This window comes from Mycobacterium sp. 012931 (assembly GCF_000419295.1).
Classification (GTDB): Bacteria; Actinomycetota; Actinomycetes; order Mycobacteriales; family Mycobacteriaceae; genus Mycobacterium; species Mycobacterium marinum.
The window spans coordinates 5,417,100-5,532,034 of record NZ_AOPX01000001.1 but is presented as its reverse complement, the minus strand read 5'-3'; the positions used below and the strand labels follow the sequence as shown (position 1 = coordinate 5,532,034).

Genomic DNA, 114,935 nt, shown 5'->3' with positions numbered 1-114,935 from the left:
ATCGGCGGGGGTAAACATCCCCGCCACCACCGTTATTCCGGTCTGGGCGGCGATCCGGCGCACTCCGTTGGCCCAGGGGCCGTCCAGGGGCTGTGCGACGGGTCCCAACGGGACGCCGAACCGGCACATGGTCGCTTCGGGGAACACCACCAGCCTGGCGCCGGCATCCGCCGCCCGCTCGGCATAGTCACGCACCAGCTCAAGATTTGCTGTTGGGTCAGTGCCACTGAGAATCTGTGCCAGCGCGATTCGCATAGCAGCCAGCTTAGGACCCCTGGAAGCGGGTCAGAGGCCGCCAGGGTGGCCGCCCGTGCCGCCGGAGCTGCCTCTATTGCCTACTGGCGCCTTACTGGAGCCGCCGCTGCCGCCCGCAACCTGTTGGCCGTTCAAGGTGCTGGCGCCGCCCTTGCCGCCGGTGCCTCCGCTGCGGCCGACGCCACCGCCAGTGTCACCGCCCTTACCGCCGTCGCCGCCGTATCCGCCGTATCCGGCGTTGCCAAGGCCGCCGGTGCCCCCCATACCGCCACCACCGCCGAAGCCGGTGCTGGAACCGCCGTCTCCGCCGCGACCAGCATTGCCTCCCGTGGCACCGATACCGCCGTTACCGCCGTTGCCCCCCGCTGCCGGCAACGCTTTCGAGATCGGTGGCGCCCCCGCCTTTGCCGCCGTTACCCCCAACGCCACCAGTGGAGGTGCCGTTACCGCCGCCGCCGCCGGTGCCGCCGGCGCCGCCGGTGGCTTGGAAACCGTCAGCTGCGCCGCCGGCGCCGCCGCGACCCCCGGTGCCTCCGGTGGTACCAGAGCCGCCAGCGCCGCACCGCCGTCAAAGCCGGCCGGGTGGGCGGTGGTGCCAGCGCTGCCGCTGCCGCCGTCGCCGCCGTCGCCGCCGTTGCCGCTGATGGGGCTGTAGCCGCCGAGGCCGCTGAGTCCGATGGTCTCGCCGATTCCGCCTTTACCGCCGGCCCCGCCGACCCCGGGGTAGCCGCCGTTGCCGCCGTCACCACCGTCGCCGCCGTCGCCGGCCAGGGCCCCACCGTTGCCCCCGTACCCGCCGGCGCCGCCGGCGCTGCCGGCGCTGCCGTCGGTGCCCGAGCCCCCTGGGGTGATCGCGGTCAGCCCGCGTGTTCCGTTGACACCGTCACCGCCGTCACCGCCGTCGCCGCCGTCGCCGCCGTTGCCGTAGGCCCCGCCGTTACCTCCGGTCCCGCCGGCCCCGCCGGCGATATCGACCGCACCCCGCCCGCCGTTTCCGCCGCTTCCGCCGTCCCCGCCGCTGGTGGGGCTGTGCCCGCCCAGGCCGGTGAGTCCGGTGCTGGAGCCGACACCGCCCGTGCCGCCGGCCCCACCGGCCGGCGCCGCCGCGACCCCCGGTGCCTCCGGTGGTACCAGAGCCGCCAGCGCCGCCGTCGCCGCCGCTGCCGCCGGTGGCTTGGAAACCGCCACCTGCGCCGCCGGTGCCCCCGTCACCCCCAGCGCCGGCGATCACACCGTTGCCGCCCTCGCCGCCCTTGCCGCCGTTGCCGCCGTTGGGGTTGACAGTGTTAAGGGTCCCGACGCCGTTGCCGCCGTTGCCCCCGGCGCCGCCATCACCTCTGATCGCGCCGTCGCCCCCGTCGCCCCCGTCGCCCCCGTTGCCCCCGTTGCCGGCGTTGCCGCCGCTGCCGCCGTTGCCTCTGACCACGCCGTTTCCGCCGCTGCCGCCGTTACCGCCGTCGCCGCCGTTGTTGAAACCGTTGCCACCGGCGCCGCCGCGCCCGCCGGCGCCACCGGTGGCACCGGTACCACCGTCGCCGCCGCTGCCGCCGTTGCCTCCAGCGATATTTGACCCGTTGCCGTGCCCTCCATCGCCGCCGTTGCCGCCGTTGCCCCCCAAGCCGGTGACCACGGTGCCGTTGCCGGCGTTGCCGCCCTTGCCGCCGTTGCCGCCGTTGCCGCCGTTGCTGCCGTTGCTGCCGTTGCTGCCGTTGTCGCCGTTGTCGCCGTTGTCGCCGTTGTCGCCGTTGCCGCCGTTGCCGCCGGTGCCCCTGATGGTGCCGCCGCCGCCGAAGCCGCCGTTGCCGCCGTTGCCGCCGATGCCACCACTGCCGCCGTTGCCGCCCTTGCCCCCGGTGCCGCCGGTAGCGCCGTAGCCGCCCAAGCCGCCACCGCCGCCGTTGCCGCTGTTACCGCCGGTGGAGCTGTTGCCGGGGCCGCCGTTGCCGCCGTTGCCACCGCTCCCGCACGCCGCCCACCAGCGTCTTAGCCACCCCAACCCGAACTGCATAAACAACCACCGGCAGCCACCAAACCCGTCTCAACATCGAGACGGACGGACACGCCCTGCAGTTGGGACTACGCGGAGCTCAGGGACTGTGGCGCTCGCATCATCGCCGGCTGAGGTGACCAATTCCGGTCGATGCATGTTGCGGCGAAGGCGTTGAGAGCCGGCTTGCGGGCGTCTCCCGGCGATCGGAACCGGGATCGGTTGCGGCACGTGTTAGCGCGCCTAGTTGGGGCTACTTAGGCGTTGTCCGCGATCCACTCGGTAGTGAACTTCTGCTCTACGGTCACCAGCTGGCTCAGCTCGGTGCCGATCATCCGTTCCAGCTTGCCGCCGATCAAAGGGATGCGTACCTGGACGGTGAGTTGCAGCGACAGTCGGGAGCCGCCCGACTTGGGGTTGGGCGTGAGGACTCCGGTGCCCCATAGATTCACCGGCGCATCCACGATCGACCCTGCGATGGACGCCGTTGCGGTTCCATCGTTGACCGGCCCCCAGGTTTCCTCACGCCGGATGCACAGATCTCCGCGGTGCAACTGGGTGACCAGGCCCGGCAAGTTGTGGCTGAAGACGGTCTGCAAGGTGACCACTTCGATGGTCCCGTCGTGTCCGGGCTTGCCGTCCACCCGCATTGACTCCAGGGTTGCGACGTCCACTGGAGTTTCTGCCAGCCGGGCCCGCCAGTATTGCTCCTCGTAGAAAGCCTGGAGGACTTCGGTGACGCTGCCTTCGTAGTCGGCTGACACGTCGAATGAACGCGGCATAGCTGGCCAGGCTACCGTTACGGGCCATGAAACGGCGCGATGTCGGTTCGCTATTCGCCGGTGCGCGCGTCGCCGAGTCGGTGCCGCTGGCGCCATTGACCACGTTGCGGGTGGGGCCGGTCGCGCGGACGCTGGTCACCTGCGACACCACCGATCAGCTGGTTGGCGTGCTCCGGGAGCTCGATGACCGTGCCCGAAACGGAGACTGCGGGCCGGTGTTGGTGTTCGCGGGCGGCTCCAATGTGGTGATCGGCGACGCCCTTGCCGACCTGACCGTGGTGCGGGTGGCCAACGACCGGGTCACCATCGACGGAAACCTGGTGCGCGCGGAGGCCGGCGCGGTGTGGGACGAAGTGGTGGTCGCGGCGATCGAACGCGGTCTGGGCGGTCTGGAATGCCTGTCGGGCATTCCCGGATCGGCCGGGGCGACGCCGGTACAAAACGTTGGCGCCTACGGCGTGGAGGTGTCCGACGTCATCACCCGGGTCCGGCTATTGGACCGCAGCACCGGCGATGTGAGCTGGGTGCCCGCCGCCGACCTGTCTTTCGGCTACCGAACCAGCGTGCTCAAGCAAGCCGACGGGCTGGCGCTGCCGGCGGTGGTCCTAGAGGTGGAGTTCGCGCTGGATGCCTCGGGCCGCAGCGCCCCTCTGCGCTACGGCGAGCTGACGGCTGCGCTGGGCATGAATAGCGGCGAGCGTGGCGAGCCGCGGGCGGTCCGCGATGCGGTGCTGGCGCTGCGGGCGAGAAAGGGCATGGTGCTTGACGCCGCGGACCATGACACCTGGAGCGTGGGGTCGTTTTTCACCAATCCCGTGGTCGCGCCCGAGATCTACGAACGGCTGGCGGCCCAGACCGGGGAGTCGGTGCCGCACTACCCGGCACCGGACGGCGTCAAGCTGGCTGCCGGCTGGCTGCTGGAGCGGGCCGGGTTCGGCAAGGGCTATCCCGGCGACCCGCACGCCCGATGCCGACTGTCCAGCAAGCACGCACTGGCTTTGACCAATCGCGGTGGCGCGACGGCAGCGGACGTTATGGTATTGGCCAGGACAGTGCGTGACGGAGTTCGTGATGTGTTTGGTATCACACTGAAACCGGAGCCCGTTCTGGTTGGTTGCGCGTTGTAGCTGCTACTTTTGGCCCGGAGCCCGTCTGGAGCATCGTGCTGCGACGGGTACGGGGCCGCTTGAGGACCGTTTGCGCGCTATTGCGCCCGGTATCTTGGAATCCCGTGAACACATCCAGCGCACCCAAGAGTCAGGCGCCGATCAATAGGCGCATGGCTTTGATGGCCCTTGGGGCCGGTGTGTTGGCGCCAAATGTTTTGGCCGCCTGTTCGGGCAAGGTCGCCAAGCAGGCCGAGCAGAAGGCGCCCGAGGCGCCGCGGCTGATCTTCCGGCCGACCGATGCCGCTGGTGACGTGCTGCCGATCGATCCGGTCAGTGTCGAGGTCGGCAACGGCTGGTTCCAGCGGGTCGTGCTGAAGAATCCGTCCGGCAAGGTCATCGCCGGTGCCTACAACCAGGAACGCACCGTCTATACGGTCACCGAACCACTGGGCTACGACACCACCTACACCTGGAGTGGTGCGGCTGTCGGCCACGACGGCAAGGCGATTCCGGTGGGGGGCAAGTTCACCACCGTGACGCCGGACAAGCAGATCGACGGGGGCTTCCAGTTAGCCGACGGGCAGACTGTCGGGATCGCGGCGCCGGTCATCATTCAATTCGATGCACCGATCACCGATAAGGCGACAGTGGAACGTGCGCTCCACGTCACCACCAACCCGCCGGTGGAGGGGAGTTGGGCCTGGCTGCCCGATGAGGCCAAGGGCGCCCGGGTGCACTGGCGCCCGCGCGAGTACTACCCCGCGGGCACCACGGTCAGCGTCGACGCCAAGCTCTATGGGCTGCCGTTCGGCGACGGCGCCTACGGTGCCCAAGACATGACGTTGAACTTCCAGATCGGGCGCCGCCAGATCGTGAAGGCCGAGGTCCCCTCCCACCGCATTCAGGTCGTCACCGATGAGGGAGTCATCATGGACTTCCCGTGCAGCTACGGCGAGGCCGACCTGGCGCGCAACGTCACCCGCAACGGTGTCCATGTGGTGACCGAGAAGTACTCGGACTTCTACATGTCCAACCCGGCCGCCGGATACAGCAACGTGCACGAGCGCTGGGCGGTGCGGATCTCCAACAACGGTGAGTTCATCCACGCCAACCCGCAAAGCGCGGGCGCGCAAGGCAACAGCAATGTCACCAACGGCTGCATCAATCTGTCGACGTCCAACGCTGAGGAGTACTTCCACTCGGCGATATACGGCGACCCGGTTGAGGTCACCGGCAGCACGATCGAGCTGTCCTACTCAGACGGCGACATCTGGGACTGGGCGGTGGACTGGGACACCTGGTTGTCGATGTCCGCGCTGCCGGCTCCGTCGGCGCGTACGCCTGGTACGCAGATCCCGATCACGGCGCCGGCCACCCCGTCGACTGCCCCCAGCCTGTCGGGTACACCGACCACACCGAGCACTACTACACCTGGCGGTTAGCCCGTCGGGTCGCTGAGGCCTGGTCACGCGGCCGGATGATGATCTGATCCAGGTTGACGTGCGGGGGGCGTGAGGCCACGAACCCGATCACTTCGGCGATGTCGGCGGCCACCAGCGGAGTCATCCCGGAGTAGACCGCGTCCGCGCGTTGCTCGTCGCCGTCGAACCGGACCAACGAGAACTCCGTTTCGACCGCGCCGGGTGCAATCTCGGTGAGTCGCACCGGCAGGCCCAGGAGTTCGCCCCGCAGGGTGCGGTGTAGTGCGCCCTGGGCGTGTTTGGCGGCGGTGTAACCGGCGCCGCCGTCGTAGATCTCCAGCGCCGCAATGGAGGTGACGGTCACGATCAGCCCGTCGCCGGAGGCGATCAGCTTGGGTAGCAGCGCGCGGGTTACCCGCAGCGTGCCCAGCACATTCGTCTCCCACATCCAGCGCCAATGCTCGAGATCGGCGTCGGCCACCGGTTCCAGCCCTTTGGCGCCACCGGCATTGTTGACCAGGACGTCAACGCGGCTCAGTCCGTCCGCCAAGGCCGCCACTGCCGCACCGTCAGTGACATCCGCCACAATTGGGGTGCCCCCGATCTGATCGGTCAGCGCAGTTATCCGGTCCGCGCGACGAGCCACCGCGACCACGTGAAACCCTTGCGCGGCAAGAGTTCTGGCGGTTGCTTCGCCGATCCCGGAACTGGCGCCGGTGACCACTGCGACTCGGTTTCCAGCGTCAGTAGTTGTCATCGGGCACACTCTAGTAAACGTGCTAAATTCGCGGTGTGTACCACAGTGCCATGTTCAGCAGCACCGCCCCGCGTCGCTTCGCGGGCGCCTGTTGTTGCCGCTGACTTTGCCGCGCCTGACTCAGCTCAGCATGTGCGGCCAGGGACCCGGCCAGTTGACTCAGAACAAGGACGCCTGTGCACTCGACTACCCTCACCGCCCATCATTCCGGTCATAACGGCCAGCCACGTTCCTACCGTCAGGTGGTGGCCCCGTCATTGCACCTCGCGGATTCCGCGGCGGCCTCCGTGTTTCGGGCCGTGCGATTGCGCGGACCGGTTGGCCGCGACGTCATCGCCACCACCACCTCGCTGAGCATCGCGACGGTGAACCGCCAGGTCATCGCGCTACTTGATGCGGGCCTGCTGCGGGAGCGCGCCGACTTGGCGGTTTCGGGGGCCATCGGGCGTCCGCGAGTGCCGGTCGAGGTGAACCACGAGCCGTTCGTGACGCTGGGTCTGCACATCGGTGCGCGTACCACCAGCATCGTGGCCACCGACCTGTTGGGGCGCACCCTCGACACCGTCGAAACCGCGACACCGCGCAGTTCGGCCAGCAGTGCGCTGGCGTCCCTGGCCGACAGTGCGGGCCGGTATCTGCGGCGCTGGCATCGTCGTCGTGCCCTGTGGGTGGGGGTCGCGATCGGTGGCACGGTGGATGACGCCAGCGGCCACGTCGACCACCAACGACTCGGCTGGCGGCAGGCACCGGTGGGGCCCGCGCTGGCAGACGCCTTGGGGCTTCCGGTCTCGGTGGCATCCCACGTCGACGCGATGGCCGGAGCCGAACTTCTGCTCGGTACCCGGCGCCTCGCGGGGGGGTCATCGACCAGCCTGTATGTCTACGCTCGCGAAACCGTGGGTTACGCGCTGGTGATCGACGGGCGGGTGCACTGTCCGGCCAGCGGCCCGGGCACGATCGCGGGTTTGCCGGCCCACTCCGAACTGCTCGGCGGTACCGGCCAGCTCGAGTCGACGGTGAGCGACGAGGCGGTGCTGGCCGCTGTCCGCCGTCTGCGCATCATCGCGGCCACCCCGCAGGCCCGTACGAACGGCTCGGTCACCGCGATGACCGACTTGCTGCGCGTGGCGCGGGCGGGAAATCAACAGGCCAGGGAGCTGCTCGCGGAGCGGGCTCGAGTGCTCGGCGAGACGGTTGCGTTGCTGCGCGACGTGCTCAACCCCGATGAACTCGTGGTGGGTGGCCAGGCATTCACCGAGTACCCGGAGGGGATGCGCCAGGTGGAAGAGGCGTTCACCGCTCGATCGGTGCTGGCCCCGCGCGACATCCGCGTCACGTCATTCGGAAACCGGGTGCAGGAAGCGGGAGCGGGCATTGTGTCCCTAGGCGGGCTGTATGCCGATCCGCGCGGGGCGATGCGTCGTTCTGGGGCACTGAACACCCGGCTGCGGCAGGCCGAACCCGAAGCCTCGGCGTAGGAGGGCCTGACGTGCGCCCCATGCGTGCGGGGGCCGGTGCCGCGGGCGAGTCCTGTAAAGATGATGGTGTGCGGCCCGATGATGTCTCCCGGCTAACCGCCGACGCCGTCGTGCGCAGGGTTGCCCTGCTGGCTGTGCACACCTCGCCGCTGGCGCAGCCGGGCACCGGTGACGCCGGGGGCATGAACGTCTACGTGCTGCAAAGTGCGCTACATCTGGCCAAGCGGGGGATCGAGGTCGAGATTTTCACCCGGGCCACCGCTTCGGCGGACCCGCCGGTCGTGCGGGTGGCGCCCGGTGTGCTGGTGCGCAATGTGGTGGCGGGACCATTCGAGGGTCTGGACAAGTACGACCTGCCCACCCAGTTGTGTGCGTTCGCGGCCGGGGTGCTGCGCGCGGAAGCCGCCCACGAACCCGGGCACTACGACATCGTGCACTCGCACTATTGGCTGTCCGGCCAGGTCGGCTGGCTGGCCCGTGACCGCTGGGCGGTCCCTTTGGTGCATACCGCCCATACGCTGGCGGCGGTGAAGAACGCGGCGCTGGCCAACGGTGATGCACCGGAGCCGCCGCTGCGCACCGTTGGCGAGCAGCAGGTGGTCGACGAAGCTGATCGGCTCATCGTCAACACCGACGATGAGGCCAAGCAATTGATCTCGATTCACCATGCGGATCCGGCCCGGATCGACGTCGTGCATCCCGGTGTCGACCTGGAGGTGTTCCGCCCCGGCGACCGTCAGCAGGCGCGAACCGCGCTGGGGCTACGGCCCGAGGAGAAGGTGGTGGCCTTCGTCGGGCGGATCCAGCCGCTGAAGGCGCCCGACATTGTGCTGCGTGCTGTGGCCAAACTGCCCGGGGTGCGGATCATCGTTGCCGGGGGCCCCTCGGGCAGTGGACTGGCATCCCCGGACGGTTTGGCTCAACTCGCCGACGAACTCGGCATCGCAGAGCGGGTGACATTCCTGCCGCCGCAGTCCCGCACGGATTTGGCTCGCGTGTTCCACGCGGTTGATCTGGTCGCGATACCGAGTTATTCCGAGTCGTTTGGCCTGGTCGCTGTGGAGGCCCAGGCGTGCGGAACGCCGGTGGTGGCGGCCGCGGTCGGCGGGTTGCCGGTGGCGGTACGTGACGGGGTCAGCGGGACTCTGGTCTCCGGACATGACGTCGACCAATGGGCGGCGGCGATCGACGGGCTGCTGCGAAGCAATGCCGGCGCGCAGGGCGCGCTGATGAGTCGGGCTGCGGCCGAGCATGCGGCCACGTTCTCTTGGGAGAACACCACAGACGCGCTGCTGGCCAGTTACCGCCGCGCGATCGGCGACTTCACCGCCGGGCGCCGCCGCAAGGTTCGCGACCCGGTGGCGGCTCGCAAACCGCGTCGCTGGACGGCTCGGCGCGGAGTCGGCGCGTGACCCCCACCACGCCGCAGAGCCAGTCCGTGCAAGCGGTGATCGAGGACACGCTTAAGGTCAACGATCTGAGCTACACCCGGCATCAGGGCGCCCACGGCGGGCTGGCCGGCCTGATCGTCGAACTGCCGGGGGAACGCAAGCTCAAGACCAACACCATCCTGAGCATCGGTGAGCACTCGGTACGCGTGGAGGCTTTCGTCTGTCGAAAGCCGGACGAAAACCATGAAGGTGTCTACCGGTTCTTACTCAAACGCAACCGCCGCTTTTACGGGGTGGCATACACGCTAGACAACGTCGGCGATATCTACCTGGTTGGGCGCATGTCCTTGGCCTCCGTCGACGCCGACGAGATCGACCGAGTGCTCGGGCAGGTGCTCGAGGCGGTGGACTCGGATTTCAACACGTTGCTGGAGTTGGGTTTTCGGTCTTCGATTCAAAAAGAGTGGGAATGGCGGATTTCCCGGGGCGAGTCGTTGAAGAACCTGGAGGCGTTCGCGCATCTGATCGACGACGAGGATGACCGAGAGGACCGGGCTCCGGCGACGTGAGAGACTTGCCGGCATGGGAGACACCGGGACGTTGGTGCTGCTTCGCCATGGCGAGAGCGACTGGAACGCTCGCAACCTGTTCACCGGCTGGGTCGACGTCGGCCTGACCGAGAAGGGCCGGGCCGAGGCGGTACGAAGCGGCGAATTGCTGGCCGAACAGGATCTGCTGCCCGATGTGCTCTACACCTCGCTGTTGCGGCGCGCGATCACCACTGCGCATCTGGCGCTGGACAGCGCCGACCGGCTGTGGATTCCGGTGCGGCGCAGCTGGCGGCTCAACGAACGTCACTACGGGGCGCTGCAGGGGCTGGACAAAGCCGAGACCAAGGCCCGCTACGGCGAAGAGCAGTTCATGGCCTGGCGGCGCAGCTATGACACTCCACCGCCACTAATCGAGAAGGGCAGTGAGTTCAGCCAGGACGCTGACCCCCGCTACGCCAACATTGACGGCGGGCCGCTGACCGAATGCCTGGCTGACGTGGTGGCCCGGTTTCTGCCCTACTTCACCGACGTCATCGTCGGTGACCTGCGGGCCGGCAAGACGGTGTTGATCGTCGCGCACGGCAACTCGCTGCGCGCGTTGGTCAAGCATCTGGACCAGATGTCCGATGAGGACATCGTCGGACTCAACATCCCGACGGGCATTCCGCTGCGCTACGACCTGGACGAACGGCTGCAACCGGTGGTGCCCGGGGGTACCTATCTGGACCCGGAGGCGGCCGCCGCGGGGGCTGCCGCGGTGGCGAGTCAAGGCGCGGCAAAAGCCTGATTTCTGGCGCCGATAGGGCCAGTCGCTAAACAATGCGTGAACGGCAGCAGAACACATGCGGCCGAGGATGTGACTTGTCCTGATTTGGCCGCGCAGCGCTAGGGCTGCGTTCACCAGATTTGTAGGATTTTGTTTGTGACTGTGTTCTCGGCACTGTTGCTGGCCGGGGTCTTGTCCGCGCTGGCGCTGGCCGCAGGTGTCGCGGTCGGGGCCCGGCTGTCACAGCGGCTGGTGCGGCGCCGCCAACAAGCGTCCACCGAGTGGACTGGCATCACCGTCGCGCAGATGCTGCAACGCATCGTCGCGCTGATGCCGATGGGTGTCGCGGTGGTCGATAGCCATCGGGACGTCGTCTACCTCAACGACCGGGCCAAAGAGCTGGGCCTGGTGCGCGACCGGCAGCTCGACGACCAGGCGTGGGAGGCCGCACAGCAGGCGTTGCGGGGCAGCGACGTCGAGTTCGATCTGTCACCTGGAAAGCGTCCGGGCGGCCGGTCCGGGCTATCGGTGCACGGGCAAGCCCGGTTGCTCAGCGAGGAAGACCGGCGCTTCACCGTGGTCTTCGCTTACGACCAGTCTGACTATGCCCGCATGGAGGCAACCAGACGTGATTTCGTGGCCAACGTCAGCCACGAACTCAAGACCCCGGTCGGTGCGATGGCCCTGCTCGCCGAGGCCCTGCTGGCATCTGCCGATGACTCCGACACGGTTCGGCGGTTCGCCGAGAAGGTGCTGATCGAAGCCAATCGGCTGGGCGACATGGTCGCGGAATTGATCGAACTATCGCGCCTGCAGGGGGCCGAGCGGTTACACAACGTCACCGACGTTGACGTCGACACCATTGTCTCGGAGGCGATTTCTCGCCACAAGGTGGCCGCTGACAACGCCGAGATCGAGGTGCGCACCGATTCGTCCTCCGGGCTGCATGTGCTGGGGGACCAGACCCTGCTGGTGACCGCGTTGGCCAATCTGGTCTCCAACGCAATCGCCTACTCGTCACCGGGCTCACCGGTGTCGATCAGCCGCCGTAAGCGCGGCGACAACGTCGAGATCGCCGTCACCGACCGGGGTATCGGGATCGCGCTGGAAGACCAGGAGCGAGTCTTCGAGCGGTTCTTCCGGGGCGACAAGGCTCGTTCGCGGGCTACTGGTGGGAGCGGACTGGGGCTAGCCATCGTCAAGCACGTCGCCGCCAACCACAACGGCAGCATCGGCGTGTGGAGCAAGCCGGGAACGGGGTCCACGTTCACCCTGTCCATCCCTGCCAGTTCGGCGCCCGACGACAGCGATCAACCTGACCAGCCGCGGGCCCGCGACGCGCGGCCCAATCGGTCACAACGAGAGGAAGAGCTAAGTCGATGACCCGCGCTAACGACCATGCAGAGCGAAGCGATGAAGAGGAGTGGCGCCGATGACCCGCGCTTACGACGATGCAGAGCGAAGCGATGAAGAGGAGTGGCGCCGATGACTAGCGTGCTGATCGTTGAGGACGAGGAGTCATTGGCCGATCCGCTTGCGTTTCTGCTGCGCAAGGAGGGCTTTGAAGCCACCGTGGTCACCGATGGCCCGGCCGCGCTGGCGGAGTTCGATCGCTCGGGTGCTGACATCGTGCTGCTCGACTTGATGCTGCCGGGCATGTCGGGCACCGACGTGTGCAAGCAGTTGCGTGCCCGCTCCAGCGTGCCGGTCATCATGGTGACCGCCCGCGACAGCGAGATCGACAAGGTGGTTGGGCTCGAGTTGGGCGCCGACGACTATGTCACCAAGCCGTATTCGGCGCGCGAACTGATCGCCCGAATCCGGGCGGTGCTGCGCCGGGGCGGCGACGACGATTCCGAAGTCAGCGACGGCGTGCTGGAGTCCGGACCGGTGCGCATGGACGTCGAGCGCCATGTGGTGTCGGTGAACGGTGACGCGATCACCTTGCCGCTCAAGGAATTTGATCTCCTCGAATACCTGATGCGCAACAGTGGGCGGGTGCTGACCCGCGGCCAGCTGATCGACCGGGTCTGGGGCGCGGACTACGTTGGCGACACCAAGACGCTCGATGTCCACGTTAAGCGCTTGCGCTCCAAGATCGAAGCGGACCCGGCCAATCCGGTGCATCTGGTCACAGTGCGGGGCCTGGGCTACAAGCTGGAGGGCTGATATAGATCGAGCCCGAGCGGTCGGCGACCACCTCGTCGGCGACCGCCAGCGCCAGCGCCATGATCGATATCTGCGGGTTCACCTCCGGGCAGCTGGGCAGGATCGACGCGTCGGCGACCCATACTCCGTCGACCCCGCGCAGCCGGCCGGTTGCGTCGACGGGGCAGATTTGCGAGTCGGCGCCGGCGGCGGCGGTTCCGGTCGGGTGGAAGGCGGCCAGGTGCAGATTTCTCGGGTCGCTGCGCTGCAGCGCATCCTGCAGTGCTGCCGGTGATGTCACCGTGGGGGCACCGGGCAGTCCGGTGAGCACCTCGACCGCACCCGCGGCAAAGAGCAGCCGGCCGATGGCCTGTACCGCCACCCGTAGTTTGGTGATGTCGTCCGGGGCCACTTGATAGTGCACAACGGTTTCGCCGCGTACCGACCGCACCGAACCGGCACCACGATCGGCGACCATCGCACCGAAAGTCGCGACCTGAGGCGCCCGATCCAGCCAGTCGAGCAGCTCGGTGCCGTAGCCGGGAAAAACCATCGAACCCATCCCCGGTGGTGTGGCGGTCGCTTCGATCAGGACGCCGTCTGACTCGTGGAACTCGTGAACCGCCGCGCTCTGCAGGACGCCGCGCCAAGCGTAGACATCGTCGTCGAAGCCGCCGGCCAGCATGGTGGCCGGATGCAGCGCGAGGTTGCGGCCGAGTCGAGGGTGGCTGCCAAGGCCGCTGCGTCGCAACAGCGTCGGTGTTTCGGTGGCCCCGGCGGCGATGATGACGATGTCGGCGCGCACGTCGATCGCGGTGCCGTCCGGGCGGCGGGCGCGCACGCCGCGGGCCCGTCCCCCCTGATGCAGCACCCGCTGTACCCGCGCGTCGGAGATGATCCGGGCGCCGGCCGCGCAGGCCTGGGGAAGTGCGTTGAGATGCACGCCGAACTTGGCGTTGCTGGGGCAACCGATCGCACATTGGCAACAGTCGGCGCATCCCGGAGCATTGCGGGGGATAGGTGCGGCCTGCCAGCCCAGCGATGCGGCGGCATCCAGTAGCAGGTTTCCGTTGCGGCCCATGATGTCGCGCGGCGCGGGTGCGACCTGCAAGGTGTGTTCCACGTCGTCGAGGCGGCCGGCCAGTCGGTCCGGATCGGCCAGATCGAGCCCGAACTCATCGCGCCAGCGTTGTTGCACGGCCAACGGCGGCCGGAAACAGGTGCCCGAGTTGACCACGGTGGTGCCACCGACCGCTCGGCTCATCGGCAGTATTACGGCCGGACGTCCCAGCGCGATGGTGGCCCCGCCGCCGCGATACAGGCCGGCGTAGCGGTCTATCGGGTGGGTGGTGCGGAACTCCCGCACCGTCCAGCGGCGGCCCTCCTCCAGCACGACGGTGCGCAAGCCGGCACGGGCCAGGGTGCGGGCCGTCATGGCGCCACCGGCGCCGGACCCGACGATCACCACGTCGGCGGTGACCACCGAAGGGCTATCCGGGGAAGCGGTGATGTCCAGCGCCGCATCGGAACGCGCGGCGTCGTGTGCCTGGGCGCGGGCAAGCAAGTCCGGTGCGTAGGTGTCGGCACCGTTGGCCAGCAGCGCGACCGCTTTGAGCCCTTCCAGCGCGGCGCTGGTGTCGGGATTGATCGCCGCGACTCGGCGCAACACCTGTTCGCGTTGGGCGGGTTCAAGCCGGGCCAGGGATCGGCCGGTGGTCAGGTAGCTCGCGGCCGCCAGCGACACCAGCCCGGCGCGCACGGCCAGCCGTGAGGTGGTCGGCAGCTGCGACAGGTACCGGTCGACGCGCTCGGCGAATTCGGTCGACGTCGGGCCACCGCGTTCCTCGGGCAACAACGCGGCGCCGAACGAGGCCAGTGCGGCCTGGGTGCGGCTCATATCCGGGTTGCCAGCCGGCTACCGAGCCGTCGGCCGAGCTTGATGAAGAACGGATACGTCGCGAAGATGCCTCCGGCCGCCGCGTGCAGCGGCCACTGTGCCTGGTCGGTATCCACGTTGAACACCCCGCTGTTCCACATGAAGTCGCGGCCGTTGCGGGCGCGGAACGGCCGCCACAGCAAGCCCAGCCCGGGCACGTTGTTGTACAGGCCGAACGAACCCGCGAAGAAGACCCCGAGGGCGGCGGCTTCGGCGAGGTCGCGGCGGTCTTCGTCGAGGTGGCGCTCGATGAGCACTCCGCAGGCGAACAACAGCGGTGGGTCCAGCAGAAAACTCATCGGTACGTCCTTTCATTCATGTTCATCGACGTTCATCGACGTTCATTGACGGCCGGCGCCTTGGCATCGCGGGTATCGCGCAGGCCGACTTCGGCGTGCCCGGTTCCCAACACCGACCAGCTGCGCTCGATGACCCGGTTGCGGCTGATTTCGACGTGGACGTCGGCCCGTTCGGTGTTGGTGCACACCGCTTTCCCCCCATCGGGATCGGTGTATTGCAGGCTCACGCACCTCTCGGCCGGTTGGTCGACCCGGATCAGCACGTCACGGCCATCGATGCGGCCCTCCAGCTGCCAATGTGCAATGCCGAGGGTGGTGCGCATCCGCAGGGACGGCAACGGGCTTGCGGGCCAGTCTTTTCCATCGATGCGGAAGCGGACGAACGCCATCGGTGCGAGCCGGCGCAGTCCCGGCTTGTGCGACACCGCGGTGACGACCTCCAGCACGTCACCGTGACCGAGGTCGGCGTGGATCCACCCCCAGCGTTTGGCGTTGCCGTGCCCGTAGATGTGGGCGACCCCGCCGCGCCAGCCGCCGATCGGGTGGCTGGTATCGCCCACCGTCAGCGAACCGCTGAATTCAGCGGTGGGGGCGAGCACCACCTGGGCGCCCGGCAACAACTCGCGCTCCCATGCGACCCGCGGGAACGTCCACAGCGGCGCGGCGGCGTCCTTCCACGACAAGTCCCAACTCAGTGAACCCGCTCGGCCGGTGAGCGATTCGTGAGCCGCCCGCGCGCCTGCCGCCTCGAACCAGGCGGCTCCCGTCGCCGGCCCGACCGGCGCGGGGCCGAAACGTCCGGTGCGGGGCGGGCCGTCCGGCGGGAACCACGTTGCCCATCCGTGCGCGTAGGGCGCGTCACCGCTGGTGGGTGCCACGGTTTCGTAGTGGACCCATAGTCCGGCCTGGGTTGAGGGATCCGACAGGGTCGCATACCAGACTTCCAGGCGTCCGGGTTTGCCCTGCCAGCGTGGGGCTACCGCCGATCGCATTTCCTCGTCCACCCGCTTCACCTCCGGTGTTGCCATGCGGCGCGACACGCTCTTGGTTGTGGTTGTGCCGTCGGTCCATCCACTATATTGGTTGAGCCAATGAACCAGTCAAGTATTTTGCAGCCGCCGGATCGTCAACGGGTCGACGAGCAGATCGCCACATCGATCGCCGACGCGATCCTCGATGGCGTTTTTCCACCTGGCTCCGCGCTGCCGCCCGAGCGGGAGCTGGCCGGGCAGCTCGGTGTCAACCGGACGTCGCTGCGCCAGGGTTTGGCCAGGTTGCAGCAGATGGGGCTGATCGAGACCCGGCAGGGGAGCGGCAACGTCGTGCGTGACCCGCAGAGCCTTACCCATCCCGCGGTGGTCGAGGCGCTGGTGCGCAAGCTCGGTCCCGACTTCCTGGTCGAAGTGCTTGAAATTCGGGCCGCCCTGGGGCCGCTGATCGGCCGTCTGGCCGCCGAACGGAACAGCTCCGGGGACGCTGAGGCGCTACGCGCTGCGCTGGCGGAGGTGGCCGACGCCGACACTGCGCCGGCGCGCCAGGCCGCCGATCTCGCCTATTTTCGGGTACTCATCCACGGCACCCGCAACCGCGCTTTGGGTTTGCTGTACCGCTGGGTCGAGCAGGCCTTCGGGGGCCGCGAGCACGAGCTGACCGGCGCCTATGAGGACGCGGACCCGGTGATCGCCGATCTGACGGCCATCAACGACGCTGTGCTGGCGGGTGACCCCGAGACGGCCGCCGCGGCGGTTGAGGGATACCTGAACGCGAGCGCATTGCGCATGATCATGTGCTATCGCGCCGCCTATGCCGGCGAGGATCCCGAGCGGTAGCGTCGCGCGCCGCTACTCGGCCGCCCGCGTCGCCGGATGTACGGCGACCAGACCCAGCTGGCTTCGGCGTTTGCACACGGCGGCCAGTTCGGCGTACGCCTTGGCGCCGAGCAATTCGGTGAGCTCATCGGCCAGGCTCTCCCACACCTGCTTGCTTCCGACATGGGCGGCCGGATCGCCGGTGCAATACCAGTGCAGGTCGGCGCCACCGGAGCCCCAGCCGCGCCGGTCATATTCGGTGAGCGTGGTTTTGAGGATCTCGGAGCCGTCTGGCCGGGTCACCCATTCCTGGCTGCGCCGGATCGGCAATTGCCAGCACACATCGGGTTTCATGGTCAACGGAGCAACACCGAGTTTGAGGGCTTTGCTGTGCAGCGCACAGCCGGTGCCGCCGGCAAATCCGGGACGGTTCAAGAAGATGCAGGCGTCCTTGTGCTTGCGGGTGCGGTACTGAGGCTGATCGTCGCGCTCATCGAGCTCTAGGTAGCCCTTGCGGCCCAAGCCTTTGTCCCGATATTGCCAATCGTCGTCGGTCAGCTTCTTGACCGCGTCATCCAACCGGGCGCGGTCGTCATCGTCGGACAGGAATGCGCCGTGTGAACAACATCCGTCGTTCGGCCGGCCGGCCACGGTGCCCTGGCAGGCCGGGGTGCCGAAGGCACAGCTCCAGTGCGACAGCAACCAGGTCAGGTCGGCCGCGATCAGATGCTCGGGATTGTCGGGATCGTAGAATTCCACCCACTCGCGGGGGAAATCCAGTTCGACCTCTTGTCCCGGCTGCACCGTCTTCAGGCACGAGTTTGCCACGGTTACAACGTTAGTCCACAGTCATGCTTCGCGGCGCTGCTGCGGTTGCGCGCGCGTCGGCGAGCTTGCCGGCCGGTATTGCCGGGCAACTCAGCGGGTCGCACGGCGGGCCGCATTGCCGCACGACTAGGTTGATTTCGTGCGATTGGGCGTGCTCGACGTGGGCAGCAACACGGTCCACCTACTGGTGGTTGATGCTCACCGTGGTGGCCATCCGACCCCGATGAGTTCGACGAAGGCGACTTTGCGGCTGGCCGAGGCCACCGATAGCTCGGGCAACATCACCAAGCGTGGCGCCGACAAGCTGGTGTCCACGATCGACGAGTTCGCCAAGATCGCCGCCAGCTCGGGCTGCGCGGAGCTGATGGCCTTCGCGACATCGGCGGTCCGAGAGGCGGAGAACTCCGATGACGTGTTGTCGCGGGTGCGCAACGAAACCGATGTCGAATTGCAGGTTCTCAGCGGTGTCGACGAGTCGCGACTGACCTTCCTGGCGGTGCGCCGCTGGTTCGGCTGGAGCGCGGGGCGCATTATCAACCTCGACATCGGCGGCGGCTCGCTGGAGTTGTCCAGCGGCGTGGACGAAGAGCCCGAGGTGGCGCTGTCGCTCCCGCTAGGCGCGGGACGGTTGACGCGGGAATGGCTGCCCGACGATCCGCCCGGCCGGCGCCGGGTGGCGATGCTTCGGGATTGGCTGGATGCTGAGTTATCCGATGCCAGCGTGACGATGTTGGACGCGGGCATCCCGGACCTCGCGGTGGCTACGTCCAAGACATTTCGCTCGCTGGCCCGACTCACCGGCGCGGCGCCGTCGGCCGCCGGACCACGGGTGAAGAGGACCCTGACGGCCAATGGCCTCAGACAACTCATATCTTTCATCTCTAGGATGACGACCGCTGACCGTGCAGAACTGGAAGGAGTCAGCGCCGAGCGGGCGCCGCAAATCGTGGCGGGGGCTCTGGTGGCGGAGGCAAGCATGCGAGCGCTCTCGATAGAAGCGTTGGATATCTGCCCGTGGGCGCTCCGAGAAGGTGTTATTTTGCGCCGACTCGACAGTGAGGGCGACGGGACCGCCTTCATGGAAACTTCGCCGGTGTTGACTTCGGTGCGCGATGCTAGAGGTCAGGTAGTAGATCGGAACGCTGCAGGCCGATCGAGAGGCAACAAACCATGACTGGACCACACTCCGAGACGGAGGACACCAAGCAGATCTCGGTGGCCGAACTACTGGCCCGCAATGGTAACGTCGGTGCCCCGGCGGTGACCCGGCGGCGCCGCCGCCGCCGCGGCGACACCGACTCGATCACGGTCGCCGAGCTCACTGGTGAAATTCCGATCATCCGTGACGATCATCACGATGAGCGAAGCGCGCCCAGTGCGCCCGCCGAAACCACCGAGACTGTCGCGCCGACAAGCCAAGCCAAGCCCGGCAACGGCCGAGTCGAGGTCGACGAGCCTGCACCCGCATCGCGCGTGCAGCCCGAATCGGTCGTGGCACCGGCCGAAGCCACCGAGCCCCCGCAGGCCGCCGAGGAACCGGCGGCCGGGCAGGCCGGCAGGGCGGCGTATTGGTCGGAGCCCGAGCCGCGCTGGCCGAAATCGGAGCCGATCACCCGGACCAAAGCGGGTCCTGAGCGCAGTGAGTACCCCAGACCCCTGCGCCACACCGGGGATAGCGATGCCGCGGGGCAAGGGCCCGGGGCTGAGGACATGAGCCCCGACCCGGTGGGCCACTACGGCGATACATCGGTGGATGTCTCCGACGCCGAAGCGGAATCCGAGGTCGAGGATTCCGCCTACGTGCGTTCTTTTCTGCAGGCGTCGGAGGGGATCTCCGATCAGGCCCTCTATGGCGGGCAGTCCCTGGCCGACGAGGTGGCGCGGCGGCGCGGGGAATCGTCCCCGTCGACGTTCGACGAGGAAGAGGCCGAAGCCGACGAGGAACAGGGTGCGCGCCCGTTGTCGGGCAAGCTCGCGGCCCTGTGGCGCGGCACGCTGGTGGTGCTGCAGTCGATCTTGGCCGTGGTCTTCGGTGCGGGTCTGTTCATCGCGTTTGACCAGCTGTGGCGATGGAACAGCATCGTCGCTCTGGTGCTCTCGGTGCTGGTCATCCTCGGTCTGGTGGTCGGGGTTCGGGTGGTTCGCAAGACGGAGGACATCGGAAGCACATTGATAGCGGTTGCCGTGGGTGCGTTGATCACCCTGGGGCCGTTGGCCTTGCTGCAATCGGGCTAGGCGGCCCCCACTCACAGTGCGCCCAGCAATCAAAGTCGGTCTGTCGACGGCCTCGGTGTACCCCTTGCGGGCCGAGGCCGCGTTCGAGTATGCCGCCAGGCTCGGCTACGACGGCGTGGAGCTGATGGTCTGGAGCGAGTCGATCAGCCGGGACATCGATGCCGTCCGAAAGCTGTCCCGGCGCTACCGCGTGCCGGTGCTGTCCGTGCACGCCCCGTGTCTGCTGATTTCGCAGCGGGTGTGGGGGGCCAACCCGATCTTGAAGCTGGACCGCAGCGTTCGGGCTGCCGAAGAGCTGGGCGCGCAGACCGTCGTTGTGCATCCGCCCTTCCGCTGGCAACGGCGCTACGCCGAGGGATTCAGCGACCAGGTTGCGGCCCTGGAAGCGTCCAGCGACGTGGTGGTGGCCGTCGAGAACATGTTTCCGTTCCGGGCGGACCGGTTCTTCGGGGCCGGCCAGTCACGAGAACGCATGCGCAAGCGCGGTGGTGGCCCAGGTGCGGCGATTTCGGCTTTCGCGCCGTCCTATGACCCGCTGGACGGCGATCACGCGCATTACACACTGGACCTTTCGCACACCTCGACAGCCGGAACCGACGCGCTGAGCATGGCCCGGCGGATGGGCTCGGGTCTGATGCATCTGCACCTGTGCGACGGCAGCGGGCTGCCCGCCGACGAACACCTGGTTCCCGGCCTCGGAACGGAGCCCACCGCCGAGGTATGCCAGATGCTGGCCGGTGGGGGCTTCGCCGGGCAGGTGGTCTTGGAGGTATCCACCTCCTCAGCCCGTTCGGCGGCGGAGCGCGAAGCGATGCTGTCGGAGTCCTTGCAGTTTGCCCGTACCCACCTGATGCGGTGATATGAACGCGTTATTCACGACGGCGATGGCGTTGCGCGAGGTCGAAGCACCCGCGGGCGGGCAATGCCGGATATTCGACGGTGAGTTCGACGAGAACTGGACCATCGGTCCCAAGGTGCATGGCGGCGTGATGCTGGCCCTGTGCGCCAAGGCGGCGCGCGCCGCCCATGGCGGTGACGCACTGCAACCGGTCGCGGTGTCGACCAACTTCCTGTGGGCCCCCGATCCGGGGCCGATGCGACTGGTGACATCGATCCGCAAGCGTGGCCGCCGGATCAGCGTGGTCGACGTGGAGCTCATGCAGGGCGAGCGCACCGCGGTGCACGCCGTCGTCACGCTGGGTGAACCCGAGCATTACGAGTCCGGCCCGGCGGCACCGCTGCTATCGGCCAACCCGGTGCTGGAAATGATGGCCCCCGAACCGCCCGACGATGTCACACCGATCGACCCCGGTCATGCGCTGGCCGGTCTGGCCCACCTGGGTGCGGGCTGCGATGTGCGGCCCCTGGCGTCGACGCTGCAGACCCCGGCGAGCGGGTGGGGCGGACGGGCGCCGACCTTTCAGATGTGGGCCCGGCCGCGTGGCGTCGCCCCGGACGCGCTGTTCGCCCTCATGTGCGGCGATCTGTCGGTCCCGGTCACCTTTGCCGTCGGACGCACCGGTTGGGCGCCCACCGTCCAGCTGACCGCCATCCTGCGCGCCCTGCCCACCGATGGGTGGCTACGGATCGTCGCCACCTGCGTTGAGATCGGGCAGGGCTGGTTCGACGAGGACCACATCGTCGTCGATCAGGCGGGCCGCATCGTGGTGCAGACGCGCCAGCTGGCGATGGTGCCCGCCCGGTAGCGGCGCCACTGCGGACCGTCTGCGATGCTGTCGGGCATGCCAAGAATCGCGATCATCGGCGGCGGCAGCATCGGTGAAGCATTGTTGTCCGGACTGTTGCGGGCCGGGCGGCAAGTCAAAGATCTGGTGGTGGCTGAGCGGGTACCGGAGCGCGCCAAATACCTGGCCAGTACCTATTCGGTATTGGTGACGTCGGCCAAGGATGCGGCGGAGAGCGCCTCGCTGGTTGTCGTCGCGGTCAAGCCCGGCGACGTCGACTCGGTGATGGGCGACCTGAGCGCGGTGGTTGCCGCGGCCGAAAGCTACAGCGGCGAGCAGGTGTTCGTCACCGTCGCGGCAGGGGTCACCACCTCATATTTCGAATCCAAGTTGCCCGCGGGCACCCCGGTGGTTCGAGCGATGCCCAACGCGGCCGCACTGGTGAGTGCGGGGGTTACCGCGCTGGCCAAGGGCCGCTTCGTCACGCCCGAACAGCTCGAGGAAGTCTCAGCCCTGTTCGATTCGGTCGGCGTCGTGCTCACCGTTCCCGAGCAGCAACTCGACGCTGTGACCGCGTTGTCGGGGTCCGGGCCGGCGTATTTCCTGCTGATGGTCGAGGCATTGGTGGACGCGGGTGTGGCGGCGGGCTTGAGTCGTCAGGTGGCAACCGACCTGACGGCCCAGACGATGGCCGGTTCGGCGGCGATGCTGCTGGAGCGGATGGATCAAGACCGACGCGGCGCTGCCGAGCCGTTGGGTTTGCGGGTGGACACCTCGCCGGCGCAGCTGCGGGCGTCGGTCACCTCACCCGGCGGGACCACCGCCGCTGCGCTGCGCGAACTCGAGCGCGAAGGGTTCCGGGGGGCGGTCGATGCCGCCGTGCAGGCCGCCAAAAGCCGCTCTGAGCAGCTAAGAATTACATCGGAATAATTCAAAAAATTTGAACTGATTGTCCCCCGCCAGTACCAGTAACCCCACTAGTCCCGCTATTCTCCTCTTTGTATGCACGCGTGGGTGCCAGCGGAGGGGAAGCCGCTGGGATTGCGTGTGCCTGACACGATTGGGTTAGCGATGACGTCTACGAACGGGCCATCGGCGCGCGATTCTGCTGGTAAGTCGGTACGTGATAGCGGTTCAGGCGAAGGCCAGCAGGCCGGCAGCCAGTTCCTCACGGTGGCCGAGGTGGCTTCGCTCATGCGGGTGTCCAAAATGACCGTCTACCGGCTTGTGCACAACGGAGAGTTGCCAGCGGTTCGGGTCGGGCGGTCATTTCGGGTGCACGCCAAGGCAGTCCACGACATGCTGCAGACCTCGTATTTCGCCGGTTAGCCGAATACCGGCCGCACGCCGCCAGGCTTGGCTTCGGTTGGTTAGGTGGCGCCGGTTTGGTGTTGGGTACGGCGGGCTGGGTAAGGTGTCCGGGTCATTTGTTGAAGCAAGCCGGTCACAGGTCAGATAGCGGAGTTCATGGGTTCAGTAATCAAGAAGCGGCGCAAGCGCATGTCCAAGAAGAAGCACCGCAAGCTGCTGCGCCGCACCCGGGTGCAGCGCAGAAAACTTGGCAAGTAGGCCTCGACTGGCTCGGGTTGGCGGCTGCCGTCACCAGGCTGTAACGCCTATGCCTCTAGCCGCGGCTAGGCTGTCGGGGTGAATTCGTCGAACGGCCAAGGGGGCGGCGCCGGAGGAATCGGTGGCGGCGGTGACAGCGTCCACCATCCCAAGGTGGTGCTGGTTACCGGCGCCTGCCGATTTCTCGGCGGCTACTTGACCGCGCGACTCGCACAAAACCCGTTGATCAGTTCGGTCATCGCGGTGGATGCGATCGCGCCGAGCAAGGACATGCTGCGGCGCATGGGCCGAGCCGAGTTCGTGCGCGCCGACATCCGTAATCCCTTCATCGCGAAGGTGATTCGCAACGGCGATGTCGACACGGTGGTGCACGCCGCGGCGGCGTCCTACGCTCCGCGCTCCGGTGGTAGCGCCGCGCTGAAGGAACTCAACGTGATGGGCGCCATGCAGCTGTTCGCGGCGTGCCAGAAGGCGCCGTCGGTGCGTCGGGTTGTGCTCAAGTCGACTTCCGAGGTGTACGGGTCCAGCCCGCACGATCCGGTGGTATTCACCGAGGACAGCAGCAGCCGTCGTCCATTTCGCGAGGGCTTTGCCAAGGACAGCCTCGACATCGAGGGTTATGCGCGCGGCCTGGGCCGGCGTCGCCCCGATATCGCAGTGACGATCCTGCGGTTGGCCAACATGATCGGCCCGGCGATGGACACCACCCTGTCGCGGTATCTGGCCGGGCCAGGGGTGCCCACCATGTTTGGCCGCGACGCGAGGTTGCAGCTGCTGCACGAGCAGGATGCCCTGGGCGCGTTGGAACGCGCGGCTCTTTCGGGCAAGGGCGGCACCTACAACATCGGTGCCGACGGCATCATCATGCTGTCCCAGGCTATCCGTCGGGCCGGCCGAATTCCGCTGCCGGTTCCGGGCTTTGGGGTGTGGGCTCTCGATTCGCTGAGACGAGCTAATCGTTATACCGAGATCAACCGCGAGCAGTTCGCGTACTTGAGTTATGGCCGCGTGATGGACACCACCAGGATGCGTTCCGAACTCGGCTACCAGCCCAAGTGGTCGACGGCGGAGGCCTTTGACGACTACGTTCGCGGCCGCGGCTTGACTCCCATAATCGCCCCGCATCGGGTACGCTCCTGGGAGGGGCGCGCCATAGCGGTAGCGCAGCGCTGGGGTAGCCGAAATCCAATTCCATGGGGTGGGGTCAGGTAGATATCGTGGCGGGTAATACCAGAGCGAATGTCATTCCCCTGCACGCCAATCGGGGTCGTGTGGCGGCGCGTCGTCGCGCCGATCAACGGGCAGACACGTCTCGTCAACATCCCTCATTGCTGTCCGATCCGGGCGGCCGCGCATCGGCCGAGCAGATCGCCGCTGTCGTCCGCGAAATCGATGAACACCGGCGTGTCGCGGGTGGGAGTTCAACTGCCGAACCGCCGCTGAACGAGCTTGCGCAGCGCGTTGCCGCGGTCGCGGGTTTTCTCCGTCAGCGACTGATCGGTGACTACAGCGTTGATGAGTTCGGGTTCGATCCGCACTTCAACGATGCGATCGTTCGGCCTTTGCTGAGGTTCTTTTTCAAGTCTTGGTTCCGGGTTGAAGTCAGCGGCGTGGAGAACATCCCCAGCGAAGGCGCCGCACTGTTGGTGGCCAACCACGCAGGGGTGCTGCCGTTCGACGGGTTGATGCTGTCGGTGGCGGTGCACGATGAGCATCCGGCGCAGCGGGATCTGCGGTTGCTGGCCGCCGACATGGTGTTCGATCTGCCGGTGGTCGGTGAAGCCGCCCGTAAAGCGGGGCACACGATGGCCTGCACGACCGACGCGCACCGCCTGCTGGCCTCCGGCGAACTGACTGCCGTTTTTCCCGAGGGCTACAAGGGACTGGGCAAGCATTTCTCTGATCGCTACCGGTTGCAGAGGTTCGGCCGCGGCGGCTTCGTATCGGCAGCGTTGCGAACCAAGGCGCCGATTGTTCCGTGTTCGATCATCGGCTCCGAAGAGATCTACCCGATGCTCACCGACGTCAAGTTGCTGGCGCGGCTGTTCGGCTTGCCGTACTTCCCGGTCACCCCGTTGTTCCCGTTGGCGGGTCCGGCCGGGCTGGTGCCGCTGCCGTCGAAGTGGCGCATCGCATTCGGCGAACCGATCTACACCGCCGACTACGGGTCCGGTGACGCCGAGGATCCGATGGTCACCTTCGAGTTGAGCGACCAGGTCCGTGAGACGATCCAGCAAACGTTGTACCGGTTGCTGGCCGGGCGGCGCAACGTCTTCTTCGGCTGACCTCGCGCGGCCACGTCACCGACGCTGCACCGCTACCTTGGTGGGCGGGCCAGCTACTTGACCATCGTGAACTGGCAAACGTCGGTGTAGTGGTCGCGGAACAGGTCCGAGCAGCCCGTCAGGTAGTGCATATAGATGTCGTAGACCTCTTGGCCCTGCAGTTCAATGGCCTTTTCCTGGTTGGCCTGCAGCGCCTGAGCCCAAGAGTTCAGTGTCGGAACGTAATTCGACCCAATCCGGTGATACCGCTCAACCTTGAAACCCGCCCTCGACGAATACTCATCGATCTGCGGAATCTGGGGTAGCCGCCCGCCGGGGAAGATCTCGGTCAGGATGAACTTGATGAAGCGCATCAGGCTCATCGGCGCCGTCAAACCAAGTTCCTTGGCTTCCTTGGCGTCGGGCACGATGATCGTGTGCAGCAGCATCCTGCCGTCATCGGGCAGCACGTTGTAGCACATCTTAAAGAAGCGGTCATACCGCTCCCAGCTAGCGTCACCGGCGCCGTCGGCAAAGTGTTCGAAGGCGCCCAGCGACACGATGCGGTCGACCGGTTCGTCGAATTGTTCCCAGCCCTGCAGCCGCACCTCTTTGTGCCGAGGGCTGTCCATGTCAGCGAACTTGCGCTCGTCGTGGACAAGTTGATTCTCACTGAGCGTCAAGCCGATGACGTTGACGTCGTACTCCTCGATCGCGTGGCGCATGGTCGAGCCCCAGCCGCAGCCGATGTCGAGCAGCGTCATGCCGGGCTCGAGGTTGAGCTTGTCCAGTGAAAGTTTGCGCTTGGCGTACTGAGCCTGTTCCAGCGTCATGTCGGGACGCTCGAAGTAGGCACAGCTGTAGGTCATCGATGGATCGAGGAAAAGCTTGAAGAACTCGTTTGAGCGGTCGTAGTGCGATTGGACCGCCTCGACAGGTGGCGAGAGCTGGTCCGGAAGAGAAGGTTGGTCGCCCCTTTTCCCCATCAACCGGACCCTACTGGCCCTCCTAGATGGATGCAATCGCCGCCACAGCGGCATCCGCTTCGGCCTCGTGATGGGCCGCCTCGCCCAACATCGTGACCACACTCGTCACCACCGGCTTGCCCTCGTCGTCGGTGACCTCGCTGCGGATTTCGGCTATCACCGTCCCGTGAGACTCCAGGACAGAGTCGAGATAGGTGTGGAAGTACAGCTTGTCGCCGGTCACGATGGGCCGGTAGAAGCGGAACTTCTGGTCCCGATGGAAGACCCGGGCGATGTTGATCGGAATATTGAATTTATTGAAGATCTCCAGCTGCACCCGACGCCCTGCAATTGCCAGGAAGGTCAACGGGGCGACCAGCTCGGGGTAACCCAACTCGGCTGCGGCGGCCTCATCGGAGTGCGATGGGTGCTCGTCTTGGATCGCGGTTGCGAATTCCCGGATCTTCTCGCGGCCAACCACGAAGTAGTCCGGTGCCTGGTAGTGCTTGCCGATGAGTCCTGCGGCTTCTGGGGGGACTGTCATGCCCTTTGCTCTCTGCTCGAATATATGCTCAGCGGCGCAGCTTATCAGCGTGATTGCCGTCGAGACGCCAGTGCTGCCAACGCGCCGCCCGCCGCGCCCAGAGCAAGGGCCGAGGGCACCCCGATCCGGGCGGCTTTACGAGCGGTGCGGAAGTCCCGGATTTCCCATCCTCGTTCGCGGGCCAGGCTACGTAACCGGGCGTCGGGGTTGATGGCGACTGCGGTGCCCACCAGCGACAGCATTGGCACGTCGTTGTAGCTATCCGAATATGCGGTGCAGCGTTTGAGGTTCAGACCCTCCCGGATCGCCAGCGAGCGCACCGCATGAGCCTTGCCGGTGCCGTGCAGGATCTCACCGACCAGCCGTCCGGTGAACACCCCGTCGACGGACTCCGCAACGGTGCCCAGGGCACCGGTCAGCCCCAGCCGGCGGGCGATGGTCGCGGCGAGCTCGTAGGGCGTGGCCGTGATCAGCCACACCTGCTGGCCGGCATCAAGATGCATCTGCGCGAGCTCGCGGGTGCCAGGCCAGATCTTGTCCGCGATGATCTCGTCATAGATCTCCTCGCCGAGGTTCAGCAGTTCGTCGACCGAGCGGCCTTCTATGAAGGCGAGTGCTTTGCGGCGGCCGGCGGCGACGTCTTCGCTGTTTTCGGTGCCGAGCAGCTGGAACTTGGCCTGGGCATAGACGAAGCCCAGCACGTCGCGGTAGGTGAAGTAGTGGCGGGCGGCCAGGCCCCGGCCGAAGTGCACCGCGGACGAGCCTTGCACCAGGGTGTTGTCCACGTCGAAGAATGCGGCGGCGGTCAGATCGATCGGTGGCTGCGGGTCAGCGGCCGAGCCTTCGGTGGGGACCGTCATATCCGCTAGCGCTCGGGTGGCGCTGGCATTCTCGGCCAGCGACTCCAGGTCAAAATGACCGCCGCCGCTCGAGCTGCCCAGGTCAGAGGAAGCCATCAGAAACCTCCCGGAATCGCGGTACCGGCCGATGACTTGCTGCGGCCGATCTCAACCCTATCCGGCAACGGTTGGCAACCGTCCGAGCTACCTGGGGGACAGCTAACGCTGCCCGGTAAACAGTGCGGCGGATGGCCGAGATTTCGATCTGGCGATGCGCACCGATCTACCCGTTCTAGAGTAAATCCGTGGATGACGGACTCGGGTTACGAGTCAACCGCCGGACGTTCGTGGGTACCTCCGTTGCGGTGGGGGGCGCCGTCGCGGCTGTCACTGCCATCCCCGGATCCGAACGCGTCCACCAGGGCGATGGCCACACCGCTGTGGTGCGCCTTCAGATCAATGGTGAGCATCGGGAGATCGCCGTCGATAACCGCACCAGCTTGCTGGACATGCTGCGGGAGCGAGCGGGGCTGCCGGGAACGAAGAAGGGCTGCGATCAGGGCGCGTGCGGGTCGTGCACGGTGCTGGTTGACGGTCGCCGCATCAACTCCTGCCTGGCTCTGGCGGTCATGCACGACGGCGCACAGATCACCACGATCGAGGGGCTAACAGGTTCGGCCGGCCCGGACGGCCGGCTGCATCCGCTGCAGCAGGCCTTCATCGATGAGGACGCGTTGCAGTGCGGGTACTGCACCCCAGGTCAGATCATGTCCGGCGTCGCGTGTATCGCCGAAGGTCACGCGGGTTCACCCGCGGAAATACGCGAGTGGATGAGTGGCAATCTCTGTCGTTGCGGTGCCTACCCGAACATCGTCAAAGCTGTCGCATCGGTGGCTCGAGACGACTAATCCGTGTTTCCGTTTCGCTACAGCAAGGCCTCCGACGAGCAGTCCGCGTTGCGGGCAGCCGCGGCCGGTGGCCGTTACATAGCCGGCGGTACCACTCTGGTCGACCTGATGCGTGAGACGGTCGAACGTCCCGATTCGTTGGTGGATATCAATGCGCTGCCCTACCAGTCGATCGACGTGCAGCCCGGAGTGATCCGTGTTGGATCCCTGGTGCGAATGTCGGATCTGGCGGCTCATCCCGTTGTCCGGCAACAAGTTCCGATGGTCAGCCAAGCCTTGGAGCTCAGCGCTTCGGCGCAGTTGCGCAATATGGCATCGATCGGCGGCAATCTGTTGCAGCGCCCGAGGTGTCTGTATTTCCGCGACGTCTCGGCCGCATGTAACCGACGTGGTCCCGATGCCGGCTGTGCGGCAATCGAGGGCCGCAACCGAACGCACGCAATCTTCGGCGCCAGCCAACACTGTTGCGCAACCCATCCCTCCGACCTCGCGGTGGCATTGGTGGCACTAGACGCCGTTGTGCTGACTCGCCAGATCGCTGGACATCGGAGGTTTGGGCTCGCGGAGTTATATCGCCATCCGGGTGACTCTCCGCACTGGGAACACAACCTGCACCCGGGTGAGCTGCTGGTTGCCATCGAGATTCCGGTCGGGCCCCAGCTGCACCGGTCCGGATATCTCAAGGTGCGCGACCGTGAGTCGTACCAGTTCGCGCTGGTGTCCGCAGCCGTGGCACTCGACATCGCCGCCGGCACCATACGCACCGCGCGGGTGGCCGCCGGCGGGGTGGGCACCGTGCCGTGGCGCCTGCCGGCGGTCGAAGCCGCGCTTCGGGGCCGCCCATCGGATGCGGATCTGTTCCGCCGCGCCGCCGCGCTCTCGGCCATTGGGGCAAAACCCTTGAGCGAGAACCGCTTCAAGGTAGAGCTGCTCAAGCGCGTCGTCGAAAAGCAGCTGACGGTCGTGGCGGCAATGCCATGACCCACGCCTTCTCCGCCGCCGGAGGCATCAGTGGCCAGCCGATCAACCGGGTGGACGGCCCGCTGAAGGTGACCGGAAAAGCCCGCTACGCGGCCGACCACCCGATTCCCGGGTTGGTGTATGCGGCGTTGGTCTGCAGCACGGTGGCGCGCGGTGCCGTCGACCACATCGCCACCGGAGCCGCCATGCGCCAGCCTGGCGTGCTTGCGGTGCTCACCGATTTCACCGGGGTGCGTCTGCCCTTCGGCACCGGCCAGGTCTTCTTCTTTGGACAGCCGATCGCCGTGGTGGTCGCCACCACGCATGAGGCTGCGGCGCACGCGGTATCGCTGGTCGACGTCAGCTACTCAACGTGGCCGCAGCTAACCGATATCGATGCGCCGCAGGCAGTCGGCTATCCCGGCCGACTCATCGCCGACTACGTTCGCGGCACCCCCGATCAGGTGATGATCCGCGCTGCGGGGATCAGCGACCTCAATTTCAGCATCGCCCGCAACAACCACAACGCGGTGGAATTGCCCGCCACCATCGCCAAATGGGATGGCGACCGGCTCACACTCTGGGACAAGGTCCAACACATCAACGGAGCGCGGCGGTCCTATGCCCGGGCATTCGGGATGTCCGAAGAGCGGGTGCGGCTGATCTCGCCATTTGTTGGTGGCGCGTTCGGTAGCGCCGGCCGCATGTGGCCGCATCAACTGCTGACCGCGTTCGCCGCGCGCCGAATGCAGCTGCCGGTCAAGCTGGTGCTGACGCGAAAACAGATGTACAGCTCGGTCGGTTTCCGGCCGACCAGCCGCCAACGCATGGCGATTGCGCAGACCCCTCCGGGCGCCTGATGGCGATGATCCACGAAGGGCGCACGGAAACCGCGCAGTACGGCATCTATGAAGACGGCATCGTGCGCAGCCCGCAGCTGATGTACCAGGTCCCCAACATGAGTTCGACATACCGCGTGGTGCCACTCGATATCAACCTGCCGTGGTTCATGCGGGGACCCGGTGCGGTCACCGGAACGTTTGCGCTCGAGTCCACCATGGACGATCTCGCGCACCGCCTGGGCATCGACCCCATCGAGTTGCGCTTGCGCAACGAACCTCGAATCGACCAGATCAACGGCTTGCCCTTTTCCACCAGGCGGCTGGTCGATTGCATCAAGCAGGGCTCCACCGACTTCGGATGGCACCGCCGAAACAGCATCCCCGGAGCCAACCGCGACGGCGATTCCTTTGTCGGTATCGGGATGGCGACCGCGGCGTACTTCACCTATCGCAGTAAGTGCGCGGCCATCGCAAGGATCTCGGCGGACGGCACTGCCGAGGTGTGCAGCGCCGCCAGCGACATGGGACCGGGGACCTACACCTCGATGACCCAGATTGCCGCGGATGCGCTCGGCCTGCCGTTGCAGCGGGTGCGATTCTCACTGGGCGACAGCCGCTTCCCGCCGGCGCCGGCGCACTCGGCCTCGCGGACTACGGCAAGCGTGGGCTCGGCTGTGTTCACTGTCGCAAATATGCTGCGCGACAAGTTCATTCGTGCGGCGGTGACTGACCCGCAATCGCCGCTGGCGGGCCTGCGCCCGGAAGACGTGATGGTAACCAACGGCCACATGTTTTCCACGGTCGCCACGGACGGGCCGGCGCGGGGCGAGTCGTATCAGGATCTGCTGCGCAGGCGTGGCTGGCCAGCCCTGGAATCCGAACACACCTGGACACCCGATGATGCCGGCAAGCGATACTCCACCTACGCCTACGGAGCCGTATTCGCCGAAGTCGCCATCGACGCATTGCTGCCTACGGTGCGGATCCGCCGCATCCATGCCTGCTACGACGCGGGCCGGGTGATCAATCCCAAACTCGCGCACAGCCAGGCAATCGGAGGCATGATCGGCGGAATAGGGATGGCTCTGTTGGAAGGGACCGAGTTGGATTACCGAGACGGTCGCGTCGTCAACGCGAACATCTCGGATTACCTGGTCCCGGTCAACGCCGACGTTCCCGCGCTGGACGCAAGTTTTCTGCCCGCACAGGACACCATCGCCGACCCGATCGGGGTGAAGGGACTCGGCGAGTTGGTGATCATTGCGGTGCCCGCGGCGATCGCCAACGCGGTATTCAATGCCACCGGAAAACGGGTCACCGACTTGCCAATCAGGGTCGAGCAGCTGCTCTGATCCGGGCGGGCGAACCCGCACGCGATTGGTTACCGAGCGCTACCCGTAGCGCGCCGGGCGCACCCCCGCCGTCGCCGCCGGTCCCGCCGTCGCCCACGAGCCACCCTCCGGACCCGCCGACGGCGCCGGTGCCCCCGGTGCCACCAGCACCGAGGGAGCCGTCAAACCCTCGGCCACCGCCGCCGCCCTGTCCGCCGGTTCCTCCGGCCCCGCCGTTGCCGAGCAGCCCGGTAGCGCCGCCGCTGCCGCCGCTGCCGCCGACTCCGCCGTCCACGCCGCCCTCGGAGCTACCAACGACCCCGCCGGCCCCGCCGATACCGCCGGCTCCACCGTTGCCGTAGAGCCAGCCGCCGTGCCCGCCGGTGCCGGCGGGCCCTCCTGCCCCAGCGGTCGAGGCGAAGTTTTCCCCTCCGCCCTGCCCGCCGTTGCCGCCGGCGCCGCCTTGGCCAAATAGCCCAGTGCCACCGCCGAGACCACAGCTACCCCCGTGACCGCTGGGAGCGCCGATGGTGCCGCTGCCACCGACGCCGCCGATTCCGCCGGAGCCGCCGGCCCCGCCATCGCCTCCGACCGCGCCGGAACCGGTGGTCGGGCTGTAGCCGGTTCCGCCGGCGCCGCCGTTGCCGATGAGTCCGGCCGCCCCGCCGTTGCCACCGTCGGCGTTCGCCGCGGAGCCGGTTCCGCCGGCGCCGCCGTTGCCCAAGAGCAGTCCACCGTCGCCGCCGTCCTGTCCGGGGGCGCCGGCGGCGCCGTCACCGATCAGGGGGCGGCCCAACAGGGCTTGGGTGGGGGAGTTGAGCACGCCGAGCAGGTGTTCTTCGACGCCCTGTAGCGGGTTGGTGTTGGCGGCCTCGGCGGCCGCATAGGAGCTCCCGCTGGCGGTCAACGCCTGTACGAACCGTTGGTGCACCCCGGCCATCTGGGCGCTCAGGGCTTGATAATCCAGGGCGTGGCCGGAAAACACCGCCGCCAGTGCGGCTGAGACGTCGTCCGCGCCGGCGGCCGGCACGCCGGTGATCGTGGCGGCGGCGGCCCGGTTGGCGATCTGCAGCGTCGAGCCGAGACCCGCCAAGTCCGTAGCTGCGCCTGCCAGCAATTCCGGGGCCGCGATCACATATGACATGGTTTCCTTCGGGCCCGTCAATATCGGATGGGCACTGTATCGCTGGTTAATAGTGGTAGATGGCAATAACCTATCGGTGCTGGTCCCGAATTTTGGGCGTTCGGCCGATTCCGTCAGCCGCGTGACCGTAGGTGGCGGATCGGCCGTTCTGGCCAGAGGCTCACGCAAAATGCGCGATGCGCAGATCATTTTCCCTGATATTTCTCGATTCCGTATGTCCGAGGCGATCATGCCAAGACGTGAAAGCGTGATTCCTGAACTTCGGTGAGGAAAAAACTTCGGGACCTGTCATTTAGTGGAAGAGGTCGGCCGACGGGAAACTGCTTTTTGGTCCGGCATATTTTGCGGCACCGATGTGAGTCCGATGGGCTCCGTCGCTCGCTGGCGGGTGTCCGTTCTATCATGCACTTTCGTATCGCCGACAGAAATAGATCGGCATCAATTTTCTGATGACTGAGGCGAATAAAAAGACCCGATGAGATCGAGCGCATCGATCTCAGTCAACAGCAGGCTCAGGATTGCGGATCGGGCTTGGTCGATGTCGCGATTCTGCCCCCACGTGGCGCGTGTCTCCACCGCCATCAGGAATGCTTCGCGAGCGATGTCAGGGATGTCTCGCGGCAGCCGGGTGAGGTTCGCGGCATGGGTGAAGCAACTCCCGGGGTAGGGGCTGACGCATTGCTTGAGCATCTTCAGAAGCGTCTTCACGGCGAGCTTGTTGGTTTCGGGCTCGTCGTCCGCAAAGCATGCCCGCCGCCAGTTATGCATCTCCGCGAGCAGCAGTACAGCGCGTTCCTGTCGAAGTTTTTCGACGACGGTATGCATCGGCGCGGCGGCAGCAAACGGTGCCGGGTTGATATGGAACTCTCCGCATTGAGCGACTTCGTACGTCATCGCCAGTGGTCGACCGCCGATTTTTGATGACCGGTCGAATTCTGTGCGCCACACGAGGTCAAACCCAATTCCGATGGCGGTGCGCTCGGTGAGGTCTTTGACGATGCGGTTGAGTTCACCCAGCGTCTCCCCGCTTGGCGCATCGTCTCGGGCGATGCACACGATATTCAGGTCGCTCCATCCGGGTATTACATCGTCTTTAGCCAGTGAGCCACAGATGGCATTGGAGTCCAGAAAACCGAGGCTAATTGCCGCCGCCAAGAAATCGTCGGCCGCCGCGCGGTAGCATGACTTTGGCGCCCACCTGGTGATTACTCGATGGTCGGTCGATACACGCATCGATGTTGTCCCTTTCGCCCAATTGAGTTGCGACCGATGACCGTGGAATTTTTTTAGAGTTGACCGAGCGGCCTGTCGCAGACGCTGAACAGTGTGCTCTACAAGCGTTGAATCGTCAACCTTGCCCCCGAATCATTGCGCTCCCTAATTCATTCGGCGGTGACATCCGATGGCTAATTCACGGACCGCTGAAATAAGCGTGGAACGCGTCGTTGTGGGGCAGTGCGGGCCATCGATAGCGGCTGGGGTTGCTGCGCATCCGATGCCGCTTCCGGCGCAGTGCTTAGAGCGACGGTTGATGGCCCCGTCGAGGCATTTTGGGGCCTAGCGCGAAGCGCCGATGGGTGGGGAAGTGCCGCCTGGACGTGACGGCCGCCGCAAGCCGGGCCGGCAGACAACGGTTGCCATCGGGCAAGCCGTTGGGTTGCACCTAAATCCCGCGCGCGAGGTGCCGCGTGCGGAAATCCGAAATGCTTCAGCAGGTCGCCATTAGCGTCTACGCTAGTTAGCGCAACGAGATATCTGATAGCGACGCATATGGAGAATATTGGGCGGTACAGGCCCGCGTGATGGGCGGTCTCAGCCGAGCCCCTTTTTAAGGGTCCAGCCGCGGCCGGTGTTTTTGGTCGCGCGGGCGATTTTGTGACCCGGTGGCGGAACACGAGGGTGAGGATGATTCCGGTTACCAGCGTTGTGAGACGAATGTGGCTGCTGCTTGCTGTCATGGGCGTGGCCCTTGTCGCCGGGCTTGGTATTTACCGGCTCCATCGCGTTTTCGGTGTTCATGAGCAACCCAGGGAACGCCGGAGCCCTGGTCAGCCCCCTAGACGACAACACCGAAAGCGACGGCGTTTCCGCGCCGGTGCAGCTGAATCCCGCGATCGTCACCGGGGTGCAGAAACTTTGCCGGGCGCTAGGAGTGCGCCGATCGGCGATATTAACCGCGGCGTGCGCGCTGCTGGTCGGGAAGTGGTGCGATCACCACTCTGAGGTTGTCATCGATTTCCCGGTGAGCCGCCGTGTCGAACCTGAGTCAATGACCTTCACCGGGTTGATGGTGGGCACTGTCCCGTTAACGTTGATCTCCACACCGGGATCCAGCATCGCCCAGTTCTGCAGACACACCCATGCCCGGATCGAAAAAGCGGTGCAACATCAGCGATTCCCCGTAGAAACCCTGCAAAACCAAGACCACAGGCACATGCGCGCGCAGGGCTCCGGGGCGAACCCTGATCAACGCCTACGGCCCCACCGAAGCCACGATCTACCTCACCGCCGCACCCCCGCTGCACGCCGGCGCCACTGTGGTGCCCATCGGCGCACCCGTGCCCGGGGCCGGGGTGTTCGTCCTCGACAGGTGGCTGCGTCCGGTGCCACCCGGGGTGGTGGGTGAGTTTTATGTCGCCGGTGCCGGTGCCGGTGCCGGTGCCGGTGTGGGTGTCGGCTATTGGCGCCGCGGCGGGTTGAGTGCGGCCCGGTTTGTCGCCTGCCCGTTCGGGGCAGCCGGGTCGCGGATGTATCGCACCGGCGAGCTCGTCTGTTGGGGCCCTGATGGGCAACTGCAATATCTGGGCCGCGCTGATGACCAAGTCAAAATCCGTGGCTACCGCATCGAATGCGGAGAAGTCACCGCCGCCCTGACCGCACTCGATGGGGTGGAGCAGGCGGTGGTGATCGCCCACACCGACACCGGCCAACCCCGGCTGGTGGCCTACTACACCACCACCATCGGTGGCGGTGGGATCGATACGGCGTGGCTGCGGGACCGGCTAAGTGAGGTCCTGCCGGCGTATATGGTTCCGGCCGCCTTCGTGGTGATCGACGAACTACCGTTGACGGTCAACGCCAAACTCGACCGCCGCGCCCTGCCCGCCCCCGACTACACCACTAGCGCGCAGGCTTATGTGGCGCCGCAAGGCCCGGTGGAAGAAACCCTGGCCAGCCTCTACACCCAGATCCTCGGCGGTAGTGACCGGGTCAGCGCCGCCGACTCCTTCTTTGACCTGGGTGGAGACTCCGTCTCAGCCATGCGTTTGGTCGCCGCCGCCAACACCACCCTGCACGCCGGTCTGCGCGTTGCTGATGTGTTCGAAGCCCCCACCATCACCGGGCTAGCCCACCGTGTCGGGGCCGACCCGGTCGCTCAGCTGCCATTGATCGCCGGTGAGCGCCCGCCACGGGTGCCGTTGTCGTTTGCCCAGTCCCGGCTGTGGTTTCTTGAACAGCTTCAAGGCCCCTCGGCGGTCTACAACATCCCGGTCGTCCTGCACCTGGACGGCCCGCTGGACACCGAGGCACTCCGAGCCGCACTCGACGATCTGATCACCCGCCACGAAACCCTGCGCACCCGCTTCAGCACCACGAGCGAGGGGATCGGCTACCAAGACATCCTCACCCCCAACCAAGCCGAAGTCTTCTGGCAGGTCGTGGATGCCCGCGGGTGGACACCCCAACACCTGCACACCGCCATCGACGAAGCCACCAACTACCACTTCGATCTAGCCGCCGAGATCCCGATCCGCGCCACCATCTTGCACACCGCCGACCACCAGCACGTGCTGGTACTGCTGATCCACCACATCGCCGCCGACGGCTGGTCGCTGGGCCCGCTGGCCCGCGACCTCGACACCGCCTACACCGCCCGCACCGCCGGGCACCCGCCGGTGTGGGTGCCGTTGCCGGTGCACTACGCCGACTACACCCTGTGGCACCACCAACTCCTCGGCGACCCCCACGACCCGGCCAGCCTGCTGGCCACCGACCTGGCCTACTGGCAGCACACCCTGGCCGGACTCCCCGAACACCTGCCCCTGCCCACCGACCGCCCCTACCCCCCGATCGCCGACTACCGCGGCGCCAGCCACTAATTCAGCTGGCCCCCCGGAACTAACCACCGCAATCCACACCCTGGCCCACACCCACCACGTCTCGGTCTTCATGGTCATCCACGCCGCCCTGACCGTGGTCCTAGCCACCCTCGCCGACACCAACGACATCGCCATCGGCGTCCCGATCGCCGCACGCACCCACCCCCACCTCGATGAACTGATCGGGTTCTTCGTCAACACCCTGGTGCTACGCACCCACACCCACCCCGCAGACACCCCCACCGACCTACTGGCCCACATCCGCGAGGACAGCCTGACCGCGTTCGAACACCAACACGTGCCCTTCGAACTCCTCGTCGAACACCTTCAACCCACCCGCTTCCGCACCCACCACCCCCTCATCCAGGTCATGCTCGCCTTCCAAAACCACCCCTGGACCCAACACACCAACGACGGTGCTGAAATGCGCCTGGGTCAGGCCCGGATCAGCCCGTATCCGGTCGCCACCCACACCGCCCGCATGGACCTGGTCATCTCCGTGGGCGAACACCCCACCAGCCCCGACACGGCACCGGCCCTGACCGGCACCATCGAATACCGCACCGACGTCTATAACCCCACCACCATCGAAACCCTGGCCACCCGCCTGCACCACACCCTCACCACCTTCACCACCCACCCCGACCAACCCCTGCACCACCTCGACCTACTCACCGACACCGAACACACCCAACTACACACCTGGGGCAACCACCCCACCCTCACCGCTCCCACCACCACGGCGATCTCGATTCCCGCTGCCTTCACCAACATCGTCGCCACCCACCCCCACGCCCCGGCCCTCACCTTCGAAGACCACACCTGGACCTACCACGACCTCGATACGGCCAGCACCCAACTCGCCCACCACCTCACCACCACCCACGGGGCTCGAGCGGGTGCGGTCGTTGCGCTGCTGCTACCGCGCAGCGACCACGCCATCCTGGCCGTCCTCAAAACCGGGGCCGCCTACCTACCCATCGACCCCCACCACCCCCCAACGCGTATCGCGTTCATGCTCACCGACACCACCCCCACCGCAGTACTGACCACCACCGAACTGACCACCCACCTCCCCACCAGCACCGGCACCGGCAGTGGTGTTCCGGTGATCACCCTCGACACCCTCACCAACCTCGATGACTACCCCACCACCCCACTACCCCCACCCAACCCCCACGACCTGGCGTACCTGATCTACACCTCCGGCACCACCGGAACCCCCAAAGGCGTGGCCATCACCCACCACAACGCCACCACCCTGACCACCCAACTCGATCTCGACATCCCCACCAACGCGGTCTGGTCGCAATGGCACTCCTACGCCTTCGACGTCTCCGTCTGGGAAATCCTCGGCGCCCTCCTCAGCGGCGGACGGGTCGTGGTCGTGCCCGAACACATCGTCACCTCACCCGAGGACTTCCACACCCTGCTCATCGACGAACACGTCAGTGTGCTCACCCACACCCCCTCAGCATTAGCCCAACTCCCCGATCACGGGTTAGAGGCAACCACCGTCATCACCGTGGGAGAGTCCTGCCCGATCGACCTCGCCCACCACTGGGCCACCGAGCACACCCTGCTCAACGCCTACGGCCCCACCGAAACCACCATGTGCACCACGATCAGCAACCCCCTACACCCCGCGGACACAGTGGTGCCCATCGGCGCACCCGTGTCCGGGGCCGGGGTATTCGTCCTCGACAGCTGGCTGCGCCCAGTCCCGCCCGGGGTGGTGGGTGAGTTGTATGTCGCCGGTGCCGGTGCCGGTGCCGGTGCCGGGGTCGGTGTCGGCTATTGGCGCCGCGGCGCGTCGAGTGCGGCCCGGTTTGTCGCCTGCCCGTACGGGTCGGCCGGGTCGCGGATGTATCGCACCGGCGACCTCGTCTGTTGAGGCCCCGACGGGCAACTGCAATACCTGGGCCGCGCCGACGAACAAGTCAAAATCCGCGGCTACCGCATCGAATGCGGCGAAGTCACCGCCGCCCTAGCCGCCCTCGACGGGGTCGAGCAGGCGGTGGTCATCGCCCGCGACGACGCCCCCGGCCAAACCCGGCTGGTCGCCTACTACACCACCACCACGGGGACCGGGCTCGACACCGCCGACATCCGCGCCTCGTTGAGCCAGGTGTTGCCGGCGTATATGGTTCCGGCCGCCTTCATGCTGATCGACGAACTACCGTTGACGGTCAACGGCAAACTCGACCGCCGCGCTTTGCCCGCCCCCGACTACACCACTAGCGCGCAGGCTTATGTCGCGCCGCAAGGCCCGGTGGAAGAAACCCTGGCCAGCCTCTACGCCCAAATCCTGGGTGTGGAGGACCGGGTCAGCGCCGCCGACTCTTTCTTTGATCTGGGTGGAGACTCCCTGTCGGCGATGCGCCTAATCGCCGCCACCAACACCACCCTGCACACCGACCTGCGCGTCGCCGACATCTTCGACACCCCCACCATCACCACCCTCGCCCACCGAATCGACACCCAAGCCCAACCCGCCACCATCCCCCCATCCAAACCCTGCACACCGGCACCGGCACACCCCTGTTCTGCATCCACGCCACCAGCGGCATCAGCTGGCCCTACCAAACCCTCGCCACCCACCTCACCAACCCCCTCATCGGCATCAACCAAACCCTCAACGCCGACGAAACCCCACCCCACACCCTCCAAGCCATGGCCCGCAACTACGCCACCCGCATCCAAAACACCCACCCCACCGGCCCCTACCACCTCCTCGACTGGTCCTTCGGCGGTGTCCTCGCCCACCAAATCGCCATCGAACTACACCACCGCGGCCACACCGACACCCGACTCATCCTGCTCGACTCACTACCCACCCTCGACACCAACACCGACCCAACAATCACCCCCCGCAACAACCGCCAAACCCTGCAAACACTGCTCGGCCACCACCACACCACCATCCCCGACGACCAGCTACACCACCTCACCACCAACCACCAACCACAACCACAACCACAACCACAACCACAACATCACCCTCTACCAACACCACCAACCCCACACCTACACCGGCCCCACCCTGCTCATCGCCGCCGAACACACCCCACCCCCCAACCACCCCACCTACGAAAGCACCCACACCAAAGCCGCATACCTCCTCCAGGCCTGGCAACCACACCTCACCGGCCCCACCACAACCCACTCAACCAACTGCACACACCACCAACTCCTCCACCCCAACCACACCCCCACCTACACCAACCACCTCAAAAACTTCCTCCAGTGACACACAAGTGACCCAAGAAGACATCTGCGAAACGGCCTGTGCGCGTCTTACCGGATCCTAGGGTTCGACTCAACCATCTATAGCGACAACGTGTTTCGTGATGGCGCGGATCATTGGGCCCAGCACCATGATCGACACCGAACGAGTGCTCACCGAGATCGGGGTCCGGCCGATCTCCTATGCCACCGTCAAGCGGCGGATGCCGATCTAGGCCCAACGCCGGTGGCGGCAAACCTTGGCTACGGCCAGCGTCCGTCGTGGCGGGTGGGGACCCGCACGGTCAAGATCAAGGCCGGCGACCACACCCTCACTGCTGCCGACCCGTCCTCCAATTGAGCCAACTCGGAGCTCGGTGCACGAGGCGCTGCGCGACCTGGCTCAGGCCAACAGCATTCACCGTCAGCTAATGTTGTCGCTGGTCCGAAAAACCGCTTAGCGCGCGAGATCCGAGCTGTTGTCGGCAGGCGCACTGGGCGATTGTCGCGCCCGCCGCAACCGGCAGACTCCCACGACCGCGAGCACCCCTGCCAGGGTCGCCAGGGCCAGGGTCGGCACCAATTGCTGCGGGTGATAGATCACCGACGTCGTGACGGGTTGACCTGCGGTAACGGGAGCGACCGCCACCGTTGAGGTGGTCTGTAGCCAGCTCGCCGCGGTGGCCCACACCGCGACGAGGGCCAGAGCCAGCTCAATCACGGCCCGGTTGCGGGGGTTCACAGTGCCGTCTCGGCGTCGTCGCCAGCGCCGCGGTCGACCTGGGTAGGCCCGACTCGTTCCTGCACCAATGGAGTCAGCGCCGCACGCAGATGGCGATGCCGACGCGCCCAGGCCTGCGCGGTGCGTCCGCCGGTGAGCTTGATGCCGATGCCGACCCGGCCGCGTGGTACCCCGGCCAACTCACCAAGCGCCCGCGCCGACTGCCACTTGGCCAGCGACTTTCCAGATGCGACGGAGTTCTCGGGTTCGGGGAACACCCTCACGATTTCGGACACCAGGATGGTCTCGGTGCCCTGACGTAGGGATTCTTCGGTCAGCTCCACCGAGGTGTGGATTCGCGCCGCCTTCACCTGAATGCCGACGAATACCGACACCAGGACCAGGAAGATCACTGGGGTGATCAACTGGATGCCGGCGCCGGTGGACTTCTCGATCAAGATCAACGACAGCGCCGAGAACGGGCCGGCCAGCAGCCAATACCAAGAGGCGCCGGATTCGTAGAACAACGTCTTGGGTTCCCCCGCTGATGTCATGTGAGCCTCCGTCACGACAGCCAACTCGCTGCATCGGCGGCCCAATAGGTGAGCACGATATCGGCCCCGGCACGCCGGATGCTGGTCAGCGACTCCAGGGCCGCGGCCCGCTGGTCGATCCAGCTGTTGGCCGCCGCCGCACAAATCATCGCGTACTCCCCCGAGACCTGATAGGCGGCCACCGGCACCGGGGAAATGTCTGCGGCCGCGGCGACGACGTCCAGATACCCCAAAGCGGGTTTGATCATCACGATGTCGGCACCTTCGTCCAGATCCAGCTCGACCTCGCGCAGCGCCTCCCGCATGTTGCCCGGTTCCTGCTGGTAGGTGCGCCGATCCCCGGACAGGCTGCAGCTCACCGCTTCTCGGAAGGGGCCATAGAACGCCGAGGCGAACTTGGCCGCGTAGGCCAAAATCACCACGTCGGCGTAGCCGGCCTCGTCCAGCCCGTCGCGGATCGCACCCACCTGGCCGTCCATCATCCCGCTCGGTCCCACCACATGGGCGCCGGCCTGCGCCTGCGCGACCGCCAATTCGACGTAGCGGGCCACGGTCGCGTCGTTGTCGACACGGCCCCGGTCATCGAGCACCCCGCAGTGTCCGTGGTCGGTGAACTCGTCCAGGCAGGTTTCGGCCATCAGCACCGTCGCGTCCCCGAGATCCTTGGCCAAGTCGCGCAGGGCCGCGTTGAGAATGCCGTCGGGATCGGTACCGGCCGAGCCGACGGGGTCCTTCGACGTGTCACGGGGCACCCCGAACAACATCAGGCCGCCCACCCCGGCGGAAACGGCGTCCGCGGCGGCGCTGCGCAGCGAATCGCGGGTGTGTTGCATCACCCCCGGCATCGACGCGATCGGGCGCGGCTCTTCGATACCGTCGGCGACGAACATCGGCAGCACCAAATGCCTTGGCTCCAAGGAGGTCTGCGCTACCAAGCGGCGCATCGCCGCAGTCGAGCGGAGCCGGCGCGGCCGCTGCCGCGGGTAGGCGCCCATCAGTGGCGGCCCGCCACTAGCATCCCTCCGCGTGCACCACTAGCGCCGGCGACTCTTCTTGCGAGGCGGGGGCAGGGCTCCTTCGGCGCGCAGCCGGGCGGCGTGCTCGGCCAGCGCGTCCACCAGCGGACCCACCGCGGCAGTCTCGGGTTGGACATCCACCCGGAGCCCGAACTCGGCGGCCGTTTCGGCGGTCTTGGGTCCGATGCAGGCGATGATGGTCCGCGCGTGCGGCTTACCGGCGATACCGACCAGATTGCGCACCGTAGAACTCGAGGTGAAGCAGACCGCGTCGAAACCGCCCGTCTTGATCATCTCGCGGGTGGCCGCCGGCGGCGGAGCGGCCCGCACCGTGCGGTAGGCCGTCACGTCCTCGATCTCCCAGCCACGCTCGCGCAGCCCCTCGGCCAGCGTCTCGGTGGCGATGTCAGCGCGCGGCAGCAACACCCGGTTGACCGGATCGAAAATGCTGTCGTAGGGCGGGAATTCGTCCAGCAGGCCCAGCGAGGACTGTTCCCCGGCCGGGACCAGCTCCGGGCTGATCCCGAAAGCGCGAACCCGGTCGGCAGTCGACTCGCCCACACAGGCGATCTTCACTCCGGAGAACGCCCGGGCATCCAGGCCGAACTCGCCGAACTTCTCCCACACCGCGCGCACGGCGTTGGTGGAGGTGAACACGACCCATTGGAACCGGCCGTCGACCAGGCCTTTGACCGCGCGTTCCATCTGCGCCGGGCTGCGCGGCGGTTCGACGGCGATCGTCGGCACCTCGACCGGCAGGGCGCCGTAGGACGTCAGCCGCTCGCTCATTTCGCCGGCCTGGTCTTTGGTTCGGGGTACCAATACGGTCCAGCCGTACAGTGCCCGGCTCTCCCACCAGTTCAGCTTGGCGCGATTGCTCACGGTCTTGCCGATGGTCACCACCAGCGGCCCGGTCAGCGGGCCGGCAGGGTCGGTTCCACCCAGGATGGCCGGATCGGTCAGCCCCTGCAGGGTGGTTTCCACCGAGCGCTGTTGGCAGGTGGTTCCGTGCGCGGTCACCACGCACGGCGTTGTGTCCGCCAGCTCGTGCTCAACCAGCGTGCGGGCCGCGTCAGCCAGATGTGACGCGGTGGCCTGCAGGATCAGCGGACCCGGTGCGGCGGCCAGCGCCTCCCAGTCCACGTCGCCACGCACGTCGGCAACCGTGTGCGCGGAGCCCAGGGGCAGTCCCGCATAGGTCGGGACCGCGCTGGTTGCCGCCAGACCGGGCAGGATCTCGATCTGCAGGTGGCTGCGGGTAATGGCGTTGACCTCGGCGATCACCGCGTCCACCGACATCGGGTCACCGGCCACCAAACGCACCACGTCGGCGCCCGAACGGGCTTCGGCGGTCAGCGTTTTGGCAACTTCGGTGGGATCACCCAGCGCCGGGCGGATGTCCGGACCACTAGAGACCACCGCCGGAACCGCCTGGTCGGACTCATCCTCGGCGGGGCCGCCGGTCGCAGCGTCAGCATTGTCGGCCACTGCAGTCGCGGGCGCCGGCCCGGAGACGGGCGGCAGATCGTTACCGATCAGGGCCAGCACCGATTCAGGCACATCGGGGTCCGTGAACACCAGGGCGGCGTTCGCCAGTACCGCGGCGGCCCGTGTGGTCAACAGACCCGGGTCACCTGGGCCAGAGCCCACATAAGTAATGCGGCCCGGCCTCGGCTTGCGCCCTCGCGTCATCATTGTCGCTCCCAAGTCACTCACTCAACTTCCTTGCGGGGAATTGCCCTCTCCCCACATCAGCTCTCGAGCGCCCAGCTCGAACAGCTCCGCGGCAACGGCGAGCCCAAGCTCCCGTGCCCGACCGGAAGTGCCGATTCCGGACGCGCGGATCACGTCGGATCCGTCCAGTGCCGCCACGCAGCCGCGTAGCGACAGCTCTTCGAAAACCCGTCCCTCCTCGTCGATGGACTCGACCACCTCAGCGATCGCACCCACCGGCGCGGAGCAACCAGCCTCCAGTTCGGCGAGCAGGGCTCGCTCGGCGGTGACCGCTGCCCGCGTGTCGGCGTCGTCCAACTCCGCCAACACTGTTGCCAGCCGACTATCGCCGGCTCGACATTCGATCGCGAGCGCACCTTGAGCAGGCGCTGGCAACATCTGTACCGGCTCCAGCGTCTCGGTGACGTCGTCGAGACGGCCCAGCCGGGCCAGCCCGGCCCGAGCCACCACGATGGCGTCAAGATCACCATTACTTACCCTGTTCAACCTGGTATCTAGGTTGCCTCTTAGGGGGCGGATTTCCAAACCGAGACCCAATGCTCTAAGCTGCGCGGCCCGCCGCGGCGACGAGGTTCCCACCAGCGAACCGACCGGCAATTCCCCGAGCACCAGCCCGTCGCGGGCAACAACTGCGTCGCGGGGGTCCTGTCGTGGCGGAATGGCCGCAATGGTGAACCTGGGGTCCTGGGCGGTTGGCAAATCTTTGTGCGAGTGCACAGCGGCGTCGACGCGGCCGTCCTCGATAGCCTCGCGCAGCGCGGTGGTGAAAACCCCCACACCGAGAGTTTCGATCGGCGCCGAGGATCGATCGCCGAGCGTGCTTATGGTGACCAGCTCGGCGGCATGGCCATTGGCGATGAGAGCGTCTCTAACGGTCGCAGCCTGGGTGGTGGCCAGCAGGCTGCCCCGGGTGCCTATCCGGATCACGTGCGCCAATCAGCTACTCGGCGGAAGGGTTGGGGGCAGACGGGGTCGGGCCGGCCGACGGGCCATCAGCGCCCTGCGGGCCGGCTCCGGCATCCAATCCGCTTGAAAAGACGGGCAATTCGCCGGCGGTCGCTACGGCGTCGACGGCGGTCTGGTCCAGTTGGAACAGGTCGCGCAATGCCTCGGCATAGCTGTCGCCACCAGGGGCACTGGCCAGTTGTTTGATCCGCACCGTCGGCGCATGCAGCAGCTTGTCGACCACCCGTCGCACCGTGCGGGCCACCTCGTCGCGTTCGGCGCTGTCCAGCCCCGGCAGCCGGTTGTCCAGGCGCAACAATTCCGCCTCGACCACGTCCGCGGCACGCTGGCGCAGCGCCGTAACGGTCGGAGTGACTTCGGCCATCCGCTGCCCCGCCAGATAGCCGGCGACTTCGGCCGCGACAATGTGGCGGGCCGCAGCAACGTCGGCGGAAGCGGCATGGGCCGACGGTTCGCGTTGCACCCGCTCCACGTCGATCAGCCAGACACCGGGCAGCCTGGCCACGGCCGGGTCGACATCGCGGGGCATCCCCAGATCACAGATGACCAGGGGCCGGGTCGTCTCGTCGCGGCGTGCGGTGGCCAGCGCGTGGTGCACGTCGGCCAGGGAAACCACCGGAGCCACCGCCCCGGTGCAACTGACCACCGCATCTGCGTCGGTCAGCACTTCGGCCAGCCGGTCCAGTGTCCGGGCTTCGGCGAGCACGCCCGACTGCCTGATCTTGCCGGCCAGCCGCTGTGCACGGGCCAGCGAACGGTTCAGCACGTGGACTTTGCCGATGCCGGCCCGGGTCAGATGTGCGCTGGAGAGCGCCCCCATCGACCCCGCTCCGATGACCACGGCGGTCTTGGCGCCCAAACCGCCCAGCTTGCGTTCGGCGATGCCCAGCGCGACCGACACCACCGAGGCACCCGCGGCGTCGATCGAGGTCTCCGAGTGCACCCGTTTGCCCACCGACAGCGCGCGCTGGACCAGCTCGTGCAGCACCCGGCCGACGGTGCGGTTGGCCTCGGCGGCGGAGTACGAACGGCGCACCTGGCCGAGCACCTGCTGCTCGCCGACCACCGCCGAATCCAGTCCGCTGGCCACCGCGAACAGGTGCTCGACGGCCGCCTCGCTATAGCGCACGTAAGCGTGTTTGGTCAGCTCCCCCATCGACATACCGGAGTGATCGGAGAGCACCTGTCCAATCGCCGACAAACCGCCGTGGAACGCCTCGACAACGGCGTATACCTCGACGCGGTTGCACGTCGACAGCACCATGGCCTCGGTGACCAGCGGCGACTGCAGCACCCGGTCGACGATTTTGACTTGCTCGGACTCCTCGATGCTGAGTTGTTCCAGGACGGAGACCGGCGCACTACGGTGCGAAACCCCGAAGAGCAAGATGCTCACGGCAGCATCACCTGGCCCGCTCCCTTGCGTCTCGAGAAAGTGAACTGCTCTCTACGGTAGACGCTTGGTAGTTGGGCTACCAAATAATCGACTAGACGGGTATGGGCTCCTCAGCTGGCCAGGTCAGCCCGCAGCCGGGGTTCGTCGACTTCCCAGTAGCTGTGCTCGCGCCCATCCAGCAGAATCACCGGCAGCCGGTCGCCGAACTCGGCCCGCAATTGTGCGTTGCCGGCCGACGCGGCAACGTCGACATCGGTGCTGACCAGGTCAAAGTCGAGCTCACCGGCCAACTCGGCCAACTGCGCGTGCACTCGCAAGCAGATCGCGCAACCATCGCGGGTCAATAGCTCCACCTGCCGGCGATGTGTTGGCTCTGTCATGGGCATCAGTGTGGCAGCTAACCTGACGGCTGAATTGGCGCACGTCCGGCGACGGTGACATCGCTGCTGTTCGGCGTGCCCGGGGCACCAGGTTCGGGAAGGCGATGGCCCTCTGGCGACTTGTTCTCCGGCGACAGCAAGAGCGCACGAACCAGGCTGCGGGGTCCCGACGGCCGCAGCATTTGGCTGGCCGGGCGCGGGCGAACTCGTTGCGGCCACCAGAACCAACGGCCCAGCAACGCCGCGATGGACGGCGTCATGAACGAGCGCACGATCAGCGTGTCGAACAGCAGGCCCAATCCGATGGTGGTGCCGATCTGCCCGATGATCCGCAAGTCACTGAACACGAACAGCGACATCGTCACAGCAAACACCATTCCGGCGGCTGTCACCACGCTTCCGGTACCGGCCATGGCACGAATGATCCCGGTATTGAGGCCGGCGCCGATCTCCTCTTTGAGCCGGGAGATCAGCAGCAGGTTGTAGTCCGATCCCACCGCCAGCAGCAGGATCACCGACATCGCCAGCACCATCCAGTACAGCTCAATGCCGAGAATGTCCTCCCAGACCAGCACGGATAGGCCGAACGAAGACCCCATGGAAAGCAGCACGGTCCCGACGATCACCGCGGCGGCCACCACGCTTCGGGTGATCAGCATCATGATGATCACGATCAAGCTGATCGCGGCCACGCCGGCAATCAGCAAATCGAAGGTCGCGCCCTCGCTGATGTCCTTGAACGTCGCCGCGGTGCCGCCCAAATAGATCGCCGCACCCTGCAACGGGGTGCCCTTGATCGCCTCGCGCGCCTCCTGCTTGATCGACGCGACGCGCGAGATGCCCGCTGACGTCGCGGGGTCGCCGTCGAGCGCGATGATGAACCGCGCCGCCTTGCCGTCCTTGGACAGGAACATCTTCAGACCACGTTGGAAATCCGGATTCTTGAAAGCCGACTCCGGCAGATAGAACGAATCATCGATTTGGGCCGCGTCGAACACCCGCCCCATTGCGCCGGGATCCTTGCTGCCCGAGTCCTGTTGCTCGTAGAACGACTGCAGTGTGCCGTGCCAGACGAGCAGCATGTCGCGCATGATCGTCATGGTGTTGATCATCGGCGGAATCTGCGCACGCATCTTGGGTAGCAGCCAGGGCCTGGATGCCCAGCTGGCCGCGGGTTAAAGGCAATCCGCCCTGGCGTGGCCCCACTGATCAACCTCCGATAATACCTATAGCAAGCGGGAAATGGCGCCCATGCAAGCTGGAAAGCTATGCGTTTAGACTTTCCGCAACCAACCTCACCAGCAATAGCAGGCAAAGATCTCATCTACCTTTGCCCGGGCGGTCAGGGCCGCCCTGGCTTTCGAGCATCTGCGGAAAACGTCTGTGGACGACCCAGGGCATATGTCGCGATTCTGTATAGGTCGACTCGAATTCAAAATATGAACACAAATTGTCGCGCCGGGGTTGAAACTGTTCAATATAAGACATGAATGTCTCATTGATGGGTGCGCATGGCCGCCCATCGGGCGGGGAAGCCAGTCTCGGGGTTAGGCGGGTTGTCTATCGCCGGTGGTTGCGTTGCTCCGTCTGCCGGCTCCGGTGTGATGTCAAAGGGCACCCTGAACAGTAAGCTTATGCTGAAATTCCGCGCCTGGGTGCACCCGTCGCACGGTTTGGGTTGCGTCACCACTGGTTGTGGTCACGCGGAGAGGCGCCCACCGGGGATGGGTTGAATGGGCTTTCCAAACACAGGTATTTTCCGCTGCTCTGTGGTCCACGGCGGCTCCGGTCCGTGCCCCGAAGATGTGCCTCTGATAGTTCGGCGGGCAGCGTAACTACGGGTGGAACTGAGATTGGTTTTGAAAAAATACTGGGTTGCATACAATTTGTTGCCAGGGCGCATAGGTGTCGTTAGCCGCTGACATGCCTCGTATAATAGAGGCAATCTGGTCAATGACATCATTCTTATCCTTCGGCATAATATAGTTTCGGTGTTGGGGCGGCGGTAGATCCCTATTGTCGCTGTCTTGGTGATTGTCAGACCGGCACTGGTGGTAGTGCGGATGCAACCCGAAAATGGTGACGTATGATGTGTCTGATTCTGGTGCCTATGCGGATATTGACCACCTCGACCCGGAAGTGATACCGCGTGACCTCAACAAAATAGCATTGCCGTGGCCTATAACTGTCAGGGCGACAGCAGAATCGGTCGCCCCGATATTGGTAGCCCAGGGTGATGGTTCGACGATAAGTGGTCGTATTAGCATTGATGGCGAGGTTAAGGGATGAACGTACGTCGAACGGTGTGAATGCGCGGACCTTATGTCCGGTGAAGGGGCTAGGACAAAAACGCAGGAGAAGCCGGGCAGATCAGCAGATACACGCTGCCTACGACGCGAAGCGCGCCAAAGATCAGTCCTCAGACACCTCAGCGAGTCGATCCACGATCCTGGCGAAATCACGACGCTGAAGAAGACGCTGAAGAATCAGACAACGTCGTCGTACACACCTCTTGGCTTGGCCTGCGTTGGTTTACCCGGGCACGGATAGGTCCGGCAGGGACGATGGGTAGTGGAATGGCAACGGGGAAATCCCCATCGAGTGAGTGGATTTCAGCCTCGCGGATGATCGTGGCTAGCGCTAGGCTCGCTTCGAGCATGGCGAAATGATCCCCGAGGCAGGAACGCCCGCCGCCTCCGAATGGCAGATACTGCCAGCGGTCGCGGCCTTTGGATTTCTTCGGAGCGAACCGATCGGGATCGAACGCTAGCGGATCGTCCCAGAGTGCGGGGTCGCGGTGCATGGCGTACACACCGACAAGGCAGTAGGTGCCAGCTTGCACGCGATACCCATCCACCTCGATATCTTGCATGGCTCTTCGCGCCACCGTGGGGCCCGGCGGGCACAGCCGCATAGCTTCTTGCAGCACTTGGATCGTGTATCCGAGGCGAGGGACTTCGGCAGGCGTTAACGGACGATCGCCCAGTTCAGCAGCCTCAGCGGCGAGTCGATCCTGTAGCTGGGAATGTTGCCCTAGCGCCCACAGTGCGTAGGTCAGCACCGTCGAGGTGGTGTCTTCGCCGAGGATCATGAAATAGACCATCTCGTCACAGATCTGCTGGTCAGACAAGGACTCTCCGGTGTTGGGGTCAGTCGCATCAATCAGGGCCCTAATCAGCGGTGCTTCTCGACTCGGATCAGCCCCGCACGCCGCCAGCATGTCGGCCGCGATCTTGTACATAGCGTCGTAGGCGCCCCGAGCCCTTCGTCGCGCTGGGGTCGGTAGCCAGTGCGGCGCGCGCACAGGTCGTGCGGAACGATCAGCCGCCCATTTCGCCGCCAATGTCACGCCAGTGGTGATCACGTCAGCCTTGTCCTGTAGGTCCAGCCCAAAAACCGAGTGCCCCACGACACGAAGAACCAGCGCGTGAGAAGCCGCGTTCAGATCGACCTCCGCGCCGTCAGGCCATCCCAGGAGTATGTGATTGGCTGCCTCGGACATGTGTCCAGCAAATCCGGCGACGCGCTGCTTGGTGAATATCGGCTGCAGTGTGCGCCTTCGTGGAAGCCAGGTGTCGTGCGGGAGGTTCAGCACGCTCTCGCCGATGGTGCGACGCAGATCCTTCAAGAGTGGCAGCGTTCCTCGGTCCGACAACGCACCTGAGCGCCCCAAGACGTCGCGAGCCCCTTGGGGTGAAGTGACCATGACCATTGGTGGTACGAGCCGTTTGGGACCCAGCCCGATACGAGTCACCGACCCACCAGCGTCACGCAGGGCCTCACTGCCAACATGAAGCGTCTTGAGCGCCTTCAGCTGTTGCCAGTAAGGCAGTGGGTTTCTCGGCGCCAAGGGCAAAGAACGGATATCGGGCGGATCAACCACCAAGACAACCCTTTCAACCAAGTATCTCGTCGGACGTTGCGTTCGATCAAAGGCACTGAACTCCATTTGGCCAGCCCGAAGCCTTCGGCCGCTGTACTGCCGATAGGGCGAGAGGCTGCTGAGATTTCGACACCAATCAAAGAGCGTTGGGCTCAAGGGATTCTCAATGAATCTGGATGACCCAGCATGGTCGCGTTGGTTTCTTCCCCGACCGTCCGTGCCGGGCCGCGATGTCGACGATCTGCTCACATCAGACTGCGCCGTACATGCGTTTGTGTTCGGAGATCGCTGTTGATCGGAACGGGTGGGAGGTTTCGTCGGGAGGCTGTGGTGGTTGTCGTTGGTGGGTAGCGTGAGGTTGCGCGGTCTGCGATAGTGCTTATAGATCAGCGGGATTCGCGTTTCCCGTGCTGCGCGGTGCGGGTCGGTGGGTCGATGTTGCTGATGGCCGAGAGTGTCGGGTCTTGCGAATAGTTCTGCTACACAACATGATCCGTAACTCAGAATCGTTATCTGCTGATGTGAGAGGTGTTTAGCGGCGTCGCGAGGGTCAGATGCAACGATGCGGTGTAGCTGTTGCCCCGAGTTGGCTCACTTTAGTGCGCCTCGTCAGCGAGGACGTGAATCGGCAGCGGCTCGGAATCCGCCGGCGAGGCGCCGTATTAGTGCGCAAGCCTCGGCTAAACCACTCCCAAAGTTCAAGGCGCCACAGCTACCGCGAACCGCCAATCGTGAGCCAAATCAGGACAGGCCACCTCAACGGTGGCCGGCGCTCCCGTTACCGCAGGTCAATCCGTCACGGCGTCGGTGATCTATCACCCACAGCAAATGGGTGCTGACCCTGACCCTGGCGACCCTGGCGGGGTGCTCGCGGTCGTGGGAGTCTGCCGGCTGCGGCGGGCGCGATTCGGGCGCGATAACTGCCCAGCGGGCCTGCCGACAACAGCTCGGATCTCGCACGCTAAGCGGTTTTGCGGACCAGCGACAACATCAGCTGACGGCGACTGCTGTTGGCCTCAGCCAGGTTGCGCAGCGCCTCGTGCACCGAATGCGCGACCGGAAACATCGTTGCCATGTCCTCACCCAGTAGCTCAACCACGGCCGGGCCTGCGACCAAGGTCCATTCCGCTCCCGCGGCGTGGCACTCCTCATCGATGGCGGCCAGCAGCGAGATCCCGGCCGGAGAAAAGTGACTGACGTCGCCGACATCGAGGACCACCGGGTTCGTCCCGTGGATGAAGTGCTGGATGCGCTCGGTGACCTGATCGACATTGACGGCATCGATCTCGCCCCGGATGGTCACGATGGTGGCCAGGTGGCGGCAGTGCGCGCGGACCACCGCGCCGCTGCACTCGAAGGTGCCATTTTTCTGTCGATCGGCGAAGCTCGACGCAGTGATCGCGATACCCATCAGCGGCCCCCATTCCCCTTGGCGTTGTGTAGCTCGGACCCGGTCAAATTCTGTCTCCCAACGCTGCACGTCAAAACTAACGAGACCAACAGTTGCGTCTAACTCTTTGCTAAAGATGTGAGGCCGGCGACCCGCCGCGCGCTTCCCAACCGGTGCACAGGCTTCGTGCGGCATTTCGGGCGAGCGGAGCTGCTAGGCTGCCGATTGCCCGTCGGGGGGCTCGTGAGGTGGCTGGATCCCCGGGTCAGCCGCACTAGCAGGCGAACCAGACAGCGGATTTCTAGATGGTAGAGAGCGCGGAAAGACCATCGTGCGCAGCCCAATGCTCCAGGGTGAGATCAAAGCCCTGACGGGACTCCGCATCGTCGCCGCGGTGTGGGTGGTGCTGTTTCACTTCCGCCCCATGCTGGCCGATGCATCGCCGGATTTTCGGGAGAACCTCGCTCCGGTGCTCAACTGCGGCGCACAGGGCGTCGACCTGTTCTTCATCCTCAGTGGGTTCGTGCTGACCTGGAACTATCTCGATCGCATGGGCCATTCGTGGTCGACGCGGGCGACCCTGCACTTTCTGTGGCTGCGGCTGGCCAGGGTGTGGCCGGTGTACCTGGTCACCATGCACCTTGCCGCGCTGTTGGTGATCATGACCCTGCACGTGGGGCATGTGCCGCTGCCCGAGGTCGGTCAGCTCACCGCGGTCAGCTACATACGCCAGGTGCTGATGGTGCAATTGTGGTTTCAGCCCTTCTTCGACGACTCCAGCTGGGATGGGCCGGCCTGGTCGATCAGCGCGGAATGGCTGGCCTACCTGCTGTTCGGCGCACTGGTTCTGGTCATCTTCCGGATGACGCATGCCACCCGGGCGCGCAACCTGATGTGGTTGGCGTTCGCGGCGTCGTTGCCCCCGGTGATCCTGTTGCTGGCCAGCGGCCAGTTCTACACGCCCTGGAGCTGGTTGCCCCGAATTGTCACCCAATTCGTTGCGGGTGCGCTGGCCGCCGCCGCCGTGCGCCGATTGCGGCTGACCGACCGGGCCCGGCGGGCCTCCGGCTACCTGTCGGTCCTGCTGATCGCTGCCATCGTGGGCATCCTCTACCTGGTTGACGCGCACCCGATAAGCGGAGTCGTGGACAGCGGCGGGGTGGTCGACGTGCTGTTTGTGCCGTTGATAGTCACCCTCGCGGTCGGCGTGGGTAGTCTGCCGAGGTTGCTGTCGACTCGGGTCATGGTTTACGGCGGTGAGATCTCGTTCTGCTTGTACATGGTTCACGAGCTGGTGCACACGGCATGGGGTTGGGCGGTGCTGCAATTCGAGCTCACGCCGCAGGACAATCCGTGGAAATGGAATGTCATCGGCCTGCTTGTGATCGCCGTGGCGGCCTCGGTACTGCTGTACCACTTCATCGAAGAGCCAGCCCGGCGCTGGATGCGTAGGATGGTCGATGTCAGAGCCGTGACGGCCAGAATCGAGCCCAGCGAGCCGGTGAACGGTAAGCGCAATCAGGCCGATGGTGCGCTGGAAGGGTTTTCGGCTCGCGCGGTTTGAACAGTGGCGCGCTTGGCCGTGATTCATCGGGCGTGACACGTGGGATGCGTCATTTGCGAGGTAGCGACGGGTTCCCCGTATGATTTGATTTGCGTGCGGCACACAATGATTCGGTCTGTGGTGGAGGTGGTGGTGAGTCGTCTGGTCATGGTCGTGATCGGTCTCACCCTGCTCGTCGGTGTGGTCGTTGGATTTCCGCTGCGCCCGCTGCACCCGGCGCGGGCGCGCGCATACGACGCCCTGACCGTGGACTATCGGCTCAGCCATATCGCGGTGATCGGTGATTCCTACACCACCGGCACCGATGAGGGCGGCCGGGGACCGAATGCGTGGACTTCTCTTGCCTGGCGAGAGCTGGCCCAGCGAGGCATGCGGATCAACGCCGACGTCGCCGCGGAGGGCAGGGCCGGTTACGGCATGCCCGGCGACCACGGCAGTGTGTTCGAGGATCTGACCGCCGGTGCGGTCAAACCCGACGATGCACTGGTCGTGTTCTTCGGCTCGCGCAACGACCAAGGGGTGGACCTAGGGCTGCTCGGCGACCGGGCGCGCAATGCATTCGACCTGGCGCACCGCGTCGCGCCCTCGGCGCGGCTACTGGTGATCGGACCGCCATGGCCGACCCCTGACGTACCCATTCCGGTGTTGCAGATTCGCGACGTCGTCCGCGCGGCCGCCGGCTTCGCACAAGCCGAGTTCGTCGATCCGATCGCAGAAGGCTGGTTCTTTGACCGCCCCGACCTGATCGGCGCGGACGGTGTGCACCCCAACGACGCCGGACATGCATATTTGGCGGATAAGATTGCGCCGCTGATCGGCGCGCGGCTGGCCGGTTAATTCCAGGTAACTTGATTAGCTCCAAACGCGAAGTTGCGCTGGGTGTTTAGCGAGCATGCGGCTGACTTCTCAGTCTTCGGCGTGCCGTTCGTAGTCCCAACGCTCAAGGCGCGCTTGCAATTGCATGAGGCCGAGTCCCGCGAGCGGCGTGACGACCGTGGCGAATACCAACAGCATCGGACTCATATCTGAACCTCCAAAGCTCTTTTATTCCTAGCACGTTCGGCGCCCCCGCGTGGTTCATTCGCCAGAAAACTCGCCGAGGAATTTGGCCGTGATGACCGGCAATCGCCCGGGTCAGCCCGCGGCCAGGGCACGATCGGCGAGCGCGCCGATGACGGGTGCCAGTAGCTGCGCGTATTCGGTCGTCAGGTGATTGTCGTCGCGGAACACCAGGGTGTTTCCGATGATCGTGGGGCAGCGATCCGGGGTGCAGAACAGGTCGGTCAGGTCCGCGTAGTGGCCCCCGCCGGCTTCGGTGGCAGTCTGTTCGGCGGCGACGCCGCCGGCGTTGGTAGCAGCGGAGCGCGACGGTGCGCATGCGCCGGCGTCGTCGAGATGGGCGGAAAGGCAGGTGGGCACCGACGACTGCGGATCCGCGACGGGCCCCAGGACCAGGACGCTCGAACCATTGCGACGCAGCTGCGCCACGGTCCGGTTCAAGGTGTCGATCCATGCGGGGTCATACGAGGCGAAGCTGAAGTCCGGTTGATAGCGCCGGCTCATGCTCAGCACCACCAACCGTGGCCGTTCGCTCTGTAGCCGCCCCATGATCTCGCCGCGCCACTGCTCACACTCGGTGTACTCGCGGCCCAGATACGGGCTGAGGATTGGTAGATCCTGCATCGGGCAGGTCACTTTGGCCAGCGTTTCAAGGCGCCAGTGGCGCTGTTCGGCAACCAATTGCAGCGCCGGGTCCCACATCGCGGCGTGCGAGTCGCCGACCAGGGCCACCGTTGTCGGCGAGGCGGTGTCGGCCGTTGCGCACTCGCTTTGACCGAGGTCGCGCCAGGAGCGCAGGCACCCGTTGACGAACACCGCCGCCTTGTCGCCGGGCGCGGCGGCCAGCGGTGGATTCAGGTTGGACGGGACCGCGCCCAGGCCGGCGGAGGCCGCGACCGCCGCGCGCACCGCGGCGAACGCCTGCTGGACCGCCGCCTCCTGTGGGCTGAGTGCTCGCTGGGGTAGCGCGGCCGGGGGCAGCGCAATGATCTTGGCTTCCGGGGCCGCGGTTCCATGGCCGTCCGGTACCGGTATCGCGGTGAGCAGCAGCGCGCACGCGCACGCCGCGGCCGCGGTGGCCGCCGCCGCCAGTGTCAGGCTGGCCCGGACCGATCGCAATGCCGCGGTGAACCGCCCTGGATTCTCGACCAGATACATCGTGATCACCGCCAGGCCGGCGGAGACGGTCGTAGCGGCCAGCCGGGCCGGCAGGCCCGCGGGGTCACCCAGCAGCGTCGGCAGGAGCAGCAGCACCGGCCAGTGCCAGAGGTACCACGAGTAGGACACCCGGCCGATGGCGCGCATGACGGGCCGGCACAGCACCCGCCCGACCCCCATGGCACCGGTGACGCAGCCACTGCCGATCACCAGCGCGGTGCCCAGTACCGGCAGCAGCGCCGCCGTGCCGGGATACGGGGTGTTCGGGCCCAGTTGGGTGCAGGTGAGTAGCAGCAGCGCCAAACCGCCCCATCCGACGATGGTCGCCGGGACCAGCGGAAGCCGGCGCCACTGCTGCATCGTTAGGGCAACCAGGCCACCGACGGCGAGTTCCCAGGCCCGGGTCGGCAGCGAGAAGAACGCCCATGGCGGCGAGGTGCGGGTCCAGATTGCCGCGGCTGCCAGCGATGCCGCGGCCACCAGCACCAGGACCACCGCGTACGGGGTGGCGCCGCGGTTGTTCTTCCCGATACGTCGTAGCAACCACGCGGTTGCGATGATCAGCGCCGGCCAGACCAGATAGAACTGTTCCTCCACCCCGAGCGACCAGTAGTGCTGGAACGGCGATGGCGGCAGATCGGAGGCCATGTAGTCGGTGCCTTGCACGGCGAACCGGTAGTTGCCGACATAGAGGGCGCTGGCGATGCCGTCCACGAAGACCCGTCGTGCTTGTAGCGGCGGCAGCACAATGGCTGAGACGATCGCCGTGGCGACGCCCACGGTTGCCGCGGCCGGCAGCAGCCGGCGAGCGCGCGCACCATAGAAGCGGCCCAGCGCGACCGTATTCGTGGTGGTCACTTCGCGCCAAAGCAGCCCGGTGATCAGGAAACCGGAGATGACGAAGAACACGTCCACGCCGATGTAGCCGCCGGAGATCCCCGGAATACCCGCGTGGTACAGGACAACCGCCACCACCGCGATCGCGCGCAGGCCCTCGATGTCGGGGCGAAACGCGATTCGCGGACCGGGCCGCTGCGCTGCGCGGAGCTGGCTGGCGGACCGATCCTGCCGGATTGTCATCAACGTCGTCTTGTCATCAATTTGGTCGGTTCGTGGGGGCCGCACGCATGGCTAGGACGCCATCCAGGCGAGTTCACCGGGAAGGTGCTCGCGCCAGTACTCCGCGTCATGCCCGCCGGGGGAGAAACTGCCCGCCGGTGGATTCTTCAGCTGGTTCACGAATTGGCGGGTGGCGAAGTAAAAGCGGTCGCTGGTGCCGCAATCCACGCGCAGTGGAATCTGGTTGAGCGCCGGCAGACCCACCACGCGGTGCGCCATCCAATCGTCGTAGCTGTCAAAGGCTCCCGGCGCGCTGCCGGTGAAGGAGCTGAACAGGGCCGGGCTTATCGCACAGATCCCTGCGGTCCGTGCCGGGCCCAGCCGGGCCCCCAGCAGCAGCGCCCCGTATCCGCCCATCGACCAGCCCAGAAAACCTACCCGGGAGGTGTCCATCCCCATCGCGGCCAACATCGGCAACAGCTCCTCGAGCACCATTGCGCCGGAGTCCCCGCCGGAGGCCCTGCGGTGCCAGTAGGAGGTCTTGCCGCCGTCCACGCCCACCACGGCGAAGGGCGGCTTGCCGGACTTCACCAGCTGTGCGAGGCCTTCTTCGACACCGAGGTCGAGCATCATGCCCGCGTTGCCGTCCTTGCCGTGCAGGGCGATAACCGGACGCAGCAAGCCGGTCTGGCCGGGCGGAAGGGCGATCACCCAATTCGTCTTGATGCCGCCGCGAGCAGCCGAGATGAACGAGCCGGACAACCTGGTCGGCAGGCTGCTCCCGGCCGCCGGGGGCTCAAACGGAGCGGGTGCCTGCGGTGGGGCCGCCTTGGGTTCGAGGGGATTCAGCCATGCGCTCAGCGCCCACATCCCGGCGGCTCCTGCGCTGGTGCCGGCTCCCATACGCAGCACCGCGCGACGGGTCAGGTCAGCCACGAGCGCCATGATGCCGTGCCGACACCGGGTTTCCGGCCGAGGCACGCCGGACAACCGGGCAACGTAATTGTCGCGTGACATCCCGGCGTGCCCGGTGAGCGCGGCTAATCCACAGCGAGCCGTTGTGTAGCGAAGTTGCCGAAAAGTGCGGCGCGTAGATTCCGTTGTGGAGCAATGCGATGTGACCAGTGATGGCGGGCCTTGTTGCCCGGGACCTATCCAGGAGGTGCACCGTGCCGGTGAACGCGGTTGTGGGATACGACGGCTCGCCGGGGGCGAGCACGGCGATAGACGCCGGTGCGTTGTTGTTCCCAGGAGCGCGCGGATGGATCACCTATCTCTGGGTTCCGCCGTTCGCCAGCGAAAAGGTGCGCCGGCGTCTGCGGCCCATGGCCAGCAACACCAACGAGTTGGTCGAGATGGTGGAGCGCGAGGGGGAGCTCGAGGCCCGGCGAGTGGTCGCGATGGGCGCGACCCTGGCCCGCGCCGCCGGATGGGATGCCGAACCGGTGCTCAAGCGGACTTGGGGGCCCGAAGGACTGCGCATGGCCGAGGAAGCCGACGAAGTTCAGGCAGACCTGGTACTCGTCGGCACCCGGGGGCTCGGCGGGACGCAAGCGGTGCTGGGCAGCGTGGCCGACATGGTGCTGCACCGCTGCCCGCGACCGGTGGTCGTGGTGCCCAATCCGATGCTGGCAGCCGAGTACGACGCGCTGCCGAAGGGGCCGATGGTGGTGGGATGGGACGGCTCGGCCGGCTCGGAAACGGAGTTGGCGGCGGCCAGACGCCTGTGCCCGGACCGGGAGGTGGTGCTGGTGTTCGTCGGCGACGGTAGTGCGCCTCCGCCCGCGGCGGGCGTGGGAGAGCTTCGGCAGCTGAGTGTCGAACGTGGTCGCGGTTTCCACGCTCGAGCCGTCTCCGAAGCGCTCGTAGCGGCCGGACAGGACAACGGCGCGGCCCTGCTGGTGGTCGGCTCGCGGGGACATTCCGGCGCGCGCGAGACATTGCTTGGCAGCGTCGCAATGGGCACCGTGCACCACTCCCATCGGCCGGTCCTGGTGGTGCCGAGCGGGTGGCAGGTTCCCGCCGACTCCTGAGCGCCGACGGGGCGCTTGGACCTAGGTCCGCGCGGTGGGTGACTTCCGGCTCTGACCCCGCAGGGGTTTGATCAGGCAGGGTGGGAGCCATGACTTGTCGGTTTCCTGGCGAGGTGAGGTGATTGTCGGTATCGGTGACCGCCACCGCGGCCCATCACGGTCTGCCGGCCCACGAAGTGGTGCTGTTGCTGGAGACCGATCCGCACCGCGGATTGTCCGATGGCGAGGCGGCCGAGCGACTGCAGCGATTCGGGCCCAACGCCCTGCCGCTGGCCAAACGTGGTGGCTTGCTGCTGCGCATTCTGCGGCAGTTTCACCACCCGCTGATCTATGTGCTGCTGGTTGCCGGGGCGATCACCGCGGGCTTGCAGGAGTACATCGACTCCTCGGTGATCTTCGGGGTGGTCGTCCTCAACGCAATCGTGGGTTTCATTCAGGAGTCCAAGGCCGAGTCGGCGCTGGAGGGGCTGCGGTCCATGGTGCGCACCCAGGCCACGGTGATTCGGGACGGCCACGAGCACACCGTGGCTTCCGAAGATCTCGTTCCCGGAGATTTGGTGCTGCTCGAGAGCGGCGACAAGGTGCCGGCCGATCTGCGACTGGTGCGAGCAACGGAACTGCACCTCAACGAGTCGGCGCTGACCGGGGAGTCGGCGGCGGTCCACAAATCCGTGGCCGTACTGCCGGAGGCAACTCCGGTAGCCGACCGACTCAACATGGTCTATTCGGGCACCTTGGTTACCGCGGGCCGGGGCGCGGGCATCGCGGTCGCGACCGGCGCCGAGACTGAACTGGGCGAAATTCATCGCCTCGTCGGGGCTGCGGAAACGCTCATGACGCCGCTGACCGCCAAACTCGCCTGGTTCAGCAAGGTCCTGACCATCGCCATCCTGGGTCTGGCGGCGGTCACCTTCGCCGTCGGGCTGCTTCGGCAGCAGGACGCCGTCGAGACCTTTACCGCCGCGATCGCGCTGGCGGTCGGTGCGATTCCCGAAGGCCTGCCGGCCGCGGTGACGATCACCTTGGCGATTGGGGTGGCCCGCATGGCCAGGCGCCGCGCCGTCGTCCGGCGCCTGCCGACGGTGGAGACGCTGGGCAGCACCACGGTGATCTGTACCGACAAGACCGGAACGCTGACCGAAAACCAGATGACCGTTCAGGTGATCTGGACCCCCGACGACGTCGTTGAGGTGACCGGCACCGGCTACGCACCCGACGGCATCCTGCAGGATTGCGATGGCGCACCGATGTCGATGGACGCGAATGCGGCGTTGCGCTGGTCCTTGATCGCCGGGGCGAGCTGCAACGATGCCGCGCTCACCCATGACGACGCGCGCTGGGACATCGTCGGCGATCCCACTGAGGGGGCGATGCTCGTCGTTGCCTCAAAGGCCGGGCTCGACCTCGGGCGACTCGCGTCCGGAATGCCACGAGAGGCGGCCATCCCGTTCAGCTCCGAGCGCCAGTACATGGCCACGTTGCATCGCGACGGTGCCGATCGTGTGGTGCTGGCCAAGGGCGCGGTGGAGCGAGTGCTCGAGCTGTGCAGCTCGCAGATGGGTGCCGACGGCGCATTGCGCCCGCTGGAGCCTGGCGCTGTCGTGGACGCTGCTGAAATGCTCACCGCCCGAGGTTTGCGGGTCCTGGCCACCGCGGTGCGTGTTGGCGGCAGTCCCCTGGAGCTCAACGAAGACACGCTGCCGGGCGACCTGGCGTTCACCGGGTTGCACGCGATGCTCGATCCGCCCCGGGGGGCCGCGCGGCGTGCGGTGGCGGCCTGTCACACCGCCGGCATCGACGTGAAGATGATCACCGGTGATCACGCCGGCACTGCCACGGCGATCGCGGCGCAGGTGGGGTTGCTCGACGATGGCGGACCCGGCCCGGGTGCCGTTCTTACAGCCCCTGACCTCGCCGCGCTGGACGCCGAAGACTATTCCGACGCCGTGGACCAGGCCACCCTGTTCGCCCGGGTCTCGCCCGAGCAGAAGCTGAGACTGGTCCAGGCCCTACAGGCCAGAGGGCACGTGGTCGCGATGACCGGCGACGGCGTCAACGATGCGCCGGCGCTGCGGCAGGCCAGCGTTGGTGTCGCGATGGGCCGAAGCGGCACCGAAGTCGCCAAGGACGCGGCTGACATGGTGCTGACGGATGACGACTTCGCCACCATCGAAGCTGCGGTCGAAGAGGGACGCGGGGTATTCGACAATCTGACGAAGTTCATCACCTGGACACTGCCCACCAACATCGGTGAAGGGTTGGTGATCCTTGCCGCCATCGCATTCGGCACCGCCCTGCCGATCTTGCCGACTCAGATCTTGTGGATCAATATGACCACCGCGATCGCGCTCGGACTGATGCTGGCGTTCGAGCCCAAAGAGGCGGCCATCATGTCCCGTCCGCCGCGCGACCCGGACCAGCCGTTGTTGACGCGCACGCTGGTGGGGCGCATTCTGCTGGTCTCCACGCTGCTCGTGGCCTCAGCCTGGTGGCTGTTCGAATGGGAGGTCGGCAAGGGCGCCAGTGTCGAAGCTGCCCGGACCGCGGCGCTGAACCTCTTTGTTGTCGTTGAGGCGTTCTACCTCTTCAGTTGTCGGTCGCTGACCCGCTCGGCCTGGCGGATCGGCTTCTGGTCCAACCGCTGGATCATTTTTGGGGTCGCTGCTCAAGCGATCGCTCAACTTGCCATCACCTACCTTCCCGCGATGAACGCGGTCTTTGCGACGGCGCCGATCGGCGCCCCGGTATGGCTGCGTATCTTCGGCGTCGCCACCGTGGTCAGCTTGGTTGTGGCCGCCGACAAGTTGGTGCGCAGGATAGCCCCAGCACAGCGCAGGTAATTCTGACCTACGTGCACTGTTGCTCACGGACATCACTAGACTCAACGGCGCGGTGCGGGAGCGATGGGCTGGTGCGGTTTTTGGTCCGCTTCCCAGGAGTGGCACATAGGTGCTGTCGGGATGGCGTCGTTTTCGCTCGGCGGAATGCATCGCAGGATTGAACTCGCCCCCGGGCCCGTGGGTGGGTATCGAGGCATTCCATGGCCACAAGTACACCGCGCGCGATCGGGTCGCGGTATTTGCGTGCGGGCTAGCGGAGAAGAAAGGCTAGATGACTAGTTTATCTATCCATCAAGAAAACGCTGAACTGCAATTAAACGATCAAATCTACGGCGACGATCCGTTGTCCGATCGTGAAACGGGACTTTATCGCGCTGAATACGTGATGAGTTTTATGGAGAAATGGGGCGAGCTGATCGACTGGGATGCTCGCTCCGAGTCCGAGGGGCGGTTCTTTGTTGACGTGCTGCGCGCCCGCGACAAGCAGAACATTCTCGACGTCGCGACGGGCACCGGGTTTCACTCGGTGCGTCTCACTGAGGCGGGATTCAATGTGACCAGTGCTGATGGTTCGGCGGCGATGCTGGCCAAGGCATTTGAGAACGGTCGCAAGCGGGGCCTCATCCTGCGAACCGTGCAGGCCGATTGGCGGGAGCTGAACCGCGACATCCAGGGCAAGTACGACGCCATCATTTGTCTTGGCAACTCGTTCACTCACTTGCATGATGAACACGATCGGCGTCGGGCCCTGGCCGAATTTTATGCGGCATTACGCCATGATGGGATTCTCATCCTCGACCAGCGAAATTATGATGAGATACTCGATCACGGGTTCAAGTCAAAGCACAAATATTACTACTGTGGTGATCAGGTGACGGCGGAGCCGGAATATGTCGATGAGGGCCTCGCTCGTTTCAAGTACGATTTCCCGGACGGCTCGGAATACACGCTGAACATGTTTCCGCTGCGGAAGTCCTATGTTCGTCGCTTGATGCGCGAAGCGGGCTTTACGACGGTGCGCACCTACGGGGATTTCCAGGAATCCTACGAGGAGACCGAACCCGATTTCTTCATCCATGTCGCGGAGCAGGGCTCCGGCGTTCCCTGTGTCGCGGAGAAGTCCTTGGCCAGTGAGGCGCTGGCCGAGCCCGATATTGATGCGGCGTTGACCGGCACTCGGGCCGAGCCCGCGGCCTACTACGACAGCGATGACGCCAACGCCTTCTACTCGATGATCTGGGGCGGCGAGGACATTCACGTCGGCTGCTACGAGGACACCCGCGATATCGGGGCAGCCGCGAGAAAGACCGTGGACCGCATGGTGCGCCAGTTGACCCGGTTCGACGGCGATACCCGGGTCTTGGACCTGGGGGCCGGCTACGGCGGCTGCGCCCGGCACCTCGCCAGCGACTACGGCAGTTCGGTGACCTGTCTGAACATCTCCGAAGCGCAGAACGAGACGAACCGGGAGCGCAACCGCAATGCGGGCCTGGACGCCAAGATCCGGGTGGTGCACGGCAGCTTTGAAGCGATTCCCGAGCCCGACGGCAGCTACGACGTCGTCTGGTCGCAGGACGCCATCTTGCATGCCGCCGACCGCCGAAAGGTGATCGAGGAGGCGTTCCGGGTGCTCAAAGCCGGTGGCGAGTTGATCTTCACCGATCCGATGCAGGCCGACGAGGTGCCCGACGGTGTGCTGGCGCCGGTGTATGACCGGCTGAACCTGGCCGACCTCGGCTCGATGCGTTTCTATCGCGAAACCGCGTTGGCAGTGGGTTTCGAAGTGGTTGATCAGATCGACCTGGTGCACAACCTGGGGGTCCACTACCAGCGGGTGCTCGAGGAACTCGAGACCCGCCGTCGTGAACTCGAGGAGCATTCGTCCACCGAGTACCTGGACAAGATGCGGGTCGGCCTGCGGAACTGGGTGGACTCCGCGCGTGAGGGGCACCTGGCCTGGGGCATCCAGCACTTCCGCAAGCCCCACTGACGTACCCGAGCCACCCCGGCAACTCGGTCGCACACCGATTTGCCGGGGTGGCCCGTTTCGTGAGTCAATCGGTCGATGCGCGGTCTGGACCGCCCCGGCCTCCTGGAAGGCAGCCGTCAATAGATAACCGATTAGGACTGCGGCAAGGGTTAACGCAGCGTCAGCTCAACATGATCGCGATCGGCGGTGTCATCGGGGCCGGCCTTTTCGTCGGGTCCGGTGTGGTCATCCGCGCTACCGGTCCCGCCGCCTTCCTGACCTACGCGCTGTGCGGTCTGCTGATCCTTCTGGTGATGCGGATGCTCGCCGAGATGGCCGCCGCGAATCCGTCCACCGGGTCGTTCGCCGACTTTGCTGCCGACGCCCTCGGCGGCTGGGCCGGGTTCTCGGTCGGCTGGCTGTACTGGTACTTCTGGGTGATCGTGGTCGGCTTCGAGGCCGTCGCCGGAGCAAAAGTCCTGATGTACTGGATTCATGCGCCGTTGTGGCTGCTCTCGTTGTGTCTGATGATCATGATGACGGCGACGAACCTGTTCTCGGTGTCGTCCTTCGGTGAGTTCGAGTTCTGGTTTGCGGGCATCAAGGTGGCCGGCATCGTGGTGTTCCTGGCCCTCGGCGCCGCGTTCGCCTTTGGTTTGCTACCGGGTCACCATATGGATTTCGGCAACCTCACCTCACACGGCGGACTTTTTCCCAAGGGCGTGGAGCCGGTCTTCGCCACCGTTGTGATCGCGATCTTCTCCATGACCGGAACCGAAATCATCACCATCGCTGCCGCCGAAACGCCTGACCCGGAATATGCGGTGCAGCGAGCGATGAGCACGGTGATGGCCCGCATTGCGGTGTTTTTCGTCGGGTCGGTTTTTTTGCTCGTCGTGATTCTGCCGTGGGACACGATCGACCCCGGCACCTCACCCTATGTTGCGGCCTTCCAACGCATGGGGATTCCCGGCGCGGACCAGATCATGAACGCGGTGGTGGTCACCGCGGTGCTGTCCTGTCTGAACTCGGGCCTCCACACCGCGTCGCGAATGATGTTCGTGCTTGCCGGGCGACGGGAGGCGCCGGCCTCGCTGGTGAAAGTCAGCCGCCGGGGGGTGCCCTACGTGGCCATCCTGGCCTCGTCGGCGGTGGGCTTTTTGTGCGTGATCATGGCCTGGATCGCGCCCACCACGGTATTCATCTTCCTGCTCAATTCCTCTGGTGCGGTTCTGCTTTTCGTCTACCTGCTGATCGCTTTCTCCCAGATCGTCTTGCGCGGCCGAACCCCACCGGAGAAGCTGCGGGTGCGGATGTGGTTTTTCCCCTGGCTGCCGATTCTCACGGTGGTCGGCATCTTCGTTGTGCTGGTCCGCATGGCTTTCGACGACGCCGCGCACAGCCAGTTCTGGCTCAGTATGTTGTCCTGGGTTGCCGTGCTCGGGATCTACGGGATAACCAGGCTGATCAACCGCAACAGCCGGATGCGGCCCCGGGGCCAAACCAGCGACGTGTGACAACCCCTAATCCGAATTCACTGCACTCCATTGCCGTTCGACCGACTTGACCAACGCGGTCAGTGTCGTGTTCACCGGTGTCGGCACCCCGACCCGGGCGCCGTGGCGCCCGACCGCGCCGTTGATCACGTCTATCTCGCTGGCCCGGCGCGCCTCGTGGTCGAGCAGCGCCGACGGTTTTGCGTTGGGCATTGCGGCGCCGAAGGCGCGCGCGTGTGCGACGGGGTCGGTGACGGCAACCGCGATCCCTGATGCCCGCGCCACTGCCCACGCTTCCGTTGCCGCCGCACGGCTGACCGGGCCCATCTCCGCGTCATCGAGCACCTGGCCCACGGTCATCCCGGTCAATGCGCATGGCGCGCTGTAGGCGACATTGCAGATCAGCTTTTCCCACTGCATCGCAGCGATATCGGTGACGGCCGCAGCGTCGAAGCCCGCCTCGGTCCAGGCGTGGGCAATGCGCTCGACGGTCTCGTGCGGCAGCGACGAATAGGCGCCGAAGCGCATCGCTTTCATCGCGTTGTGGTGCACGTGCCCGGGCGCGAGCCGGGCCGCGCCGAATCCGCTTGCGATCCCAACCGCGACCCGCTGCTCACCGACGATGTCGGCGACCGTCTCGGCCGAACCGAGACCGTTTTGAATGGTCAGCACTGGTGTGTCGGCGCCAAGCATGCACAGCGCTTGCCGTGCGCCCGCCGCCACGTCCGCGGCCTTGACGGCAAGCACCACCAGGTCCATCACCTCGGTGGGCGCAGTGGTGGCTGCTCGCAGCGACACCAGCTGGTCAGTGCCGGGGCCGCTGACCCGCAGACCGGTTCGGGTGATCTGGTCGACGTTGGGTTGGTGACGGTCGATCACCGCGACGTCGTTGTCCGCTCCGGCGAGTCTGGCGGCGTAGATGGAACCCATTGCACCGCAGCCGATTATCGCAATCTTCAACGCACTCTCCCGAGGCTACCTCGTCAGTTCGCTGATCAGCTCGCCAAGGCCGGGTTTGCGTTCGAGCCCGAACCCCGGCGCATCCGTGGGCACGATCTGCCCGTCGCGCAACACGCAGCCATCGCAATAGCCGCCGAAGGGCTGGAACACCCCCGGATAGGACTCGCATCCGCCCAATCCGAGGCCCGCGGCGATGTGCAGGTTGATCATGTGTCCGCCGTGCGGGTATGCGCAACGGCGGTCGAACCCGTGCGCCTCGATCAACTCGAGCATCCGCACGTACTCGCCCAACCCGTAGCTCAGGCCGGCGTCCATCTGAAAGATGTCACGGCCCGCGCGCATGCCGCCATAGCGGACCAGATTGGTTACGTCGGGTACCGAGAACAGGTTTTCGCCGGTGGCAACGGTGCCTGCGTAGCAGCCGGTCACCGCACGGTTCAGCTCGAAATCCAATGGGTCACCGGGTTCTTCGTACCAGCGCAGTCCGTAGGGGGCCAACCTCGCGGCCCAGCGCGTCGCGGCGGCCCGGTCGAACCTGCCGTTCGCGTCCACCGCCACCCGATCTGCGCCCACGACGTCGATGACCGCCTCGATGCGCGCCAGGTCGTCGCGCTGCGCCACGCCGCCAATCTTCATCTTGACCGCGTCATAGCCCAGATCCAGATAGCGGCGCATCTCATCGCGCAGGGCGTCCAGGCCGCCGCCCGGGTAGTAGTAGCCGCCGGCGGCATACACCGAGACCAGCGGGGCCGGATCCCGTCCGAAGCGGCGCGCGATGGTCGCGTATGCGGGCTCGTCATTGAGCTTGGCGGCCAGATCCCAGCACGCCAGTTCCACGGCGGCGGCCGCGCCGGCCCGGTCCCCATGTCCGCCGGGCTTCTCGTCGCAAAGCGCATGCCGCAGCACAGCGGCCGGGTCGAGGTGTCCGCGCTGGTCCAGCAGTGCATCTTCGGGCGCCGCGAGCACGCGGGGGATCATTCGGTCGCGCAGGATCCCGCTTTGGGCGAATCGCCCAATCGAGTTGAAAGCCACCCCCGTCAACGGTTTTCCGTGCCGGATCACGTCGCTGACCACGGCGACGAGCGAGACCGTGTGCTGGCTGAAGTTGACGACCGCGTTGGCGGGCCCACCGAGTAGCCGGACCGGCCGCTCCAGGATCGCGACGATCCGCATCACCAGGGGCTCAAGGAGTCCGGGTCAGTAGCACGGCGCTGTCATTTGCCCTGGGGCGAATCGCGCGAGGCGTTCGGGGAATTGCATGTCACCATCGAACTCGTTGCGCAGGGCTGATCTCAAGGTCATGGGCATTACTCGCGGCAATTCGCCCACTCAGCACGCGAACGGGTGGACTATCGATCAGACAGAAGTGTCGAGGAGGTGGGCCAATGATCCGCGCCGTGTGGAACGGAACCGTGCTGGCAGAAACGCCCCGGACGGCAAGGGTGGAGGGCAATCACTATTTCCCGCCCGAATCGGTGCATCGGGTGTACTTGCGGGAAAGCACGACCACTTCGCTGTGCCCCTGGAAGGGCGTGGCCCACTACTACACCGTCGTGGTCGACGGCCGTACGAATCCCGACGCCGCCTGGTTCTATCCGCGTCCTAGCCCGCTGGCCCGTCGCATCAAGAATCATGTCGCGTTCTGGAACGGCGTGGATGTCGAAGGTGAACCCGAGGGCGAGGCGACCGGCCTGGTGTCTCGGGTGGCCGGCTGGCTTGGCGGCAAGCGTTAGCGTCGGGAAAACCAGCCCCTGCTGGTGTTGCGTTGTTCCAGGAGTTCCGGTGCCTGGGTGCGCACCGCGTCGATGACTTGGCCGGCCGTCGGGTTGACCATCGCCACGTCGCCGACCACCACGGTCGGCACCGTCTCGTTGCCGTCTGCGACTGAGCGAACCGCCGCGGCCGCATCTGGATCCGTCCAGATGTTGATCTCTCGGGTCGGTAGCCCGCGCCGGCGGAGCCCGCGGCGCAGGCGCCAACAGAACGGACAGCCAGGCCGCCAATAAACCACCACTTCGTGCTCGCTCATAACCTCACGTCCTCATCCAATGGACCACTGATGGCCAGCGTGATACCCATACTGCACGCAGGCAACGGCCGCGCCGGCCAATCCCAGAAGTGATCGCGGCCGTCAATCCGGTGCCGCCCGGTCGTCCAAGAGGCGTTCGGGATGGTGGTAGTCGTTGGTGCGGGCGCCGCGACGAAGTTGGGGTGGCGGGAGCCATGCGGTGCGGCTGTTGGGGAGTTTTATTGTCTGCCAGCTCTTTCCGGCAAGCCTGTGGTGCGGTGTGCAGGCGAAGGTGAGGTTGTCGACGTCGGTCGGGCCCCCGGCGGCCCAGTCGGCGAGGTGGTGGACTTCGCACCAGTAGCCCGGGGCGTCGCAGCCGGGGTGGGTGCAGCCGCGCTCGGCGGCGTAGAGGACCACGCGCTGGTCGGGCGAGGCGATGCGCCGGGTGCGCCCCAGATATAGGGGCCGGTTGGAGTGCTCGTCGAAAACGGCCAGATAGTGGTAGGCGTGCCGGGCCATGCGGATGGCATCGCGCATGGGGAGCAGGGTCCCTCCGCCGGTGACGGCGCGGCCGGTGGCCGCGGTGAGTTCTTGCAGGGTGGTGGAGACGATGACGGTCACCGGCAGCCCGTTGTGAGTGCCCAGGGCTGGGTCACCGAGTTGGCCGCGCACCAGCGCGTTGAGGGCGTCGTGTTGGCGTTGGGCGGGGCGGCGGGCGTCGGTAGCGGCGGCGTCTTCGGTGGGTTCGTCAGTGACACAGGGGGTTTGGTTGTCGGGGTTGCACATGCCGGGAGCGGCGAAGCGCGCCAGCCAGGCGTCGAGGTTGGCGCGCAGTTCCGGGGTGGCGATCAGTTTCCCGATGCTCATGCCGTCGCGGCGTTGGGCGCACCAGGTGAAGCCACGCTGACGTGCCCGGTCGGCATCGGAGAACCTGCCGTCCGGGTTGATCAGCAGGGCGCAGCGGTGTGCCGCCTTTTCCAGTTGGTCGGGACGCAGTTGCGGGGCCTGGTGGGCCAGCAGCTTCTCGGCGCCCGCAACGATTTGCGGCGCGGTGTCCTGCGGTAGATCGCGCACGAAGGTCGCAATGACGCGCAGGTGCTGGCCATCGAGCTGACCGTCGCGCCAGGCCCGCGCGGTGGCGGGCAGTTCCGGGGGCAGCACCTGCCCGGCCAGGGTGGTCCGGGCAGACAGTTGTTGAGCATCACGCAGCCGGCGACGGGCGTCCGTGGGGGTGATGCGTAGCCAGTCGGCGACGACCTTGGTCACCGGCCCACCGATGGCGGCGGGATCCTCGGTGTACAGGCCGGCGATCACGTCGTGGCTGATCACCGCCTGCAGGCGTCGAGCGGTTTCCAGCCGCGCCAGCATGCGCAGCCGTTCGACAGGCTGCAGACCCTCGAGGTGGGCTTCGCCGATCGCCGCCACGGCGGCATCGAGGGCGTCCAGAAGACCGGCAATCGAACGCATATTCGAATGCTAGATCGTCCGCACTGGTAGCCACCACGCCATAGCGGCCGGTTGTGGATGAACGTCCGGGTGTGGATAGATTCGGTCGCCCGGATCAGATCGCGATTAGCCTGGCTTGGTGCAGGTGGGCCGTGTGAGTCGGATCGACGAGGCGCACACGGCGGCGTGGGGATGGCGGTGACCACCGGGGCTCGCTCCGAGCTGCAGAAGGCGCTGGGGCAGCGGTCGGCCGTGCTGTTCGGTCTCGCGTATATGACGCCGATCATCGTGCTGGGCATCTTCGGGGTGATCGCCGAACGATCGAAGGGCGCCAGCGCCGGGTCCTACCTGCTGGCCACCGTCGCGATGCTGTTCACCGCGCAGAGCTACGGGGTGATGGCACGGCACTTTCCGGTCGCCGGCTCGGCCTACACCTACGTGCGCAAGGCGCTGGACGCCCGGGTGGGCTTCATGGTCGGCTGGGCGGTCCTGTTGGACTACCTATTCTATTTTTGCCGTTGGTGATCTGGCTGATCGGCGGCTCCTATTTGCAAGACCGGTTTCCCGCCGTGCCGTTTTGGACATGGATCGTGGGCTTTGCCGCCCTGACCACCGTGCTCAACCTCATCGGGCTCAAAGTCGCCGACCGGGCGAACTTCATCCTGTGACGTTTCAACTGCTGATCCTGGCCTCCTTCGTGGCGCTGACGATTGGGTATCTGGTCGGTGACTCGCGGTCACTGCTTTCACTGACCCCGTTCACCGGCAACGGAGGGTTTACGGCGATCACCGCGGGAGCGGCGGTGGCCGCCTACTCATTTCTGGGTTTCGACGCTGTCAGCACGCTGACCGAGGAGACCCACGATGCCGAGCGCACCATCCCGCGGGCCATTGTGCTGATCGCGCTGATCGGCGGGGCCATCTTCGTCACCGTCGCCTACGTTGTCAGCCTGGTGGCCCCGGGCAGTTCGTTTCCCGATGCCGATTCGCTTTCCGAGGGTGTCGCCAGGACCATCGGCGGCAATCTGTTCGCGGCGGTCTTCCTGGCCGCCTTGATCATCGGCCAATTCACCTCCGGGCTTGCCGCGCAGGCGGCGGTCTCGCGCCTGCTCTATGCGATGGGTCGCGACGGCGTCCTGCCCAGGCGGGTGTTCGGCGTGGTCTCCGCGAAGTTTCACACCCCGATGTTCAACATCATGCTGACTGGCGCGGTGGGCATGGCCGCGATCCTGCTCAGCGTCGCAACGTCGACGTCATTCATCAACTTCGGTGCGTTCACGGCCTTCACGCTGGTCAACGTGTCGGTGGTGGTGTACTTCGTGCGGGAGTGCGGGGCCGGGTTGCCCCGATGGCGCTATCTGGTGCTCCCGGTGATCGGCGCCGCCGCCGATATCTACCTGCTTGCCCACCTGGCATCCGACGCGTTGATCGTCGGATTGTCCTGGGCCGCCATCGGCTTTCTCTATCTGCTGTGGCTCACCCGCGGCTTGACCAGGCAGCCACCGGACCTGGCGGGCGCGGCCGAGCGCGGGTAGCGAGCTCACGAGGCAGCGGCAAGTCTTACACCCTGTAGTTGAACCGGTCGGCGAGGCTGGGACACTGGTTGCCATGGGCGGCACTGACCAGGCGGTCACCAGCGTGCGCAGGTCGGCGCAGCTGTTTACCGACGCGTGCGCGGTTATCCCGGGTGGGGTGAACTCCCCGGTGCGGGCGTTTACCGCCGTCGGCGGCACCCCGCGGTTCATCACCGAAGCGCACGGCTGTTGGCTTACCGGCGCGGATGGGAATCGCTACGCAGACCTGGTGTGCTCGTGGGGCCCGATGATTCTCGGTCATGCGCACCCCGCCGTGGTCGAGGCGGTTTCCCGGGCCGCCGCCAACGGATTGTCGTTCGGGGCGCCGACGCCCACTGAGACCGAGCTGGCCGCCGAAATGATCGGGCGGGTGGCACCAGTCGAGCGGCTGCGCCTGGTCAACTCCGGTACCGAGGCCACCATGAGCGCCGTGCGGCTGGCGCGTGGGTTCACCGGCAGGTCCAAGATCATCAAGTTCTCCGGCTGCTACCACGGGCATGTGGACGCGCTGCTGGCCGACGCGGGTTCGGGCGTGGCCACCCTGGGCCTGCCGTCGTCGCCGGGGGTCACCGGCGCCGCGGCGGCCGACACCATCGTGTTGCCCTACAACGACCTCGAGGCCGTGCGGCAGACGTTCGCACAGCACGGGGAACAGATCGCCGCGGTGATCACCGAGGCCAGCCCGGGCAACATGGGGGTGGTCCCACCCGGGCGCGGCTATAACGCGGCGTTGCGTGCGGTCACCGCCGAACACGGTGCGCTGCTGATCGTCGACGAGGTGATGACCGGATTCCGGGTCAGCCGCAGCGGTTGGTATGGAATCGATCCGGTCGACGCCGACCTGTTCACCTTCGGCAAGGTGATGAGCGGCGGGCTGCCCGCGGCCGCATTCGGCGGACGGGCCGAGGTCATGGAGCGCTTGGCGCCATTGGGGCCCGTTTACCAAGCCGGCACCTTGTCGGGCAATCCGGTGGCGATGGCGGCCGGACTGGCGACCCTGCGCGCGGCCGATGACGGTGTCTATGCCGCACTGGATGCCAACGCCGATCGGCTGGCCCGGCTGCTGGCCGGGGCGTTGACGGATGCCGGTGTGGCGCATCAGATTCCGCGCGCGGGCAACATGCTCAGCGTGTTCTTCAGCGAGACGCCGGTCACCGATTTCGCCGCCGCGCGCAATAGTCAGACGTGGCGTTTCGCTCCGTTCTTTCATGCCCTGCTGGATGCGGGCGTCTACCCGCCGTGCAGTGCATTCGAGGCGTGGTTCGTCTCGGCCGCCCTTGATGACACCGCGTTCGAGCGGATCGCTGACGCGTTGCCCACCGCAGCGCGGGCGGCCGCCAACGCCACCCCGGAGAGCAGACCCTGATGGCTGAACAGACTCGAGTCCACGTCGTGCGCCATGGCGAGGTGCACAACCCCACCGGGGTTCTCTACGGTCGGCTGCCTGGATACCGCCTGTCCGAGACCGGCGCGGCACAGGCGGCCGCGGTGGCCGAATACCTGGCTGACCGCGATGTTGTCGCCGTTGTCGCATCTCCACTGCAGCGTGCGCAGGAGACCGCCGCGCCGATAGCCGCCGCGCACGAACTGGCGATCGACACCGATCCCGACCTGATCGAATCGGCGAACTTTTTCGAGGGCCGCCGTGTCGGCCCCGGGGACGGCGCCTGGCGTGACCCGCGGGTGTGGTGGCAGCTGCGCAACCCGTTCACCCCGTCCTGGGGCGAGCCCTACCTCGAGATCGCGCAGCGGATGGCGACCGCGGTGGACAAGGTGCGCGCTCGCGCCGCCGGGCACGAGGCGGTCTGCGTCAGCCACCAGCTGCCGGTCTGGACGCTGCGGTTGCATCTGACCGGTAGGCGGCTGTGGCATGACCCGAGGTGCCGAGACTGTTCGCTGGCATCGGTGACCTCCCTGGTTTATGACGGTGACCGGCTGGTCGACGTGGTGTACTCCGAGCCGGCAGGCGCTTGACGATGCGCCGGCTGGTGATTGCCGCGGCGGTGCTGGCGGCACTGCTGACCGGTTGTTCCGGCCGGGACGCGGTGGTGCAGGGCGGCACATTCGAATTCGTTTCCCCCGGCGGCAAGACCGACATCTTCTACGACCCGCCGGCCAGTCGAGGCCACCCCGGGCCGCTGTCGGGGCCGGACCTGATCGACCCGGATCGCACGCTCTCCCTCGACGATTTCGCCGGTCGGGTCGTGGTGGTCAACGTGTGGGGCCAATGGTGTGGGCCGTGCCGGGCCGAGATCACCCAGCTGCAGCAGGTCTATGACGAGACCCGGGCCGCCGGGGTGTCCTTCCTGGGCATCGACGTGCGCGACAACAGCCGGGCCGCGGCCCAGGACTTCGTCCGCGACCGTCATGTGACGTTCCCGTCGATCTACGATCCGGCCATGCGCACGCTTATCGCCTTCGGCGGCAAGTACCCTACCACCGTCATCCCGTCCACCTTGGTGCTGGACCGCCAGCACCGGGTCGCGGCGGTCTTCCTGCGTGAACTGCTGGCCGAGGATCTGCAGCCGGTGGTGCAACGGTTGGCCCAAGAACCGGCGGCGGGTTCGACGCCGCCCGGACCGCAATGACCGGGTTCGCTGAGGTTGCCGCCGCGGGCCCGCTGCTGGTGGCCCTCGGATTGTGTGTGCTGGCCGGACTGGTTTCGTTCGCTTCCCCGTGCGTGGTGCCGCTGGTGCCGGGTTACCTGTCGTATCTGGCCGCGGTGGTCGGTGTGGATGGGTCCGGCGATGGTCGGGCAGCCGGGGTCGGGGTCAAGGCGCCCGCCGGGGTCCGGTGGCGGGTGGCCGGCTCGGCCTTGCTGTTCGTGGCCGGGTTCACCACCGTTTTCGTGCTGGGCACCGTTGCGGTGTTGGGCATGACCACCACCCTGATCAGCAACCAGCTGGTGCTGCAGCGCGCCGGTGGCGTGCTGACCATCATCATGGGACTGGTGTTCGTGGGACTGATCCCCGCGCTGCAGCGCCAGGCGCGGTTCAGTCCGCGTCAGGTGACGACGGTGGCGGGAGCGCCGCTGCTCGGCGCGGTGTTCGCGCTGGGGTGGACGCCTTGTCTGGGGCCGACGCTGACCGGGGTGATCACGGTTGCTTCCGCGACCGATGGCGCCAGCGTGGCCCGCGGAATCGTGCTGGTGATCGCCTACTGCCTGGGGTTGGGCATTCCGTTTGTGCTGCTGGCGTTCGGTTCGGCGGGGGCGGTCGCGGGCCTGGGCTGGCTGCGCCGCCACACCAGGGCCATCCAGATCTTCGGCGGCGTGCTGTTGATCGTCGTCGGCCTGGCGCTGGTCACCGGGGTGTGGAACGACGTGGTCTCCTGGCTGCGCGACGCCTTCGTGTCCGACGTGAGGTTGCCGATTTGAGCGCGCGAGCAGACGCAGAATCACCCAAAACGGCACGTTTTGGTGCGATTCTGCGTCTGCTCGGCCAGAAGGCACGCAACACCTGGCGGTCCCTGACCTCGATGGGCACCGCGCTGGTGCTGTTGTTCCTGCTCGCATTGGGCGCAATACCCGGGGCGCTGGTGCCGCAGCGCAGCCTCAACGCCGGCAAGGTCGACGACTACCTCAAAGCCCATCCGCTGATCGGCCCGTGGTTGAACAAGCTGCAGGCCTTCGACGTGTTCTCCAGCTTCTGGTTCACCGCCATCTACGTGTTGCTGTTCGTCTCCCTGGTCGGCTGTCTGACCCCGCGGATGATTGAGCACGCGCGTAGCCTGCGAGCCACCCCGGTGGCCGCACCGCGCAACCTGGCGCGGCTGCCCAAACACGCCGGCTCCCGGGTCGCGGGGGAGCCCGAGCTGCTGGCCGCCACCATCGTCGGCCGGTTACGGGGCTGGCGCACCGCCATCCGCCGCTCCGGCACCACCGTCGAGGTGTCCGCCGAAAAGGGTTACCTGCGCGAATTTGGCAACCTGGTCTTCCACTTCTCCCTGCTGGGTCTGCTGGTCGCCGTCGCCGTCGGCAAGCTGTTCGGCTACGAGGGCAACGTGATCGTGATCGCCGACGGCGGACCGGGTTTCTGCTCGGCATCCCCGGCCGCCTTCGACTCGTTCCGCGCCGGCAATACCGTCGACGGCACGTCGCTGCACCCGATCTGCATCAGGGTCAACGATTTCGCGGCCCACTACCTGGCTTCCGGGCAAGCCACCTCGTTCGCCGCGGATATCGCCTATCAAACCGGCAATGACCTGAGCGCAAACACCTGGCGGCCCTACCGACTGGCGGTCAACCACCCGCTGCGGGCCGGCGGTGACCGGGTGTACCTGCAGGGCCACGGCTACGCCCCCACCTTCACGGTGACGTTCCCGGACGGACAGACCCGCACGTCGACCGTGCAATGGCGGCCCGACAACCCGCAGACGCTGCTCTCCTCGGGGGTGGCGCGCATCGATCCACCGGCGGGCAGCTATCCCACCGCCGCCGAGCGTCGGCAGCACGAAATCGCCATCCAGGGTCTGCTTGCCCCGACCGAACAGCTCGATGGGACGTTGCTGTCGTCACGATTCCCGGCGCTGAATGCCCCCGCGGTGGCCATCGACGTCTACCGCGGCGACACCGGGCTGGACACCGGACGGCCACAGTCGCTGTTCAGTCTCGATCCCCGGCTCATCGAGCAGGGCAGGCTGGTGAAGGAAAGGCGAGTCAACCTGCGCGTCGGCCAGCAGGTCCGCATCGATGCGGGTCCGGCCGCGGGCACCATCGTCCGCTTCGACGGCGCGGTGCCGTTCGTCAACCTGCAGGTATCCCATGACCCCGGTCAAACCTGGGTGCTGGTCTTCGCCATCACGATGATGGCCGGCCTGGTGGTGTCGCTGCTGGTTCGCCGCCGCCGGGTGTGGGCTCGACTTACGCCGGAAAACGACGCGCCAGGTACGGTGAACGTCGAGCTGGGCGGCCTGGCGCGCACCGATAACTCCGGATGGGGTGACGAGTTCGAGCGGCTGACCGAGAGATTGTTGGCCGGGCTCGGCGAGTCCGGCACGCCCGATTCGGCCGCAGCGGCCGCCATAAGGAGCTCCCAGGTGGACGTCACATGAACACCGCGAACATCAACATCGACCTGGCCAGGTATTCGGACTGGGCATTCACCTCAGCGGTGGTCGCGCTGGTGGTCGCGCTGCTGCTGCTCGCCTTCGAACTGGCCTACGTCCGCGGCCGCAAAGTCGACGAACGAGAACTGGTGCTGGCCGGATCGGTTGCCAGCGACGCCACGACGCCCGGAATCGTGCTGGACGGCCCACGGCGGCCGTTGGACGAGCGCGTCGGGCGGGCCGGACTGGCCGTGGTCTACCTGGGCATCGGGCTGTTGCTGGCCTGCATCGTGTTGCGCGGCCTGGCCACCATGCGGGTGCCCTGGGGCAACATGTACGAGTTCATCAACTTGACCTGCATGTCCGGCCTGATCGCCGGCGCGGTTGTGTTGCGCCGTCCGCAATACCGATCACTGTGGGTCTTCCTGCTGCTGCCGGTGCTCATCCTGCTCACGGTGTCCGGGCGCTGGCTCTATACGAATGCCGCCCCGGTGATGCCCGCGCTGCAGTCCTACTGGCTGCCGATCCACGTGTCGGTGGTCAGCCTGGGCTCCGGGGTTTTCCTGGTCGCCGGGATCTCCAGCATCCTGTTTTTGCTGCGCACCTCGAGACTCGGCGCGCCGGACAGTCAACCCGCCGAGAGCACGCTGGGCCGCCTGGTGCAACGACTCCCCGACGCCCAGACCCTGGACCGGATCGCCTACCGAACCACGATCTTCGCTTTCCCAGTGTTCGGGTTCGGGGTGATCTTCGGTGCCATCTGGGCCGAACAGGCCTGGGGCCGGTACTGGGGCTGGGACCCCAAGGAGACGGTGTCGTTCGTCGCCTGGGTGGTGTACGCGGCCTACCTGCACGCCAGGTCGACGGCAGGCTGGCGGGATCGCAAAGCGGCCTGGATCAATGTCGCCGGATTTGTAGCGATGGTCTTCAACCTGTTCTTCGTTAACCTGGTGACGGTCGGCCTGCATTCCTACGCGGGCGTGGGCTAGACGTTCGAGCCCAACCGACCCGCGACGGCAAGCAAGGGGGAGTGGACGTGTCAGACCATCCGAGCGCGGGCGTGGGGGCGTCCAATGCCTACCAGGGCGAAGGCGGCAAGGATCATCCGACCATTCAGCTGCCGCCGGTGCCACACCAGCCGCCTCAGCTGGGTGAACCGCCGGTAGCGGGCGGCAGCGACGCCCCGACCCGGGCCTTCGCCGGATTTCGCACCGAGCGCCGGTCGGCCGCACGCGCGGAGGGCGCAGAGGCCCCCGACGTCGCGCAGTGGGAATCCGGACCGGATACCGGACCGGTCGCCGGTCTCCCGCGGGTGGACCCGACCGCGTACGGCGCCTACTACAACGGTCCGCCCGAGCCCCCCCGCCGAGCCCCAATACCGTCCCGAATCGGTGCCGCAAACCCCGTATCCGGAGTTGTCCACCAGCATGCTGCTGCGGCCGGTCAAGTCTCCGCCGACCGAAGGCTGGCGCCGGCTGGTCTATGTGCTCTCTGGTCAGTTGGTCAACCTGGGGGAGAGCCCGCGGGCCACCCGCTACAACAACCTGGTTGCCCAGATCAACCGGCCCATGCGCGGCTGCTACCGAATTGCGCTGGTTTCGCTCAAGGGTGGTGTCGGCAAGACCACCATCACCGCGACGTTGGGTTCCACCTTCGCCTCGGTTCGCGGTGACCGTGTGGTGGCGGTGGACGCCAACCCCGACCGCGGCACGTTGAGTCAGAAGGTACCGCTGGAGACCCCGGCCACGGTGCGCCATCTGATCCGGGACGCCGAAGGCATCGAGCGCTATAGCGACGTGCGTTGCTACACATCGCAGGCCAAGAACGGGTTCGAGGTCCTCGCGTCGGACACCGATCCGGCCGCATCCGAAGCGTTCAGCGCCGACGACTACACCCGCACCCTGGACATTTTGGAACGGTTCTACGGCTTGGTGCTCACCGACTGCGGCACGGGACTGCTGCACTCGGCGATGTCGGCGATATTGGCCAAGTCCGACATCTTGATCGTGGTGAGCTCGGGTTCCATCGATGGGGCCCGGAGCGCCTCGGCGACGTTGGACTGGCTCGAGGCGCACGGCTACGAGGAGTTGGTGCGCAACTCGATCGCGGTGATCAACGCCGTTCGGCCCCGCTCGAGCAAGGTCGACATGCAAAAGGTGATCGATCATTTCGCGCGGCGTTGCCGTGCCGTGCGGCTGGTGCCGTTCGACCCACATCTCGAGGAGGGCGCCGAAATCGTCCTGGACCGGATGAAGCGGGAGACCCGTGAGGCCCTCGCCGAACTGGCGGCGGTGGTTGCCGAGGGATTCGGTCCGGACCAGCGACGATCCAGCCCGAGCTTCGGCTGACCAGGCTACTGCCCCCCTTGCCCCAACTTTCGCAGGAACTCCGGATCGTCGTCGGGCCCGATGACGCGCGTCTTCGGTCGGCTCGCCTGCGACCGTGCCGCACGCCAGCCGATGTAGATCAACGTCCCCAATACCAGGACGACGAACAGGTAAAGCACTCGACACCTCCTTTGAGCGAATATACCCGCGCCGTAGGCTCGGGCTGTGTCAGAAGCACCCGATGGCGGCAATAGCACTGGCCGTCCGCAGATCTTGACCACCCGCGGTGTCGTCGACGTAGCCGTCTACGCCGTCGCGCGGTTGCTGCTGGCGGTGGTGGTCAGCGCGGCCATCTATGGGGTGGCTCGACTGGCCGGGTTGGCCCAATTTCCGCTCGTGGTGGCGGCATTATTCGGTCTGATCATCGCGATGCCGTTGGGCATCTGGGTGTTCGCTCCGCTGCGCCGGCGCGCCACCGCCGCGCTCGCGACGGCCGGTGCCCGCCGGCGCGCCGAGCGAGAGAAGTTACGCGCCCGACTGCGTGGTGAGGCGGCGCCGGACGAGGGCGCGGGCTCCGAAACCGGCGCAGGCTAATTCGCCCCTAGCTGTTGGGCATGCGCACCACTTGCGCCGCATAGCTCAACCCGGCGCCGTAGCCGATCAGCAGCGCCAGATCGCCCGGCTTGGCCGCACCGGTGGCCAGTAGCTCGGCCATTGCCAACGGTATGGAAGCCGCCGAGGTATTTCCGGTGTGCTCGATGTCATTGGCGATAACCGCATCCGGGCGCAGCTGCAGGTTCTTGGTCAGCAGCTCGTTGATGCGGCTGTTGGCCTGGTGCGGGATGAACACGTCGATCTCGTCGGGTTTGACCCCGGCCGCGTCCATCGCCTGTTGTCCGACCTTGCCCATCTCGAACGCTGCCCAGCGAAAAACCGCGGTGCCCTCCATGCGCAGGAACGGGCGCGGACCGGCCGGGTTCTCGGCGTGGCTGATCCAGTCGATGTCCTGCCGGATGGCGGCGGCCTGTTCGCCGTCACTACCCCACACCGTGGGGCCAATCCCTTGAATCGGGCTGTGACCCACCAGCACCGAGGCGGCGCCGTCGGCGAAGATGAAGCAGTTGCTCCGGTCGGTCATGTCCACCGTGGGGGACAGTTTCTCGGTGCCGATCACCAGTATCGTGGCGGCGCTGCCGCCCCGGATCATGTCGGCCGCAATGCCGAGCGCATGCCCGAAGCCCGAACAGCCCGCCGAGATGTCGAATGCGGGAACGTTCTGGCAGCCCAACGCTGCCGCGACGAGCGGGGCGCAGGCGGGTGTCTGCAGAAAGTGCGTGCTGGTAGCGACGATCACACCGTCGATGTCAGACCCGGTGAGCGCGGCTTTGGCAATCGCCTCCCGGCTCGCCTCAATGGCCATCGAAGCCGCCGACTCCTCGGGAGCGGCGAACCGGCGCGTTTTGATTCCGGTACGGGAGTAGATCCATTCATCGGAAGAGTCGATGTTCTCGCAAATTTCGTCGTTGGTGACCACACGCGTGGGCCGGTAGGCCCCCACACTGAGCAATCCGACGCTGCTAATCCCACTGGTGGTGGCGATCTCCGTCATACCCGTCCTCGGTTGGTGTTATGCACAGTGTGCTCCCATGGCGGCGACTCGCCCAAAACACCCGCCGTCGGCGCGCAGTCGAAGCCGCTGCAGCACGGTCACGCGGCCAACGCTAGCGCCGCCGACATTGCGATCGCCCACACCATCATCGCCAGCCCGGTATCGCGAAGCACCGGGATCAGCGCGGCACCGCCGCGGCCCGCTCGCACCGGGGCCGCGGCACGCAGGGCCACCGGTGTCGCCAGCAGGCCCACGGCGCACCACGGCGTCGCCAACGTCAGCGCCAGGGTCAGCACCGCGGCGGTGACCAGCAGCGCCTGGTACAGCACGCGGGTACGCGCGTCGCCCAGCCGCATAGCCAGGGTGATCTTGTGTGACTGCGCATCGGTGGGAATGTCGCGCAGGTTGTTGGCGACCAGTACCGCTGACGACAGCGCGCCCGTGGCCACCGCCAGCGCCAGCCCCACCCAATCAACCCGCAGCGCTTGCGTGTATTGGGTGCCCAGCACGGCTACCAGGCCGAAAAACACGAACACCGCGACCTCGCCGAGGCCCGAATATCCGTAGGGCCTGGAACCGCCGGTGTAGAGCCAGGCTCCGGCGATACAGCCGGCGCCGACCGCAATCAGCCACGGTGCGCTGGCCAACGCCAGGGCCAGACCGGCGGCCGCGCCGATCATCAGGCTCACAATGGCCGCGATCAGCACCGACCGCGGGGTCGCCAGTCGCGAGCCGACCAACCGCATCGGCCCGGTCCGGTCGTCGTCGGTGCCGCGAATGCCGTCGGAGTAGTCGTTGGCGTAGTTGACGCCAACGGTCAATGCGACCGCGACAACCAGTGCCAACAGGGCTTTCCACCACACGGCGGCGTGCAGCCAGGCTGCGGCGCCGGTGCCGGCGACCACCGGGGCCACGGCGTTGGGCAGGGTACGGGGACGCGCACCGGAGATCCACTGCGCAATATTGGCCACCATGGCATCCTGCCGCGGCCCGCGCTGACGATCGCATGGGGGCATGCACAACAATGAGCCGATGCTCGCAGTGATCGGCGGTAGCGGCTTCTATAGCTTTTTTGAGTCCGATGTACGAACCGTCAATCCAGACACCCCGTACGGCCGGCCCAGCGCCCCGATCACGATCGGCGCGGTGGGGGAGCACGAAGTCGCGTTTCTGCCCCGCCACGGAGCAAGCCACCAGTACTCGGCGCACACCGTGCCGTACCGGGCCAACATGTGGGCGCTGCGAGCGCTCGGTGCGCGGCGAGTGTTCGCCCCATGCGCCGTCGGCAGCCTGAACCCTCGGCTCGGGCCGGGCACGGTCGTCGTGCCTGACCAGCTGGTCGATCGAACCCGCGGGCGGGCCGACACGTACTTCGACTCCGGCGGTGTGCATGCCGCCTTCGCCGATCCCTACTGCCCGACGCTGCGCAGCGCGGTCACCGACCTGCCCGACGTGGTCGACGGCGCCACCATGGTGGTGATCCAGGGCCCCCGGTTTTCCACCCGCGCGGAAAGCCGATGGTTTGCCGGGGCCGGGTTCAGCCTGGTCAATATGACCGGCTACCCGGAGGCGATGCTCGCCCGTGAACTTGAACTGTGCTACGCGGCAGTCGCTTTGGTGACTGACGTGGATGCCGGCGTTGCGGTCGGTGAGGGTGTCAAGGCCGCCGACGTCTTCGCCGAATTCGGGGAGAACATCGAGATGCTCAAAAAGCTGGTCCGTGCCGGGATCGGGCGGGTGGCCGCCGAACGCGCGTGCACGCACTGTCTGATGCACGCCGGTGTCACGCTGCCGTTCGAGTTGCCATGAAGGTGCTGCTGACCGGCGCGGCCGGTTTCATCGGATCCCGGGTCGGCGCCGCACTCAGCGCCGCGGGCCACGAGGTTGTCGGCGTCGACGTATTGTTGCCCGCCGCCCACGGACCGAATCCGGTGTTACCGCCCGGGTGTCATCGGGTCGATGTCCGGGATGCCGATGCGATGGCACCCTTGCTGGCCGGTGTGGACCTGGTGTGTCATCAGGCGGCGATGGTGGGCGCGGGGGTCGATGCGGCCGACGCGCCCGCATACGGTGGCCACAACGACCTGGCCACCACGGTATTGCTGGCACAGATGTTCGCCGCCGGCGTACGTCGTCTGGTCCTCGCATCCTCGATGGTGGTGTACGGACAGGGACGTTACGACTGTCCCGAGCACGGCCGGATCGACCCGTTGCCACGGCGGCACAGCGATCTTGATGCCGGCGTGTTTGAGCACCGCTGCCCACTGTGTGCGGAGCCGGTCAGGTGGCGGCTGGTGGGTGAGGAGGCCGAGCTGCGGCCGCGCAGCCTCTATGCGGCCAGCAAGACGGCACAAGAGCACTACGCGCTGGCGTGGTCGGAGTCGACCGGGGGTTCGGTGGTGGCGCTGCGCTATCACAACGTCTACGGCCCCGGGATGCCGCGCGACACCCCCTATTCGGGGGTGGCGGCGATATTTCGTTCGTCGCTGGAAAAGGGCGAACCACCGAAGGTCTTCGAGGACGGCGGTCAGATGCGTGACTTCGTGCACGTCGACGATATCGCCGCCGCGAACCTGGCCGCGGCGCAGCTGGGTGAGGTGGATCGACACGGCTTTGTGGCGGCGAACGTCTGTTCCGGGCGCCCCATCTCGATCCTGCAGGTGGCCAGCGCGCTGTGCCAGGCGCGCGGCGACGCACTGTCGCCGGTCATCACCGGGCAGTACCGCAGCGGCGACGTGCGACACATCGTGGCCGATCCGTCGCGAGCCGCCGAGGTGCTGGGTTTCCGTGCCGCCGTGGAGCCACTCGAGGGTTTGCGCGGCTTCGCGTTCGCGCCGCTTCGTTAGCGGCCGTTTAGGACGGGTCGTCGGGTCGCCGGTAGATCTTTGGCGGCAGGGGTCCGGTGGATTCCCCGGAGCGGAAGATCCGCGGCGCCCGACCCGGCCCGGACAAAACGGTGGTGGGCGCGTCGTCGTGGGCATCGAGCGCGGCCGGGCTGCGAAATTGGGTTGTCTCGGCCTCCGATGGGACGGCGGCCCCGCCGCGGGCCGGCCCGGGTTGGCCGGTACGGCGCTGGCGCCGCCGCGGGCGCCCCGGTTGTTTGGTCTGCGTTGCTGAGCGTCGCCCGCTGATGAGGACCGCAACGACGATGCCCAGCGCCAGGCCGCACAGGGTCACGTCGAAGGTGCTGGTGATCTGCTGGGCGAGATTGTTTCCGTAGACCGGGTTGGGTCGCGCGTCCGGTGACGCCGCGAACCGGGGGGCGAGCACTACGCCCACGATGACGCGAGAAACGGTCAGGGTGAGCAGAAATCCGCATAGCGACGAGATCAGTCGGGCCGGTAGTGCCTGATTGACCAGGTTGATCCGAAGCCAGAACGCCAGCGCCGCGGTAACCAGATCGAACGCGGCCAAAGTCATGGTGTCGTATCGCGAGTAGGGGAAGTTCAACATCACCGCGGTGCTCAGATCGGTGAGCCTCATCACCACCGACCCCAGGCACCATACGGCGATGAGCAGCAGCCCGTTTCGGGCCGCTGCCCGCCAAATGTCCCTACCGATCGGATGAGTGTGGGAGCGCACCAGCGCCATTGGCGCAAAGATCGCTGCGCCCGCCGCCCAGACCAGGTAGCCCTCGTATCCGACCCCGGCCGTCGACGTGTTCTGCGCGATGCCGTGAAATGCGTCGATCTCGCGGCCGACGGGAAGGACCCACACGATGATTCCCGCGACCATGGCCGAAGCGCCGAGCGCGATGGTGGGCAGCTGGTATTCCCTGGTGCCCTTGAGCAGCCACCGGGATGCGACGAGGACCGCGACGAGCGCGACCACTCCGTAGACCAGCGCCGTGTCGATCACCGCGATGTTCTGCCTGCCGAAGCCCGATGCCGAGTTCGTCGGTTGCAGCGCGTACCGCACCCGCCAGGCCAGGTTGAAGCCGGAGCTGAGCGCCGCACCGAACATCGATGCGTAGCCCAGAATTCGGGCGGTGAACAGCCAGTTGTCGTAGTTCTCGTTGTCGCCGGGCTGCCCGGTGCTCACCGGCTGTGCGCACAGCATCGCGCCGGCGATTCCCAGCCAGCCGCCCGGCCCGACACCGCCGGGCACGTTGACGGTGCCACCGGATCGGATCGTCTGGAAGATGTCGTAGACGACGAACGCCAACAGCAGCAGCAGATAGGGGATGTTGAGCCCGAGACGCAGCCGGTTGGTCGCGGTGGGAGCAAATCGGGTGCCAGACAGCCGCCAGGGCCCCACATAGGGCACCGCGATAGCGATCAGGGACAGCAGCGTCACCGCCAGCAGCACCGCCAGCACGTAGTTGCTGCTGCCCGGGATGCGAAAGCCGAAGTAGAGGTTCCACGGGAAGAACACCGCCAGTACCAGCAGTGCTCCGCCGGTCAGGTCCCGGACCATGTTTCGCCGGTGTGCCAGGTCGAGTGTCAACTGTCCGGACTGCCCTTGTTGCGGTTGCGCACCCGCAATGGGGCCGGTAGGGGTGTCGTCGCTGCCCAGACTCACGGTGTCCCCCAGGGATCGAGGTAGGTTACGTATTGCTCCGGCTTGGTCCGGCGGTGGGGGAACCCCCTGACGGACCCGCTGCGTTGTTCGATTGCGAACATATTCTCCATTCGGACGACGCGGCAGTGGCTGAGATCGAGTGATCCGCGGACGGGTTCCGTGGTGAGCGTTCCCTAACCGTTCGGGAATCCGGTTACCCTGCGCTCAGGGGCAACCTTGTCGCTCGAATGACGAATACAGCCGACGGTATCGCAGTGTAATGATGCCGGACATTGCTGGTTGCGGGGTGGCCAGCCGAAGGAGAACCGCAAATGGACGTCGTGTTGGGGGTTGCGATCGCAGGTCCGATCGCACGCTTGGCGCTCGTCGGGGCGGCCGCCGAAGGCAGTGCCGTGATCGACCAATCCTCGGTAGATCTGGCCGAAGGCCCTGTCGCGGTGCTGACCGAAACCATAGTCGGCACGAACCAGTTGCTGGCCGACGAGGGACACCACCTGGTCGCCACTCGGTTGTGCTGGTCGGATCAGGACAGGGCTGAGGACCTGCGCCGGGCGCTCGACGATTCCGGCGTCCTCGATGTCGCCGTGCTGTCGGAGTCCGAGGCCGTCACCGCGCTGCTCGGCCCGGCGCACGCCGGCTCCGCCGTGTTGCTGGTCGGCGAGGAGACCGCCAGCCTGTCGGTGCTGGGGGGAGGGGACGCGCCGCCGACGATGCTGGCCGCCGCGCCGGTTGAAGGCGACGCGACGTCTACTTTCGACACGCTGATGACCCACCTCGATGACCAGGGCGGTGCGCCCGGTGAGGTGCTGCTGGTGGGCTCTTCGGAGCACACCACGGTGATTGCCGACCAGTTTCGTGACGCCTCGACCATGCGTGTGGAGGTTCCCGAGGACCCGACGTTCGCGCTAGCCCGCGGCGCGGCGATGGCTGCCGCCGGGGCAGGTTCGACGATGGCTCAGCAGGTCTTGGGCGGCGATGCCGGCGAAGCAACCACCTATCTGCCCCCGGAGCTGGCCGCGACGGCGTCGGGCCAGGACGAGGACGAACAGCTGGCCTATTCGCAAGCCGGCGAGAACGAGTTGCTGCCGGTCACGGGCGCGGATGAGTACGGCGACTATGGCCCCGACGATGACGAATTTGCCGATGACTACGAAGACGAAGCGCCGGCGGGTACGCGGCTCAGTTCACGGTCTTTGCTGATCAGCAACGCTGTGGTGGCGTTCGCTGTGATCGGGTTCGCGTCGCTGGCGGTTGCGGTGGCGGTGGCGATTCGGCCGACCGCGGCGTCAGAGCCGGTCGAGGGGCATCAAAACGCGCAGCCGGGCAAGTTCATGCCGCTGTTGCCGACTCAACAGCAGGCGCCGGTCCCGCCGCCACCGCCAGACGCGCCCACCGCCGGGTTCCAGGGCGGCACGATTCCGACCGTGCAGGGCGTAGTTCCCAGGCAGGCGACACCGACGGTGCCGAGGCCGGTTGCGCCGGCCCCGGGTGTGGTGCCCGCTCCGATCCCGCTGCCGATCCCGATCATCATTCCGCCCTGGCCGAATTGGTCGCCGGGGATGCCTACCCCGTCGACCGTGACGGTGACTCCGACCACGCCGACTACCACCGCGCCGTCGACGGTGACCCCGACCACTCCGACTACTACCGCGCCGTCGACTCTGACCCCGACCACCCCGACCACCACCGCGCCGTCGACGGTGACCCCGACCACGCCGACCACCGCGGTGCCGTCGACGGTGATCACCCCGACGACGACCGCGCCGATCACGCCGACAACGGTCGCCCCGACGACGGTTAACCCGACGACCGTCGCCCCGACGACCGTCGCGCCGACGACGCAGCAGACCGTGGTCCCGCAGCCGACCCAGGAGACGGTCGCCCCGCTGCCGACGCAGCAGACCGTCGCCCCGCAGCCGACCATCGCGCCGCAGCCCACGCAGCAGGCTCCCGAGCCGCCGTCCGGGGGCAGCAGTGGTGGCTCCTCCGGTGGGGGCTCGTCCTCTGGTGGGGGTTCGTCTTCTGGTGGTGGCTCGTCCTCTGGTGGGGGTTCGTCTTCTGGTGGTGGCTCGTCCTCTGGTGGTGGCTCGTCCTCTGGTGGGGGTTCGTCGTCTGGTGGGGGTTCGTCTTCTGGTGGTGGCTCGTCCTCCGGTAGGGGCTCGTCCTCCGGTGGTAGTTCCTCGGGCGGGCACTCCTCAGGTGGGGGCTCCTAGCGGCGCTGATCAACCCCTAAGGTCGGGGCATGCCAGGCGAAACGGTGACAGTGGTCTTGCCCTGCCTCAACGAGGCAGAGTCGCTACCCGGGGTGCTGGCCGCCATCCCGGGTTCCTACCGAGCGTTGGTGGTCGACAACAACAGCACCGACGACACCGCCGCGGTGGCTGCCCGGCATGGCGCGGAGGTGGTCGCCGAGTCGCAGCCGGGCTACGGCGCGGCGGTGCACGCGGGCGTGGTGGCGGCGAAGACCCCGATTGTGGCGGTGATCGACGCGGACGGCTCGATGGATCCCGCCGACCTTCCCCGGTTGGTCGCCGAACTCGACCGGGGCGCGGACCTGGTGACCGGTCGCCGGTGTCCGATACCCGGCCTGCACTGGCCGTGGGTCGCCCGCATCGGCACGGTGGTGATGAGCTGGCGGCTGCGTACCCGCCACGGGCTGCCGGTGCATGACATCGCGCCGATGCGGGTGGCGCGCCGGGATGCCCTGCTCGCCCTGGGGGTGGTCGACCGGCGGTCCGGCTATCCGTTGGAACTGCTGGTGCGCGCCGCGGCGGCGGGCTGGCGCGTGGCGGAGTTCGACGTCTCCTACGGTCCCCGTACCGGCGGGAAGTCCAAGGTCAGCGGTTCGTTGCGGGGCAGCATGATCGCGATCCTGGACTTCTGGAAGGTCATCTCGTGAGCCACGTACCGGTGACCCTGCTGGTGGTCGCCAAGGCTCCGGAGCCCGGCCTCGCAAAGACCCGCCTCGCCGCGACTGTCGGTGATCAGACCGCCGCCGACATCGCCGCGGCCGCGCTGCTGGACACGCTGGATGCGGTGGCCGCCACGCCAGCGGCCAGCCGCGTGGTGGCGCTCACCGGCGATTTGGCGAATGCGGCCCGCGGCGCCGAGATTCGCCGACGGCTCGAATCGTTCACCGTGATCGGCCAGCGCGGTGACGACTTCGCCGACCGCCTCGCCAATGCGCACGCCGATGCGGCCGACGGATACCCGGTGCTGCAGGTAGGCATGGACACCCCACAGATCAGCGCCGCCCTGCTCGCCGAGTGCGCGCGCCGGCTGTTCGAGACTTCGGCGGTCCTCGGGTTTGCCGTCGACGGTGGTTGGTGGGTGCTGGGGGTGCACACCCCGGCCGCGGCCGAATGCTTGCGCGGTGTGCCCATGTCCCAGCCCAACACCGGTGAGCTCGCGTTGAAGGCCCTGCGTGAGGGCGGCATTGACGTGGCTACCGTGCAGCCACTGGCTGACGTCGACGTCGTTGCCGACGTCGCGGTGGTGCGTGGCGCCTGCGGTCCGGACAGCCGTTTCGCACGCGTCACCCGCCTAGCCGGAATCTGAGCTCGCCCACGAATCGATCGGCGAGCGACCCCTACCAGTTGGTGAAGATGATGCTGTTCACCGCCAACGCCCCGGCCGCGTTGACCGCCAGCCACAGCCGATCGGACCGGGGCCTGAGCAACGCCGGGGCGGTGGTCAGCCAAACGGTGAACGGCAGCCAGATTCGCTCGGTCTCGGCCTTGCTGAGCATGCTCAAATCGGCAACGAGGATGGCGGCCACCATGCCCAGCAGCAGCAGGTGCAAACCGGAGCGGCGGCGGATCGCGGCGGCATCGACCACCCGGCTGATCCCGGCGACGCTGCCCAATCCGATGGCGCAGACCACGCACGCGAGATTGGCCCAGGACCAATACTGAAACGGCCGGTCATGGGCGATGCCCTGCCAGTAGCGCTGCTGCACCAGCGTGTACCCGTCGAACCACCAGAACCCCGCGACGGCGAAGGCCAGCGCCACCCCCAACGCCGCCAACACGGCCGGCCACAACGCCTTCAGGGCGGTGCGCCAGTGGTTCGCGGACGCCAGCACCGCCAAGGCGGGCAGTCCCATCAGCGCCAGGCCATAGCTGAGGAAGATGGCCCAGCCCAGCACCAGACCCGCTCCGGCGGCCCACAGCGCCCTGAACCGGGATCCGCCGTGCACCGCAATGGCCAGCAGCGTGATACCCCACGCCGTGACCCCGGCGAAGTATCCGTCGGCCGAGACCGCGATCCAGATCGCCGTCGGCGCGATCGCCACAAACGGTGCGGCCCGGCGCGCGACGTGCTTGCCGGCCAATGCGCCCACGGCGATCACCATCGCCGCCGCCGCGCTGGAGCCGACCAGCAGGCACAGAAATCCGGCCCAGGCGCCGCCGCCCAGACCGATCCGATCCAGCCAGACGAACGTCAATAGCGCGCCCGGCGGATGTCCGGAAACATGGGTGGTCCAGGAGTTCGGCTGGTAGTCAACAATCCGGCTGGCGAACGTGCGCAGCATGACGGGGATGTCGGTGACGCCGCCGACCTCCGAGAGGTACTCGTCCTTGGTGGTCAGCCGGCCGGCGAAACCGCGCTCAAACCCGTCGATCATGGCCAGCGAAAAAGCCCATCCGCACGCGGTCGCCCAGGTGGCCAGCGGTAGCACCCGCCAGGAGAGCTTTCGTGCCACCCGCGGACCCCAAACCAGGACGGCCAGCGCCAGCAGGATCGCGGCAATGGTGCCCCAACTGGCGTGGATGTCCCAGTAACCGAAGATCGGTGCCGCGCCGGCTCGCGACGCGAAGCGCTCCAGGCCGATGTCACGGCGTGGTTTGACGCCCAAGTCCAACCGCGGCAGCACGAACGCGGCGGCAACCAGGACGACACCCACGGTGACGGCTGCTGTTTCCCGGCGGGCGATCCTCACGATCGCTCAGCCTATTGGTCGGTTGCGGCGGCGAATCGACGCACCAACGCCCGCCGATCGATCTTGCCGATGCCGCGCCGCGGCAGCTCGTCGACGACGTGCAGTTCTCGGGGTGCGGCGGTGATGGCCAGCGTGCCGGCGACGTGTGCCCGAAGTTGATCCAGCGTTGGGGTGGGGCAGTGGGCGCGGACCACGATCGCCGCGGCGACCCGCTGACCCAGCCGGTCATCGTCGAGTCCGAACACCGCGCAGTCGCTCACAGCGGCGTGGGTGGCCAGCGCGGATTCCACCAGCTGCGGCAGCACGGTGAGCCCGCCCGTGCTGATCGCGTCGTCGGCGCGGCCCAGCACGCTGAGCACGCCCGAATCATCGAGCGCCCCGAGGTCGTCGGTACGAAACCAGCCGGGCTCGGCGAACGGGTCGGGTTGTACCGGGTTGCGGTACCCCTTGGCCAGCGTTGCGCCGCCGATCATGATGCGGCCGTCCGCGGCCACGCGCAGTTGCACGCCGTCGAGGGCAACACCGTCGTACACGCAGCCTCCGCAGGTTTCGCTCATCCCGTAGGTGCGAACGATCCGGATGCCGGCGGCGGCAGCGGCGTCGAGCACCGGACGCGGAGCCGGTCCACCCCCGATCAGCACCGCGTCCAGTTCGGCCAGGGCGGCGGTGGCGGCGGGGTCGCCCAGCACCTTGGCCAGCTGAGCGGCGACCAGCGAGGTGTATCGCCGGCCGGAACCCAACTTGTCGACAGCGCGGGGCAGTTCGGTGATGTCGAACCCGGCGGACACATCGAGTTCGACCGGGACGGTACCGGCGAGCGCGCTGCGCACCAGGACCTGCAGGCCGGCGATGTGAATCGCGGGCACGGCCAGTAGCCAGTTGCCGGCTCCGCCGAGGCGGTGATGGGTCGCCGACGCGCTGGCGATCAACGCGGCCGCGGTCAGGAGCGCCCCCTTGGGCGCCCCGGTGGTTCCCGACGTCGTGACGACCAGCGCCACATCGTCATCGATCTGGTCGCCGACCCGCAACGCGCTCACCACCGTGGGGTCAGGTCTTGACCCCACCGCGACCGTTGCCGGAGCCCGGCCGGCAAGAATCCGCTCCAGGGCGGGCAACAGCACCGGGACCGCGCTGCCGTCGGGGACGGTCAGCGCCCGCAGGACGGTTATGCGCGGTCCTCGCGGGCGTCGTCCAATGGCCAGCCCGTGGCGGCCAGCCGGGCCCGGACTCGCTCGATGTCCTCCGGAGACGGCAAATCGTCGGTGATCTGGGTGATCGCCACCCCGATGTCGATCTGGTCGAACTCACCGCGTCGCATCAGTTCGGTGGCGACGGTTGTGACGTCCTCGTTGGACAGCCGCCGGCAAAGTAGTGCAAGTAACGCAAAGGAGTCGGTCGGTGGAACTCCGTCGGGATAGCCCGCACGCAGCCACGACACGATCGAGGTAAGAAATCGATTCACGCCGCCAGAACTTCCCGTTGAGTCAGTGGACAAACACTGTGTCAAGGCCCCCCTTGACGTTACTTGGTTTTCGCCCCCAGGATGTGCCAACCGATGTGATGTGCAATGAAGTCGCGGGCGATATAGAGCACGCCGATGACCACCACAGCCAGGATGATCGCAAAGATCATCCAACCGAGAGCGGTCAGCACGGTACGCCGCAGCGGGGCATGTGTGCCGGTGATCTGGCCGCTGTCGGCCTGCAGCCGTACACCGACTGCAAACAGTGCGGGTATCCCGGCCCCGGCCAGCACGCTGAAAATCAGGATCTTGCTGGTGGCCTCGTAGTTGAACCAGTGATTCATGAGGGGTTACCAGCCGTGAGCGCGTCGTCACCGCCATATCTCGGCGTGTGACCGTTGGAGTGAGGACTCGGCGGTGGTGGTGGCGGCGGCGGTCGCTGCCGATCCGACGGCGATGGCGCGGTCGGTCCCGGCGCCCCGTCCAGCCCGGCAGTGAGGCTGCCTTCCCACTCCGCGTTCACGTTGGTGTGGTCGACCCGCGCCTTGCGCGAGCGGAGCCAGATGGTGGCGGCGACCAGACACAGCAGGGCGAAACCGATGATGGCGCCGGGGTACCCGCCGATCATGTGGACCAGCCAGTAGGTGATCGCTCCGACCAGGCCGGCCAGCGGAAGCGTGATCACCCACGCTGCCACCATCCGGGTGGCCACGCCCCAGCGGACCTCGGCGCCGGGCTTGCCGACGCCACTGCCCAGCACCGACCCGGTGGCGACCTGGGTGGTTGACAGCGCGTAGCCGAAGTGCGCCGACAACAGGATGACCGCCGCCGATGACGCCTCGGCGGCCATGCCCTGGGGCGGCTTGATTTCGACCAGGCCCTTGCCCAGCGTCCGGATGATGCGCCAGCCACCGAGGTAGGTGCCGCCCGCCATCGCCAAGGCGCAGGACACAATCACCCACAACGGAGGCATGGTGGCAGAGGTGCTGACCGCGCCGTAGGATATCAGGGCCAGGAAAATCACGCCCATCGTCTTCTGCGCGTCGTTGGTGCCGTGCGCCAGGGAGACCAGGGACGCGGAGCCGATCTGACCGCGACGGAACCCGCGCTCGGTGTCCTTCTCCGAGACGGTCGCGGTGATCCGGTAAACCAGCCAGGTGCCGATCGCCCCGACCAGGGTGGCCAGCAGCGCGGCCACCACCGCGGGCGCGATGACCTTGGACACCACCCCGCTCCAGATGACGCCGCGGCCGCCGACGGCGGCGATCGTCGCTCCGACGATGCCCCCGATCAACGCGTGCGACGAGCTCGAGGGGATGCCCAGCAGCCAGGTCAGCAGGTTCCACACGATGCCACCGACCAGGCCGGCGAATACCAACTCCAAGGTCACCAGGTTTGCATCGATCAGACCTTTGGCGATGGTCGCCGCGACAGCGGTGGACAAAAAGGCGCCTAGCAGGTTCAACGCGGCCGAAAGTATGACGGCTGTTCTGGGCGCCAGGGCGCCGCTGGCGATGGAGGTCGCCATGGCGTTGCCGGTGTCGTGAAAGCCGTTGGTGAAGTCGAATGCCAACGCCGTGATAACGACGATGATCAAGAGGAACAAATCGATGTTCACAGTGCCTGATTCTGCGGGTCGGGGTAATCCATTGTCGAACGGGGAAATGTGTGAAACCCAGGTGGGCTGCGACTCGTCGCCAGATGTTACCTAGCAGTTAACCTTGCGTTCGTTGTCGTTCACTTCGGGTGTCCCTGCGCAACGGGTGGTCGCCGGGTATCTCCACAAAAATCAGCGTGATTCCATCCGGATCTGTGACGTGCATCTCACGCAGACCCCATGGCTCGCGACGCGCCTCACGGGCGATCGGCACCTGGCGGCTCTCCAACTCGGCCTGGGTTGCCGCGATGTCACGCACCTGCAGCCACAACGCACCGGGAAATGGTCCCAGACCGTGCTCCGGCTCGCCGTACCCGGCCAGCTCGAGCAGCGACTGCCCGGCGAAAAAGACTGTTCCGGAGGGGTATTCGCGTGCGATCGCCAGACCGATCTGATCGCGGTAGAAGGTTAGTGAGGCCTGATAATCCACCGGCCGGAGCAGCATCCGGCTGGCCAGAATCTCCATGCTGTCGTGTCTATCACGTTCCGGAGCACCTGCTGCGCAGGAGTTGGGCTCCCGGGCCGGTGAGATCGACGCAGCCCGCGGCCCGCCCGGTCATGGCGAGCAGCAGCGACAACAGTGGTCCCTCGACGCGCTCGCCCTGGCCGTGTCGCCAATCGTCATCGGTGGCGCATAGCTGGAGTCCTGAAATTCGCTTCTTGGCGCCGCTGAGCAGGTTGGAGCCCCGCTAGAAGTCGATGGTCTGGCGAAGCGCCCCCGGCGAGTAGGTATGCGGGATGCCCAGCGGCTGCCGGATGTCGGCGCCATGCAACACGATCTCGCCCAGCCACGACACCTTGGGGCCCGGTGGCGCCGACGTCGCGTGCTGCAGGCCGCGGAATTCGTCGAGGGTGGCGGCCGGATCGGGGCCGAGGTGCTTGGCCAGTTGTCCGTTGGTGAACCTGTCGAAGCTGAATCCGGCGGCTGCCATCCCGAGAAAGAACCGGGCCGGATTCAGCGATGCGGTCGCGCAGAGGTGCGCCACCACGTCGCGCACCCCCCACCCGGCGCACAGCGACGGGGTTTCCCATCGATCTGCCGGCAGCGTGGCCAGGTCGTCGGCGAGTGCGCCGCGCTCGGCCGCGATCGTGGTCCAGATGTCAGCCATGGCGAACTCCCGAGTCAGTCAGCGATCGTTGAGCTGGTCGTCACGCTGTTGCATAAGTGTATTGACCCACCGGGGGCCCAGGGTGTTCAGCGCCTTGGCCATCAGGGCGATCCTGGGCGCGATCCGCACCGGACGGGTGCGCGCGGCGGTGATCATCCACTCCGCGGCCTCCTGTGGGGTCAGTGCGGGCATCCCGGAGTAGGCCTTGGTCGGCGCGATCATCGGTGTGGCCACCAGCGGGTAGTAGAGCGTGGTGGAATGGACGCCCCCGCGGCCCCACTCCGTTTCGATCGTCCGGCTGACCGCCGACAGTGCGGCCTTGGACGCGTTGTATACCGAGAACAGCGGCGAGGCCTCCGACAGCACGCCCCAGGTCGTGACGTTGATGATGTGCCCGTCGCCGCGTTCGAGCATCCCCGGTGCCAGCCCGCGGATCAGCCGCAGCGGGCCGTAATAGTTGAGCACCATGGTCCGCTCCACGTCGTGCCAGCGCTGCAGCGATTCGGCCAGCGGCCGGCGGATGGAGCGGCCGGCGTTGTTGATCAGGATGTCGACCCCGCCTAGACGGTTTTCGACGTCGGCGACCAATGCGTCGACGGCGTCGAGGTCGGAGATGTCGCAGGGCGCCGACATCGCCACCCCACCCGAGGTGGTGATGCGGTCGGCCACCGCGTCCAGCAAGTCCTTGCGGCGGGCGACGGCGATCACGGTGGCGCCCTGGCGGGCGAACTGCTCGGCGGCGGCTTTGCCGATACCCGAGGAGGCGCCGGTGATCATGACGCGCTTGCCGTCGAGGGCAACCGGTTTGATCGGTGGCCGGTTGACCAGCAGTTGTGGTGCGATCGGCGGCCGCATGCCGGCCAGCGTGATCTGCTCGGTCAACCGGCGCAACGGGCTCTTGCTCACGGGTGGGGAGTCTAGGACGAAGACCTATGCGCCGCGGCGGGCACTAGAAATACCGTGGAAAGCCGCTCCAATCCGGTGCGCGCTTTTCCAGGAAGGCGTCGCGGCCCTCCACGGCCTCGTCGGTCATGTATGCCAGCCGGGTGGCCTCCCCGGCGAACAGCTGCTGACCCACCAGCCCGTCATCGAGCAGGTTGAACGCGTACTTCAGCATTCGTTGCGCCTGCGGCGACTTCGCGTTGATGTCCGCCGCCCATTGCAGCCCCACCCGCTCCAGCTCGGCATGGTCGACGACCTCGTTCACCGCGCCCATGTGATGCATCTGCTCCGCCGTGTACGGCCGGCCCAGAAAGAAGATCTCCCGGGCGAATTTCTGGCCGACCTGGCGGGCCAGATACGCGCTGCCGTAGCCGCCGTCGAAGCTGCCCACGTCGGCGTCGGTCTGCTTGAAACGGGCATGCTGGCGGCTGGCCAGGGTGAGGTCGCAGACCACGTGCAGGCTGTGCCCGCCGCCGGCCGCCCAGCCGTTGACCAGACAGATAACGACCTTGGGCATGAACCTGATCAGCCGTTGCACCTCGAGGATGTGCAGCCGGCCCGCCCGCGCGATGTCAACGGTGTCTGCGGTGTCTCCGCTTGCGTACTGATAGCCACTGCGTCCCCGGATGCGTTGGTCCCCACCGGAGCAGAAGGCCCAGCCACCGTCTTTGGGGGACGGCCCGTTGCCGGTCAACAGCACCACGCCGACGTCGGGAGACATTCGCGCGTGGTCCAGCACGCGATATAGCTCGTCGACGGTGTGCGGCCGGAACGCGTTGCGCACTTCGGGACGATTGAACGCCACCCGGACGGTGGCGTCTTGGACGTAGCGGTGATAGGTGATGTCGGTCAGCTCGTCGAAACCGTTGACGAGTCTCCACACGCCAGCATCAAAGGGGTTGTCGCTCAAGGCTCTTGCACTCCATCCTGGTCAATCGTGAGGTTGCCGCAGCTGATCGTCTGTGCCGATGTGACTATCGAGTCTCTAGCGGAGTCGGCCGTCAGCGTGTCCGAGGGTCCGATGGTGGCCAGCGTCCCGTCCAGATCGACCTCGGTGCGCCGCACCGTGTCCGGGTCCGGCAGTGCCTGCAGTCCGACCAGCCGGCGACCGTCGCCCATGTTGCTGCAGCCGACACCGGTGCCGTGGCCGCGCAGATTCTGCAGATCGAAAAGGAAAGGGTGGCCCCGGCTGTCGACGGCGGCTTGTAGCCGGCAGGCGGCGTACACATACAGGTGCGCGGCCCGGCCGTCGCTGACGATCACCTGGTGACTGCCGTTTTCCTGCGCATCGATGGCCAACGCGCGCAGGGGGATCGGGCTGGCCGAGGCGATGTGGACATCGGTGCTGGCACCGCCGGCGGTGGTGATGCCAACGATTCGGATGGTGTCTCCGGTTCCGCTTTGAAAATCCCCGACCCACAACGTATCCGGCCGACCGTCGCCGTCCAGGTCACCGACCCGCCGTTCGTTCACGTCGGCCGGGGCGGGGGTGCCGCCCGGCGGGCATCCCGGTGCGGCCACCGCCCGCGGTGCGGACAACCCGATCGGGCTGGCCGCCAGCAGCATCGCCGCCAGCAGTAACGCGCGACCCATCGGCCTACACCGGCACCGTCAGTGCCACGGCGTCGACCACCACGGCGGCTTGATTCGCTCTCTCATGCAAGCCACAGTAGCCAGGCCCGAATCGGTCCGAGCCGGCCATTCAGCCCACAGCGCGGCCGGCGCCCTCCCAGAACCGTGCCCGGACGGCCTTCTTGTCCGGCTTGCCCAGCCCGGTCAATGGCAACGAGTCGACGACCACCACCTGCTTGGGCGATTGCACCGAGCCCTTGCGCTGCTTGACCGCGGCCTGGATCTCGGCGGTCATGGTCTCGATCGCGGCGTCATCGCGGGCCGCGTCGGCACGCAACACCACCACCGCGGTGACGGCCTCGCCCCACTTCTCATCCGGTGCCCCGACCACGCAGACCTGCGCGACCGCCGAGTGCTCGGCCACGACGTCCTCGACCTCACGGGGAAACACATTGAAGCCGCCGGTGACGATCATGTCCTTGACCCGGTCGACGATGAAATAGAAGCCGTCCTCGTCTTCGCGGGCCATGTCGCCGGTGTGCAGCCAGCCGTCTCGGAAAGTCTGCGCGGTGTCGTCCGGTTTGTTCCAGTAACCGCCGGCCAGTAGCGGCCCGCTGACACAGATCTCACCCGGCTCACCCTGCGGTACCGGCTTGCCGTCCTCACCCAGCAATGCCACCCGGGCGAACAGCGTCGGGCGTCCACAGGAGGTCAGCCGCTTCTCGTCGTGATCGGCCTTGGGCAGGTAGGTGATCACCATTGGCGCCTCGGATTGCCCGTAGTACTGCGCAAAGATGGGGCCGAACCGGTCGATCGCCTCGGCCAGCCGCACCGGGTTGATGGCCGAAGCGCCGTAGTAGACGGTCTCCAGCGAGGACAGATCGCGGGTGTGTGAATCCGGGTGGTCCATCAACGCGTACAGCATCGACGGCACCAGCATGGTTGCGGTGATGCGCTGTTCTTCGATGACCCTCAACACTTCACCCGGGTCGAACTTGGCCAGCACGATCATCTCGCCGCCCTTGACAACGGTGGGGGTGAAAAAAGCGGCCCCGGCATGCGACAGAGGTGTGCACATCAGGAACCACGGGTGCTCGGGCCATTCCCATTCGGCGAGCTGGATCGAGGTCATGGCGGTGATGTTGCCGGCAGTGCCAATCACTCCCTTGGGCTTGCCGGTGGTGCCGCCGGTGTAGGTCAGGCCGCCGATGTGGTTCGGCGGCAGGTCGGCGACGACCAGCGGCTTCGGCTGGTATTTGGCCGCTTCCGCGGACAGGTCGACCGCTCGGTCCTCGAGGGCTTCGGGTACCGGTCCGATGGTCAGGACCTGCTCGAGCGAGTCCACCTTTTCCAGCAGTCCCAGCGCCCGCTCGACGAACATCGGGTTGGGGTCGATGATCAGCGCGCTGGCCCCCGCGTCGGAGAGCACGTAGGCGTGATCGTCGAGCGAACCCAGCGGATGCAGCGCGGTACGGCGATAGCCGCGAGCCTGGCTGGCGCCGAGGATCATCAGCACCTCGGGGCGGTTGAGTGACAACAGGCCGACGGTGACCCCGGTGCCGGCGCCCAGTGCCTCGAACGCCTGGATGTACTGGCTGATCCGCTCGGCCAGCTGTCCACCGGTGAGCGTGGTGTCGCCCAGGAACAGCACCGGCCGGTTCTTGTGTCGCTTGAGCGCGCCCACCAGCAGGTGGCCGTTGTGAGTTGGATTGCGCAACAGATCGTCACTCATATGGCCAGACTAGAACGTGTTGCAATTCTGCTCAGCTGCGCCCTCGGGCCTGACCTTTTCCGGGCCCGAATCACTAGGATCGCTGTTCATGGCCGATGCAGATGTCGTCATTACCGGAACCGTGCTCACCGTCGACGACACCAGGCCCACCGCCGAGGCGATCGCCGTCACTGACGGCAGGATCGTCGCCGTCGGGGACCGATCCGAGGTCGCGGGCCTGATCGGGGAGGGCACCCGCACCATCGACTTGGGTTCGGGTTGTCTCATGCCGGGGTTCGTCGAGGCACACGGCCATCCGCTGATGGAAGCGATTGTGCTCTCGGGCCGGATCGTCGATATCCGGCCGGTCACCGTCCGCGACTCCGAACGCGTGGTGGCCGAGATCTGCCGCGAAGCCGGTGAGCGCGGGTCGGCCGGTGCCTACCTGATCGGCTGGGATCCGTTGCTGCAGCCGGGGCTGCCGGAACCGACGCTGGCCTGGCTCGACGACATCGCGCCGAACGGGCCGCTGGTGATCATCCACAACTCGGGTCACAAGGCCTACTTCAATACGCACGCTGCCTGGCTCAACGGCCTGACTCGCGACACCCCCGATCCCAAGGGAGCGAAATACGGCCGCGACGCCAACGGCGAACTCGACGGCACCGCCGAGGAAACCGGTGCGGTGCTGCCGCTGCTGGCCGGTGTGACCGATCCCAGCAACTATCCGGCGATGCTGCGCGCCGAGTGCGCCCGGCTCAACCGGGCCGGGCTGACCACGTGTTCGGAGATGGCGTTCGATCCAGGGTTTCGGCCGCTGGTCGAGCAGCTCCGCGATGAGTTGACGGTCCGGCTGCGCACTTACGAGATTTCCAACGCGCAGCTGTCCACCGAGGCCTCGCCGGGAGACGGCGACGACATGCTCCGGCAGGTGGGTATCAAGATCTGGGTGGATGGCTCGCCCTGGATCGGCAACATCGATCTGAGCTTTCCCTACCTGGACACCGCCGCCACCCGCACCATCGGTGTGACACCTGGTTCCTGCGGATGCGCCAACTACACCCGCGAACAGCTGGCCGAAATCGTGGGTGCCTACTTTCCCCTCGGTTGGCCGATCGCCTGCCACGTGCAGGGCGACGCCGGGGTCGACACCATCCTGGATGTCTATGAAGAGGCGCTGCGGAGCAACCCGCGTCCGGACCACCGATTGCGGCTAGAGCATGTCGGTGCCATCCGGCCCGAACAACTCCGCCGGGCCGCCGACCTCGGCGTCACCTGCAGCATTTTCGTCGACCAGATCCACTACTGGGGTGACGTCATCGTCGATGGGTTGTTCGGCCCCGAACGGGGGTCGCGGTGGATGCCCGCGGGTTCCGCGGTGGCCACCGGCATGCGCATCTCCTTGCACAACGACCCGCCGGTGACACCCGAGGAGCCGCTGCGCAACATCAGCGTGGCCGCCACCCGGGTCGCACCCAGCGGCAGGGTGCTGGCTCCCGAGGAGCGTTTGACGGTGGAGCAGGCGATCCGGGCGCAGACCATCGATGCCGCCTGGCAGATGTTCGCCGACGACATCATCGGCTCGCTGGAAGTCGGCAAGTACGCGGACATGGTGGTGCTCTCGGCGGATCCGCGGACGGTGCCGCCGGAGGAGATCGCCGACTTGGAGGTGCGAGCCACCTTCCTGGCGGGCCGCCAGGTCTATCGGAAGTGATACCCGGGCCGGCCACCCTGCCGGATCTACTGGACCGACTGCAGGTCGTGGCCCTACCGATGCGGGTTCGTTTTCGCGGCATCACCACCCGGGAAGTGGCATTGATCGAGGGGCCCTCGGGGTGGGGCGAATTCGGGGCGTTCCTCGAATACCAGCCCCCGGAAGCGGCCGCGTGGCTGGCATCGGCCATCGACGCCGCCTACGGCCAGCCGCCACCGGTGCGACGCGGGCGCATCCCCATCAACGCGACGGTGCCGGCGGTGCCCCCCGCCCAAGTCCCCGAGCTTTTGGCCCGGTTCCCCGGCGCCCGCACCGCCAAGGTGAAGGTCGCCGAGCCCGGACAGACGCTCGCCAGCGATGTCGAGCGGGTCAACGCCGTGCGCGCTCTGGTCCCGACCGTTCGGGTGGACGCCAACGGTGGCTGGAGCGTCGACCAAGCGGCGCAGGCCGCCGTTGCCCTGACGGCCGACGGCCCGCTCGAGTACCTCGAACAACCCTGCGCCACCGTCGGTGAACTCGCCGAGCTGCGCCGGCGCATCGAAGTGCCCATCGCCGCCGATGAGGCCATCCGCAAGGCCGAGGACCCGCTGGCGGTGGTGCGCGCGGGGGCTGCTGATGTCGCGGTGCTCAAGGTCGCCCCACTGGGCGGGGTCTGGGCGCTGCTGGACATCGCCGCGCAAATCGGCATCCCGGTGGTGATCTCCAGCGCGCTGGACTCGGCCGTCGGAATAGCGGCCGGGTTGAGCGCCGCCGCGGCCCTACCGCAACTGCAGCACGCCTGCGGATTGGGCACGGGCGGGCTTTTCGTCGAGGACGTGGCCGAGCCCGCCATCCCGGTCGACGGCGCGCTGGCCCCGCAGCGGGTGGCGCCGGACCCGGCCCGGCTGCGGGCGTTGGGCGCCGCGCCGGATCGGCGGCAGTGGTGGATCGACCGGATCAAGGCCTGCTACCCGCTGCTGTACCGTCGATCGGGTGATTAACCTCGCTTACGACGACAAAGGGACCGGTGAGCCGGTCCTTTTTATCGCCGGTCGCGGCGGTGCCGGACGCACCTGGCAGCCCCACCAAGTTCCGGCGTTCCTGGCGGCGGGATACCGATGCATCACCTTCGACAACCGTGGCATCGGTGCTACCGAGAACGCCGAGGGCTTTACCACGCAGACGATGGTCAACGACACCGCAGCGTTGATCGAATCCCTGGGCATCGGCCCGGTGCGCATCGTCGCGGTGTCGATGGGCTCATTCATCGCCCAGGAGCTGATGGTGGTGCGTCCCGAGCTGGTCAACTCCGCCGTATTGATGGCCACCCGCGGCCGCCTGGACCGTGCCCGCAAGTTCTTCCACGACGCCGAGGCGGAGTTGTACGACTCCGGCGCCAGGATGCCGTCGACCTACGATGTGAAAGATCGCCTGCTGGAGAACTTTTCCCGCAAGACGCTCAATGACGATGCGGCCGTTGGCGACTGGCTCGCGATGTTCTCCATGTGGCCGATCAAGCAGACCCCGGGCTTGCGCTGCCAACTCGACGCCGCGCCGCTGACCAACCGGTTGCCCGCCTACCGCAACATCGCCGCGCCGGTGCTGGTAATCGGCTTTTCCGACGACATCGTCACCCCGCCGTACCTGGGGCGCGAGGTCGCCGACAGCCTGCCGAACGGTCGCTATCTGCAGATACCCGACGCCGGGCATCTCGGGTTCTTCGAACGCCCCGAAGCCGTCAACACGGCCGCGCTGAAATTCTTTGCCGGCACCAGGGGCTGAGCGCCGCGGTAGCCGGTGCGGCTCGATAGCCGGCGCAGCGTTCGGCTGTGACACCCTGTACTGGTGAACCCTTCGACGACACAGGCCCGCGTTGTCGTTGACGAGTTGATCCGCGGTGGGGTTCGCGATGTGGTGCTGTGCCCCGGCTCGCGCAACGCGCCGCTGGCCTTCGCGTTGCAGGACGCCGACCGGTCCGGTCGCATTCGGCTGCACGTTCGCATCGACGAACGCACCGCCGGCTTCTTGGCCATCGGGCTGGCCGTCGGGGCGGGTGCGCCGGCGTGTGTGGCGATGACCTCCGGTACCGCGGTGGCCAATCTCGGCCCGGCGGTGGTGGAGACCAATTACGCCCGGGTGCCGCTGATCGTGCTCTCGGCGAACCGGCCCTACGAACTGCTGGGCACCGGGGCCAACCAGACCATGGAGCAACTGGGCTACTTCGGCACTCAAGTGCGTGCCACGATCAGCCTGGGTCTGGCCGAGGATGCGCACGAACGCCTGGACTCCCTCAACGCGTCGTGGCGATCGGCCACGTGCCGGGTGCTGGCGGCCGCCATGGGGTCGCGTACCGCCAACGCCGGCCCGGTGCACTTTGACATTCCGTTGCGGGAACCGCTGGTGCCCGACCCGGATCCCCACGGTGCGGTGACCCCGCCGGGACGCCCGGAGGGCCGGCCGTGGACCTACACCCCACCGGTCACCTTCGACCAACCGCTGGAAATCGACCTGTCCGCCGACACCGTCGTCATCGCCGGGCACGGCGCCGGTGTGCACCCCAACCTGGTGCAGCTACCCACCATCGCCGAGCCGACAGCACCGGCTGCGCCGTCCGGTGGCAACCCTTTGCACCCGTTGGCACTGCCGCTGCTGCGGCCCCGGCAGGTGATCATGCTGGGGCGCCCGACGCTGCACCGGCCGGTATCGGCCTTGCTGGCCGATCCCGAAGTGCCGGTCTTTGCGTTGACGACCGGGCCCCGCTGGCCGGATGTGTCGGGAAACTCGCAGGCCACCGGAACCCGGGCGATCGTCACGGGCACCCCGAACCCGTCGTGGCTGGACCGCTGCGCGCAGATGAACCGCCACGCGGTTGCGGCGGTACGCGAGCAGCTTGCCGCGCACCCGCTGACCACCGGCCTGCACGTCGCGGCGGCCGTTGCCGGCGCGCTTCGCCCCGGCGACCAGCTGGTGCTGGGCGCGTCCAACCCGGTGCGCGATGCGGCCCTGGTCGGCCTGGACACTGCGGGCCTGCGGGTGCGATCCAATCGAGGGGTCGCCGGTATCGACGGCACCGTGTCCACGGCCATCGGGGCCGCGCTGGGCTACGAACGCGATCATCACGGGCGCACCGTCGCGCTGATCGGTGATTTGACGTTCGTCCACGACAGCTCCGGCTTGTTGATCGGCCCTACCGAACCGACACCGCGGCAGCTGGCGATCGTGGTGTCCAACGACAATGGCGGCGGCATTTTTGAGCTGCTCGAGCAGGGGGATCCGCGGTTCTCCGATGTCTCGTCGCGGATCTTCGGCACCCCCCACGACGTCGACGTGGGCGCACTGTGCCGGGCCTACCACGTGGAGAACAGGCAGATCGAAGTGGACCAGTTGCCGGCCGCGCTGGACGAGCCGGGCAGCGGCCTGCGGGTGCTCGAGGTCAAGGCGGACCGCTCCTCGCTGCGGCAACTGCACGCCGCCATCAAGGCCGCGCTATGACCTCGCCCAAGAAGCTGCTGCGCATCCTGATCCACGGCACCACCGAAGAGATGCCGGACACGCCGGCCAGGACAGTGGTGCGCTGGATCCGGATCTCGGTGTTGATCCTCACCGGGTTGGTCACGCTGCAGTCGATATTGCTGGTGGCCGGCGCGTGGCGCAATGACCTGGCCATCGATCGCAACATGGGGGTCGCACAGGCCGAGGTGCTCAGCGCCGGGCCACGGCGCTCAACCATCGAATTCGTCACCCCCGACCGCGTGACCTACCGGCCCGAATTAGGTGTGCTGTACCCGTCTGAGCTGGCCACCGGTATGCGCATCTACGTCGAGTACAACAAGAGGGATCCCAATCTGGTGCGCGTGCAGCACCGCAACGCCGGGCTGGCGATCATCCCCGCCGGCTCCATCGCGGTGGTGGCCTGGTTGGTGGCGACTGTTGCGCTCGTCGGTCTGGCCCTGCTGGATAGGCGGCTGGACAAACGGCCGGACCAGCGGGCGGACACGATGTCCACGCCATAGGGCGTGCCGGCAGATTTCGCGCCCCGTATGCCCGGCGGCAACCTTGCCGACAGTCGACGCTGACACGGTGGTGGCGTGCGCGTTGCGATCGTCGCCGAGTCGTTCTTGCCCAACGTCAATGGTGTCAGCAACTCGGTGGTTCGGGTACTCGAGCATCTGCGCCGGACCGGTCACGAAGCCTTGGTCATCGCGCCCGACAATCCTCCCGGTGAGCCCAGGGCCGACCGGCTGCATGACGGCGTCCGAGTGCACCGGACGCCGGCGCGGATGTTCCCGAAAGTGACCACCCTGCCGCTGGGGGTGCCAACCCCGCGAATCCTGCGGGTCTTGCGGGGATTCGAACCTGACGTGGTGCACCTGGCCTCACCGGCGCTGCTCGGCTACGGCGCGCTGCGGGCGGCGCGACGTCTTGGCGTGCCCACCGTGGCGGTGTACCAAACCGATGTGCCGGGCTTCGCGGCCAGCTACGGCATCGCGGCAACCTCACGGGCGGCCTGGGCCTGGTTTCGCCACCTGCATGGCCTTGCCGACCGCACCCTGGCGCCGTCCACTTCGACCATGCAAACCCTGCTCGACCAGGGCTTCCCGCGGGTGCACCGATGGGCGCGGGGCGTCGATCTGATCAGGTTCGCGCCGTCGGCGCGAGACGAGTCGCTGCGCCGGCGATGGTCGGCGGACGGGCGGCCGATCGTCGGATTCGTGGGTCGGCTGGCGCCCGAGAAGCATGCCGAACGGCTCGCTGGGCTGGCGGCATCGGGCGCGGTCACGCTCGTGATCGTCGGCGCCGGAGTCGACCGGCGCAAACTCGAATTGGCTATGCCCACAGCGGTTTTCACCGGCGCCCTGTACGGTGACGAGCTCGCTGCGGCGTACGCCAGCATGGACGTCTTTGTGCACGCCGGTGAACACGAGACGTTCTGTCAGGTCGTGCAGGAAGCGCTGGCGTCGGGGCTGCCGGTGATCGCCCCCGACGCCGGCGGACCCCGCGACCTGGTTACCCCACAACGGACCGGCCTGCTGCTTCCCGTCGACGGGTTCGAGACGCAGTTGCCGGCCGCGGTCGCGCACCTGGTCCACGAACGCCAGCGCTATTCGCAGGCGGCCCGGCGCAGCGTGTTGGGCCGCAGCTGGTCGGTGATCTGTGACGAGTTGCTTGACCACTATGCGGAGGTGCTCGCACCGACCGGGCGGGCCCAAGACTGGTTGTGGCGAAGGCGGCGCGCCTAGCGCGTTGCGGTATCGACGATCGGCGTCTTCTTGATGTCGGTGAGGAACTTCGACAGGAGTCGGTTGAACTCGTGGAGTTCGGCCGCCGACCAGCCCGAGAGCGCTCGCGCCAAGTGATCCCTTCGCACCTCGTGCAGTGCCCCCGCGGCACGCCGGCCCTGCGGCGTCGCCTCGATCACCGACACCCGCCCGTCGTTGGGATCGGTGTGCCGGGTGACCAGCCCGGCCTCGACCAGGGCTCGCGCCCGGCGGGTGGCCATCCCGGCATCCATGTGCGCCAACCTGGCCAGTCGACTCAACGGCAATGGGCCCTCGTCGATCAGGACGCGAAGCAGAACATAGGAAGGCTGCGACAGCTCGGTGTTGGCCGCCGATGCCTGACCGGCGAACGCCGATCGACTGATGCTGAGCCGGACGATTTGGGCGAGGGTGGCACTGATGGCGGCAACCGCCGTCAGCTTGCGTGCAGACGCCACATTCGCCCCGGTCTGGCCAGCGCGCACCCGCCGGTAGTGAAGACCCGCATGAACGCGACAGTATCGGCAACTACTTGACATAGTCAATAAAGTATAGATAGCTGGACCGCGACATCCGGCCACCGAAATTGGCTTGCGCGCAGGAGTGTTCATGCTGGGAACGGGTTTCTATTTCGACTGGCCCAACTACCGCACGATGCTGCGGCTGTTGCGCCGCGACCCGCCCGCCGCGGCGCGTTGGCGGCGCTTCTTCGGGTTCGCGGTCGCGGTGCCGGCCATCGCCGCGATCCACGCGGTGTGCTTCGCGCTCGATCCCATCCTGTTCGGGTCATTGCGCCGCACCCAAGTGGTGGCACCGGTGTTCTGTATCGGGCACGCCCGCAGCGGCACCACCTATCTGCATCGGCTGATGGCCAATGACCCCCAGTTCAGCTACGCGATGATGTACGAGCTGTTCTTTCCGTCGTTGTTGGAGAAACGCTTGCTGCGCCTGCTTTTTCGGGTCGATGCCGCGGTATTCGGAAAGCGTCTGCGGCACCGGCTCGACGAGATCGAAAAGCGTCGCTTCGCCCCGACCGGCGACATGCACAAGACCGGGTTCTTCGTTCCGGAAGAGGACGACGCGTTTTTGACTTGGTCACTGTGCTCAGGGTTCTGGATCCTGATGTTCCCGTTCATGGGCGAACTCGATTTCTACCATGTCGATCGCTGGCCGCAACGCAAGCGGCGACGGGCGATGGCCTTCTACAAGGGGTGCGTCCGGCGCCAGATCGCGGTCAATGGTGGCGGTACGCACTTGAGTAAGAACCCCACCTTCTGCGGTCGGGTCGAAGCGCTGATCGAGACCTTTCCGGACGCCAGGTTTATTGTGCCCCTGCGCAATCCGGATGAGACGATTCCGAGCCTGCTGAAGTTGTTGCAGACCGAATGGGGCCTGCGCGGCCGCGATCAGCGCTTGGTCGAGAAGTCGCTGCGGGTGCTGGCCGAGCAATCGTTGGATTCCTACCAGCATCCACTCGACGTCTTGGCCCGACATCGCGAGGTTCGTTCGGTCCTGGTGGATTACCGCGAACTGATCGCCCAACCGGAGGTCACCATGCGCCGGATCTACCGGCAGTTGGAACTCGACATGGGGCCGGCGGCCGCCGAGGCGTTCGCGGCGGCCGCCTCGGGCAGCGGGCACGAATCAACCCACCGCTACAGCTTGGAGGAATTCGGACTGGACTCCCGCGAGATTCACACCCGGCTGGCCGACTTGTTCGATGAATACCACTGGGACACAGAGGCAGCGGCAAGAACAGAAGGAACAGACGCGCATGTCCGCTGAAACAAGCCAAGCCAGCCTGCACGCGGCCTGGACCGACATGATCGACGCGCTGACCCGGGCGCGCGATGCCGTGGACTCCGCCGAATTGCATGCTCCTCCGGTCACCGCCGCCGGCCTCGCGGACGGATACGGATACCTGCTGGGATTTGTTTTCAGTGGCATCGAACGCGCCTTCGGCGAGAATCCCGACTTCCCGTATTTTCGGCGTGCCATCCAACCGCTGGACAAGGCGACCATCGACAACGCCGACGCCTTATACCTGTCGGCGCCGATCGACGGCGCGCAGAGTTATCGGGTAACCGGCCGGTTCGTCGGCCCAAAGCCTCCGCAATACCTCATCTTTGAGGCACACACCGACTATGCCGGAGACACCGGCGGCCTTGCCGAGCTCATGCCGGGCGGACGCGTGGTAACCGGGGCGCTGGACACCGCCGATCTCGCCGTCGGCGAGGATGGCCGATTCGAGATCCTGCTGGGCCCGCGCCGGCCCGGCGAGCACACCGGCAACTTCATTGCCACCCGCACCCCAGACGGGACCGCCACCGCGCGTTTTCTGATCGCCCGCATACTGTTTCACGACTGGGAACACGAGATGTCGCCCGATCTGCACATCGTCCAGATCGGCAAGCAGGGAGCCCAGCCCGAGCCGGCCGATCCCGCCGTCGTGGCCCAGAACATGCGTCGCCTCGGCACGATCGTCGAGAACCAGATGCGGTTCTGGAACGAGTTTTACGACGTGGTCCTCGAGGCGCACGGTGACAAGAACGGCGATGGGTTCACGCTGATGCCCCGTAACTCACTCAATGAGCCTGCGCTGGCCAACCTTGCCATGGGTGGCGGCCAGAGCACCAACGTCTACTGCGGCGGGGTCTATGACCTGCGCGCCGACGACGCGCTGCTGGTCGAGGTCGTCGTTCCGGTACCGCCGGCCTACATGGGATTTCATCTGTCCAACCTGTGGGGCGAATCCCTGGATTACGCCAACCACGCGTGCAGTCTCAACGGATTTCAGTCCGAACCCGATGCCGACGCGAGGATCCGCTACGTCATCGCCGACACCGACCCCGGCGTGCCCAACTGGCTCGACACCGCCGGGCGCCTGGACGGATTCCTGACCCTGCGGTGGACGTACTGCGACCCGCCGTCCGAATTGCCCAAGGCCAGCGCCGTAAAGGTGCCCCTGGCCAGCGTGCGTCAGCACCTGCCCGCGGACACCCGCACCGTGTCCGTCGAGGAAAGGCGCCGGCAGATCAGCGTCCGCCAGGAGCACGTCCAGCGCCGATACCGCCAGTATTGACGCGACGCTGTCGGGTAGCGTCTCCGAGGTGAGTCGCGCGGCCCTGGACAAAGACCCCCGAGACGTCGCGTCGATGTTCGACGGCGTCGCTCGTCGTTACGACCTGACCAACACCGTGCTGTCGCTGGGGCAGGACCGATATTGGCGGCGGGCCACCCGATCGGCGTTGCGCATCGGTCCGGGTGACAAGGTGCTGGATCTGGCCGCGGGGACTGCGGTATCCACGGTGGAGCTGGCGAAGTCCGGGGCCTGGTGCGTGGCGGCTGACTTCTCGGTTGGGATGCTCGCCGCGGGCCATGAACGCAAGGTGTGCAAGGTTGCCGGTGATGCCACCCGGCTGCCGTTTGCCGACGATGTCTTCGACGCGGTGACCATCAGCTTCGGGCTGCGCAACGTGGTCGATTTCTCCGCCGCACTGCGCGAGATGGCGCGCGTGACCCGGCCCGGGGGACGGCTGGTGGTGTGTGAATTCTCCACGCCCGTCAGTGCGTTGTTCGCCACGGTCTACAAGGAGTATCTGATGCGGGCGCTGCCGCGGGTGGCGCGCGCGGTGTCCAGCAATCCCGAGGCCTACGTATACCTGGCCGAGTCGATCCGGGCGTGGCCGGACCAGGCGGCGTTGGCCCAGCAGATGTGGCGGGCCGGCTGGTCGGCGGTGCGCTGGCGCAACCTCACCGGCGGAATCGTGGCATTGCACGCCGGGTACAAGCCCCAGCCGGTCTAAACGACCCGGCCAATAGACCTAAGCGCCGACCCGCTGCAGGACCCCGACATGCGCGGGGCAGTAGTGGTCGATCGCCGCGCCCAGGAACTGAAACGCCTGGCCCTGGGTGGTGCCACGGGGCAGGTTGCGCTGCAAGAAAGTCGCCGACTTGTACGCGTCGCCGTCAACGCCCCGGTCCATTCGCTCGCAGCTGATCTTGGCCAGCCAGGCGTTGTAGTCCTGCGGGCCGTAAATCCCGAAGCTGTGCAGCGTGTTGTTGAAAGGGGCGTCGTAGTCGTCAGCCTGCGCCGGCGCCGCCAGTCCGACGGCAGCTACCGCAGTCGCGGCGATTGTGGCCAGCCTTCTACCCTTCATTAGCTGGACTATACACCGCATGGGGTGTGCCATCAGCCCAAATGGGCTGAGAGCAACCACGCACCGACGGACTTGCGGCCCTCGGGTTCGTCGCGAGCGTCGAAGGCGGGCATCCCGGATACTTCCGGCGGGAGATTGGCGTGAATGCGGGCCGGCCGGATCTCGTCGATCACCCAGTGCTTGGACACCGCGTTACGCAACTCTTCTTCGGTGACGCCATTGATCGGGCCGTCGCCGGAAAGCGCGGCCTTGTCGAAGACCAGCACAAAGTAGGACGCGCCCGGGGCGGCCGCCCGTACGATCGAACGCTGGTAACCCTCGCGGAGTTCGACCGGCATGGAGTGAAACAGCGTGCTGTCCATGATGGTGTTGAACCGCCCCGCCGACTCCGGCGGATAGCTGGCGAAATCGGTGATGTCGGCCACCGCGAAGCTGGCGTTGGTCAGGCCGCGGCGCGCGGCCTCGCGCCCGGCCAGCTCGACGGCGGTGGGGGACATGTCCAAGCCGACCACCGGGTGGCCCCGTCCTGCCAGCGCCAATGCGAGGGCGGCCTCCCCGCAACCCGCGTCGAGCACCTCGCCATGGACCTTGCCCTGCTCGATCAGGGTGGCGAGTTCGGGCTGGGGTTCGCCCAGGCTCCACGGGGGCCTGATGCCCGCGCCGAACTCTGCGGATTCGCCGCGATAGGCGGTTTCGAATTGCAAATCCAATGATTCAGTCATGCCTCTTGTATATCAACGAGCCTGATACATGTCAATGAAATTGATATAGGGCCTCAGTGGAACGGCGGGCGACGATCGATCAGCCGTGATGCCCGTCCGCCGCCGCGCCACAGCCGTGCCACCCAATCGCTGTCCTCCTCGGTGACCAGGTTGGCCATCACCCGCACGGCGACCTTCATCAGTGCCGTCGAGCGCATCGCCACCGGTCCGGTGGTGGGCAGGAACCGTTGGTAGGTCAGCAGCAGCGCCAGCCTGCGTGCGACCGAGAACCCACGACCGTAGTGCGCCTGCAGTAGCGACGGCCACAGCTGCGACAGGTCGGGGGAATCCAGGAGTTCGGCGGCAAGCCGCCCGGTCTCGAGGCCGTAGTCGATGCCCTCCCCGTTGAGTGGGTTGACGCACGCTGCGGCGTCACCGATGAGCATCCAGTTCGGCCCGGCCACCCCCGACACCGCGCCGCCCATGGGCAGCAACGCCGAGGCGACCGCACGGGGCTGGCCGGTAAAGCCCCATTCGTCCCGGCGCAGGTCGGTGTAGTACGACATCAGCGGTCGTAACGCCAGGTCCGCCGGCCGTTTGGTGGTCGACAGCGCTCCCACCCCGATGTTCACCTCGCCGTTGCCCAGCGGGAAGATCCAGCCGTAGCCGGGCAGCACCGCTCCGTCTGGCGAGCGCAGTTCCAGATGGGAGGTCAGCCACGGATCCTCGCTGCGGGCAGTGGTCAGGTATCCCCGTGCGGCGACGCCGTAGACGGTCTCCTGATGCCAGCGGCGGCCCAGCTTGCGCCCCAGGGACGACCGTGCGCCGTCGGCGACGATCAATTGTCGGCAGGCTACCTCGGTCCGATCGGCCAGCGTCAGCGATACCACTCGCCTTGACGAGTCATGATGGGCCGCGACGGCTTTTGTGCCGAGCAGCATGCGGGCCCCGGACTCCTCGGCGACCTTGCGGATCCGATCGTCGAGTTCGAGCCGGGCCACCGCGCTGCTGTACGCCGGAAAAGACGGGCCGGGCCAGCCGATTTCCACCTCGCCGCCGAATCCGCTCATGCGCAGACCCCGGTGCTGAATACGGCCGGCCAGCCATTCGCCGAGGCCCAGCTGCTGCAGCTCGGCGATCGCGCGCGGGGTCAGCCCGTCGCCGCAGGCCTTGTCGCGGGGGAAACCGGCGGAGTCGATGACAAGTACATCCCGGCCCGCTCGGGCGGCCCAGGCGGCCGCCGCCGACCCGGCCGGTCCGGCGCCCACGACCACCAGGTCGGCGCCAAGGGCTCTGGGAACTCTGGTTTCCACGCTCCCCAGTATGTTGGTCGGATGAGAACCTCGGCGACGGTGGTGGCGGGCGTTGACGTCGGCGATGCTGAATTCGCCACGACGGTGCGAGATGGTGTCGCCAGTATCGAGCGGCTGATGGACGCTGAGTTGCGCGGTGCCGACGAGGTGATGACCGATTCGCTGCTACACCTGTTCCTGGCCGGTGGTAAGCGGTTCCGTCCACTGTTTACCGTCTTGTCGGCTCAGGTCGGGCCGAACCCGGGTGCCGACGAAGTCGTGATCGCCGGAGCCGTCATCGAGATGATTCATCTCGCGACGCTCTACCACGACGATGTGATGGACGAGGCGCAAGTACGTCGCGGAGCGCCCAGCGCCAATGCGCGCTGGGGCAACAACGTCGCCATCCTGGCCGGTGACTATCTGCTGGCGACGGCGTCGCGGTTGGTGTCGCGGCTGGGGCCGGATGCCGTGCGGATCGTCGCCGATACGTTCGCCCAGCTGGTGACCGGTCAGATGCGTGAGACCCGGGGCGCGCCCGAGGGCGTGGACATGATCGAGCAATACCTGAAGGTGGTTCACGAAAAGACCGGCTGCCTGATCGGGGCCGCCGGCCGGTTCGGTGGCATGTTTTCTGGCGCCGACGGCGAACAAGTGGAGCGACTGAACCGTCTCGGCGGCATCGTCGGCACCGCGTTCCAGATCGCCGACGACATCATCGACATCGACAGCGATACCGAACAGTCGGGGAAGCTACCGGGCACCGACCTGCGTGAGGGGGTGCGCACGCTGCCCATGCTCTACGCCCTGCGCCAGACCGGCTCCGACGGCGCCCGGCTGCGCACATTGCTGGCGGGTCCGATCCGCGACGATGCCGAGGTGTTCGAGGCCCTCGCGCTGTTGCGGGCGTCGCCGGGTATGGGCCAGGCCAAAGAGGTCCTGGAGCAATATGCCGCTCGGGCACGTCACGAGTTGGATTTGCTGCCCGACGTCCCGGGCCGCCAGGCGCTGGCCGCGTTGGTCGACTACACGGTCAACCGGCACGGGTAGAGCGCGGCGTTTCGGAACCCCGAGGGCCGTTTCGGGCGTTAAATCAGCTGTAATAACCAAGTTGCCGTGTTCGTGGGAGGACACACACCGATGACCTGGCATCCGCATGCCAACAGGCTGAAGACTTTCCTGCTGCTGGTCGGCATGTCCGCCATGATCGTGTTCTTTGGTGCGCTGTTCGGCAGGACGGCCCTGATCCTGGCGGTGCTGTTCGCCGTCGGGATGAACGTCTATGTCTACTTCAACAGCGACAAGCTGGCCCTGCGGGCCATGCATGCGCAGCCGGTTTCGGAGCTGCAGGCTCCGGCCATGTACCGGATAGTGCGTGAGCTGGCCGCCAGCGCCCACCAGCCGATGCCGCGGCTGTACATCAGTGACACCGCCGCACCCAACGCCTTCGCCACCGGGCGCAACCCGCGCAACGCCGCGGTGTGCTGCACCACGGGCATCCTGGCGCTGCTCAACGAGCGGGAATTGCGTGCCGTGCTGGGCCACGAGCTGTCACACGTCTACAACCGCGACATCCTGATTTCCTGTATCGCCGGAGCGCTGGCGTCGGTGATCACCGCGCTGGCCAACATGGCCATGTGGGCCGGCATGTTCGGTGGTAACCGAGACGGCCAGAACCCGTTCGCCCTGCTGCTGGTTTCGTTGCTGGGCCCGATCGCGGCGACGGTGGTGCGGATGGCGGTGTCGCGTTCGCGCGAATATCAGGCCGACGAATCGGGTGCGGTCTTGACCGGTGACCCGTTGGCGTTGGCGTCGGCACTGCGCAAGATCTCCGGTGGCGTGCAACTGGCTCCACTGCCGCCCGAGCCGCAGCTGGCCAGCCAGGCGCACTTGATGATCGCCAATCCGTTCCGTGCCGGTGAGCGGATCGGATCGCTGTTCTCGACGCATCCGCCGATCGAGGACCGGATCCGGCGTTTGGAGCAAATGGCCCGCGGATAGCGGGGTTCGGCCGGCCGCCGTCAGGCGGCGGCTTCGGACTTTTCGTCGTGGACCAACTGTGTGCCGTCGTTGGCGAAATGACCTCTGCGCAGGGCGCCATCGATGCGAACCTTCCCGCCGGTGGCGTGATGGCGTCGCTGCCAGTCGGTGATCGCCTGGTGCGCGGCGTGGTCGAGGTAGTTGACCGCGATATGAAGAGTGACCGTCGCGCTGTCAGGCACCGAGGCCAGCACCCGGGTCAGTCGGGGTAGGGACAGGAAGGTGCAGGCGCCCTCGACGACCACCCGCCATTCGCCGTCGATTTGGTGTGCTTCGACCTTGGCCCGCAGCACTCGCCACCCCGTCATCGCGATGGCCAGGGCCAGCCTGATCATCACGCCGTGCAGCAGATTCAGGAAGACCACCGCGACAATCGTCACCAGGTAGATGGCGAAGTCGCCGGTCTTGACCGCGGTTTCGATGTGTGCGGGCTGCAGTAGCTGAATACCGATGACGATCAGCAGTCCCGCGAGCGCAGCGCTGGGGATTTGTTCGATCAAACCCGCAAAGGGGAGTGCGAACAGCAGGACCCAGAAACCGTGCAGGATTGTCGACGCCCGAGTTTTGGCACCCGCCTTGATGTTTGCCGCGCTGCGGACGATGACACCGGCGATGGGGAGGCCGCCGATTGCCCCCGACACGACGTTGGATGCGCCCTGGCCGATCAATTCACGGTTGAGTTCGGTGGTTGGGCCGCTGTGCATTCTGTCGGTTGCCACCGCTGTCAACAGGCTCTGGACGTTGGTGATGAGCGTGACGGTGATGATGCCGATCACGATGGCGCCCCAGTTTCCGAGCGGAATTGCGGGCAGCTGCAGTGCATCCACGACCGAGCCCTCGAGAGTGATGCGGGACACATGGAACGGAAACACCACCGAGACAACGGTTACCACCACGATGGCGACCAGCGGGCCGGGAACGGGAGCCACCTTGGCCGGAGCCCAGCGCCAAGCGGCCATGATCGCGATGACCAGCAGCCCCAGGATCACTCCGGGCCGGTGCGCGCCGACAATCTGTGCGGGCAGCTCGACCACGTTGGCCCAGGCCGTGCTATGTGATTCGCCACCGAGCAACACGTGCGTCTGTTGCAGCGCGATGGTGATCCCGATACCGGCCAGCATGGCGTGCACCACCACTGGCGAGATCGCAAGGGCGGCTCGCGCGACCCGGCTGAACCCCAATAGGATCTGCATCAGCCCGGCGACCGCCGTGATGAAACAAGTGATTCCCCATCCGAATTCGGCGATGAGGTCGGCGACCACGACCGCCAGGCCGGCGGCGGGCCCGCTGACCTGCAGCGGAGATCCCCCCAGTGCGCCACCGATGATCCCGCCCACCACGGCCGCGATCAACCCGGCGAGCACCGGAGCATCCGAGGCAATGGCGATGCCCAATGACAACGGCAGTGCTACCAGGAAAACAACCAGCGAGGCTGGCAAGTCGTGCCTGATGACTGATCGCACCCGGTCGGGTCGCGATATCTGCGATACCCGCGACAACCGCGATGTTGTTGGGGGTTCCGGGGTGCCCGGGTGCTGAGCGTGATCAAGACCTTGTTTAT

The 114,935-nt window shown here is 66.7% G+C and carries 103 protein-coding genes and 8 pseudogenes (2 of these 111 cut by a window edge); 62 read left to right on the top strand and 49 right to left on the bottom strand.

Going from position 1 to position 114,935, the window contains the following annotated elements; all coding sequences use genetic code 11:
* From MMSP_RS24225 to MMSP_RS24215, 3 genes are all read right to left on the bottom strand, one after another.
* On the bottom strand, positions 1-255 hold the 5' end (the start) of the coding sequence (locus tag MMSP_RS24225) for a carbon-nitrogen hydrolase family protein (protein WP_020788726.1). It extends 588 nt beyond the left edge of the window; the window shows 255 of its 843 coding nt (coding positions 1-255); the start codon lies at positions 253-255; its stop codon lies beyond the left edge, outside the window.
* A 30-nt stretch (positions 256-285) separates the two neighbouring features.
* Entirely contained in the window at positions 286-1,443 is a 1,158-nt protein-coding gene (locus tag MMSP_RS29660; RefSeq protein ID WP_304412623.1) for a hypothetical protein, read from the bottom strand.
* A gap of 1,056 nt (positions 1,444-2,499) precedes the next feature.
* Positions 2,500-3,024, bottom strand: coding sequence for a DUF2505 domain-containing protein (locus MMSP_RS24215; RefSeq protein ID WP_011742104.1), 525 nt, complete (start codon positions 3,022-3,024; stop codon positions 2,500-2,502).
* Between the two features lie 26 nt (positions 3,025-3,050).
* On the opposite strand from MMSP_RS24215, the gene MMSP_RS24210 reads away from it, so the two are divergent.
* Positions 3,051-4,151: a UDP-N-acetylmuramate dehydrogenase gene (locus tag MMSP_RS24210; protein ID WP_020788724.1), complete on the top strand. Its 1,101-nt coding sequence runs from the start codon at positions 3,051-3,053 to the stop codon at positions 4,149-4,151.
* A gap of 152 nt (positions 4,152-4,303) precedes the next feature.
* Complete coding sequence (locus MMSP_RS24205; protein ID WP_231395790.1) at positions 4,304-5,575, top strand: Ig-like domain-containing protein; 1,272 nt, start codon at positions 4,304-4,306, stop codon at positions 5,573-5,575.
* Here MMSP_RS24205 and MMSP_RS24200 read toward each other — a convergent pair.
* Positions 5,559-6,311, bottom strand: a complete 753-nt coding sequence (locus MMSP_RS24200; protein ID WP_036426937.1) for an SDR family NAD(P)-dependent oxidoreductase — start codon at positions 6,309-6,311, stop codon at positions 5,559-5,561. The genes MMSP_RS24205 and MMSP_RS24200 overlap by 17 nt on opposite strands.
* 176 nt (positions 6,312-6,487) lie before the next feature.
* Here MMSP_RS24200 and MMSP_RS24195 point away from each other — a divergent pair, with 176 nt between their 5' ends.
* The 6 genes from MMSP_RS24195 to regX all read left to right on the top strand — a co-directional run bounded on the left by MMSP_RS24195 (position 6,488) and on the right by regX (position 12,666).
* Positions 6,488-7,789 carry an ROK family transcriptional regulator gene (locus MMSP_RS24195; RefSeq protein WP_051153735.1) on the top strand — a complete coding sequence of 434 codons (1,302 nt, stop codon included), beginning with the start codon at positions 6,488-6,490 and terminating at the stop codon, positions 7,787-7,789.
* A 20-nt stretch (positions 7,790-7,809) separates the two neighbouring features.
* Positions 7,810-9,201 carry a D-inositol-3-phosphate glycosyltransferase gene (gene mshA, locus MMSP_RS24190; protein ID WP_262491525.1) on the top strand — a complete coding sequence of 464 codons (1,392 nt, stop codon included), beginning with the start codon at positions 7,810-7,812 and terminating at the stop codon, positions 9,199-9,201.
* Entirely contained in the window at positions 9,198-9,749 is a 552-nt protein-coding gene (locus MMSP_RS24185; RefSeq protein WP_020788720.1) for a YbjN domain-containing protein, read from the top strand. Before mshA ends, MMSP_RS24185 begins: the two co-directional genes overlap by 4 nt.
* A gap of 13 nt (positions 9,750-9,762) precedes the next feature.
* Positions 9,763-10,518, top strand: coding sequence for a phosphoglyceromutase (locus tag MMSP_RS24180; RefSeq protein ID WP_011742111.1), 756 nt, complete (start codon positions 9,763-9,765; stop codon positions 10,516-10,518).
* A gap of 135 nt (positions 10,519-10,653) precedes the next feature.
* Positions 10,654-11,880, top strand: a complete 1,227-nt coding sequence (locus MMSP_RS24175; protein WP_012392756.1) for a cell wall metabolism sensor histidine kinase WalK — start codon at positions 10,654-10,656, stop codon at positions 11,878-11,880.
* A gap of 102 nt (positions 11,881-11,982) precedes the next feature.
* On the top strand, positions 11,983-12,666 hold the full coding sequence (gene regX, locus MMSP_RS24170; RefSeq protein WP_011742113.1) for a two-component sensory transduction protein RegX: 684 nt from the start codon (positions 11,983-11,985) through the stop codon (positions 12,664-12,666).
* Here regX and MMSP_RS24165 read toward each other — a convergent pair.
* The 3 genes from MMSP_RS24165 to MMSP_RS24155 are packed head-to-tail and all read right to left on the bottom strand — an operon-like array spanning position 12,629 to position 15,884.
* Positions 12,629-14,542: a GMC family oxidoreductase N-terminal domain-containing protein gene (locus tag MMSP_RS24165; protein WP_020788719.1), complete on the bottom strand. Its 1,914-nt coding sequence runs from the start codon at positions 14,540-14,542 to the stop codon at positions 12,629-12,631. The genes regX and MMSP_RS24165 overlap by 38 nt on opposite strands.
* Positions 14,539-14,880, bottom strand: a complete 342-nt coding sequence (locus MMSP_RS24160) for a hypothetical protein (RefSeq protein ID WP_011742115.1) — start codon at positions 14,878-14,880, stop codon at positions 14,539-14,541. Before MMSP_RS24160 ends, MMSP_RS24165 begins: the two co-directional genes overlap by 4 nt.
* A gap of 32 nt (positions 14,881-14,912) precedes the next feature.
* On the bottom strand, positions 14,913-15,884 hold the full coding sequence (locus MMSP_RS24155) for a hypothetical protein (RefSeq protein WP_020788718.1): 972 nt from the start codon (positions 15,882-15,884) through the stop codon (positions 14,913-14,915).
* A gap of 87 nt (positions 15,885-15,971) precedes the next feature.
* Here MMSP_RS24155 and MMSP_RS24150 point away from each other — a divergent pair, with 87 nt between their 5' ends.
* Complete coding sequence (locus tag MMSP_RS24150; protein WP_020788717.1) at positions 15,972-16,709, top strand: FadR/GntR family transcriptional regulator; 738 nt, start codon at positions 15,972-15,974, stop codon at positions 16,707-16,709.
* Between the two features lie 12 nt (positions 16,710-16,721).
* Here MMSP_RS24150 and MMSP_RS24145 read toward each other — a convergent pair whose 3' ends face one another.
* Positions 16,722-17,516, bottom strand: a complete 795-nt coding sequence (locus MMSP_RS24145; RefSeq protein ID WP_036426934.1) for a hypothetical protein — start codon at positions 17,514-17,516, stop codon at positions 16,722-16,724.
* A gap of 139 nt (positions 17,517-17,655) precedes the next feature.
* Here MMSP_RS24145 and MMSP_RS24140 point away from each other — a divergent pair, with 139 nt between their 5' ends.
* The 9 genes from MMSP_RS24140 (at position 17,656) to MMSP_RS24105 (ending at position 25,290) form a co-directional block, all read left to right on the top strand.
* A complete protein-coding gene (locus MMSP_RS24140; RefSeq protein ID WP_012392761.1) occupies positions 17,656-18,690 on the top strand; it encodes a Ppx/GppA phosphatase family protein in 1,035 nt (344 codons plus the stop codon).
* Positions 18,687-19,751 (top strand): hypothetical protein, encoded by a 1,065-nt coding sequence (locus MMSP_RS24135; RefSeq protein WP_020788714.1) that lies wholly within the window; start codon positions 18,687-18,689, stop codon positions 19,749-19,751. The genes MMSP_RS24140 and MMSP_RS24135 overlap by 4 nt, the downstream gene beginning before the upstream one ends.
* A 16-nt stretch (positions 19,752-19,767) precedes the next feature.
* On the top strand, positions 19,768-20,610 hold the full coding sequence (locus MMSP_RS24130) for a sugar phosphate isomerase/epimerase (RefSeq protein ID WP_020788713.1): 843 nt from the start codon (positions 19,768-19,770) through the stop codon (positions 20,608-20,610).
* Position 20,611: 1 nt separating this feature from the next.
* Positions 20,612-21,457 carry a thioesterase family protein gene (locus MMSP_RS24125; protein ID WP_020788712.1) on the top strand — a complete coding sequence of 282 codons (846 nt, stop codon included), beginning with the start codon at positions 20,612-20,614 and terminating at the stop codon, positions 21,455-21,457.
* Positions 21,458-21,493: 36 nt separating this feature from the next.
* Positions 21,494-22,366: a pyrroline-5-carboxylate reductase gene (gene proC, locus MMSP_RS24120; protein WP_172607095.1), complete on the top strand. Its 873-nt coding sequence runs from the start codon at positions 21,494-21,496 to the stop codon at positions 22,364-22,366.
* A 141-nt stretch (positions 22,367-22,507) separates the two neighbouring features.
* On the top strand, positions 22,508-22,765 hold the full coding sequence (locus MMSP_RS24115) for a helix-turn-helix domain-containing protein (protein WP_011742123.1): 258 nt from the start codon (positions 22,508-22,510) through the stop codon (positions 22,763-22,765).
* A gap of 138 nt (positions 22,766-22,903) precedes the next feature.
* Positions 22,904-23,005 carry a 30S ribosomal protein bS22 gene (locus tag MMSP_RS26490; protein WP_003402602.1) on the top strand — a complete coding sequence of 34 codons (102 nt, stop codon included), beginning with the start codon at positions 22,904-22,906 and terminating at the stop codon, positions 23,003-23,005.
* Between the two features lie 78 nt (positions 23,006-23,083).
* Positions 23,084-24,217 (top strand): SDR family oxidoreductase, encoded by a 1,134-nt coding sequence (locus MMSP_RS24110; protein ID WP_020788711.1) that lies wholly within the window; start codon positions 23,084-23,086, stop codon positions 24,215-24,217.
* Positions 24,199-25,290, top strand: a complete 1,092-nt coding sequence (locus MMSP_RS24105) for a lysophospholipid acyltransferase family protein (RefSeq protein ID WP_085981826.1) — start codon at positions 24,199-24,201, stop codon at positions 25,288-25,290. The genes MMSP_RS24110 and MMSP_RS24105 overlap by 19 nt, the downstream gene beginning before the upstream one ends.
* 53 nt (positions 25,291-25,343) lie before the next feature.
* Here the strand turns inward: MMSP_RS24105 and cmaA2 are convergent, their stop codons facing one another.
* Genes cmaA2 through MMSP_RS24090 form a run of 3 tightly spaced genes read right to left on the bottom strand, consistent with a single transcriptional unit; the run spans position 25,344 to position 27,734 of the window.
* Complete coding sequence (gene cmaA2, locus MMSP_RS24100) at positions 25,344-26,255, bottom strand: cyclopropane mycolic acid synthase CmaA2 (protein ID WP_012392768.1); 912 nt, start codon at positions 26,253-26,255, stop codon at positions 25,344-25,346.
* 22 nt (positions 26,256-26,277) lie between these two features.
* Positions 26,278-26,778, bottom strand: a complete 501-nt coding sequence (locus MMSP_RS24095; RefSeq protein ID WP_012392769.1) for a MaoC family dehydratase N-terminal domain-containing protein — start codon at positions 26,776-26,778, stop codon at positions 26,278-26,280.
* Between the two features lie 44 nt (positions 26,779-26,822).
* A complete protein-coding gene (locus MMSP_RS24090; RefSeq protein WP_012392770.1) occupies positions 26,823-27,734 on the bottom strand; it encodes an HAD family phosphatase in 912 nt (303 codons plus the stop codon).
* A gap of 188 nt (positions 27,735-27,922) precedes the next feature.
* On the opposite strand from MMSP_RS24090, the gene MMSP_RS24085 reads away from it, so the two are divergent.
* From MMSP_RS24085 to MMSP_RS30020, 3 genes and pseudogenes are all read left to right on the top strand, one after another.
* On the top strand, positions 27,923-28,525 hold the full coding sequence (locus MMSP_RS24085; RefSeq protein WP_011742129.1) for a (2Fe-2S)-binding protein: 603 nt from the start codon (positions 27,923-27,925) through the stop codon (positions 28,523-28,525).
* A 3-nt stretch (positions 28,526-28,528) separates the two neighbouring features.
* A complete protein-coding gene (locus MMSP_RS24080) occupies positions 28,529-29,506 on the top strand; it encodes a xanthine dehydrogenase family protein subunit M (protein WP_020788709.1) in 978 nt (325 codons plus the stop codon).
* Positions 29,503-31,679: pseudogene (locus MMSP_RS30020) on the top strand (xanthine dehydrogenase family protein molybdopterin-binding subunit). The gene MMSP_RS24080 and the pseudogene MMSP_RS30020 overlap by 4 nt, the downstream one beginning before the upstream one ends.
* Here MMSP_RS30020 and MMSP_RS29655 read toward each other — a convergent pair.
* Positions 31,657-32,802: a PE family protein gene (locus MMSP_RS29655; RefSeq protein ID WP_369797341.1), complete on the bottom strand. Its 1,146-nt coding sequence runs from the start codon at positions 32,800-32,802 to the stop codon at positions 31,657-31,659. The pseudogene MMSP_RS30020 and the gene MMSP_RS29655 sit on opposite strands and share 23 nt — an antisense overlap.
* Between MMSP_RS29655 and MMSP_RS27110 the strand changes: the two genes are divergently transcribed.
* Positions 32,801-33,070 carry a hypothetical protein gene (locus tag MMSP_RS27110; protein ID WP_131807385.1) on the top strand — a complete coding sequence of 90 codons (270 nt, stop codon included), beginning with the start codon at positions 32,801-32,803 and terminating at the stop codon, positions 33,068-33,070. The genes MMSP_RS29655 and MMSP_RS27110 overlap by 2 nt on opposite strands.
* A 170-nt stretch (positions 33,071-33,240) precedes the next feature.
* Here MMSP_RS27110 and MMSP_RS24065 read toward each other — a convergent pair whose 3' ends face one another.
* Positions 33,241-34,035: a hypothetical protein gene (locus MMSP_RS24065; RefSeq protein ID WP_020788706.1), complete on the bottom strand. Its 795-nt coding sequence runs from the start codon at positions 34,033-34,035 to the stop codon at positions 33,241-33,243.
* Positions 34,036-34,701: 666 nt separating this feature from the next.
* Between MMSP_RS24065 and MMSP_RS30015 the strand changes: the two genes are divergently transcribed.
* From MMSP_RS30015 to MMSP_RS29115, 4 genes and pseudogenes are all read left to right on the top strand, one after another.
* Entirely contained in the window at positions 34,702-35,025 is a 324-nt protein-coding gene (locus tag MMSP_RS30015) for an MmpS family transport accessory protein (protein ID WP_369797340.1), read from the top strand.
* Positions 34,910-35,224 (top strand): annotated as a pseudogene (locus MMSP_RS30010) (condensation domain-containing protein); the annotation flags it as partial. The gene MMSP_RS30015 and the pseudogene MMSP_RS30010, both read left to right, overlap by 116 nt.
* A 19-nt stretch (positions 35,225-35,243) precedes the next feature.
* Positions 35,244-40,152: pseudogene (locus MMSP_RS30005) on the top strand (amino acid adenylation domain-containing protein); the annotation flags it as partial.
* Positions 40,153-40,155: 3 nt separating this feature from the next.
* Positions 40,156-40,429: pseudogene (locus MMSP_RS29115) on the top strand (IS1634 family transposase); the annotation flags it as partial.
* Between the two features lie 155 nt (positions 40,430-40,584).
* On the opposite strand, the gene MMSP_RS24050 reads toward MMSP_RS29115, so the two are convergent.
* The 8 genes and pseudogenes from MMSP_RS24050 to MMSP_RS24015 form a co-directional block, all read right to left on the bottom strand.
* A complete protein-coding gene (locus MMSP_RS24050; RefSeq protein ID WP_020788702.1) occupies positions 40,585-40,869 on the bottom strand; it encodes a hypothetical protein in 285 nt (94 codons plus the stop codon).
* Positions 40,866-41,402 carry a hypothetical protein gene (locus MMSP_RS24045; RefSeq protein WP_020788701.1) on the bottom strand — a complete coding sequence of 179 codons (537 nt, stop codon included), beginning with the start codon at positions 41,400-41,402 and terminating at the stop codon, positions 40,866-40,868. The genes MMSP_RS24050 and MMSP_RS24045 overlap by 4 nt, the downstream gene beginning before the upstream one ends.
* A gap of 11 nt (positions 41,403-41,413) precedes the next feature.
* A complete protein-coding gene (hemB, locus tag MMSP_RS24040; RefSeq protein WP_015354481.1) occupies positions 41,414-42,397 on the bottom strand; it encodes a porphobilinogen synthase in 984 nt (327 codons plus the stop codon).
* A 39-nt stretch (positions 42,398-42,436) separates the two neighbouring features.
* Positions 42,437-44,110, bottom strand: a complete 1,674-nt coding sequence (locus MMSP_RS24035; protein ID WP_086085809.1) for a uroporphyrinogen-III synthase — start codon at positions 44,108-44,110, stop codon at positions 42,437-42,439.
* Between the two features lie 24 nt (positions 44,111-44,134).
* Entirely contained in the window at positions 44,135-45,079 is a 945-nt protein-coding gene (gene hemC, locus MMSP_RS24030; RefSeq protein ID WP_012392780.1) for a hydroxymethylbilane synthase, read from the bottom strand.
* 13 nt (positions 45,080-45,092) lie between these two features.
* The gene (locus tag MMSP_RS24025) at positions 45,093-46,514 is read right to left on the bottom strand and encodes a glutamyl-tRNA reductase (RefSeq protein WP_020788699.1); all 1,422 of its coding nucleotides are present in this window, start codon (positions 46,512-46,514) and stop codon (positions 45,093-45,095) included.
* 110 nt (positions 46,515-46,624) lie between these two features.
* Positions 46,625-46,894 carry a glutaredoxin family protein gene (locus tag MMSP_RS24020; RefSeq protein WP_036426931.1) on the bottom strand — a complete coding sequence of 90 codons (270 nt, stop codon included), beginning with the start codon at positions 46,892-46,894 and terminating at the stop codon, positions 46,625-46,627.
* 17 nt (positions 46,895-46,911) lie between these two features.
* A pseudogene (locus MMSP_RS24015) lies at positions 46,912-48,039 on the bottom strand (MMPL family transporter); the annotation flags it as partial.
* 931 nt (positions 48,040-48,970) lie between these two features.
* Between MMSP_RS24015 and MMSP_RS30000 the strand changes: the two are divergent.
* Positions 48,971-49,183, top strand: coding sequence for an MmpS family transport accessory protein (locus tag MMSP_RS30000; RefSeq protein WP_369797339.1), 213 nt, complete (start codon positions 48,971-48,973; stop codon positions 49,181-49,183).
* 169 nt (positions 49,184-49,352) lie between these two features.
* Here the strand turns inward: MMSP_RS30000 and MMSP_RS24010 are convergent, their stop codons facing one another.
* On the bottom strand, positions 49,353-51,026 hold the full coding sequence (locus MMSP_RS24010; RefSeq protein WP_020788697.1) for a cytochrome P450: 1,674 nt from the start codon (positions 51,024-51,026) through the stop codon (positions 49,353-49,355).
* 712 nt (positions 51,027-51,738) lie between these two features.
* A complete protein-coding gene (locus tag MMSP_RS24005; protein ID WP_011738902.1) occupies positions 51,739-52,188 on the bottom strand; it encodes an STAS domain-containing protein in 450 nt (149 codons plus the stop codon).
* A 322-nt stretch (positions 52,189-52,510) separates the two neighbouring features.
* Here MMSP_RS24005 and MMSP_RS24000 point away from each other — a divergent pair, with 322 nt between their 5' ends.
* Together MMSP_RS24000 and MMSP_RS23995 are read left to right on the top strand one after the other, a co-directional pair.
* Positions 52,511-53,731, top strand: a complete 1,221-nt coding sequence (locus MMSP_RS24000; protein WP_172900578.1) for an acyltransferase — start codon at positions 52,511-52,513, stop codon at positions 53,729-53,731.
* A 132-nt stretch (positions 53,732-53,863) separates the two neighbouring features.
* Positions 53,864-54,568, top strand: a complete 705-nt coding sequence (locus tag MMSP_RS23995) for a GDSL lipase (RefSeq protein ID WP_369797338.1) — start codon at positions 53,864-53,866, stop codon at positions 54,566-54,568.
* Positions 54,569-54,865: 297 nt separating this feature from the next.
* Here the strand turns inward: MMSP_RS23995 and MMSP_RS23990 are convergent, their stop codons facing one another.
* Entirely contained in the window at positions 54,866-57,028 is a 2,163-nt protein-coding gene (locus MMSP_RS23990) for an acyltransferase family protein (RefSeq protein WP_036426928.1), read from the bottom strand.
* Positions 57,029-57,079: 51 nt separating this feature from the next.
* Positions 57,080-57,952, bottom strand: a complete 873-nt coding sequence (locus tag MMSP_RS23985; protein WP_020727513.1) for an alpha/beta hydrolase family protein — start codon at positions 57,950-57,952, stop codon at positions 57,080-57,082.
* A 224-nt stretch (positions 57,953-58,176) separates the two neighbouring features.
* On the opposite strand from MMSP_RS23985, the gene MMSP_RS23980 reads away from it, so the two are divergent.
* The 5 genes and pseudogenes from MMSP_RS23980 (at position 58,177) to MMSP_RS23965 (ending at position 65,366) form a co-directional block, all read left to right on the top strand.
* Positions 58,177-59,040 carry a universal stress protein gene (locus MMSP_RS23980; RefSeq protein ID WP_020788693.1) on the top strand — a complete coding sequence of 288 codons (864 nt, stop codon included), beginning with the start codon at positions 58,177-58,179 and terminating at the stop codon, positions 59,038-59,040.
* A gap of 122 nt (positions 59,041-59,162) precedes the next feature.
* Positions 59,163-61,880 (top strand): cation-transporting P-type ATPase, encoded by a 2,718-nt coding sequence (locus MMSP_RS23975; RefSeq protein ID WP_020788692.1) that lies wholly within the window; start codon positions 59,163-59,165, stop codon positions 61,878-61,880.
* Positions 61,881-62,151: 271 nt separating this feature from the next.
* A pseudogene (locus tag MMSP_RS29110) lies at positions 62,152-62,886 on the top strand (class I SAM-dependent methyltransferase); the annotation flags it as partial.
* Positions 62,872-63,633, top strand: a pseudogene (locus MMSP_RS29105) (cyclopropane-fatty-acyl-phospholipid synthase family protein); the annotation flags it as partial. The pseudogenes MMSP_RS29110 and MMSP_RS29105, both read left to right, overlap by 15 nt.
* 356 nt (positions 63,634-63,989) lie before the next feature.
* The gene (locus MMSP_RS23965) at positions 63,990-65,366 is read left to right on the top strand and encodes an amino acid permease (RefSeq protein WP_084472698.1); all 1,377 of its coding nucleotides are present in this window, start codon (positions 63,990-63,992) and stop codon (positions 65,364-65,366) included.
* A 6-nt stretch (positions 65,367-65,372) separates the two neighbouring features.
* Here MMSP_RS23965 and MMSP_RS23960 read toward each other — a convergent pair whose 3' ends face one another.
* Together MMSP_RS23960 and MMSP_RS23955 are read right to left on the bottom strand one after the other, a co-directional pair.
* Complete coding sequence (locus MMSP_RS23960; protein WP_020727508.1) at positions 65,373-66,305, bottom strand: ketopantoate reductase family protein; 933 nt, start codon at positions 66,303-66,305, stop codon at positions 65,373-65,375.
* A 15-nt stretch (positions 66,306-66,320) separates the two neighbouring features.
* Positions 66,321-67,478: an enolase C-terminal domain-like protein gene (locus MMSP_RS23955; RefSeq protein WP_020788689.1), complete on the bottom strand. Its 1,158-nt coding sequence runs from the start codon at positions 67,476-67,478 to the stop codon at positions 66,321-66,323.
* A gap of 212 nt (positions 67,479-67,690) precedes the next feature.
* Between MMSP_RS23955 and MMSP_RS23950 the strand changes: the two genes are divergently transcribed.
* A complete protein-coding gene (locus MMSP_RS23950) occupies positions 67,691-68,038 on the top strand; it encodes a DUF427 domain-containing protein (RefSeq protein ID WP_015354495.1) in 348 nt (115 codons plus the stop codon).
* Here the strand turns inward: MMSP_RS23950 and MMSP_RS23945 are convergent.
* Positions 68,035-68,334: a glutaredoxin domain-containing protein gene (locus tag MMSP_RS23945; RefSeq protein WP_011738913.1), complete on the bottom strand. Its 300-nt coding sequence runs from the start codon at positions 68,332-68,334 to the stop codon at positions 68,035-68,037. The genes MMSP_RS23950 and MMSP_RS23945 overlap by 4 nt on opposite strands.
* Positions 68,335-68,436: 102 nt before the next feature.
* Positions 68,437-69,780, bottom strand: a complete 1,344-nt coding sequence (locus tag MMSP_RS23940) for an HNH endonuclease signature motif containing protein (RefSeq protein ID WP_020788688.1) — start codon at positions 69,778-69,780, stop codon at positions 68,437-68,439.
* A 171-nt stretch (positions 69,781-69,951) separates the two neighbouring features.
* On the opposite strand from MMSP_RS23940, the gene MMSP_RS29100 reads away from it, so the two are divergent.
* The 10 genes and pseudogenes from MMSP_RS29100 (at position 69,952) to MMSP_RS23900 (ending at position 78,726) form a co-directional block, all read left to right on the top strand.
* On the top strand, positions 69,952-70,284 hold the full coding sequence (locus tag MMSP_RS29100; protein ID WP_020788687.1) for an APC family permease: 333 nt from the start codon (positions 69,952-69,954) through the stop codon (positions 70,282-70,284).
* Entirely contained in the window at positions 70,281-70,427 is a 147-nt protein-coding gene (locus tag MMSP_RS29095; protein WP_235065828.1) for a hypothetical protein, read from the top strand. The genes MMSP_RS29100 and MMSP_RS29095 overlap by 4 nt, the downstream gene beginning before the upstream one ends.
* Entirely contained in the window at positions 70,424-71,293 is an 870-nt protein-coding gene (locus tag MMSP_RS29090) for an APC family permease (protein ID WP_020788685.1), read from the top strand. The genes MMSP_RS29095 and MMSP_RS29090 overlap by 4 nt, the downstream gene beginning before the upstream one ends.
* A 73-nt stretch (positions 71,294-71,366) precedes the next feature.
* Complete coding sequence (hemL, locus tag MMSP_RS23930; protein ID WP_020788684.1) at positions 71,367-72,698, top strand: glutamate-1-semialdehyde 2,1-aminomutase; 1,332 nt, start codon at positions 71,367-71,369, stop codon at positions 72,696-72,698.
* The gene (locus MMSP_RS23925) at positions 72,698-73,306 is read left to right on the top strand and encodes a histidine phosphatase family protein (protein WP_020788683.1); all 609 of its coding nucleotides are present in this window, start codon (positions 72,698-72,700) and stop codon (positions 73,304-73,306) included. The genes hemL and MMSP_RS23925 overlap by 1 nt, the downstream gene beginning before the upstream one ends.
* Positions 73,307-73,308: 2 nt before the next feature.
* Positions 73,309-73,920, top strand: coding sequence for a TlpA disulfide reductase family protein (locus MMSP_RS23920; RefSeq protein WP_015354498.1), 612 nt, complete (start codon positions 73,309-73,311; stop codon positions 73,918-73,920).
* A complete protein-coding gene (locus MMSP_RS23915; RefSeq protein WP_015354499.1) occupies positions 73,917-74,708 on the top strand; it encodes a cytochrome c biogenesis CcdA family protein in 792 nt (263 codons plus the stop codon). The genes MMSP_RS23920 and MMSP_RS23915 overlap by 4 nt, the downstream gene beginning before the upstream one ends.
* A gap of 101 nt (positions 74,709-74,809) precedes the next feature.
* Positions 74,810-76,384 carry a cytochrome c biogenesis protein ResB gene (locus tag MMSP_RS23910; RefSeq protein ID WP_036427516.1) on the top strand — a complete coding sequence of 525 codons (1,575 nt, stop codon included), beginning with the start codon at positions 74,810-74,812 and terminating at the stop codon, positions 76,382-76,384.
* The gene (ccsB, locus tag MMSP_RS23905; protein WP_020788681.1) at positions 76,381-77,367 is read left to right on the top strand and encodes a c-type cytochrome biogenesis protein CcsB; all 987 of its coding nucleotides are present in this window, start codon (positions 76,381-76,383) and stop codon (positions 77,365-77,367) included. The genes MMSP_RS23910 and ccsB overlap by 4 nt, the downstream gene beginning before the upstream one ends.
* A gap of 47 nt (positions 77,368-77,414) precedes the next feature.
* A pseudogene (locus tag MMSP_RS23900) lies at positions 77,415-78,726 on the top strand (MinD/ParA family protein).
* A gap of 5 nt (positions 78,727-78,731) precedes the next feature.
* Here MMSP_RS23900 and MMSP_RS27090 read toward each other — a convergent pair.
* Complete coding sequence (locus MMSP_RS27090; protein ID WP_020788679.1) at positions 78,732-78,884, bottom strand: hypothetical protein; 153 nt, start codon at positions 78,882-78,884, stop codon at positions 78,732-78,734.
* A 46-nt stretch (positions 78,885-78,930) separates the two neighbouring features.
* On the opposite strand from MMSP_RS27090, the gene MMSP_RS23895 reads away from it, so the two are divergent.
* On the top strand, positions 78,931-79,299 hold the full coding sequence (locus MMSP_RS23895; RefSeq protein ID WP_020788678.1) for a DUF4229 domain-containing protein: 369 nt from the start codon (positions 78,931-78,933) through the stop codon (positions 79,297-79,299).
* A gap of 7 nt (positions 79,300-79,306) precedes the next feature.
* Here the strand turns inward: MMSP_RS23895 and MMSP_RS23890 are convergent, their stop codons facing one another.
* Both MMSP_RS23890 and MMSP_RS23885 read right to left on the bottom strand, forming a co-directional pair.
* A complete protein-coding gene (locus MMSP_RS23890) occupies positions 79,307-80,314 on the bottom strand; it encodes a beta-ketoacyl-ACP synthase III (RefSeq protein WP_020788677.1) in 1,008 nt (335 codons plus the stop codon).
* Between the two features lie 98 nt (positions 80,315-80,412).
* Complete coding sequence (locus MMSP_RS23885) at positions 80,413-81,285, bottom strand: 1,4-dihydroxy-2-naphthoate polyprenyltransferase (RefSeq protein WP_020788675.1); 873 nt, start codon at positions 81,283-81,285, stop codon at positions 80,413-80,415.
* A 61-nt stretch (positions 81,286-81,346) separates the two neighbouring features.
* On the opposite strand from MMSP_RS23885, the gene MMSP_RS23880 reads away from it, so the two are divergent.
* Complete coding sequence (locus MMSP_RS23880) at positions 81,347-82,123, top strand: S-methyl-5'-thioadenosine phosphorylase (RefSeq protein ID WP_232022862.1); 777 nt, start codon at positions 81,347-81,349, stop codon at positions 82,121-82,123.
* Positions 82,120-83,160 (top strand): NAD(P)-dependent oxidoreductase, encoded by a 1,041-nt coding sequence (locus tag MMSP_RS23875; RefSeq protein WP_012392810.1) that lies wholly within the window; start codon positions 82,120-82,122, stop codon positions 83,158-83,160. The genes MMSP_RS23880 and MMSP_RS23875 overlap by 4 nt, the downstream gene beginning before the upstream one ends.
* A gap of 7 nt (positions 83,161-83,167) precedes the next feature.
* Here the strand turns inward: MMSP_RS23875 and MMSP_RS23870 are convergent, their stop codons facing one another.
* Positions 83,168-84,835 carry a hypothetical protein gene (locus MMSP_RS23870; RefSeq protein ID WP_020788673.1) on the bottom strand — a complete coding sequence of 556 codons (1,668 nt, stop codon included), beginning with the start codon at positions 84,833-84,835 and terminating at the stop codon, positions 83,168-83,170.
* A gap of 311 nt (positions 84,836-85,146) precedes the next feature.
* Here MMSP_RS23870 and MMSP_RS23865 point away from each other — a divergent pair, with 311 nt between their 5' ends.
* Genes MMSP_RS23865 through MMSP_RS23855 form a run of 3 tightly spaced genes read left to right on the top strand, consistent with a single transcriptional unit; the run spans position 85,147 to position 88,393 of the window.
* Entirely contained in the window at positions 85,147-87,048 is a 1,902-nt protein-coding gene (locus MMSP_RS23865) for a hypothetical protein (RefSeq protein WP_020788672.1), read from the top strand.
* A 29-nt stretch (positions 87,049-87,077) separates the two neighbouring features.
* Positions 87,078-87,734 carry a glycosyltransferase family 2 protein gene (locus MMSP_RS23860; protein WP_036426924.1) on the top strand — a complete coding sequence of 219 codons (657 nt, stop codon included), beginning with the start codon at positions 87,078-87,080 and terminating at the stop codon, positions 87,732-87,734.
* A complete protein-coding gene (locus MMSP_RS23855; protein WP_020788670.1) occupies positions 87,731-88,393 on the top strand; it encodes a DUF2064 domain-containing protein in 663 nt (220 codons plus the stop codon). The genes MMSP_RS23860 and MMSP_RS23855 overlap by 4 nt, the downstream gene beginning before the upstream one ends.
* Before the next feature lie 31 nt (positions 88,394-88,424).
* Here the strand turns inward: MMSP_RS23855 and MMSP_RS23850 are convergent, their stop codons facing one another.
* The 11 genes from MMSP_RS23850 to fadD8 form a co-directional block, all read right to left on the bottom strand.
* A complete protein-coding gene (locus MMSP_RS23850; RefSeq protein ID WP_015354508.1) occupies positions 88,425-89,777 on the bottom strand; it encodes a hypothetical protein in 1,353 nt (450 codons plus the stop codon).
* Between the two features lie 11 nt (positions 89,778-89,788).
* Positions 89,789-90,874, bottom strand: a complete 1,086-nt coding sequence (gene menE, locus MMSP_RS23845; RefSeq protein WP_231991533.1) for an o-succinylbenzoate--CoA ligase — start codon at positions 90,872-90,874, stop codon at positions 89,789-89,791.
* Positions 90,875-90,942: 68 nt separating this feature from the next.
* Positions 90,943-91,239 carry a DUF3349 domain-containing protein gene (locus MMSP_RS23840; protein ID WP_011738932.1) on the bottom strand — a complete coding sequence of 99 codons (297 nt, stop codon included), beginning with the start codon at positions 91,237-91,239 and terminating at the stop codon, positions 90,943-90,945.
* A gap of 59 nt (positions 91,240-91,298) precedes the next feature.
* Positions 91,299-91,583, bottom strand: a complete 285-nt coding sequence (locus MMSP_RS23835) for a hypothetical protein (protein WP_020788669.1) — start codon at positions 91,581-91,583, stop codon at positions 91,299-91,301.
* Positions 91,580-92,857: an inorganic phosphate transporter gene (locus MMSP_RS23830; protein WP_020788668.1), complete on the bottom strand. Its 1,278-nt coding sequence runs from the start codon at positions 92,855-92,857 to the stop codon at positions 91,580-91,582. The genes MMSP_RS23835 and MMSP_RS23830 overlap by 4 nt, the downstream gene beginning before the upstream one ends.
* Positions 92,858-92,954: 97 nt before the next feature.
* Positions 92,955-93,362, bottom strand: coding sequence for a VOC family protein (locus MMSP_RS23825; protein WP_015354511.1), 408 nt, complete (start codon positions 93,360-93,362; stop codon positions 92,955-92,957).
* A 223-nt stretch (positions 93,363-93,585) separates the two neighbouring features.
* Positions 93,586-94,005, bottom strand: a complete 420-nt coding sequence (locus MMSP_RS23820) for a maleylpyruvate isomerase family mycothiol-dependent enzyme (protein ID WP_020788667.1) — start codon at positions 94,003-94,005, stop codon at positions 93,586-93,588.
* Between the two features lie 18 nt (positions 94,006-94,023).
* Positions 94,024-94,911: an SDR family oxidoreductase gene (locus MMSP_RS23815; RefSeq protein ID WP_020788666.1), complete on the bottom strand. Its 888-nt coding sequence runs from the start codon at positions 94,909-94,911 to the stop codon at positions 94,024-94,026.
* 43 nt (positions 94,912-94,954) lie between these two features.
* Positions 94,955-95,857: a 1,4-dihydroxy-2-naphthoyl-CoA synthase gene (locus MMSP_RS23810; RefSeq protein ID WP_015354513.1), complete on the bottom strand. Its 903-nt coding sequence runs from the start codon at positions 95,855-95,857 to the stop codon at positions 94,955-94,957.
* The gene (locus MMSP_RS23805) at positions 95,854-96,540 is read right to left on the bottom strand and encodes a hypothetical protein (protein WP_020788665.1); all 687 of its coding nucleotides are present in this window, start codon (positions 96,538-96,540) and stop codon (positions 95,854-95,856) included. Before MMSP_RS23805 ends, MMSP_RS23810 begins: the two co-directional genes overlap by 4 nt.
* A 109-nt stretch (positions 96,541-96,649) precedes the next feature.
* Positions 96,650-98,251 carry a fatty-acid--CoA ligase FadD8 gene (fadD8, locus tag MMSP_RS23800; protein WP_015354515.1) on the bottom strand — a complete coding sequence of 534 codons (1,602 nt, stop codon included), beginning with the start codon at positions 98,249-98,251 and terminating at the stop codon, positions 96,650-96,652.
* An 88-nt stretch (positions 98,252-98,339) separates the two neighbouring features.
* On the opposite strand from fadD8, the gene MMSP_RS23795 reads away from it, so the two are divergent.
* The 6 genes from MMSP_RS23795 to MMSP_RS23770 all read left to right on the top strand — a co-directional run bounded on the left by MMSP_RS23795 (position 98,340) and on the right by MMSP_RS23770 (position 105,163).
* Positions 98,340-99,944, top strand: a complete 1,605-nt coding sequence (locus tag MMSP_RS23795) for an amidohydrolase (RefSeq protein ID WP_012392822.1) — start codon at positions 98,340-98,342, stop codon at positions 99,942-99,944.
* Complete coding sequence (locus MMSP_RS23790; protein ID WP_020788664.1) at positions 99,941-100,924, top strand: o-succinylbenzoate synthase; 984 nt, start codon at positions 99,941-99,943, stop codon at positions 100,922-100,924. Before MMSP_RS23795 ends, MMSP_RS23790 begins: the two co-directional genes overlap by 4 nt.
* The gene (locus MMSP_RS23785; protein WP_012392824.1) at positions 100,917-101,705 is read left to right on the top strand and encodes an alpha/beta fold hydrolase; all 789 of its coding nucleotides are present in this window, start codon (positions 100,917-100,919) and stop codon (positions 101,703-101,705) included. Before MMSP_RS23790 ends, MMSP_RS23785 begins: the two co-directional genes overlap by 8 nt.
* Before the next feature lie 63 nt (positions 101,706-101,768).
* On the top strand, positions 101,769-103,415 hold the full coding sequence (gene menD / locus MMSP_RS23780; protein ID WP_020788663.1) for a 2-succinyl-5-enolpyruvyl-6-hydroxy-3-cyclohexene-1-carboxylic-acid synthase: 1,647 nt from the start codon (positions 101,769-101,771) through the stop codon (positions 103,413-103,415).
* Positions 103,412-103,936: a DUF3592 domain-containing protein gene (locus MMSP_RS23775; protein ID WP_012392826.1), complete on the top strand. Its 525-nt coding sequence runs from the start codon at positions 103,412-103,414 to the stop codon at positions 103,934-103,936. Before menD ends, MMSP_RS23775 begins: the two co-directional genes overlap by 4 nt.
* Before the next feature lie 75 nt (positions 103,937-104,011).
* Positions 104,012-105,163 carry a glycosyltransferase family 1 protein gene (locus MMSP_RS23770; protein WP_020788662.1) on the top strand — a complete coding sequence of 384 codons (1,152 nt, stop codon included), beginning with the start codon at positions 104,012-104,014 and terminating at the stop codon, positions 105,161-105,163.
* Here the strand turns inward: MMSP_RS23770 and MMSP_RS23765 are convergent.
* Complete coding sequence (locus MMSP_RS23765) at positions 105,160-105,666, bottom strand: MarR family winged helix-turn-helix transcriptional regulator (protein ID WP_020788661.1); 507 nt, start codon at positions 105,664-105,666, stop codon at positions 105,160-105,162. The two genes, MMSP_RS23770 and MMSP_RS23765, sit on opposite strands and share 4 nt — an antisense overlap.
* Positions 105,667-105,790: 124 nt before the next feature.
* Between MMSP_RS23765 and MMSP_RS23760 the strand changes: the two genes are divergently transcribed.
* The 3 genes from MMSP_RS23760 to MMSP_RS23750 are packed head-to-tail and all read left to right on the top strand — an operon-like array spanning position 105,791 to position 108,987.
* Entirely contained in the window at positions 105,791-106,966 is a 1,176-nt protein-coding gene (locus MMSP_RS23760) for a sulfotransferase (protein WP_036427514.1), read from the top strand.
* Positions 106,956-108,263 carry a hypothetical protein gene (locus MMSP_RS23755; RefSeq protein ID WP_020788659.1) on the top strand — a complete coding sequence of 436 codons (1,308 nt, stop codon included), beginning with the start codon at positions 106,956-106,958 and terminating at the stop codon, positions 108,261-108,263. Before MMSP_RS23760 ends, MMSP_RS23755 begins: the two co-directional genes overlap by 11 nt.
* A gap of 28 nt (positions 108,264-108,291) precedes the next feature.
* Positions 108,292-108,987: a demethylmenaquinone methyltransferase gene (locus MMSP_RS23750; RefSeq protein ID WP_020788658.1), complete on the top strand. Its 696-nt coding sequence runs from the start codon at positions 108,292-108,294 to the stop codon at positions 108,985-108,987.
* 18 nt (positions 108,988-109,005) lie between these two features.
* Here MMSP_RS23750 and MMSP_RS23745 read toward each other — a convergent pair whose 3' ends face one another.
* Genes MMSP_RS23745 through menJ form a run of 3 tightly spaced genes read right to left on the bottom strand, consistent with a single transcriptional unit; the run spans position 109,006 to position 111,355 of the window.
* Entirely contained in the window at positions 109,006-109,341 is a 336-nt protein-coding gene (locus MMSP_RS23745; RefSeq protein WP_011738950.1) for a DUF732 domain-containing protein, read from the bottom strand.
* A 32-nt stretch (positions 109,342-109,373) separates the two neighbouring features.
* Positions 109,374-110,063 (bottom strand): methyltransferase domain-containing protein, encoded by a 690-nt coding sequence (locus MMSP_RS23740; protein ID WP_020788657.1) that lies wholly within the window; start codon positions 110,061-110,063, stop codon positions 109,374-109,376.
* Between the two features lie 53 nt (positions 110,064-110,116).
* A complete protein-coding gene (menJ, locus tag MMSP_RS23735) occupies positions 110,117-111,355 on the bottom strand; it encodes a menaquinone reductase (RefSeq protein ID WP_012392833.1) in 1,239 nt (412 codons plus the stop codon).
* A gap of 21 nt (positions 111,356-111,376) precedes the next feature.
* On the opposite strand from menJ, the gene grcC1 reads away from it, so the two are divergent.
* Entirely contained in the window at positions 111,377-112,384 is a 1,008-nt protein-coding gene (gene grcC1, locus MMSP_RS23730; RefSeq protein WP_036426920.1) for a nonaprenyl/(2E,6E)-farnesyl/geranylgeranyl diphosphat synthase, read from the top strand.
* Positions 112,385-112,474: 90 nt separating this feature from the next.
* On the top strand, positions 112,475-113,335 hold the full coding sequence (htpX, locus tag MMSP_RS23725; RefSeq protein ID WP_020788655.1) for a zinc metalloprotease HtpX: 861 nt from the start codon (positions 112,475-112,477) through the stop codon (positions 113,333-113,335).
* Positions 113,336-113,355: 20 nt separating this feature from the next.
* Here the strand turns inward: htpX and MMSP_RS23720 are convergent, their stop codons facing one another.
* Positions 113,356-114,935 carry the 3' portion of a SulP family inorganic anion transporter gene (locus MMSP_RS23720; protein ID WP_086084901.1) on the bottom strand. The gene runs 22 nt beyond the window's last position, so the window shows 1,580 of its 1,602 coding nt (coding positions 23-1,602); its start codon lies off the right edge, out of view; the stop codon is at positions 113,356-113,358.

What these genes read in the sequence shown, in the direction of transcription:
- MMSP_RS24215 (WP_011742104.1), bottom strand. Translation starts at nt 3,024, where the DNA reads ATGCCGCGTTCATTCGACGTGTCAGCCGACTACGAAGGCAGCGTCACC.
- MMSP_RS24210 (WP_020788724.1), top strand. Translation starts at nt 3,051, where the DNA reads ATGAAACGGCGCGATGTCGGTTCGCTATTCGCCGGTGCGCGCGTCGCC.
- MMSP_RS24205 (WP_231395790.1), top strand. Translation starts at nt 4,304, where the DNA reads ATGGCTTTGATGGCCCTTGGGGCCGGTGTGTTGGCGCCAAATGTTTTG.
- MMSP_RS24200 (WP_036426937.1), bottom strand. Translation starts at nt 6,311, where the DNA reads ATGACAACTACTGACGCTGGAAACCGAGTCGCAGTGGTCACCGGCGCC.
- mshA (WP_262491525.1), top strand. Translation starts at nt 7,810, where the DNA reads ATGCGTGCGGGGGCCGGTGCCGCGGGCGAGTCCTGTAAAGATGATGGT.
- MMSP_RS24180 (WP_011742111.1), top strand. Translation starts at nt 9,763, where the DNA reads ATGGGAGACACCGGGACGTTGGTGCTGCTTCGCCATGGCGAGAGCGAC.
- regX (WP_011742113.1), top strand. Translation starts at nt 11,983, where the DNA reads ATGACTAGCGTGCTGATCGTTGAGGACGAGGAGTCATTGGCCGATCCG.
- MMSP_RS24165 (WP_020788719.1), bottom strand. Translation starts at nt 14,542, where the DNA reads ATGAGCCGCACCCAGGCCGCACTGGCCTCGTTCGGCGCCGCGTTGTTG.
- MMSP_RS24160 (WP_011742115.1), bottom strand. Translation starts at nt 14,880, where the DNA reads ATGAGTTTTCTGCTGGACCCACCGCTGTTGTTCGCCTGCGGAGTGCTC.
- MMSP_RS24150 (WP_020788717.1), top strand. Translation starts at nt 15,972, where the DNA reads ATGAACCAGTCAAGTATTTTGCAGCCGCCGGATCGTCAACGGGTCGAC.
- MMSP_RS24135 (WP_020788714.1), top strand. Translation starts at nt 18,687, where the DNA reads ATGACTGGACCACACTCCGAGACGGAGGACACCAAGCAGATCTCGGTG.
- MMSP_RS24125 (WP_020788712.1), top strand. Translation starts at nt 20,612, where the DNA reads ATGAACGCGTTATTCACGACGGCGATGGCGTTGCGCGAGGTCGAAGCA.
- proC (WP_172607095.1), top strand. Translation starts at nt 21,494, where the DNA reads ATGCCAAGAATCGCGATCATCGGCGGCGGCAGCATCGGTGAAGCATTG.
- MMSP_RS24115 (WP_011742123.1), top strand. Translation starts at nt 22,508, where the DNA reads ATGACGTCTACGAACGGGCCATCGGCGCGCGATTCTGCTGGTAAGTCG.
- MMSP_RS26490 (WP_003402602.1), top strand. Translation starts at nt 22,904, where the DNA reads ATGGGTTCAGTAATCAAGAAGCGGCGCAAGCGCATGTCCAAGAAGAAG.
- MMSP_RS24105 (WP_085981826.1), top strand. Translation starts at nt 24,199, where the DNA reads ATGGGGTGGGGTCAGGTAGATATCGTGGCGGGTAATACCAGAGCGAAT.
- cmaA2 (WP_012392768.1), bottom strand. Translation starts at nt 26,255, where the DNA reads ATGGGGAAAAGGGGCGACCAACCTTCTCTTCCGGACCAGCTCTCGCCA.
- MMSP_RS24095 (WP_012392769.1), bottom strand. Translation starts at nt 26,778, where the DNA reads ATGACAGTCCCCCCAGAAGCCGCAGGACTCATCGGCAAGCACTACCAG.
- MMSP_RS24090 (WP_012392770.1), bottom strand. Translation starts at nt 27,734, where the DNA reads ATGGCTTCCTCTGACCTGGGCAGCTCGAGCGGCGGCGGTCATTTTGAC.
- MMSP_RS27110 (WP_131807385.1), top strand. Translation starts at nt 32,801, where the DNA reads ATGGTTTCCTTCGGGCCCGTCAATATCGGATGGGCACTGTATCGCTGG.
- MMSP_RS29655 (WP_369797341.1), bottom strand. Translation starts at nt 32,802, where the DNA reads ATGTCATATGTGATCGCGGCCCCGGAATTGCTGGCAGGCGCAGCTACG.
- MMSP_RS24065 (WP_020788706.1), bottom strand. Translation starts at nt 34,035, where the DNA reads ATGCGTGTATCGACCGACCATCGAGTAATCACCAGGTGGGCGCCAAAG.
- MMSP_RS24045 (WP_020788701.1), bottom strand. Translation starts at nt 41,402, where the DNA reads ATGACATCAGCGGGGGAACCCAAGACGTTGTTCTACGAATCCGGCGCC.
- hemB (WP_015354481.1), bottom strand. Translation starts at nt 42,397, where the DNA reads ATGGGCGCCTACCCGCGGCAGCGGCCGCGCCGGCTCCGCTCGACTGCG.
- MMSP_RS24035 (WP_086085809.1), bottom strand. Translation starts at nt 44,110, where the DNA reads ATGACGCGAGGGCGCAAGCCGAGGCCGGGCCGCATTACTTATGTGGGC.
- MMSP_RS24020 (WP_036426931.1), bottom strand. Translation starts at nt 46,894, where the DNA reads ATGACAGAGCCAACACATCGCCGGCAGGTGGAGCTATTGACCCGCGAT.
- MMSP_RS30000 (WP_369797339.1), top strand. Translation starts at nt 48,971, where the DNA reads ATGGTGACGTATGATGTGTCTGATTCTGGTGCCTATGCGGATATTGAC.
- MMSP_RS24005 (WP_011738902.1), bottom strand. Translation starts at nt 52,188, where the DNA reads ATGGGTATCGCGATCACTGCGTCGAGCTTCGCCGATCGACAGAAAAAT.
- MMSP_RS24000 (WP_172900578.1), top strand. Translation starts at nt 52,511, where the DNA reads ATGCTCCAGGGTGAGATCAAAGCCCTGACGGGACTCCGCATCGTCGCC.
- MMSP_RS23990 (WP_036426928.1), bottom strand. Translation starts at nt 57,028, where the DNA reads ATGACAATCCGGCAGGATCGGTCCGCCAGCCAGCTCCGCGCAGCGCAG.
- MMSP_RS23985 (WP_020727513.1), bottom strand. Translation starts at nt 57,952, where the DNA reads ATGGCGCTCGTGGCTGACCTGACCCGTCGCGCGGTGCTGCGTATGGGA.
- MMSP_RS23955 (WP_020788689.1), bottom strand. Translation starts at nt 67,478, where the DNA reads ATGCGGATCGTCGCGATCCTGGAGCGGCCGGTCCGGCTACTCGGTGGG.
- MMSP_RS23950 (WP_015354495.1), top strand. Translation starts at nt 67,691, where the DNA reads ATGATCCGCGCCGTGTGGAACGGAACCGTGCTGGCAGAAACGCCCCGG.
- MMSP_RS23945 (WP_011738913.1), bottom strand. Translation starts at nt 68,334, where the DNA reads ATGAGCGAGCACGAAGTGGTGGTTTATTGGCGGCCTGGCTGTCCGTTC.
- MMSP_RS23940 (WP_020788688.1), bottom strand. Translation starts at nt 69,780, where the DNA reads ATGCGTTCGATTGCCGGTCTTCTGGACGCCCTCGATGCCGCCGTGGCG.
- MMSP_RS29100 (WP_020788687.1), top strand. Translation starts at nt 69,952, where the DNA reads ATGGCGGTGACCACCGGGGCTCGCTCCGAGCTGCAGAAGGCGCTGGGG.
- hemL (WP_020788684.1), top strand. Translation starts at nt 71,367, where the DNA reads ATGGGCGGCACTGACCAGGCGGTCACCAGCGTGCGCAGGTCGGCGCAG.
- MMSP_RS23925 (WP_020788683.1), top strand. Translation starts at nt 72,698, where the DNA reads ATGGCTGAACAGACTCGAGTCCACGTCGTGCGCCATGGCGAGGTGCAC.
- MMSP_RS23920 (WP_015354498.1), top strand. Translation starts at nt 73,309, where the DNA reads ATGCGCCGGCTGGTGATTGCCGCGGCGGTGCTGGCGGCACTGCTGACC.
- MMSP_RS23915 (WP_015354499.1), top strand. Translation starts at nt 73,917, where the DNA reads ATGACCGGGTTCGCTGAGGTTGCCGCCGCGGGCCCGCTGCTGGTGGCC.
- MMSP_RS23910 (WP_036427516.1), top strand. Translation starts at nt 74,810, where the DNA reads ATGGGCACCGCGCTGGTGCTGTTGTTCCTGCTCGCATTGGGCGCAATA.
- ccsB (WP_020788681.1), top strand. Translation starts at nt 76,381, where the DNA reads ATGAACACCGCGAACATCAACATCGACCTGGCCAGGTATTCGGACTGG.
- MMSP_RS23890 (WP_020788677.1), bottom strand. Translation starts at nt 80,314, where the DNA reads ATGACGGAGATCGCCACCACCAGTGGGATTAGCAGCGTCGGATTGCTC.
- MMSP_RS23880 (WP_232022862.1), top strand. Translation starts at nt 81,347, where the DNA reads ATGCTCGCAGTGATCGGCGGTAGCGGCTTCTATAGCTTTTTTGAGTCC.
- MMSP_RS23875 (WP_012392810.1), top strand. Translation starts at nt 82,120, where the DNA reads ATGAAGGTGCTGCTGACCGGCGCGGCCGGTTTCATCGGATCCCGGGTC.
- MMSP_RS23865 (WP_020788672.1), top strand. Translation starts at nt 85,147, where the DNA reads ATGGACGTCGTGTTGGGGGTTGCGATCGCAGGTCCGATCGCACGCTTG.
- MMSP_RS23860 (WP_036426924.1), top strand. Translation starts at nt 87,078, where the DNA reads ATGCCAGGCGAAACGGTGACAGTGGTCTTGCCCTGCCTCAACGAGGCA.
- MMSP_RS23835 (WP_020788669.1), bottom strand. Translation starts at nt 91,583, where the DNA reads ATGAATCACTGGTTCAACTACGAGGCCACCAGCAAGATCCTGATTTTC.
- MMSP_RS23825 (WP_015354511.1), bottom strand. Translation starts at nt 93,362, where the DNA reads ATGGAGATTCTGGCCAGCCGGATGCTGCTCCGGCCGGTGGATTATCAG.
- MMSP_RS23820 (WP_020788667.1), bottom strand. Translation starts at nt 94,005, where the DNA reads ATGGCTGACATCTGGACCACGATCGCGGCCGAGCGCGGCGCACTCGCC.
- MMSP_RS23805 (WP_020788665.1), bottom strand. Translation starts at nt 96,540, where the DNA reads ATGGGTCGCGCGTTACTGCTGGCGGCGATGCTGCTGGCGGCCAGCCCG.
- fadD8 (WP_015354515.1), bottom strand. Translation starts at nt 98,251, where the DNA reads ATGAGTGACGATCTGTTGCGCAATCCAACTCACAACGGCCACCTGCTG.
- MMSP_RS23795 (WP_012392822.1), top strand. Translation starts at nt 98,340, where the DNA reads ATGGCCGATGCAGATGTCGTCATTACCGGAACCGTGCTCACCGTCGAC.
- MMSP_RS23775 (WP_012392826.1), top strand. Translation starts at nt 103,412, where the DNA reads ATGACCTCGCCCAAGAAGCTGCTGCGCATCCTGATCCACGGCACCACC.
- MMSP_RS23760 (WP_036427514.1), top strand. Translation starts at nt 105,791, where the DNA reads ATGCTGGGAACGGGTTTCTATTTCGACTGGCCCAACTACCGCACGATG.
- MMSP_RS23755 (WP_020788659.1), top strand. Translation starts at nt 106,956, where the DNA reads ATGTCCGCTGAAACAAGCCAAGCCAGCCTGCACGCGGCCTGGACCGAC.
- MMSP_RS23745 (WP_011738950.1), bottom strand. Translation starts at nt 109,341, where the DNA reads ATGAAGGGTAGAAGGCTGGCCACAATCGCCGCGACTGCGGTAGCTGCC.
- MMSP_RS23740 (WP_020788657.1), bottom strand. Translation starts at nt 110,063, where the DNA reads ATGACTGAATCATTGGATTTGCAATTCGAAACCGCCTATCGCGGCGAA.
- grcC1 (WP_036426920.1), top strand. Translation starts at nt 111,377, where the DNA reads ATGAGAACCTCGGCGACGGTGGTGGCGGGCGTTGACGTCGGCGATGCT.
- htpX (WP_020788655.1), top strand. Translation starts at nt 112,475, where the DNA reads ATGACCTGGCATCCGCATGCCAACAGGCTGAAGACTTTCCTGCTGCTG.